The organism is Paraburkholderia heleia NBRC 101817 (assembly GCF_000739775.1).
GTDB classification, from domain to species: domain Bacteria; phylum Pseudomonadota; class Gammaproteobacteria; order Burkholderiales; family Burkholderiaceae; genus Paraburkholderia; species Paraburkholderia heleia.
The window spans coordinates 1-102,576 of record NZ_BBJH01000018.1 but is presented as its reverse complement, the minus strand read 5'-3'; the positions used below and the strand labels follow the sequence as shown (position 1 = coordinate 102,576).

General features: G+C 66.4%; 94 protein-coding genes. 43 read left to right on the top strand and 51 right to left on the bottom strand.

All coding sequences use genetic code 11. The features are described 5' to 3' along the window. Positions 1 to 145: 145 nt before the first annotated feature. Positions 146 to 484 carry a P-II family nitrogen regulator gene (locus tag BHE01S_RS16030; RefSeq protein WP_028201804.1) on the bottom strand — a complete coding sequence of 113 codons (339 nt, stop codon included), beginning with the start codon at positions 482 to 484 and terminating at the stop codon, positions 146 to 148. Positions 485 to 1,012: 528 nt separating this feature from the next. Between BHE01S_RS16030 and BHE01S_RS16020 the strand changes: the two genes are divergently transcribed. Both BHE01S_RS16020 and BHE01S_RS16015 read left to right on the top strand, forming a co-directional pair. Beyond that, on the top strand, positions 1,013 to 1,270 hold the full coding sequence (locus tag BHE01S_RS16020; RefSeq protein WP_042265662.1) for an accessory factor UbiK family protein: 258 nt from the start codon (positions 1,013 to 1,015) through the stop codon (positions 1,268 to 1,270). 212 nt (positions 1,271 to 1,482) lie between these two features. After that, positions 1,483 to 3,120 (top strand): YifB family Mg chelatase-like AAA ATPase, encoded by a 1,638-nt coding sequence (locus BHE01S_RS16015; protein ID WP_042265661.1) that lies wholly within the window; start codon positions 1,483 to 1,485, stop codon positions 3,118 to 3,120. A 422-nt stretch (positions 3,121 to 3,542) separates the two neighbouring features. Here the strand turns inward: BHE01S_RS16015 and BHE01S_RS16010 are convergent, their stop codons facing one another. Next, a complete protein-coding gene (locus BHE01S_RS16010; protein WP_052405961.1) occupies positions 3,543 to 4,136 on the bottom strand; it encodes a hypothetical protein in 594 nt (197 codons plus the stop codon). A gap of 197 nt (positions 4,137 to 4,333) precedes the next feature. Between BHE01S_RS16010 and BHE01S_RS16005 the strand changes: the two genes are divergently transcribed. Beyond that, complete coding sequence (locus BHE01S_RS16005) at positions 4,334 to 4,819, top strand: TlpA family protein disulfide reductase (protein ID WP_373682562.1); 486 nt, start codon at positions 4,334 to 4,336, stop codon at positions 4,817 to 4,819. A 79-nt stretch (positions 4,820 to 4,898) separates the two neighbouring features. Here BHE01S_RS16005 and BHE01S_RS16000 read toward each other — a convergent pair whose 3' ends face one another. From BHE01S_RS16000 to BHE01S_RS15975, 6 genes are all read right to left on the bottom strand, one after another. Beyond that, positions 4,899 to 6,272 (bottom strand): sigma-54-dependent transcriptional regulator, encoded by a 1,374-nt coding sequence (locus BHE01S_RS16000; protein WP_407669522.1) that lies wholly within the window; start codon positions 6,270 to 6,272, stop codon positions 4,899 to 4,901. Positions 6,273 to 6,315: 43 nt separating this feature from the next. Next, positions 6,316 to 8,250, bottom strand: coding sequence for a sensor histidine kinase (locus tag BHE01S_RS15995; RefSeq protein WP_245639758.1), 1,935 nt, complete (start codon positions 8,248 to 8,250; stop codon positions 6,316 to 6,318). 196 nt (positions 8,251 to 8,446) lie between these two features. Continuing rightward, on the bottom strand, positions 8,447 to 9,733 hold the full coding sequence (locus BHE01S_RS15990) for a dicarboxylate/amino acid:cation symporter (RefSeq protein WP_042265680.1): 1,287 nt from the start codon (positions 9,731 to 9,733) through the stop codon (positions 8,447 to 8,449). Positions 9,734 to 10,221: 488 nt separating this feature from the next. Beyond that, entirely contained in the window at positions 10,222 to 11,211 is a 990-nt protein-coding gene (gene lipA / locus BHE01S_RS15985; protein WP_042265657.1) for a lipoyl synthase, read from the bottom strand. 13 nt (positions 11,212 to 11,224) lie between these two features. After that, positions 11,225 to 12,139, bottom strand: coding sequence for a lipoyl(octanoyl) transferase LipB (lipB, locus tag BHE01S_RS15980; protein WP_084068903.1), 915 nt, complete (start codon positions 12,137 to 12,139; stop codon positions 11,225 to 11,227). Positions 12,140 to 12,265: 126 nt separating this feature from the next. Next, complete coding sequence (locus BHE01S_RS15975) at positions 12,266 to 12,592, bottom strand: DUF2917 domain-containing protein (protein WP_042265656.1); 327 nt, start codon at positions 12,590 to 12,592, stop codon at positions 12,266 to 12,268. A gap of 101 nt (positions 12,593 to 12,693) precedes the next feature. Here BHE01S_RS15975 and BHE01S_RS15970 point away from each other — a divergent pair, with 101 nt between their 5' ends. Beyond that, positions 12,694 to 13,671, top strand: a complete 978-nt coding sequence (locus tag BHE01S_RS15970) for a transcriptional regulator GcvA (RefSeq protein ID WP_042265655.1) — start codon at positions 12,694 to 12,696, stop codon at positions 13,669 to 13,671. A 78-nt stretch (positions 13,672 to 13,749) separates the two neighbouring features. Here the strand turns inward: BHE01S_RS15970 and BHE01S_RS15965 are convergent, their stop codons facing one another. The 10 genes from BHE01S_RS15965 to BHE01S_RS15920 form a co-directional block, all read right to left on the bottom strand. Beyond that, a complete protein-coding gene (locus BHE01S_RS15965; RefSeq protein ID WP_042265678.1) occupies positions 13,750 to 14,052 on the bottom strand; it encodes a DUF493 family protein in 303 nt (100 codons plus the stop codon). Positions 14,053 to 14,054: 2 nt separating this feature from the next. Continuing rightward, positions 14,055 to 15,020, bottom strand: coding sequence for an aminotransferase class IV (locus tag BHE01S_RS15960; protein ID WP_042265654.1), 966 nt, complete (start codon positions 15,018 to 15,020; stop codon positions 14,055 to 14,057). After that, a complete protein-coding gene (locus tag BHE01S_RS15955) occupies positions 15,017 to 16,234 on the bottom strand; it encodes a D-alanyl-D-alanine carboxypeptidase family protein (protein WP_042265653.1) in 1,218 nt (405 codons plus the stop codon). The genes BHE01S_RS15960 and BHE01S_RS15955 overlap by 4 nt, the downstream gene beginning before the upstream one ends. Positions 16,235 to 16,503: 269 nt before the next feature. After that, complete coding sequence (locus BHE01S_RS15950; RefSeq protein ID WP_042265652.1) at positions 16,504 to 17,136, bottom strand: alpha/beta hydrolase; 633 nt, start codon at positions 17,134 to 17,136, stop codon at positions 16,504 to 16,506. A gap of 46 nt (positions 17,137 to 17,182) precedes the next feature. Further along, on the bottom strand, positions 17,183 to 17,509 hold the full coding sequence (locus BHE01S_RS15945) for a (2Fe-2S) ferredoxin domain-containing protein (RefSeq protein WP_042265651.1): 327 nt from the start codon (positions 17,507 to 17,509) through the stop codon (positions 17,183 to 17,185). Positions 17,510 to 17,671: 162 nt separating this feature from the next. Next, the gene (locus BHE01S_RS15940; protein WP_245639755.1) at positions 17,672 to 19,102 is read right to left on the bottom strand and encodes a VanZ family protein; all 1,431 of its coding nucleotides are present in this window, start codon (positions 19,100 to 19,102) and stop codon (positions 17,672 to 17,674) included. Positions 19,103 to 19,171: 69 nt separating this feature from the next. Further along, entirely contained in the window at positions 19,172 to 19,822 is a 651-nt protein-coding gene (locus BHE01S_RS15935) for an ABC-type transport auxiliary lipoprotein family protein (RefSeq protein ID WP_042265676.1), read from the bottom strand. Between the two features lie 97 nt (positions 19,823 to 19,919). After that, positions 19,920 to 20,885: an MlaD family protein gene (locus tag BHE01S_RS15930; protein ID WP_042265650.1), complete on the bottom strand. Its 966-nt coding sequence runs from the start codon at positions 20,883 to 20,885 to the stop codon at positions 19,920 to 19,922. A gap of 82 nt (positions 20,886 to 20,967) precedes the next feature. Beyond that, the gene (locus tag BHE01S_RS15925) at positions 20,968 to 21,849 is read right to left on the bottom strand and encodes an ABC transporter ATP-binding protein (RefSeq protein ID WP_042265675.1); all 882 of its coding nucleotides are present in this window, start codon (positions 21,847 to 21,849) and stop codon (positions 20,968 to 20,970) included. A gap of 50 nt (positions 21,850 to 21,899) precedes the next feature. After that, positions 21,900 to 23,033 carry an MlaE family ABC transporter permease gene (locus tag BHE01S_RS15920; protein ID WP_042265649.1) on the bottom strand — a complete coding sequence of 378 codons (1,134 nt, stop codon included), beginning with the start codon at positions 23,031 to 23,033 and terminating at the stop codon, positions 21,900 to 21,902. Between the two features lie 342 nt (positions 23,034 to 23,375). Between BHE01S_RS15920 and BHE01S_RS15915 the strand changes: the two genes are divergently transcribed. From BHE01S_RS15915 to BHE01S_RS15905, 3 genes are all read left to right on the top strand, one after another. Further along, on the top strand, positions 23,376 to 24,287 hold the full coding sequence (locus tag BHE01S_RS15915) for a biotin--[acetyl-CoA-carboxylase] ligase (RefSeq protein WP_042265648.1): 912 nt from the start codon (positions 23,376 to 23,378) through the stop codon (positions 24,285 to 24,287). After that, on the top strand, positions 24,284 to 25,084 hold the full coding sequence (locus BHE01S_RS15910; protein WP_042265647.1) for a type III pantothenate kinase: 801 nt from the start codon (positions 24,284 to 24,286) through the stop codon (positions 25,082 to 25,084). The genes BHE01S_RS15915 and BHE01S_RS15910 overlap by 4 nt, the downstream gene beginning before the upstream one ends. A 71-nt stretch (positions 25,085 to 25,155) precedes the next feature. Continuing rightward, positions 25,156 to 25,395, top strand: coding sequence for a hypothetical protein (locus tag BHE01S_RS15905; RefSeq protein ID WP_042265646.1), 240 nt, complete (start codon positions 25,156 to 25,158; stop codon positions 25,393 to 25,395). Positions 25,396 to 25,521: 126 nt separating this feature from the next. Here BHE01S_RS15905 and rfaE2 read toward each other — a convergent pair whose 3' ends face one another. From rfaE2 to BHE01S_RS15875, 6 genes are all read right to left on the bottom strand, one after another. Then, on the bottom strand, positions 25,522 to 26,013 hold the full coding sequence (gene rfaE2, locus BHE01S_RS15900) for a D-glycero-beta-D-manno-heptose 1-phosphate adenylyltransferase (protein ID WP_042265645.1): 492 nt from the start codon (positions 26,011 to 26,013) through the stop codon (positions 25,522 to 25,524). A gap of 173 nt (positions 26,014 to 26,186) precedes the next feature. Then, entirely contained in the window at positions 26,187 to 27,056 is an 870-nt protein-coding gene (locus tag BHE01S_RS15895; RefSeq protein WP_042265644.1) for a ferritin family protein, read from the bottom strand. A gap of 485 nt (positions 27,057 to 27,541) precedes the next feature. Further along, entirely contained in the window at positions 27,542 to 28,747 is a 1,206-nt protein-coding gene (locus tag BHE01S_RS15890) for a patatin-like phospholipase family protein (protein WP_042265643.1), read from the bottom strand. Between the two features lie 107 nt (positions 28,748 to 28,854). Next, positions 28,855 to 29,610 (bottom strand): PhaM family polyhydroxyalkanoate granule multifunctional regulatory protein, encoded by a 756-nt coding sequence (locus BHE01S_RS15885; RefSeq protein WP_042265642.1) that lies wholly within the window; start codon positions 29,608 to 29,610, stop codon positions 28,855 to 28,857. 119 nt (positions 29,611 to 29,729) lie between these two features. Then, positions 29,730 to 30,554, bottom strand: a complete 825-nt coding sequence (locus BHE01S_RS15880) for an enoyl-CoA hydratase/isomerase family protein (RefSeq protein ID WP_042265640.1) — start codon at positions 30,552 to 30,554, stop codon at positions 29,730 to 29,732. Between the two features lie 160 nt (positions 30,555 to 30,714). Beyond that, positions 30,715 to 31,707, bottom strand: a complete 993-nt coding sequence (locus BHE01S_RS15875; RefSeq protein ID WP_042265639.1) for a fumarylacetoacetate hydrolase family protein — start codon at positions 31,705 to 31,707, stop codon at positions 30,715 to 30,717. Between the two features lie 139 nt (positions 31,708 to 31,846). Here BHE01S_RS15875 and BHE01S_RS15870 point away from each other — a divergent pair, with 139 nt between their 5' ends. The 7 genes from BHE01S_RS15870 (at position 31,847) to BHE01S_RS15840 (ending at position 40,549) form a co-directional block, all read left to right on the top strand. Beyond that, positions 31,847 to 32,752: an IclR family transcriptional regulator gene (locus BHE01S_RS15870; RefSeq protein WP_042265638.1), complete on the top strand. Its 906-nt coding sequence runs from the start codon at positions 31,847 to 31,849 to the stop codon at positions 32,750 to 32,752. Positions 32,753 to 32,933: 181 nt separating this feature from the next. After that, on the top strand, positions 32,934 to 34,283 hold the full coding sequence (locus BHE01S_RS15865; RefSeq protein ID WP_407669523.1) for a DUF3108 domain-containing protein: 1,350 nt from the start codon (positions 32,934 to 32,936) through the stop codon (positions 34,281 to 34,283). A 468-nt stretch (positions 34,284 to 34,751) separates the two neighbouring features. Beyond that, the gene (gene pcaD, locus BHE01S_RS15860) at positions 34,752 to 35,540 is read left to right on the top strand and encodes a 3-oxoadipate enol-lactonase (protein WP_042265637.1); all 789 of its coding nucleotides are present in this window, start codon (positions 34,752 to 34,754) and stop codon (positions 35,538 to 35,540) included. Positions 35,541 to 35,728: 188 nt separating this feature from the next. Continuing rightward, positions 35,729 to 35,986 carry a BTH_I0359 family protein gene (locus BHE01S_RS15855; protein WP_042265636.1) on the top strand — a complete coding sequence of 86 codons (258 nt, stop codon included), beginning with the start codon at positions 35,729 to 35,731 and terminating at the stop codon, positions 35,984 to 35,986. A 212-nt stretch (positions 35,987 to 36,198) separates the two neighbouring features. Further along, positions 36,199 to 37,290 (top strand): homocysteine S-methyltransferase family protein, encoded by a 1,092-nt coding sequence (locus BHE01S_RS15850; protein ID WP_042265635.1) that lies wholly within the window; start codon positions 36,199 to 36,201, stop codon positions 37,288 to 37,290. A 76-nt stretch (positions 37,291 to 37,366) separates the two neighbouring features. Then, the gene (metH, locus tag BHE01S_RS15845) at positions 37,367 to 40,099 is read left to right on the top strand and encodes a methionine synthase (protein WP_281177757.1); all 2,733 of its coding nucleotides are present in this window, start codon (positions 37,367 to 37,369) and stop codon (positions 40,097 to 40,099) included. Between the two features lie 246 nt (positions 40,100 to 40,345). Further along, entirely contained in the window at positions 40,346 to 40,549 is a 204-nt protein-coding gene (locus BHE01S_RS15840) for a hypothetical protein (protein ID WP_028201768.1), read from the top strand. A gap of 178 nt (positions 40,550 to 40,727) precedes the next feature. Here BHE01S_RS15840 and BHE01S_RS15835 read toward each other — a convergent pair whose 3' ends face one another. Then, a complete protein-coding gene (locus BHE01S_RS15835) occupies positions 40,728 to 41,054 on the bottom strand; it encodes a DUF1840 domain-containing protein (protein WP_042265634.1) in 327 nt (108 codons plus the stop codon). A gap of 357 nt (positions 41,055 to 41,411) precedes the next feature. On the opposite strand from BHE01S_RS15835, the gene argS reads away from it, so the two are divergent. From argS to BHE01S_RS15805, 6 genes are all read left to right on the top strand, one after another. After that, on the top strand, positions 41,412 to 43,196 hold the full coding sequence (gene argS, locus BHE01S_RS15830) for an arginine--tRNA ligase (protein WP_042265633.1): 1,785 nt from the start codon (positions 41,412 to 41,414) through the stop codon (positions 43,194 to 43,196). Positions 43,197 to 43,293: 97 nt separating this feature from the next. Next, positions 43,294 to 44,130 (top strand): SPOR domain-containing protein, encoded by an 837-nt coding sequence (locus BHE01S_RS15825; protein WP_042265672.1) that lies wholly within the window; start codon positions 43,294 to 43,296, stop codon positions 44,128 to 44,130. A 215-nt stretch (positions 44,131 to 44,345) separates the two neighbouring features. Then, positions 44,346 to 44,999 (top strand): thiol:disulfide interchange protein DsbA/DsbL, encoded by a 654-nt coding sequence (locus BHE01S_RS15820; RefSeq protein WP_042265632.1) that lies wholly within the window; start codon positions 44,346 to 44,348, stop codon positions 44,997 to 44,999. 11 nt (positions 45,000 to 45,010) lie between these two features. Then, positions 45,011 to 45,787, top strand: coding sequence for an SDR family oxidoreductase (locus tag BHE01S_RS15815; protein WP_042265631.1), 777 nt, complete (start codon positions 45,011 to 45,013; stop codon positions 45,785 to 45,787). A 178-nt stretch (positions 45,788 to 45,965) separates the two neighbouring features. Then, on the top strand, positions 45,966 to 47,588 hold the full coding sequence (locus tag BHE01S_RS15810) for an ABC transporter substrate-binding protein (RefSeq protein WP_042265629.1): 1,623 nt from the start codon (positions 45,966 to 45,968) through the stop codon (positions 47,586 to 47,588). Positions 47,589 to 47,830: 242 nt separating this feature from the next. Beyond that, entirely contained in the window at positions 47,831 to 48,136 is a 306-nt protein-coding gene (locus tag BHE01S_RS15805; RefSeq protein WP_042265628.1) for a hypothetical protein, read from the top strand. An 81-nt stretch (positions 48,137 to 48,217) separates the two neighbouring features. Here the strand turns inward: BHE01S_RS15805 and BHE01S_RS15800 are convergent, their stop codons facing one another. The 3 genes from BHE01S_RS15800 to BHE01S_RS15790 all read right to left on the bottom strand — a co-directional run bounded on the left by BHE01S_RS15800 (position 48,218) and on the right by BHE01S_RS15790 (position 53,070). Then, the gene (locus BHE01S_RS15800; RefSeq protein ID WP_042265627.1) at positions 48,218 to 49,228 is read right to left on the bottom strand and encodes a sulfate ABC transporter substrate-binding protein; all 1,011 of its coding nucleotides are present in this window, start codon (positions 49,226 to 49,228) and stop codon (positions 48,218 to 48,220) included. 183 nt (positions 49,229 to 49,411) lie between these two features. Next, entirely contained in the window at positions 49,412 to 50,191 is a 780-nt protein-coding gene (gene fabI / locus BHE01S_RS15795) for an enoyl-ACP reductase FabI (protein WP_042265626.1), read from the bottom strand. A gap of 155 nt (positions 50,192 to 50,346) precedes the next feature. After that, the gene (locus BHE01S_RS15790; protein WP_052405959.1) at positions 50,347 to 53,070 is read right to left on the bottom strand and encodes a DUF3141 domain-containing protein; all 2,724 of its coding nucleotides are present in this window, start codon (positions 53,068 to 53,070) and stop codon (positions 50,347 to 50,349) included. Between the two features lie 479 nt (positions 53,071 to 53,549). Here BHE01S_RS15790 and BHE01S_RS15785 point away from each other — a divergent pair, with 479 nt between their 5' ends. After that, positions 53,550 to 54,491 (top strand): bifunctional enoyl-CoA hydratase/phosphate acetyltransferase, encoded by a 942-nt coding sequence (locus BHE01S_RS15785; protein WP_245639754.1) that lies wholly within the window; start codon positions 53,550 to 53,552, stop codon positions 54,489 to 54,491. Continuing rightward, a complete protein-coding gene (locus BHE01S_RS15780) occupies positions 54,488 to 55,744 on the top strand; it encodes an acetate/propionate family kinase (RefSeq protein ID WP_042265624.1) in 1,257 nt (418 codons plus the stop codon). The genes BHE01S_RS15785 and BHE01S_RS15780 overlap by 4 nt, the downstream gene beginning before the upstream one ends. Positions 55,745 to 55,786: 42 nt before the next feature. On the opposite strand, the gene BHE01S_RS15775 is transcribed toward BHE01S_RS15780, so the two are convergent. Continuing rightward, positions 55,787 to 56,398, bottom strand: a complete 612-nt coding sequence (locus tag BHE01S_RS15775) for an RBBP9/YdeN family alpha/beta hydrolase (protein WP_042265623.1) — start codon at positions 56,396 to 56,398, stop codon at positions 55,787 to 55,789. A gap of 279 nt (positions 56,399 to 56,677) precedes the next feature. Between BHE01S_RS15775 and BHE01S_RS15770 the strand changes: the two genes are divergently transcribed. Genes BHE01S_RS15770 through BHE01S_RS15745 form a run of 6 tightly spaced genes read left to right on the top strand, consistent with a single transcriptional unit; the run spans position 56,678 to position 60,762 of the window. After that, positions 56,678 to 57,625: a 2-hydroxyacid dehydrogenase gene (locus BHE01S_RS15770; RefSeq protein ID WP_042265622.1), complete on the top strand. Its 948-nt coding sequence runs from the start codon at positions 56,678 to 56,680 to the stop codon at positions 57,623 to 57,625. Between the two features lie 49 nt (positions 57,626 to 57,674). Continuing rightward, positions 57,675 to 58,598, top strand: coding sequence for a hydroxymethylglutaryl-CoA lyase (locus tag BHE01S_RS15765; RefSeq protein WP_042265621.1), 924 nt, complete (start codon positions 57,675 to 57,677; stop codon positions 58,596 to 58,598). A gap of 40 nt (positions 58,599 to 58,638) precedes the next feature. Continuing rightward, the gene (locus BHE01S_RS15760; RefSeq protein WP_042265620.1) at positions 58,639 to 59,145 is read left to right on the top strand and encodes a YbaK/EbsC family protein; all 507 of its coding nucleotides are present in this window, start codon (positions 58,639 to 58,641) and stop codon (positions 59,143 to 59,145) included. 2 nt (positions 59,146 to 59,147) lie between these two features. Continuing rightward, the gene (locus BHE01S_RS15755) at positions 59,148 to 59,375 is read left to right on the top strand and encodes a DUF1289 domain-containing protein (RefSeq protein WP_042265619.1); all 228 of its coding nucleotides are present in this window, start codon (positions 59,148 to 59,150) and stop codon (positions 59,373 to 59,375) included. Beyond that, positions 59,372 to 59,833 carry a MaoC family dehydratase gene (locus tag BHE01S_RS15750; protein WP_042265617.1) on the top strand — a complete coding sequence of 154 codons (462 nt, stop codon included), beginning with the start codon at positions 59,372 to 59,374 and terminating at the stop codon, positions 59,831 to 59,833. Before BHE01S_RS15755 ends, BHE01S_RS15750 begins: the two co-directional genes overlap by 4 nt. After that, positions 59,830 to 60,762: an MBL fold metallo-hydrolase gene (locus BHE01S_RS15745; RefSeq protein WP_042265616.1), complete on the top strand. Its 933-nt coding sequence runs from the start codon at positions 59,830 to 59,832 to the stop codon at positions 60,760 to 60,762. Before BHE01S_RS15750 ends, BHE01S_RS15745 begins: the two co-directional genes overlap by 4 nt. Before the next feature lie 220 nt (positions 60,763 to 60,982). On the opposite strand, the gene BHE01S_RS15740 is transcribed toward BHE01S_RS15745, so the two are convergent. Both BHE01S_RS15740 and BHE01S_RS15735 read right to left on the bottom strand, forming a co-directional pair. Then, positions 60,983 to 62,287 carry a DUF445 domain-containing protein gene (locus BHE01S_RS15740; RefSeq protein ID WP_042265615.1) on the bottom strand — a complete coding sequence of 435 codons (1,305 nt, stop codon included), beginning with the start codon at positions 62,285 to 62,287 and terminating at the stop codon, positions 60,983 to 60,985. A 102-nt stretch (positions 62,288 to 62,389) separates the two neighbouring features. Further along, entirely contained in the window at positions 62,390 to 63,298 is a 909-nt protein-coding gene (locus BHE01S_RS15735; protein ID WP_042265614.1) for a DMT family transporter, read from the bottom strand. A gap of 160 nt (positions 63,299 to 63,458) precedes the next feature. Here BHE01S_RS15735 and BHE01S_RS15730 point away from each other — a divergent pair, with 160 nt between their 5' ends. Next, positions 63,459 to 63,932, top strand: coding sequence for an Lrp/AsnC family transcriptional regulator (locus tag BHE01S_RS15730; protein ID WP_042265613.1), 474 nt, complete (start codon positions 63,459 to 63,461; stop codon positions 63,930 to 63,932). A gap of 33 nt (positions 63,933 to 63,965) precedes the next feature. Here the strand turns inward: BHE01S_RS15730 and BHE01S_RS15725 are convergent, their stop codons facing one another. Beyond that, on the bottom strand, positions 63,966 to 64,859 hold the full coding sequence (locus BHE01S_RS15725) for an alpha/beta fold hydrolase (RefSeq protein WP_042265612.1): 894 nt from the start codon (positions 64,857 to 64,859) through the stop codon (positions 63,966 to 63,968). A 298-nt stretch (positions 64,860 to 65,157) separates the two neighbouring features. Between BHE01S_RS15725 and BHE01S_RS15720 the strand changes: the two genes are divergently transcribed. Continuing rightward, positions 65,158 to 66,123: an NAD(P)H-dependent flavin oxidoreductase gene (locus tag BHE01S_RS15720; RefSeq protein ID WP_042265610.1), complete on the top strand. Its 966-nt coding sequence runs from the start codon at positions 65,158 to 65,160 to the stop codon at positions 66,121 to 66,123. Between the two features lie 28 nt (positions 66,124 to 66,151). Here the strand turns inward: BHE01S_RS15720 and BHE01S_RS15715 are convergent, their stop codons facing one another. The 3 genes from BHE01S_RS15715 to BHE01S_RS38415 all read right to left on the bottom strand — a co-directional run bounded on the left by BHE01S_RS15715 (position 66,152) and on the right by BHE01S_RS38415 (position 69,417). Then, entirely contained in the window at positions 66,152 to 67,126 is a 975-nt protein-coding gene (locus tag BHE01S_RS15715) for a LysR family transcriptional regulator (RefSeq protein ID WP_042265609.1), read from the bottom strand. A gap of 195 nt (positions 67,127 to 67,321) precedes the next feature. After that, entirely contained in the window at positions 67,322 to 68,419 is a 1,098-nt protein-coding gene (locus BHE01S_RS15710; protein WP_042265608.1) for a porin, read from the bottom strand. Between the two features lie 533 nt (positions 68,420 to 68,952). Beyond that, a complete protein-coding gene (locus tag BHE01S_RS38415) occupies positions 68,953 to 69,417 on the bottom strand; it encodes a hypothetical protein (protein ID WP_167337689.1) in 465 nt (154 codons plus the stop codon). Between the two features lie 683 nt (positions 69,418 to 70,100). Between BHE01S_RS38415 and BHE01S_RS15700 the strand changes: the two genes are divergently transcribed. Together BHE01S_RS15700 and BHE01S_RS15695 are read left to right on the top strand one after the other, a co-directional pair. Next, positions 70,101 to 71,147, top strand: a complete 1,047-nt coding sequence (locus tag BHE01S_RS15700) for a bile acid:sodium symporter family protein (protein ID WP_042265607.1) — start codon at positions 70,101 to 70,103, stop codon at positions 71,145 to 71,147. Positions 71,148 to 71,379: 232 nt separating this feature from the next. Next, a complete protein-coding gene (locus BHE01S_RS15695) occupies positions 71,380 to 73,227 on the top strand; it encodes an EAL domain-containing protein (protein WP_042265606.1) in 1,848 nt (615 codons plus the stop codon). 114 nt (positions 73,228 to 73,341) lie between these two features. Here the strand turns inward: BHE01S_RS15695 and BHE01S_RS36820 are convergent, their stop codons facing one another. Beyond that, positions 73,342 to 73,497: a DUF3309 family protein gene (locus BHE01S_RS36820; protein WP_042265605.1), complete on the bottom strand. Its 156-nt coding sequence runs from the start codon at positions 73,495 to 73,497 to the stop codon at positions 73,342 to 73,344. 229 nt (positions 73,498 to 73,726) lie between these two features. On the opposite strand from BHE01S_RS36820, the gene BHE01S_RS15685 reads away from it, so the two are divergent. The 7 genes from BHE01S_RS15685 to BHE01S_RS15655 all read left to right on the top strand — a co-directional run bounded on the left by BHE01S_RS15685 (position 73,727) and on the right by BHE01S_RS15655 (position 83,277). Beyond that, positions 73,727 to 74,791, top strand: a complete 1,065-nt coding sequence (locus tag BHE01S_RS15685; RefSeq protein WP_042265604.1) for a LacI family DNA-binding transcriptional regulator — start codon at positions 73,727 to 73,729, stop codon at positions 74,789 to 74,791. Between the two features lie 73 nt (positions 74,792 to 74,864). Next, complete coding sequence (locus BHE01S_RS15680) at positions 74,865 to 76,184, top strand: AGE family epimerase/isomerase (RefSeq protein ID WP_245639753.1); 1,320 nt, start codon at positions 74,865 to 74,867, stop codon at positions 76,182 to 76,184. Between the two features lie 16 nt (positions 76,185 to 76,200). Further along, on the top strand, positions 76,201 to 77,184 hold the full coding sequence (locus BHE01S_RS15675; RefSeq protein ID WP_042265603.1) for a carbohydrate kinase family protein: 984 nt from the start codon (positions 76,201 to 76,203) through the stop codon (positions 77,182 to 77,184). 197 nt (positions 77,185 to 77,381) lie between these two features. Then, the gene (locus BHE01S_RS15670; RefSeq protein ID WP_028201740.1) at positions 77,382 to 77,603 is read left to right on the top strand and encodes a hypothetical protein; all 222 of its coding nucleotides are present in this window, start codon (positions 77,382 to 77,384) and stop codon (positions 77,601 to 77,603) included. A 205-nt stretch (positions 77,604 to 77,808) separates the two neighbouring features. Next, positions 77,809 to 78,054: a hypothetical protein gene (locus BHE01S_RS15665; protein WP_042265602.1), complete on the top strand. Its 246-nt coding sequence runs from the start codon at positions 77,809 to 77,811 to the stop codon at positions 78,052 to 78,054. Between the two features lie 294 nt (positions 78,055 to 78,348). Further along, positions 78,349 to 79,287 carry an ion channel gene (locus BHE01S_RS15660; RefSeq protein WP_042265667.1) on the top strand — a complete coding sequence of 313 codons (939 nt, stop codon included), beginning with the start codon at positions 78,349 to 78,351 and terminating at the stop codon, positions 79,285 to 79,287. 354 nt (positions 79,288 to 79,641) lie between these two features. After that, positions 79,642 to 83,277 carry an indolepyruvate ferredoxin oxidoreductase family protein gene (locus BHE01S_RS15655; RefSeq protein ID WP_042265601.1) on the top strand — a complete coding sequence of 1,212 codons (3,636 nt, stop codon included), beginning with the start codon at positions 79,642 to 79,644 and terminating at the stop codon, positions 83,275 to 83,277. A 60-nt stretch (positions 83,278 to 83,337) separates the two neighbouring features. Here the strand turns inward: BHE01S_RS15655 and BHE01S_RS15650 are convergent, their stop codons facing one another. Beyond that, entirely contained in the window at positions 83,338 to 84,039 is a 702-nt protein-coding gene (locus BHE01S_RS15650) for a copper homeostasis protein CutC (RefSeq protein ID WP_042265600.1), read from the bottom strand. Positions 84,040 to 84,085: 46 nt separating this feature from the next. Next, positions 84,086 to 85,351: an EAL domain-containing protein gene (locus BHE01S_RS15645; RefSeq protein WP_042265599.1), complete on the bottom strand. Its 1,266-nt coding sequence runs from the start codon at positions 85,349 to 85,351 to the stop codon at positions 84,086 to 84,088. 518 nt (positions 85,352 to 85,869) lie between these two features. Between BHE01S_RS15645 and BHE01S_RS15640 the strand changes: the two genes are divergently transcribed. Further along, complete coding sequence (locus tag BHE01S_RS15640; RefSeq protein ID WP_042265598.1) at positions 85,870 to 87,537, top strand: Na+/H+ antiporter; 1,668 nt, start codon at positions 85,870 to 85,872, stop codon at positions 87,535 to 87,537. 160 nt (positions 87,538 to 87,697) lie between these two features. On the opposite strand, the gene BHE01S_RS15635 is transcribed toward BHE01S_RS15640, so the two are convergent. The 5 genes from BHE01S_RS15635 to BHE01S_RS15615 form a co-directional block, all read right to left on the bottom strand. Then, a complete protein-coding gene (locus BHE01S_RS15635; RefSeq protein WP_042265597.1) occupies positions 87,698 to 89,002 on the bottom strand; it encodes a solute carrier family 23 protein in 1,305 nt (434 codons plus the stop codon). Between the two features lie 370 nt (positions 89,003 to 89,372). Continuing rightward, positions 89,373 to 89,996: a DUF2239 family protein gene (locus BHE01S_RS15630; protein WP_042265596.1), complete on the bottom strand. Its 624-nt coding sequence runs from the start codon at positions 89,994 to 89,996 to the stop codon at positions 89,373 to 89,375. A gap of 112 nt (positions 89,997 to 90,108) precedes the next feature. After that, positions 90,109 to 90,888 carry an HvfC/BufC family peptide modification chaperone gene (locus tag BHE01S_RS15625; protein WP_052405955.1) on the bottom strand — a complete coding sequence of 260 codons (780 nt, stop codon included), beginning with the start codon at positions 90,886 to 90,888 and terminating at the stop codon, positions 90,109 to 90,111. After that, complete coding sequence (bufB, locus tag BHE01S_RS15620; protein ID WP_042265595.1) at positions 90,885 to 91,763, bottom strand: MNIO family bufferin maturase; 879 nt, start codon at positions 91,761 to 91,763, stop codon at positions 90,885 to 90,887. The genes BHE01S_RS15625 and bufB overlap by 4 nt, the downstream gene beginning before the upstream one ends. Beyond that, positions 91,760 to 92,014: a BufA1 family periplasmic bufferin-type metallophore gene (locus BHE01S_RS15615; RefSeq protein ID WP_042265594.1), complete on the bottom strand. Its 255-nt coding sequence runs from the start codon at positions 92,012 to 92,014 to the stop codon at positions 91,760 to 91,762. The genes bufB and BHE01S_RS15615 overlap by 4 nt, the downstream gene beginning before the upstream one ends. Before the next feature lie 274 nt (positions 92,015 to 92,288). Here BHE01S_RS15615 and BHE01S_RS15610 point away from each other — a divergent pair, with 274 nt between their 5' ends. Beyond that, positions 92,289 to 92,597 carry a DUF4148 domain-containing protein gene (locus tag BHE01S_RS15610; RefSeq protein ID WP_042265593.1) on the top strand — a complete coding sequence of 103 codons (309 nt, stop codon included), beginning with the start codon at positions 92,289 to 92,291 and terminating at the stop codon, positions 92,595 to 92,597. Between the two features lie 273 nt (positions 92,598 to 92,870). On the opposite strand, the gene BHE01S_RS15605 is transcribed toward BHE01S_RS15610, so the two are convergent. Then, entirely contained in the window at positions 92,871 to 93,164 is a 294-nt protein-coding gene (locus tag BHE01S_RS15605) for a hypothetical protein (RefSeq protein ID WP_042265592.1), read from the bottom strand. Positions 93,165 to 93,313: 149 nt separating this feature from the next. On the opposite strand from BHE01S_RS15605, the gene BHE01S_RS15600 reads away from it, so the two are divergent. After that, positions 93,314 to 93,760 carry an SRPBCC family protein gene (locus tag BHE01S_RS15600; protein WP_042265591.1) on the top strand — a complete coding sequence of 149 codons (447 nt, stop codon included), beginning with the start codon at positions 93,314 to 93,316 and terminating at the stop codon, positions 93,758 to 93,760. Between the two features lie 44 nt (positions 93,761 to 93,804). On the opposite strand, the gene ggt is transcribed toward BHE01S_RS15600, so the two are convergent. The 7 genes from ggt to BHE01S_RS15570 form a co-directional block, all read right to left on the bottom strand. After that, positions 93,805 to 95,397 carry a gamma-glutamyltransferase gene (ggt, locus tag BHE01S_RS15595; protein ID WP_042265590.1) on the bottom strand — a complete coding sequence of 531 codons (1,593 nt, stop codon included), beginning with the start codon at positions 95,395 to 95,397 and terminating at the stop codon, positions 93,805 to 93,807. A gap of 71 nt (positions 95,398 to 95,468) precedes the next feature. Beyond that, the gene (locus BHE01S_RS15590; RefSeq protein ID WP_042265589.1) at positions 95,469 to 96,269 is read right to left on the bottom strand and encodes an amino acid ABC transporter ATP-binding protein; all 801 of its coding nucleotides are present in this window, start codon (positions 96,267 to 96,269) and stop codon (positions 95,469 to 95,471) included. 1 nt (position 96,270) lies between these two features. Continuing rightward, on the bottom strand, positions 96,271 to 97,038 hold the full coding sequence (locus tag BHE01S_RS15585; protein WP_042265588.1) for an amino acid ABC transporter permease: 768 nt from the start codon (positions 97,036 to 97,038) through the stop codon (positions 96,271 to 96,273). A 15-nt stretch (positions 97,039 to 97,053) separates the two neighbouring features. Further along, positions 97,054 to 97,872 (bottom strand): ABC transporter substrate-binding protein, encoded by an 819-nt coding sequence (locus tag BHE01S_RS15580; protein ID WP_052405953.1) that lies wholly within the window; start codon positions 97,870 to 97,872, stop codon positions 97,054 to 97,056. Between the two features lie 53 nt (positions 97,873 to 97,925). Then, positions 97,926 to 98,705, bottom strand: coding sequence for a GntR family transcriptional regulator (locus BHE01S_RS15575; RefSeq protein WP_218000418.1), 780 nt, complete (start codon positions 98,703 to 98,705; stop codon positions 97,926 to 97,928). A 98-nt stretch (positions 98,706 to 98,803) separates the two neighbouring features. Beyond that, positions 98,804 to 98,908: a SymE family type I addiction module toxin gene (locus BHE01S_RS37825; protein WP_245639756.1), complete on the bottom strand. Its 105-nt coding sequence runs from the start codon at positions 98,906 to 98,908 to the stop codon at positions 98,804 to 98,806. Between the two features lie 213 nt (positions 98,909 to 99,121). Continuing rightward, positions 99,122 to 99,475: a helix-turn-helix domain-containing protein gene (locus BHE01S_RS15570; protein ID WP_245639752.1), complete on the bottom strand. Its 354-nt coding sequence runs from the start codon at positions 99,473 to 99,475 to the stop codon at positions 99,122 to 99,124. Positions 99,476 to 100,100: 625 nt separating this feature from the next. On the opposite strand from BHE01S_RS15570, the gene BHE01S_RS37820 reads away from it, so the two are divergent. Beyond that, the coding region (locus BHE01S_RS37820) for a DNA phosphorothioation-associated putative methyltransferase (RefSeq protein ID WP_042265664.1) at positions 100,101 to 102,576 on the top strand (2,476 nt) is incomplete at its 3' end.

Below are 102,576 nucleotides of genomic sequence, written 5' to 3'. Positions count from 1 at the left end.
GGCGGGCGCGGATGCGTCGTCCGCCAGCGCGGCGCCGACGCCGCCGGCCAGCAGCGAGCCGGCCATCATCAGGGACATCAAAAGTTTGCGCATCTCGGTTTCCTCTTTCCTCTTGTCTCGGTCTCTTTAGGCCTTACTGCGGGCTTTACAGCGCGTCGGCGCCGGTCTCGCCGGTGCGGATGCGGATCACTTGTTCGATCGGGGTGACGAAAATCTTGCCGTCGCCGATCTTGCCCGTACGGGCCGCGCGTTCGACCGCCTCGATGGCCTGCTCGACGATGTCGTCGGCCACGGCGGCTTCGATCTTCACCTTCGGCAGGAAGTCGACGACATACTCCGCGCCGCGGTACAGCTCGGTGTGCCCCTTCTGGCGGCCGAAACCTTTCACCTCCGTCACCGTGATTCCCGAAACGCCGATCGCCGAAAGGGCTTCGCGCGCCTCATCGAGCTTGAACGGCTTGATGATTGCTGTAATGAGTTTCATGTAGTCCTCGCTGTGGTTTGCTTCATTCCTTTGTCTGCTTCTGCAACGGGCGCCCTGCGGACGGCGCGTGATGCCTCGCCGCTCCGCTGGCACACCGTGAGCCAACCGTCGTTTGGTGCGCGGGGCTGTATTAGCAACACCCGTGCCAATTTGCTTAGGCCTGTGCGCAAAGCCCGACTGATGGACTTCGATGCAAGCGCACCCAAAGCCGTGGACAATGCGGTCCGCGCCTTGAGGGGCGCGGCGCGCACGGCCCTGGCCGAACGGCCAGCGTGGCGCGCGCGCGGTGGCGTGGCAGGGGGAACGTTGCTACAGTGTTCTCAGGCGTCGCTGCCGCGCCGGGCGCCGCATAGCGGCCGGAAGTCGCCCGCCGCGCCACGGCGCGAAGCACACGGGCCCGCTGTGCGCACCACTTGCGCGCACACCTGGCCATGGCCCTGCGAGTTCGCACCAAGATCGATCACGGTCCGCCGCGGGGCACAGGCGAAACAAAACTTGCACATTTTTTGTGCAGAGAAGGGGAATCGAATGAAGCAACCCAACGACGTATTCAATGATCTGCAGTCACGCGTGAGCGATCTGCTCAAGAACTCGCCGGCGCGCGACGTCGAACGCAATGTTCGCGCAATGTTGTCGCAAGGCTTTTCGAAGCTGGACCTCGTCACGCGCGAGGAATTCGACGCGCAAACACAGGTGCTCGTGCGCACGCGCCAGCGCCTTGAGGAACTCGAGCGCCGCGTGGCCGAACTCGAACAGAAGCTGCCGGTGCCTGGCCAGTCCTCCTGATCCTTTCCTTGCGCACGCCTGTGCGCAATTGAGCGCAGCCCCCTCCTGCCGCACCGCCGCAAGCGATCCGTAGCGTGATCGCAATGGAACCGTAAAGGGGCATACGCCTCACCAGCCTGGCGCATGCACGGCGCGCGCAACACCTACGAAGCCCGGTCCGAAGCTTCGTACACCGCGCGCCGCTCCCGCATGCGAGCCTTCCGGAGAATCCCATGTCGCTTGCCGTGGTGCGCAGCCGCGCGCCGGCTGCTGGCCGCGCGCCCGAAGTTACCGTAGAAGTCCATCTCGCCAACGGGCTGCCGTCGTTCTCCATCGTCGGACTGCCCGATCTCGAAGTGCGCGAAAGCCGCGAGCGCGTGCGCGCCGCGCTTTCGAACTGCGGCTTCGATTTCCCGGTGAGACGCATTACCGTCAACCTCGCGCCGGCCGATTTGCCCAAGGAATCCGGCCGCTTCGATCTGCCGATCGCGCTCGGCATTCTCGCGGCAAGCGGGCAGCTACCGGCGGCGGCGCTCGTGCACCGGGAGTTCGCGGGCGAGCTTTCGCTGACCGGCGCCGTGCGGCCCATGCGCGGCGCGTTCGCCATGGCATGCGGCACGGCACGCGCGCATAGGGATCGTGCAGCGCGTGTCGGCGAAGCGGCAGCATTCAGCCGCGAGGCCCGAGGCGAAAGCGGCATCCTTCGGATTCCTGATGCCGAAACCGGCGAAGTCGCGCGCTGCGGCGTGCCCGAGCTTTATCTGCCCGCGCAAAACGCCGCCGAAGCGGCGCTCGTGCCAGATGTCGCGGTGTATGGCGTGGCCGACCTGCGCGCCCTTTGCGCCCACCTTGCGGGCGTCGAGCCCGAAGCGCGCCTCGCCCCCGTACGCGCGGGCGCGCTCGACGCCGCACCGGCCGCCGCGCCCCCCGACATGGCCGACGTAGTCGGCCAGCGCGGCGCGCGCCGGGCGCTCGAGGTCGCGGCGGCCGGCGGGCACCATTTGTTGATGGTGGGGCCGCCGGGCGCCGGCAAGTCGATGCTCGCCGCGCGCCTGCCGGGGCTCCTGCCCCCGATGACCGACGACGAAGCGCTAGCCTCCGCCGCCCTGCTCTCCGCCAGCGCGGCCGGCTTCACGCCCCAGCAGTGGCGTACGCGGCCGTTTCGCGCGCCGCATCATTCATCGAGTGCCGCTGCGCTGATCGGCGGGCGCAATCCGCCCCAGCCAGGCGAGATCACGCTCGCGCACTTAGGGGTGCTTTTTCTTGATGAATTGCCCGAGTTCAACCGCCACGTGCTCGAGACCCTGCGCGAGCCCCTCGAAGTGGGCACGATCACGATTTCGCGCGCCGCGTGGCAAACCGACTTTCCAGCCGCGTGCCAGCTCGTCGCCGCGATGAATCCCTGTCCTTGCGGCTGGCGCGGCGACCCCGCAGGCCGCTGCCGCTGCACGCCCGAAAGCGCCGCGCGCTATTTGCGCAAGCTCTCGGGACCGCTCCTCGACCGCATCGACATCCAGATCGAGATCCCGGCGCTGCCACCCGCCGAACTGGCCGCTCGCGCAAGCGCGAACGCCGAACCGAGCGCCGCGATCGCCGCTCGCGTGCAGGCGGCGCGCGAGCGGCAACTGGCGCGCCAGGGCAAATCCAATCGCGAATTGACCGGCCGCGAGACCAACGCAGTCTGCCAGCCGGATGCCGCCGGGGAAGCGCTGCTGCGCGAAGCGGGCGAGCGCTTCGGCTGGTCGGCGCGGGCGCACTACCGGGTGCTCAAGGTCGCGCGCACGATCGCCGATCTCGCCGGTGCCGCGCTGCCCGAAGCCGCGCACGTGGCGGAGGCCGTGCAATACCGCCGCGTGTTTGCCGAACGATAGCCGCGCACGGCGCCAGTTTCGCGGGACAACGCCGCGGCTTTGCGCCGCCGGGGAAGGTAAATAGCGCCAATAAATCGAAGTCAAGACTTGACTTATGCACATTTCATCCTGTTGACCCCGATTCTGAGCATGGTTCGCATTACGCCTCGGCCATTTTTGTAACCCGTTGATTTTTATAACTTTCTGGATTTACAGAAAAGCGGCCAAAACTAACAGAAAGCCCACAGGACGGCGCTTTCCGGTCAACGGAGCGCTGTTTTCCACAAAGTTACCCACAGGCCTTGTGGGTAACCAGTAAACCCTCAATCAAATCCAGTAATTAGCGTGTTTACCTGCAGCGCAACCTTCACTTCGCTGTGCAAATATCCGTCGCGGTGCACGCGACACGTCGCGGCGCGCGGCGTGCTGCGGAGTCCGTAAACTCAGTACAGCTTGAAAGATCCGAAGAACTGATCGATTTGCTCGGCAGGGGGCTCGGTGCGCCCGACGATCGCCACCTGGTACGCGCGCGCGCCTTTTGCGACGAGCCGTGCATGGATCGTACGCGTCTCGCCGTTTGCGCCCGCCTTGCCGGCCATGCGCATCTCCACGCCCTCGACCGAGCCGCCCGCCGCAAGCGGCACCGCCACCGCGTGCGCCTCGGCAGGCGCGCCCACATTGCGCGCGAGGCCTGCGCGCAGGAAGTCGAGCGCCTTTTGCTGCGTGGCGGGCTGCGCGTCGGGCAGATTGAGCGTGCCGACCACGAACACGTCGCCGGCGACTTCGGCCGTCTGCACGCGCATGCGCATCGGCGTGCCGTTCACGTCGATGCTGCGCTCGTCCTTGTCCGGCTTGGCCGGGAGATCGACCGAGTAGCCGCTCGCATCGTTCGAAATCGTGCGCCAGTCGTATGTGGGCGAGCAGGCGACCAGCGCAGCCGCGGCGAGTACGCCGAGCGCCGCCACGCGCGCAGGGTCGAAAATGCGCATCGGCAGGTTCAACGGGAATCGGGCGCGGCGAAGGATGTCGAGGGCCATGGGGCGCGGTTCGTCACAGAAGTGAAAGGTGCGCGACATTATCCGCCGGCGCATACCCGGATGTTGTCTCGCAACCGCTATGCCGGGAAATTCGGCGCTACAATAGTTTCGCTCAACACCCGCGTCCTTCGGCGCACGAGGCAAGGCTCATGACCGCTGCATCCCCGAATTCCTCGAACAAGCGTTCCGGCGCGCTGATGCGCATCGGCGCAGCGGTGGTCGTCGTCGCGATCGCCGTGGCCGGCTACTTCGCGTTTTTCGGCAGCCAGCAGCGCGTGCCCGACGCCACCTTCACGCTCCTGTCCGGCCAGAAAGTCTCCACGAACGACCTCAAGGGCAAGGTCTACCTCGTCAACTTCTGGGCGACGAGCTGCACCACCTGCATGGCGGAAATGCCGAAGATGGTCCAGACCTATAACCGCTTCAAGGGCGAAGGTCTCGAGTTCGTCGCGGTGGCGATGAACTACGACGCGCCGATGTACGTGGCCAACTACGCGCAAACGCGCCAGTTGCCGTTCAAGGTGGCGATGGACGACGGCTCGGCGGCAAAGCAGTTCGGCAACGTCCAGCTCACGCCGACCACGTTCGTGATCGGCCGCGACGGCAAGATCCTCAAGCGCTATGTGGGCGAGCCGCAGTTCGCCGAACTCGACCAGTTGCTGCAGAAGGCGCTCTCGACCTGATACGCGAATCGCGCACCCAATAAAAAAGCAGCGGATAACCCGCTGCTTTTTTTACGCCTCGACACCTCCTTGCGCCGCTTTACGCCTCGCCGCGCGCCACCAGCCCATAGCGGCGGATCTTCTCGTACAGCGTGGCCTTGGCCATCTGCAACCGCTCGGCGGCCTGGGCGACCGCGCCGCTGCTCTGCTGCAGCGCGTCGGCGATCAGCGCGCGTTCGTACTGCTCCACACGCTCCTTGAGCGGCAACGCATCGTCTTCGCCCGCCGCCGCGCCAGCCGACAGATCGTCGGGAATCCCGAGGACCCGGCGGTCTGCCGCATTGCGCAGCTCGCGCACGTTGCCCGGCCAGTCGCGCTGCGCGAGCCGCATGCGGTCGCGCTCGGTGAGCAGCGGCGCGGGACGCTGGTAGCGCACCGCCGCATCGAGCAGAAAATGCTCGAACAAAGGCACGATGTCCTCGCGGCGCTCGGCGAGCGGCGGCAGCGCGATCGTCACGACGTTCAGCCGGTACAGCAGGTCGCGCCGGAAGGTCCCCGCCGCGACATGCCCGCTCATGTCGCCCTTGGCTGCCGCCACCACGCGCAAGTCGGCGCGCACTGGCTGGTTCGAGCCGAGACGCTCCAGCACGCCGTCCTGCAGCACACGCAGCAGCTTGACCTGCAGCGAGAGCGGCATGCTCTCGATCTCGTCGAGAAAGAGCGTGCCGCCGCTCGCGTGCTCGAGCTTGCCGATCCGGCGCTTGGCCGCGCCCGTGAACGCGCCCGCCTCGTAGCCGAACATCTCCGACTCGAACATCGGTTCGGGCAGCGCGCCGCAGTTCACGGCGACGAACGGTTTGTCATGGCGCGGCGAAAGCTCGTGCAGGCTGCGCGCGATCAGTTCCTTGCCCGCACCGGTGTCGCCGTTGATGAGCACCGAGGCGTCCGTCGGCGCGACGTTCGCGATGAGCTTGCGCACCTCTTCGATCGCCGGACTCCTGCCGATGATGCGCGGCGCGAGCGCGTTGTGCCCCGCCAGTTCACGGCGCAGCGCGAGGTTTTCGAGCACGAGCAGGCGCCGCTCCAGCGCGCGCCGCACCGTTTCGATGAGGCGCTCGGAGGCGAACGGCTTTTCGATGAAGTCGTACGCGCCGTCGCGCATGGCCTGTACGGCCATCGAGATATCGCCATGGCCCGTCACGAGGATGATGGGCACCCCGGGCGCGCGCTCGTGGCATTGTGCGAGCAGATCGAGACCGCTCATGCCGGGCAAGCGGATATCGCTCACCACGACGCCGGCGAAGTCGGCATCGATGAGCGGCAGCGCGCCTTCCGCGTTGGCGAAACCGGCGGCGTCGAAGCCCGCCAGTTGCAGGCTTTGCACGCCCGCGCGGCGCACGAGTTCGTCGTCCTCTACGTAGAGCACCCGGCCGGGCGCGGTGTCGACCATGCGTTCACCCTGTTCGTTCGTCATCCTGATTCAAAAGCGGGCATCACCGCTCAGTCACAACCCAGCGTCACAACCCGGCGGCACGCGCCGCGCTCGCGGCATCCGCACGCGAGCGGCGCAGCGTCAGCACGAAGCGCGCGCCGCCCTGCGGCAGGTTGCTCGCCGTGAGCGAGCCGCCGCTGTCGCGTGCGATCGACGAGGAAATCGCGAGTCCGAGGCCAAGCCCCTGCCCCATTTCCTTCGTCGTGAAAAACGGCTCGAACAGGCGCGGCAGCACATCGTCGGGAATGCCCGGCCCATTGTCGCTCACCGCGATGGCGAGCGTCGCGGCGCTCGCCTGAACGTCGATCGCGATGCGCGGGGACGGCAGGCCCGCCACGGCGTCGAGCGCATTGCCGAGCACGTTGATGAGCACCTGTTCGAGACGCAGGTCGTCGCTCAGCGCGCTCAGGTCCGGGTACTCGGCGTTCACATCGAGCGGCGCGGGTGGCGCGCCGTCTTCCGTCAATGTGAGATCCACGCGCACGCCGTCGAGCCGGTTGCCCAGCAGCGCGAGCGAGTTGCGCAGCGCGCGGGCAACCGGCGCGCGCGCGCTCCTCGGCCGCGCACGCCCGACAAACAGCTTGAGCTGATTGACGATCTTGCCCATGCGCTCGGTGAGCGAGCCGATCGCCTCCAGGTTTTCGGTGGCCGCCGCATACTGGCCGCGCGCCAGAAACACGCGCGTGTTGTCAGAGAAGCTGCGCAGCGCCGCGAGCGGCTGGTTCAGCTCGTGCGTGATGCCCGCCGCCATCTGGCCGAGTGCGGCGAGCTTGCTCGCCTGGATCAGCTCGTCCTGGGTCGCGCGCAGTTCCGCCTCGGTGCGCGTGCGCTCCGCCACCTCGCGCTGCAGGCGCTCGTTCGCCTGCGAGAGATCGGCGGTGCGCTCGGCCACGCGCTCGTTGAGCATCGCGTAGGCCTTTTGCAGCATCGCGCGGCTACGCATCACTTCCCTCACGCGTGCGCGGCGCATGCGCCAGTAGAAACCGAACAGGCACAGCGAAACGTAGCCGAAGCCCGTCATGATGGTCGCGTTGCGCGAAGCCTCGAGCACGGGGTCGATCGACGACATGGTGACGAGATGCCAGTCGGGCTCGCCGAGCGAGCGGCGCGTTTCCAGGTAGCGCGGCGCGCGTATGCCCGCACCCATGCGCACGATGTCCGCGTCGCCCGGCAACACGCGTTCGACGCGCGCCGGCAGCGGCGCGATCGGCTCGCTCGCGTACTGGCGCGTGGCGTCGATCGAGGCCACCACGGAAGGCGGCAGCGGACGCACCGTGCGGTACTTCCACGCGGGCACCGAGGAGAGAAAGATCACACCGTTGTCGTCGGTGACGAGGAGCGGCTCCGAGGCATCGGTGCCCGGAAACCATTCGAGATTGAGCTTCACCACGGCCACGCCGACGATCTTGCCGTCGCGCCGCACGGGCTGCGACACGTAGTAGCCCGGATCGTGCGAGATCGTGCCGATGCCGAAGAAGCGGCCCACGCCGCCATTCATCGCATCGATGAAATACGGCCGGAAGCGGTAATCCACGCCCACGAAGCTATCGGGGTCGCGCCAGTTGCTGGCCGCGATGCTCATGCCGTCGGCGCGGATGATGTAGGTCGTCGTCGCGCGCGCGTGGCGGTTCACGTCTTCGAGATAGCGGTTGGCGGCGGCCACCCACTCGGGTCTCGGATCGACCAGCACGTCCTGCACGAGCGGATGCTCGCCGACGATATAGGGCAGCGAGTCGTAGCGCTCCAGCGTGCTCTTGAGCGAAGCCGCGGTGCGGTCGCCGCGCACGGCGGCGTTGCGGCGCAGCGCGTCGATGCCGGCCTGCCACGAGAGCGCCCACGTCAGCGCGCAGACCGCAACGAGGCCGGCTGCGAGCGCGAAGAGGATGATGAGGCGGCGCGTCACGTGAGCGGCTTCCAGACGGTCGAGGGGGATGAGGGAGATTGTGGCACACGGCCGCACCGGGGCGCGCGGGTCGGGCGGCGCGCAACGGGTGCACTCAGGCAACGTGTGCCTCGTCAGACGGGAAAAACAAAAACGGGCGGCGCTCACGCAGGGGAAACGCTCGCGCCACCCAGCGGCCATGGCCGCGAAACATCGAAAGAACCAACATCGGCGGGCGGCGCGCCTTGCGGCTTGCGCGCCCGCCCAGCGCGGCTTACGCGCCTGCGCTTTCCTTCATTTCTTCGACCTCGCCGGAGAGCATGGCACGCAGCTTGTTGCGGTCGAGCTCCTTCTCCCATGCCGAGACCACGACCGTCGCCACGCCGTTGCCGACGATGTTGGTGAGCGCGCGGCACTCGCTCATGAAGCGGTCGATGCCGAGAATCAGCACCATGCCCGAGAGCGGAATGGTCGGCACCACGGCGAGCGTGGCCGCCAGCGTGATAAAGCCCGCGCCGGTCACGCCGCTCGCGCCCTTCGAGGTGAGCATCGTCACCGCGAGCAGCGTGAGCTGCTGCGTCCACGTGAGGTCGGTGTTGGTCGCCTGGGCAATGAAGAGCACCGCCATCGTCATATAGATGTTCGTGCCGTCGAGGTTGAACGAGTATCCGGTCGGCACGACGAGGCCCACGACCGAGCGCGAGCAGCCAAGGCGCTCGAGCTTCTGCATCAGTTGCGGCAGCGCAGATTCCGACGAGCTGGTGCCGAGCACGATCAGCAGTTCTTCCTTGATGTAGGAAACGAAGCGGATGATCGAAAAACCCGTGAAGCGCGCGATCGCGCCGAGCACGACGAGCACGAACACGATCGAGGTGAGGTAGAACGTGCCGATGAGCTTGAGCATCGGGATCAGCGAGCCCACGCCGTACTTGCCGATGGTGAACGCCATCGCGCCGAACGCGCCGATCGGTGCGAGCTTCGTGACGATCTTCACGACGCCGAACAGCACGCCCGAAATGCTGTCGATGAACTCGGTCACCACGCGGCCGCGCTCGCCCAGTTGCGTGAGCACGGCGCCGAACAGCAGTGCGATCAGCAGGATCTGCAGGATTTCGCCCTGCGCGAATGCCGAGGTGATCGTGTCCGGAATGATGTGCATCAGGAAGTCGACGCTGCTCTGGCCATGCGCCTTTTCGGCGAAGCTGGCCACGGCCTTGGCGTCGAGCGAATGAACGTCGACGTTGAAGCCCGCACCCGGCTTCAGCACGTGCGTGGCGATGAGGCCGAGCACGAGCGCGAAGGTCGAGACGATCTCGAAGTAGAGCAGCGCCTTGCCGCCCACGCGGCCCACCTTCTTCATGTCCTCCATGCCGGCGATGCCGGTCACGACGGTACAGAAGATGATCGGCCCGATCACCATCTTGATGAGCTTGATGAAGGCGTCGCCGAACGGCTTCATGTCGATGCCGATCGCAGGCCAGTAATGACCGAGGATCACGCCGATGACGATCGCCACGATCACCTGGACGTAGAGGACTTTGTGGAGAGGTTTCTTCACGATGGTTCCTGCAAATGAATTAAGCCAATGGCCGAACGAAGCGAGTTCGGGCCGCGACAGGTCGAAACTGGGGATCAGCGAAACCGGAAGGTGGGATCGGACATCGGCTGTCTCCTGTATGCAAAGCTGCATTTTTTTTGTCGCGGCCGTGCTGGCCGCGCGCTCTTTAGTGCAAGGAGAATGCCAGCCAGCGCAATCGCTCACGGCATTGATTTATAAGGATTTTTATCCAGCGAGCAACGGTGTGAATCTGGTTTTCCAGAATCGCGCCCTATGCGCGTTCGGATTTCCAGAAAGGCGGGGGGCGGCCTTGGCCGCGTCCCTTCCAGGACACGAGACGCTTCTCGAGCGCGCGCATGCGTCGCTTTTCGCGTTGAGGGAGAGGGTCCTGGAATCGATGCGTGCATCGCGCTGTTCGAGCGCGGCACAAACAAAAAACCCGCTTTTCAGCGGGCTTTTTCGATTGCGTGCCGGCAAGCGGCGGCGGTTGCTTAAACCACGCCTGCCCCATGCGCCTGCAGATCGGCGTGATAGCTCGAACGCACCATCGCGCCAACGGCCGCGTGCGTGAAGCCCATCCTGTACGCCTCTTCCTCGTACATCCTGAACGTGTCGGGATGCACGTAGGCGCGGACCGGCAAGTGGTGCTCCGAAGGCTGCAGGTACTGGCCGATCGTCAGCATGTCGACGTCGTGCGCGCGCAGGTCGCGCATCACCTGAAGAATTTCCTCTTCGGTTTCGCCAAGACCCACCATCAGCCCCGACTTCGTCGCGACTTCGGGATGCAGCGCCTTGAAATCCTTCAGCAGCTTGAGCGAGTGCGCGTAGTCCGAACCCGGGCGCGCTTCCTTGTAGAGGCGCGGCACCGTTTCGAGGTTGTGGTTCATCACATCCGGCGGCGCGGCGTTGAGGATCTGCAGCGCGCGATCGAGACGGCCGCGGAAGTCCGGCGTGAGAATCTCGATGCGCGTTTCGGGCGATTGCTCGCGAACCTGGCGGATGCACTCCACGAAGTGGCCGGCGCCGCCGTCGCGCAGGTCGTCGCGGTCCACGCTCGTGATCACGACGTACTTGAGCTTGAGCGCGCCGATGGTGCGCGCGAGGTTGGCCGGTTCGTCCGGGTCGAGCGGATCGGGGCGGCCGTGGCCCACGTCGCAGAACGGGCAGCGGCGCGTGCACTTGTCGCCCATGATCATGAACGTCGCGGTGCCCTTGCCGAAGCATTCGCCGATGTTCGGGCAGCTCGCTTCTTCGCACACCGTGTGCAGGTTGTGCTCGCGCAGGATGTTCTTGATTTCGTAGAAGCGCGAGTTGCCCGTGGCCGCCTTCACGCGGATCCACTCGGGCTTCTTGAGCTTCTCGACGGGAATGACCTTGATCGGAATGCGCGAGGTCTTGGCCTGCGCCTTCTGTTTTGCGGTGGCGTCGTAGGGAACGGCGTCGGCGTTGGCGCCAGCGGGGTTCGCAGTGATGTCAGTCATGCTTTCGATCCAGTCAGGCCGCCGGTGCAACGCCAGCCTGCGGTTGCGGCGGTTGCCCGCCTGAGACGGCCGCTTCGGCCGGGTCCATCGCGGCCGCGCAAGCGGCCGCTTCCTTTTCAGCCGCGCCGGCGGCAGGGTGGATCCCGGCCGCTTCGGCTGAAGGGTCTGCGGCGGCCGCTTCGGCCACCGCGAGACGGGTTGCTGCGTGCGCCGCAAGATTCGCCTCGAGCCGCGCCGCCAGCGTGGCGGCGACATCGCGCCAGCTCGCCTCGACACCCAGCGTGGCCATATCCACGGTTTCGAGACCGGCGTATCCACACGGATTGATGGCGAGAAATGGGCTCAGATCCATCGACACGTTCAGGCTCACGCCGTGATAGCTGCGGCCATTGCGGATCTTCAGCCCGAGGGCGGCGACCTTCGCGCCCGTATGCGCGGCGCTCGCGCCGCCGGCGTCCTGCGGCACGTAAATGCCGGGCGCGCCGGCCTTGCGCTCGCCCGCGAGATTATACGCCGCCAATGTTTCGATCACGGCGTCCTCGATGAGCGTGACGAGTTCGCGCACCATCAGCTTCCTGCGCCGCAAGTCGAGCAGCAGGTAGGCCACCACCTGGCCCGGCCCGTGATACGTGATCTGGCCGCCGCGGTCGATCTGCACGAGCGGGATGCCGCTGTTCGCCACGAGCAGATGCTCGGGCTTGCCGGCCTGGCCAAGCGTGAAAACGGGCGGATGCTCGACGAGCCAGATTTCGTCCGATGTATGGGCGTCACGGGCGGCCGTGAACTCGCGCATGGCGTCGAAGCTCTTCTGGTAAGCCTCGTTGCCGCGCCAGCGCACGACGATGGGTGAACTTGCCACTTGAGATCCAACCGCGGCTGCGTCGGGGTCGGAAGAAATTTGCGAGGGTGAAACCGGGGTGGCGCACATGATTTCGGGAGTTTACCGAATTCGGGACGAGCGCGCCGGGCATACGGCGGATAACGGCGGCGGCGGGAGGCAACCGGCGGTGGGAGGCCACCTGTTGCCGCCGTCTTTGAATCACTGGCCGTCAGGTCAAACCGTGCGCCAACCGTCGCCGATGTGAACGCCCGCGCGTTGTGCGGCGCGTGCGGCGAGATCGACCACGCGCTCGGTGAGGCGTGCCGGCGCCGCGAACCCCACCCACGCGGGCGCGCCGCCTTCCGCGCCGATCCACAGGCGCTCGCCGCGCCGCAGCCGCAGCGTGTGGCCGGGCTCGAGCCAGTAGTCGGCGGTGTCGTCGCTGCGCGTGACCCAGACGGTGCCGCACTTCACGGTCAGCCGCGTGCTGCGCGTGACGCGCACCGAGGCCGTTTGATCGGCCGCCACTTCAAACGTGATATCCGAAGAAATTTCTCTCATTTCCGACTCCGAATGACCTGCTCCGATGGCTACAATCGTAGACACCATAAGGGATCGAGCAAAACGATCAATTTTCACGGCTATGTGAGAAAAAATACGATATGGATCTGCGCCAGCTACCTGCGCTGAATGCGCTCAAGGCCTTCGAAGCCGCCGCCCGCCACGAAAGCTTCTCGCGCGCCGCCGACGAACTCTTCGTCACGCACGGCGCCGTGAGCCACCAGATCCGCGCGCTCGAAGCGGAGCTGGGCGTGGCGCTCTTCGCCCGCGACGGCAAACGCGTGCGCGTGACCGACACCGGCCGCCGCTACGCCGGCCAGGTGCGCGACGCGCTCAACCAGCTCGCGCACGCCACCCAGGAGATCCGCGCGGGAGACCGCGACCGGCGGCTCGTCGTGTCGATGCTGTCCTCGTTCGCGGCGCGCTGGGTCACGCCGCGAATCGGGCGTTTCATCGAGGCGCATCCGCAGTGGGACGTCGAGCTGCAATCGACAAATTCGCTCACCGACTTCGCGCGCGACGACGTCGATGTCGCCATCCGCTTCGGCTACGGGCACTATCCGGGGCTGCACGCCGAGCTGCTGCTCGACGAGATCTTCTTTCCCGCCTGCTCGCCCGATTTCAACGGCGGCAAGCTGCCCAACGACCCGCGCGAACTCGCGAAGCTGCCGCTCCTGCGCTCGGACGACGAACTCTGGCGGCCGTGGTTCGACGCGGCAGGCCTCCAGGACATGCCGGAACCCAAGCGCGGCGTGCTCTACCAGGATTCGTCGAACCTGCTTCAGGCGGCCATGGACGGCCAGGGCATCGCGCTCGTGCGCCGCTCGCTCGCCACGCACGAGATCACGCTCGGGCGTCTCGTGCGCCTTTTCAAGGACATCGACGGCCCGAGCCCCTGGCGCTACTACTTCATCTGCGCGCCGCAACGCATGCAGACCGAGCGCGTGCGGGCGTTCCGCGACTGGGTGTTCGACGAGGTCGCACGCTTTCGGCGGCTCTACGAGGACGCTTGCGAAGCCGGTCCGCTGATGACGGCCGCCGCCGCGGCGCAACGTGCGCGCATGGGCGATGTGCCCTGACGAACCCCTGGCGCCAAATGCAAAAAGGGCCGCACTTTTGCGGCCCTTGCCCGTTTCGTTCGAACGCCTTCTGCCCGCTTACAGCACGATCTTCACCATCGGATGCCCGGTGAGGGCGCGATAGATGTCGTCGAGATGCGCCTGGCTCGTGGCGCGCACCGTCACGGTGAGGCCCGTGTAGTTGCCGCCGCTCGACGGACGCGTCTCGATCGTCGTGGCGTCGAAGCCGCCGTCGAATTCGCGCAGCACCGTCACGATGGTGTCCTGGAATTCCGGATGCGTCTTGCCCATCACCTTGATGGGGAAGTCGCAGGGGAATTCGATCAGCGATTCTTTCGCTTCAGGGTTACCTGGCTGCTGCGTCACATTCATTTGTGTCATGTTCATTTCTCCACTTCCTGTAGCTCGGCGGCCGCTGCGCGCAATGCCTGCGCCTCGCGGTGCTTCGCGCGTTGATACGCCGCGTAAAGCGCCGCGTAGACCGGGCCCGGCTTGCCGCCGCCTACCGGCTTGCCGTCGAGCGCGACGACCGCCAGCACTTCCTTCGTTGCCGAGGTCACGAGAATCTCGTCCGCCTCGCGCAGTTCGGCTTCGGCGATCTCGCGCGCTTCGAAGCGCACGCCGCATTCGTCGGCCAGCGCCTCGATCAGGCCGTAGCGAATGCCTTCGAGGATGCGGTTGCTGCGCGGCGGCGCACAGAGCACCCCGCCCTTCACGACCCACACGTTCGACGAAGACGCTTCGGTGAGCCAGCCGTCGCGCAGCTGGATCGTTTCGAACGCGTCGTTTTCCGCCGCGTGCTGCGCCATCAGCACGTTGCCGAGCAGCGAGGTCGACTTGATGTCGCAATTCAGCCAGCGCTTGTCTTCGGCGCTCACACAGCGCACGCCGTGCTCGCGCTGGGCAACGCCCGGCAGCTTGAGCGGGTTGACCATCGCGAACACGGTGGGCGTAGCCGCTGCCGGGAATGCGTGGCCGCGCGGCGCCACACCGCGCGTCACCTGCACGTAGAAGGTGGCGTGCGCATCGCGCGCGAGCGCGAGCGCGGCTTCGTTCGCCTCGACCAGACGCGTGACCAGCGCGCGCCAGCCCGCTTCGTCGAACGGATTCGCAATGCCGACCTTCTCGAGCGAGCGCGTCAGACGCGCGAGATGCTGCGCGATGCGAAACGGCACGCGCACCGTGCCTTCACCATCAGCGAGCGCATAAACGGGCACGACTTCGTAAATGCCGTCGCCGAAGATGAAGCCGCGATCGAGCACGGGAATGCGCGCTTCGGAAAGCGGCGTGATCCCGCCGTTGAGCCAGACGAGCGGCTCGGCCGCCTGCGTCGCCGAAGCGGGCGTCATGACTTCTTCTTGTTGACCATGAGCATGAGCGAATCCCACACGCGGCCGACGACACCGGCCTGCGGCACGGCTTCGAGCGCGACGAGCGGCACCTGCGCGAGCACCTTGCCGTCTGCGCCCACGAACTTCGCCGAGCCGACCTGCTGGCCGACGGCGAGCGGCGCGATCAGCGGGCTCGTGAGTTCGACCTGCGGCCTGGCCTTGTCGGCGGCGCCCTTGGGCAGCGTGACGAACTGATCCTTCTGCACGCCGACCTTCACGGCGTCGAGCGTGCCCTTGTAGACGCGCGGCGTCGCCACAGCCTGGTTCGCCTGATAGATGCGCGTGGTGTCGTACGCGCTATAGCCGTAGTTCAGCATCTTCAGGCTGTCCTGCACGCGGTCGTGTTCCTTCTGCTCGCCCATCATCACCGAGACGAGACGGCGGTTGCCGCCACCCGCGAGCGGACGCCTGGCCGACGCGATCAGGCAGTAGCCCGCGGCTTGCGTGTGGCCGGTCTTCAGGCCGTCGACCGTCGGGTCGATCCACAGCAGGCGGTTGCGGTTCGGCTGCTTGATGTTGTTGTACTTGAATTCCTTGACCGAGAAGATTTCGTAGTACTCGGGATAGTCGCGAATCAGGCGCGCGGAGAGCGTGGCAAGGTCGCCCGCCGTCGTGTAGTGATTCGGGTCGGGCATGCCGTTGACGTCGGCGAAGTGCGTGTGCGTCATGCCGAGCTTCTGCGCTTCGGCATTCATCATGTTGACGAAGTTCGCTTCGCTGCCGCCCACGAGTTCGGCCAGCGCGATGGCCGCGTCGTTGCCCGACTGCACGATCATGCCGTACACGAGGTCATGCACCGAGACCGGCTTGTTCGCTTCGATGAACATGCGCGACTCGTCGTTCTTCACGCGGCGCACGGCTTCGCTCGGCTCGATGACCTGATCCATCGAGATCTTCTTGCTCTGCAGCGCCTCGAACACGAGGTACGCCGTCATGAGCTTCGTGAGCGATGCGGGCTCGACGCGCTCATCGGCATTGCCGGAGGCGAGCACCTGGTTCGCGGTGGCGTCCATGAGCACCCACGAGCGTGCATTCACGCCAGGAGGCGGCACCTGCGCGAACGCGCTCGCGCTCGCGAGAAGCGAGGCGGGCAAGAGCGCTGCGAGCGTGACATTGCGAACGATGGAGGAAGGAACGAAAGAAGACGGTTGGCCGGAGGAGAGAAAACGCATAGGTTCAGGTCGGGCTGAATTGGGACGGGATGAACGTAGCGCGCCATGCGGCGCACGGTCGGTGAAAGCCGGAATGCCGGTGCCGTGCCCACGCCGATCGCGGCGCAGCAAGCACAAAATTGGCGAACATTATACGCGTCAGGTCGCGGCGAATTTTCGCTATGTCACACGTTTGCGCGTACCTGTCGTGCATTTTTCATGCATTTCGCCCGGCATACGCGAGGTGACGAACGGCTTGCATCAGGCCCCGAAACAGCGGGCCCGGCCCATCAGCGCCACGCTTCGACGATGATGCGCTTCAGGATATGCAGCTTGCGGTGCAGGAAATGTTCTGCCCCCGGAATCACGACGATCGGCAATTCCTGCGGACGCGCCCATTCAAACACCGACAGAATCGGCACGGTGTCGTCGAGTTCGCCGTGGATCACGAGCGTGTCGGCGCGCACGGGCGCGACTTCCCAGCGGCTTGCAGCCGTGCCGACGAACACCATGCGCTCGATCGCGCCGCCCGCTTCGAGATGGCGCTTCGCGACGTGCGAGAGCACGAAGGTGCCGAACGAAAAGCCCGCGAGCACGAGCGGCACGTCGGCCTGGCCCGGTTGCGCGCGCATGTGAGCGATGAGTGCGAGCAGATCGTCCTGTTCGCCAATGCCGTTGTCGTGCGTTCCCGCCGTTTCGCCCACGCCGCGAAAGTTCGAGCGCCAGGTCGTGTAGCCGAGCTGCACGAGCGTGCGCGCGAGCGTCTGCGCAACCTTGTTGTCCATCGTGCCGCCAAAGAGCGGATGCGGATGCGCGACGAGCGCAATGCCGCGCGGCGTCGTGCCGGCGTCGGGCACGTCGAGCGCGCATTCGATCTTGCCGACGGGACCGTCGATCTGGAATTTTTGTGTCTGGGCGTTCATCGTGCGGCAGTCCTTACGGGTACTGTTTGGCGGTGCGTTGGGGCAATCAGCGATCGATCTTCAGGCGCTCGACCACCTGGCCGTTCTGCAGATGCGAGACGACGATTTCGTCGATGTCGCTCTCGTCGATATACGTGTACCACGTGCCTTCCGGATACACGACGACGGTCGGGCCCTCCTCGCAGCGGTCGAGACAGCCCGCCTTGTTGATGCGCACCTGCCCCGGGCCGGCGAGACCCAGCTGCTTCACGCGCTTCTTCGCGTACTCCTGCATGGCCTGCGCGTTGCAATTCGCGCAGCTCGGGCGGTCCGCGCCGGGCTCGCGCTGGTTCAGGCAGAAAAAGACGTGGTACTTGTAGAACGAATCGGTCATGGCGTGGGGCACCGGTGAGTGTCGTGCAGTGAGCGCAGGCTTGCTGAAAGCGTGTAGCCCGCCGTGGGGCATGGCATTGCGCGGCGCGCGAGCGTGGCTGCGCGGCGATCCGGTCGATTATAACGAGCGCGGCGTGAACGCTCAGGCGAGCGCCGCTCGCCCTCACCGGTCGCGGCGAGCGCGCTTCGCGGCCCGGCGAGCGCGCCGCACGAGCCACGCGCGTTCGAGCGAGAACGCCGTCCACGCGAGCGCGGCCCAGGGCCACGTCCATGCGAGCCAGCGCGCGAGGCCGTTGAAGTGCAGGTAGCGGCCCTGCCGCCAGTCCGCGAGCACGACGTCGAAGTAGGGGTTCACGGGCAACACGTTCACGAACGCAAGGGCCACGGCGAGCGCGAGCGCCGCGGCGGCTGCACGCACGGCGCGCGGCAGGCGCAAGGCGAGAAACGCGAGAAGCGTGCCCCACACGAGGCCCGCAAGCGCCCCCGGCGTCGCCCAGTCGAAGATCAGCCCGCTTTGCGACTGCAGAAAGGTCGCGCCCACCTTGACGACGAGCGTCACGACGATGAGCGCGATGACGAGCCGCGCGCGCGGCGCGCGCGGGCGCATGGGCAGCGTCGCGAACGCCGCCGCGCCGAACAGGTTCAGCGTCGTGACGATGGCTTCCCAGCTGCTGTCGGGCAGCCGCGCGGCGAGCATGTCGGGCAGCGAGCGCAGATGCCAGGCGGCGGGCGTCCAGGCGAGCACGGCATCCTGCATGGAGCCGTCGAGGCGCTGCCAGAGCACACGCGCCCACTCGCCGAGGCCGAACAGGCGCGGCGTGGGGTACATCGTCGCGAACGGCCACAGCCCCGCGAGCACCATCAGCACCGCCGCGTCGCGCTCGAACCAGCGAAAGCGCAGGCGGCGCAGGAAGCCGCGCTCGAGCAGCGCGCCGGTGGCGGGCGCCGCCACGAGCGCGCCGAGCAGCACGCCGAGCGCATTCGAGGCGAGATCGAGATTGGACGCGACGCGCGTGGGCAGCCAGGTCTGGACGGCCTCCATGACGCCCGAGAGCAGCGTGCCCGCAACGGCGGCGAGCAGCACCGCGATCCAGCCGCGCCAGCGCGGCCACGCGGCGAGCACGGCGAGCGCGCCGAACGGCATGTAGCCGAGCACGTTGGTGACGATGTCGAATACCGTCCAGTAGCGCGGCCACGGATCGCCGAGATAGGCGAAGGGACTGAGGCCGAGCGAGCGCCAGCCGGAGAACGGATACCACGAGCCGTAGACGATCAGCGCCGTGTAAAGCGCGAGCGACTGGCGCGAGAGCGTCGAGGCCTGGCCTGCCAGCGGCTCGCGGGCGGCGGCAGGCGATGGCGATGGCGATGGCGATGGCGATGGCGATGGCGCGGATGATGCGGGCGCGGACGCGGGCGTGTCGCCGCTGGCGATCGCACCACGTTCGTCGCCACCGCCCTGGCCGCTGCCTTGACCACCGCCCTGGCCGCTGCCTCGGCCACCGCCCTGGCCACCGCTTTGGCCACCCTCGTCGCCGTCCATCCCGCGCCGCCCGCCGTGCGGGGCGCGCAGCCGGAGCCGTCCCGCTTCGATCATGCCGCTATCCCGCCCTTGCCCCCAATGTCGCGCCGCGCATTGAAATCGCGCGACGCGTGTTCATGTCCCTCAAGGCGTGCCCGCGAACGACTGCGTGCTCAGCCACGCGCCCAGTTGCCTGGCGAAATCGTCGCTGGCCGCCTGCAGCGCACGCACGCCGCCCGCGGCGTCCGGCGTGGGCGCCGGCGCGCGCGTGGCGAACGAGCGCTGCGCCAGCACCCTGCCGCCCTGCATGAGCGTTGCGCGCGCAGCCAGCACGCCCGCGCTTTGCGTCGGGCTCTCGAACACCTGCTCGAACTCGTACAGCTCGACCTTGAGCATCGGCGCCTGCACGGCGTCACCGCCCGCGAGCACCGTCGCGTGCGCACCGAGCGAGGTGCGAAGGCGTTCGGTGAGCAGCCGCGCGGGCGACATCGTCCAGCGGCTGTTCGCGTAGCGCGCCGTGCGCTGCGAATCGAAATTCATCCGGTAGAGGATGCCGTCGTTATCGAGCGGCGGCGGCGCGCTCACGGCCAGCACCTTCAGGAGCGGCCTGGCAGCCGGCGCGCCAGGCGCCGCGGGAGCGGCCTGCGCTTGCTGCGACGACTGCAGCCCGAGGTCGTAGCGAGCCTCGTTGATCGAAGCCGAACCGCCCGCGCAGGCGGCGAGGAGCGCACCGAGCGCGAGCGCCGCCAGCAAGGCCGAGCCGGCGGTTGCGGCGCGTTGCATCGATCGTGGCAGGCGTGATGTGCGTGACATTGCGTTTCCTTCTTTGGCGCGCGGCGCATGCACCGCGCGAAAGTGCGTCGAATGGTGTCGCGTAAGGCGGTGTCGCGGCCTACTTCGCGCCCGCAGCAGCCGGCCATGCAAAGCCCGCCTCGCCGGGCCCGGGCGCCGGCTGCGGCGCGCCGCCGAACAACACGCTGCGCGGGCTCGTGCTGAACGTGCCCGCCGCGCGGTCCACGGCGCGCATGGCCGAGCGCACGTCGTCGGTGAGCGAGTCGACGCGCGGCAGCGTGTCGTAGCCCACGCGCGCCGACAGGTCCTGGATCGAGGCGTCGATCGAGGTGAGCGCCGCGCCCGCCTGGGCCGCCGCGGTGCCGGCCTTGTTGAGGTTGGTCTGGAACGGGCCGTCCGGGCGGTTCATGCTCGTAATGAGCGTGTTGGTCGACTGCAGCGTGTGCTGCAGCTCCGTCACCGCGCCCGGCAACTGCCTCGTGGCGGGCTGGAGCTGCCCGGCGAGCACGTTCACGCTGCTCGCGGCCTGCTGCAGGCTGTTCACGGCCTGCATCACCTGCTTGCGGTTGTCCTCGGAGAGCATTTCGTCGATATCGCCGGCAATGTTGTCGAGCTTGCGCAGAAGCGCGTCGCCGCGGCGCTGGAGCTGGTCGAGCAAGCCCGGGCGCAGCGGCAGTTCGGCCACGTGCGCCGGCGAGGAATGCAGCGGCGAGAGGTCGATGCCGTTGTCGTCGAGCTGCACGAATGCGATGCCCGTCACGCCCTGCAGCGCGAGCGAGCCGAAGGTGGAGCGCGTCATCGGCGCCTTCTGGTCGACAAGGATGCGAATGCGGATCTGGCCCGGATGCCCGGTATCGAACTTGATCGACTGCACCTTGCCCACGTCGATACCGCGAAAACGCACCGCCGCGTCCGGATAGAGGCCCGTCACGCTCGAGCGCGAAATGAGGTCGTACGGCACGCGCACGGCCCGATCGGCGCTGAAGAAGATGACGACAAGCGCGATCACAATCAAAAGCCCTATCGTGAACATGCCCGCCCAGAACGCGTGCGGTTTGTTTTCCATCGTCAGATTCCTTCGTTGGCGGCCGCCAGACGCTGGTCAAGCCGGTTGAGCCGGTCAGGCCGGATAAAGGCGTGCGCGGTGCCTACCACGGCTTGTACCCCACGGCTGCGGGAGCGAGCGCCGCCGCCGGCAGCTTCGCGCGCCGCTCGGGCGGCAGCGCCTGGAGCGCGCGGCGGCCGCGCATGCCCAGAAAGTACTCGCGGATGAACGGATGATCGACGCTCGCCGCCTCCTCCACGGGCGCCGCCACGAGCACCCGGCGCTCGGCCAGCACGGCTACGCGCGTGGAGAGCGCGACCATGGCGTCGAGGTCGTGCGTGACGAGCACGACGGTGAGCCCCAGCGCCCGGTGCAGCGTGCTGATGAGCTCCACCACTTCGTCGGAGGAGCGCGGGTCGAGCCCGGCCGTAGGCTCGTCGAGAAAGAGCAGCTCCGGCTCCAGCACGATCGCGCGCGCGAGGCCCACGCGCTTGATCATGCCGCCCGAGAGCGCGGCCGGCATTTTCGAGGCGTGCTTGCACGGCAGCCCGACCATTTCGAGCTTGAGCATCACGATGTCGCGCAGCAGGGCCGCCGGCACCTTGCCGAGCTCGCGCACGGGCTGGGCGATGTTGTCGAACACCGTGAGCGACGAGAACAGCGCGCCTTGCTGGAACAGCATGCCGGTGCGCGTGCGCATGAGGCGGGCGCGCTCGGCATCGATGGTCGTGATGTTCTCGCCGAACATCTTGATGGTGCCCGAGGTCGGCTTCTCGAGCCCGAGGATCTGGCGCACGAGCGTGGTCTTGCCCGAGCCCGAGCCGCCCACCAGCGTGACGATCTCGCCGCGGCGAATTTCCAGATTCAGGTGCTGATGGACGATGTTGCGCCCGTAGCGCTTCGAGAGGTCGTGAACCTCGATCACCGGCTCGCCGATGGTCGGCAGCGGCAGATCCTGCGCGACCTCCTTGAGCGGCGTGGTGATCGTGCCGGTCGTCTTCGTCTCGATCGTCGTAACCGTCGTGCCAGTCGTGCTCATGAAAGCCCCACGTTCTGGAACAGGATCGCGAACACAGCGTCGGCGAGGATCACGATCGTGATCGACGTGACGACCGACGTGGTCGTGCCCTCGCCGAGGCTCTGCGAATTCGCCTTGATGCGAAAGCCGAAGTGACAGCCCACGATCGCCACCAGCATGCCGAACGCCACTCCTTTGCCGAGGCCGATCCACAGATTGGCGATCGGCACGACGCTGGGCAACGAGCGCATGAACCACGAAATGTCGACGCCCAGCACGATCTTCGCCGCGATCGCGCCGCCTAGCAACGCAATGATGTCGGTCCAGATCACGAGCAGCGGCATGGCGACGCCGAGCGCGATCACGCGCGGCAGGATCAGGCGCAGGCCGTGCGAGATGCCCATCACGCGCATGGCGTCGAGTTCTTCGGTCACGCGCATCACGCCGATCTGCGCCGTGATGGCCGAGCCAGAGCGCCCCGCCACGAGAATCGCCGAGAGCACGGGCCCGAGTTCGCGGATCACGGCGAGGCCGAGGATATTGACGATGTACTGGTTCGCGCCGAAGAGGCGCAATTGCTGCGCCGAGAGGTACGACAGCACGATGCCGATCAGAAACGCCACGAGCGCCGTGATCGGCATCGCGCGCGCGCCGGCGTTGTAGACGTTCGCCGAAATCTCGATCCAGGGCGTGACCCGGGGCTTGCGCACCACCAGCAGCAGATCGAGGATCACGCGCCCGAACATGGCGATGCCGCCGTACAGGTGGTCGAAGAACGAGAAGATCGCGAGGCCGAGCTGCGTGACGGGATCGATGCGCACGACGCGCTCCGCCGGCTCGCGCACGGAGTCGAGCAGGGCGATGCGCTCGAAGATGTCGCGCTGCGTTTGCGTGAGGTCGACGAGGTCGGACGGCAGCTTGTGGCCCCAGACGCGCCAGAGCGCCTGGCCGCCCACATGGTCCATGCGCTCGACGCCCGAGAGGTCCCATTCGCCGACGTGCTCTTCGGCGAGCGCCCGCAGACGGCGCGCGGCGCCGCCCTGGTCGCGGTCGCGCGCGAGCGCGAGCGCTGTCCACTGGCCAGACAGGCGCACGGTCTTGCCGTGGGTGCCGGCCGAGACTTCAAGGCCGGGCGGCGTGTCTTGATTCAAGGATAAGCACTCGACGGACGGGGTGAGCAAACATTGTAGCGAACGCGCCCCGTTTCGTCGGTCCGAAAGCGCACGGCCGGCTCGCGGGGCGCGAGGCGAGCTGTGGACAACACTCTGGATAACTTGTGGACCACCTGTGGGCAGCCTGTGAATTGCCCAAAAATTGGGCAAATCGTGCGGCGACCGGCGGGGCGGTTGCCGGCTTCGGGCGCCCTCGATCCTGTGGACGATTCCGTGGATAACCTGTGCACTGCCTGTGGGTTGTCTGGGGATTGCCCGCATTTCGGGTCGAAACCGGCGCTGCGGGCGGCTACCCGCGCCCCAGCCACTACAATACGAGACATGAATGCGACGCCCCCCACCCCCGATACCCCGAGCGCCGGCGACTGGCGCATCGACCGCAACCGCGCGATCACGCTGTTCGGCCCGGCCGCGCACGACTGGCCCATCGAGATCGTCGAGGAAACCGGCTCGACCAACGCCGACCTCATGGCGCGCCTGAAGGCACTGCCGCAAAAGCGCGACGCGCTCGCGCGCCCGATCGTGCGCGTCGCCTATCTGCAGACGGCCGGCCGGGGCCGGCGTGGCCGCACCTGGGTCGCGCAGCCCGGCGACGCGCTGTTGTTCTCGATCGGCTGCGTGCTGCCGCGCCCGATCGAAGGACTCGCGGGCTTGAGCCTCGCCGTTGGCTCGGCGCTGGTGGACGGCCTGCGCACGCTGCCCGTGGCGGCGCCCGGACAGATCGCGCTCAAATGGCCCAACGACGTGCTGCTCGAAGGCGACAAGCTGGTGGGCATCCTCGTGGAAACCGCCTGGGCCACCGCCGACGCCACCGCAGTCGTGATCGGCATCGGCACGAACGTGCGCGGCGAAGATGCGCTCGCCGCCAGGGTCGAGGCGCTCAACGCCGCGGCCGGCAGCGCGGCGGTCGTGCCCGGCACGACGCCCACGGCGCTCTCGCGCGCGTGGCCGAACGCCAACCTCACCGACACGCTCGCCGCCGAGCTCAACGCGCTCGAAGCCGCGCTGCAACGCTTCGGCGCGGCGGGCTTTGCGCCCTTCCAGGCGCGCTGGAACGCATGCCACGCGTACGCGGGCCGCGAGGTCGCCATCTACGAGCAAGGACGGGAGTTGCTGCGCGGCACGGCGGCCGGCGTGGACGAGCGCGGCCAGTTGCTCGTCGACACGCCGGGCGGGCGCGAGAGCGTCACGGCCGGCGACGTGTCGCTGCGGCTCGCGGACAGCGGCGCATGAGCCGCGGCCCTTTCCTCCTGATCGACGCAGGCAACAGCCGGATCAAATGGGCGCTCGTCGCGCCCGACGGGTCGCGCCTGCACGCGGGAACGATGGATCATGTGCGCGACGACGGCGTGCAAGCCCCGCCCGCCGCCGGCGAAGCCGGAAGCGAAGCATGGGCGACGTTGCCCCGGCCCTGCGGCGCGTGGATCTCGAATGTCGCGGGCGCGGCGGTCGTAGAACGTCTCGACGCGCTGGTGCAAGCGCACTGGCCCGGTCTCCCGCGCACCGTCGTGCGGGCCTGCGCGCAGCAGTGCGGCGTGACGAACCGCTATACCACGCCCGGCGCGCTCGGCAGCGACCGCTGGGCTGGCATGATCGGCGCGCACGCGGCGTATCCGGACGAGCCGCTCCTGATCGCGACATTCGGCACCGCCACCACGCTCGAAGCGCTGCGCGCCGACGGCACGTTCGTGGGCGGCATGATCGCGCCGGGCTTCACGCTCATGATGCGCTCGCTCGGCGAGCACACCGCGCAACTGCCCGTGGTCGCCGGCGGCGTGGCGAATGCTGGCAACCCGGGCATGGCCTTCGCCACCGACACGCAGCGCTCGATCTCGGCGGGTTGTGCGCTCGCGCAGGCCGCGCTCGTCGAGCGCGCGTGGGCCGATTTGCAGGACGCGTGGAGAATGCCGGTGCGGCTCGTCGTGAGCGGCGGCGCAGCGGCCGAAGTGACAGCGGCGCTCAAGGTACCGCATACTCGCCACGATGCACTGGTTCTGTCGGGGCTGGCGCTCATTGCGGCGCAGTCCTGAGGCGTGCGACCCACACGCCGCCCTCATCTGGCCCTGAAACTGAACGAAGGATTTCGAAGGAGCTTCACACGATGCTGCGCTGGCTGATCGCCATTCTGATTCTCGCCAACGGGCTGGCCTTTGCGGCCATTGGCGGCGTGTTCGGCCCGACGCCCTCGTCGGGTACGCGCGAAACCCAGCACCTGAACCGGCAGATCCACCCCGAGCGGCTCGTGGTGAAGGCGATCCGACCCTCCGAATCGGCAGACGTGCCGACCGTCGGCGGCCCGGTGGCGGACCCGGCAGTGCAAGCGTCCACCCTGTCGCAATAAGGCAGTAGGCGGCGCGTCAACGACGACCGGCGGCAGGCCGGGCGCGCCCAAGCCTCGGGCACCCCGGCCTGCCGCCGGTTTTGCATCGTCCGCCGCGCGTGCGGACTTGCGGACTTGCGTCCGACCTTACTTCGATCCTTCCTGCGCGCGCACTTTCTGCAGCAGCTTCGTCGTGGAGCGGTCGTGCTCGAAGGCGATCGCAAGCGCCCGCCCGCCCCAGCCGCGCACCAGCGCCGACTCGGGCAGCGCGTCCATATCGTAGTCGCCGCCCTTCACGAGAATGTCTGGACGCAAGGCCCCGATCAACGCGACGGGCGTCGGCTCGCCGAACTGCACGACCCAGTCCACGCTCTCCAGCGCCGCCAGCAGCGCCATGCGGTCGTTCTCGTTGTTGATGGGGCGGTCGTCGCCCTTGCCGAGCATCTTCACCGAAGCGTCACTATTCACGCCGACGATCAGCGTGGCGCCCAGCGCCTTCGCATCGGCGAGATAGGTGACGTGCCCGCGGTGCAGGATGTCGAAAACGCCATTGGTGAACACCACGGGGCCGGGCAGCGAGGCGCGCAGTTGCGCGAGCGCCTCGCGGGTCGTGATCTTGCGTTCGAAGGAAGCGGGCATGGAATGAGGCTCGGATAAGAAAATGGGCGCGGTTCACAGTGTGCACGCCGCGTTGAGCAAACTATCGACACGCGATCCACGCGCCAATGAAAACGGCCCGTCACGCGAGAAGCGCTTCGGGCCGTCCCGGTCGCGGCGCGCCACAAGGCGCGCACGCGAGATGTCCCGGCGCGTCAGGCCGGCTGTTGCGTACCTTGCTCGGCCTGCAGGCGCTGCACCACTTCCTTGCGATAGCGGTTCAGTTCCTGTGCCGTACTGAACGTGCGCTCGAACAGGATCGAGAGGTTGTGCAGAATGCGCTCGATCACCTTCTTTTCCCAGCCGTCGTCGAAGCGGATCTGCTCGTCGAGCCAGCGCTCGAGCCATTCCGGATCGGGCAGGCGCGACTGCACGGTGTCGCGCGGGAACAGCGCCTGGTTCACGTGCAGGTTCGTCGGGTGCAGCGGCTTTTCTGTGCGGCGCGCGGAAGCCATCAGCACGCCGATCTTCGCAAACGCCGCACGCGCGACGTCGCCGAAATTGTTGAGCGCTTTCTTCATGTAGCGCAGATAGGCGCCGCCGTGGCGCGCTTCGTCGCGCGAAATCGTTTCGTAGATGGCCTTGATGACCGGCTCCGTGTGCCATTCGGCGGCGCGGCGGTACCAGTGGTTCAGGCGGATTTCGCCGCAGAAGTGCAGCATGAGCGTTTCGAGAGGCGGCGCCGGATCGAACTCGAAGCGCACGGCGTGCAGCTCTTCTTCGGTCGGCACCATTTCCGGCTTGAAGCGGCGCAGGTATTCCATGAGCACGAGCGAATGCTTTTGCTCCTCGAAGAACCACACGCTCATGAACGCGGAAAAGTCGCTGTCGTGGTGGTTGTCGCGCAGGAACATTTCCGTGGCCGGCAGCGCCGACCATTCGGTGATCGCGTTCATCTTGATGGTCGCGGCCTGCTCATCGGTCAGGAGCGACGCATCGAACTTGTCCCAGGGAATGTCCTTTTCCATGTCCCAACGGACCGATTCGAGCGATTTGTAAAGTTCCGGATAAAGCATCGTGTTCATAGTCCCGCCCCTGATCTGCGCAAAACGCGCGCATGACGAATTTGTAGCGTGCCGCATGCCCGCATACAACGCGGCCGCGCAGGCAAAAAGCATTTAATTTTACGCGGTATCCGGCCCTCTGGACGCAATCGCAGACCGGCGAACGCAACGCGCGTCGCCCCACGACAATCCAGCCAACCGGAATGAAGGCGCCGTCGTGGATTCTGGGTAGCTGTTCCGTTCCTCGAACCCGGCCGCCTGATACCGCTGATCACCACCGATACCCGCGAGGCATGCGAGCCGCCGTCGCGGGCTTACGCGACACAATGCCGCACTCTCGCGCCCCACGTTCGACGTTCTTATGACACACCTTGCTGGCTGATTTTTCATTGGGCAGACATCCCGCCCGTCAAGGCCGTGGAACCCGCGTGGCGAAGCGCCGCGACGCCGCCCGCAACTCCACAAACGACCAGAAAAACCTTACACAATAATAGCATGCCGGTGTTTCAGTTCCGACGCGCCCCAAAATCGTTGCTCGCGCCGCCTGCCGGAGCTTTGAGCCAAGTCAAAAGAACATCACTTTGCGCGAGCGTGTCGCGGTAACCCAGTTCGATCAACTCACGCGTGAATTCACGCTCGAACAGCAAATAACTCGCGAACGCCGCGCCCGAAGCGCGGTTGCCGCCCATCGCGCCCAGCAGCATGCGCACCGAACGCGGCAACTGCTGCAAATGGCGTGCGGCGATCAGCTCGATCCGCTCGCTCGGCGCGATCGCGAGCACCTCGATATGACGCCAGCCGCTTTCCGGCTCCACCGTGTGCGGCAGCTGCAGCACCATGCGGTTCACGTGCTCGATGCGCTCGATATCGGCGCCGAGCGAGTCGAGGAACACGCTCGCGAGCACCTGCTGGCCGATCTGGGCGAGCGTCGGATAGCGGTCGATGTCGGGGCGCGCCGCGGGCACTTCCGGCGTGGGCGCTGCGGCGCCCAGCACGACGATGCGCTGCGCTCCGAAGTGGATGGCGGGCGAAAGCGGCGCAATCTGCCGGATCGAACCGTCGCCGAAGTATTCGTGGCGGCCGTCGAGTTCGAGACGCACGGCGGGGAACACGAACGGAATCGCCGCCGAGGCAAGCAGATGCGCGGGCGTGAGCGCGACCATGCGCGCGGTGCGTTGCGCGCGCCGCCACGCACTGATCGGCTCGCACGCCTGGTAGAACGTGACGTGCCGTCCCGACGAGTAGCTGAGCGCCGTGACGGCGAGCGCGTAGAGCCGCCGCTCGTCGAGCATCTGCTCGATGCGATGGAAATTGAGCGCGTGCGGGAGCATCCGCGCGAGCGGCGTGCTGTCGAACAAGGTGCGCGGCGCGGCGTGCGCGCCTACGCTCGATGCCGCCCAGCCGAACGCGAGCGCGGCGAGCCAGCGCGCGCCCGCAGCCGCGACGCCGGGCCAGTCGGTGCGATAAATCTGGCTTGCGCGCATATCCGACCAGACGCCGACGAGGCGCGCCGCGCCGTGCGCGAACTCGTCGGCGTGGCTCGCGATCGAGGTGGCGTTGATTGCCCCTGCCGAGGTGCCGCAGATCACCGTGAAGGGCATGGCGCGGCGCGCCGGCTCGGCCTCGCTGGCCAGCTCGGCAAGCGCGCGCAAGGCGCCGGCCTGGTAGGCCGCGCGCGCGCCGCCGCCCATCATCACGAGCGCAAGCCGCATGATGCCGACGCTCCCCGAAGTTGTGCCGCTTTTGCCCTGCTGTTGTCCCGCAGTCGCCTTTCCGTTGCGTCCTGCGGGACGCTTCTTCGTAACGCGACGCGCGCGCCTTATTCCGGCTGCGCCGGCGCCTTCTTCGCGCCGCGCGGCGCGCTGCGGCCCGCGCCGCCGCTGTTGCCATTGCCGCTACTGGTATTGCCGCTGCTCCGTCTGGCGGTGCTGCTGCGTTTGGCCCCCGCGGCTTCGGTCTTCGCCTGCGCCTCGCTCACCGCTGCGGCAGCCGCTTGCGCGGCCTGCGCCGCGGCGGCGGGCTGCGCCATCGCGAATTGCGCGAGCTGGTTGAACTGCGCCTGCACAAGATTCCACCACGAACCCGCATCGAAGCCCGCCGGCGCCGACGGCGCGCCCTCGGGCGCGGTGCCCGCGTTCGCGGCCTCGGCTGCCCGCTCGCGCGCGGCGCCCGCTCCCGGCGCTTCGGACTCGGCGTGCGTCGGGGTCATCTGCGCCTGGGCGAACGCGCCGAACGCACGCAGCGTGGAGAGCGTGGCGCGCTGCACTTCGAGTGCCTGGATGGCGGACTGCAACATGCCGAGATTGAGCTTGAGCCATTGCTCGACGGCGCGCAGATCGGTGATGCGCTTGTCGAGCTCCTCGATGTTGGTGAGCGGCGTCATCATGTCTGTCATCATCGAAAGCGGCGGACCGAAGGCTTGCGCCACGCCCGGCTCGCCGCCCGCGAAGTTGCCTGGAAACGCGCTGCCAAACGGCGTGAGGCGCATCATCCCCCACATCTGGTCGAGCATTTCGGCGGGCGGAAAGCCAGGAAAGCCCGGGAACGGCGGCACGGTGCCTGCTGAGTCGGTCATGCGGTACTCCCTCGCTTAGATAGGTGGTCAAATGCGCGCGCGTGGGCGCCGCGAAACGATCTCTTCGATGATAGCGCGCGTCAAACCAGAAATCGGCACAAAGCACGAACCAGAATGCATCAGAACGGATCGCCGCCCGGAAACTGCGGCGCGCGCCGCTCGCGCAGCGACTGCACGCCCTCGCGCACGTCGGGCCCCGCAAAGCCCATGAATTCGAGCGCAAGCGACGTGTCGAAGTTCGGACCCGCCATGCGCAGCCAGTTGTTGAGCGCGTACTTGGTCCAGCGCACCGCGGTCTGCGAACCGTTGGCGAGGCGCTTGCCCACTTCGAACGCCTTCGGCAGCAAATCGTTTTCGTCCACGGCGAGCGAGACGAGGCCGATGCGCTCCGCCTCCTCGCCGCTCACCGGTTCGCACAGCAGCAGGTAGTACTTCGCCTTCGCCATGCCGCACAACAGCGGCCACACGATCGCCGCGTGGTCGCCCGCCGCGACGCCGAGGCGCGTATGGCCATCGATGATGCGCGCCGTTTTCGCGGCAATGGAAATGTCGGCCAGCAGTCCCGCGACGAGTCCCGCGCCCACCGCCGGACCATGCATGGCCGAGACGATCGGCTTGCCGCAGTTGATCACGTTGTAGACGAGGTCGCGCGCCTCGCGCCAAACGCGCGCGCGCACGTCGAAATGGGTGGCCATGTCCTCGACGAGCTGCAGGTCGCCGCCCGCCGAAAAGCCCTTGCCCTCGCCTCGGATCACGGCGACGCGCGCGTCGGGATCGCGGTCCACGTCGCGCCAGATCTCCGCGAGTTCGCGGTGCATGTCGGCGTCGGCGGTCGCCAGCGAACTCTTGTTCGTGCCCTCCCCGCTCATCACGATCTCGACGATGCCGTGCTCGTGCCGCCGCACGCGCAGGGCGTGATAGCGGGCGTAAAAAGGATCGTTCATGGGCGGGCCTCCTTTGCTTCGGATTGCTGATTACGTGATAGCGATGGCAGTGCGGCTCATCAATGCGGCCGATACAGCCCCTCGCAGAAAAAAGGATGTTCGCCAGTGTAGCCGCACGCGTGGCGCGCGGCATCCGGCGAAACCCTTCAGCGCCCGGCTGTCATGGCTCGCCGTGGAGCGGCGCCACAGCCTGGTCGATCGCGCCGAAAATCGACTTGCCCGCTTCGTCGAGCATCTCGATCTTCACGCTGTCGCCGAACTTCATGAATCCGGTGCTCGCCTGTCCGCTTTCGATCATTTCGAGGCAGCGCTTCTCGGCAATGCAGCAGTAGCCGCGCTTCGCGTCCTTGTTCGAGACCGTGCCCGAACCCACGATGGCGCCCGCGCGCAGATTGCGCGTTTTCGCAGCGTGAGCGATCAGCTGGCCAAAGTGGAACACCATGTCCGTGCCGGCGTCGGGCTGGCCGACTTTTTTGCCGTTCCAGTGCACGATCATCGGCAGGTGCACGCGTCCTTCGCGCCAGTGCTCGCCGAGTTCGTCGGGCGTGACCATCACCGGCGCGAACGCGCTGGCCGGCTTGCTCTGGAAAAAGCCGAAGCCCTTCGCGAGTTCCGCGGGAATGAGGTTGCGCAGCGAGACGTCGTTGACGAGCGTGACGAGCCGCACGGCCCGCAGCGCTTCGTCGGGGCTCGCGCCCATCGGCACGTCGCCGGTCACGACGGCCACTTCGGCCTCGAAGTCGATGCCGAATGCCTCGGACGCGCACACGATGTCGTCGCACGGCCCGATGAAGTCGTCGCTGCCGCCCTGATACATGAGCGGGTCGGTCCAGAATTCCGCGGGCATCTCGGCGCCGCGCGCGCGGCGCACGAGTTCGACGTGGTTCACGTACGACGAGCCATCCGCCCATTGGTACGCGCGCGGCAGCGGCGCCATGCAATCGCGCGCGTCGAAGCTGAACGCATTGCGCGCGCGCCCGTAGTTGAGCGCGTCGTACAGCTCGGCAAGCTGCGGCGCATAGAAGCGCCAGTCGTCGAGCACGCGCTGCAGCGTGGGCGCGATCGCGTCGGCGATGGCGGCGCTGCGCAGGTCGCGGGAAACGACGATCAGCTGCCCGTCGCGGGTGCCGTCCTTCAACGTGGCAAGTTTCATGAAATCAGACGTGAGTGACGATAAGGGAAATGTATTCTACGATGGTGAATCGGCGTGCCCCAAGCGGGCGCGCCTCATGCCCTCAGTTGCCGTACAGTTGCCGTACAGCCGCCGTCCGTTTGAACACCACAACGCATCCATGCCGCCAACCGTCCGATCCGCCTCGCCGCGCGCGAGCGCCCCAGACGCCACGAGCGCCCAAGACCGCGCCGACACCCTCGACACCGCCGAAGCTTCGGAAGGCGCTGAAGCCGGGGAAGAAAAACTGCGCTCGGGCATCCAGTCGATCGAAGTGGGTTTTCGCCTGCTCGAAGTGCTCGCGAGCGAGCCGCGCGCGATGATGCTGCGCGACCTCGCGCAGCGCGCGGGCATGAGCCCGGCGAAGGCGCACCGCTATCTCGTGAGCTTCATGCGCCTCGGCGTGGTCGCCCAGGACCCGCTTTCGGGGCGCTACGAACTAGGCGGCTTCGCGTTGCAGCTCGGACTGGCGCGCCTCGCGCGCGTGGACGGCGTCAAGCTCGCGCGGCTCGCGCTCACCGAACTGCGCGACGCGCTCGACATCACCGTGGGCATCGCCGTATGGGGCAACCAGGGGCCGACCGTCGTGCACTGGCTGGAGTCGAGCCACCCCGCGAAAGCGTCGCTCAAGCTCGGCGACGTCATGCCGATGCTCAGTTCCGCCACGGGCCTGTTATTCGCCGCCTACCTGCCGCGCAGCAAGACGGCCCCGATGATCGAGCGTGAACTCGCGGGCGCGCAGCACTACTCGTACGGCTCGACGCCGCGTACGGCGCAGGCGCTCGAACAGGCGCTAGCAGAAGTTCGCGAGCATGGTGCGGCCCGCGTGGAAGGCATGTTGCTGCCGACCATCCACGCGTTCTGCACGCCCGTGTTCGACGCGAGCGGCGAACTCGCGCTCGGGCTCATCGCGCTCGGTCACGAAGGCGCATTCGATATCGCCTGGAATGGCGCCGTGGATACCGCGCTGCGCGCGTGCGCCGAAAAACTGTCGTACGAATTGGGGTACAGTCCAACGCCGCGCTGAGGCCCGTGTACAGCAGCCGGCACACATGTGACCCCGCTCGCGCGCGTTTGCCTTTCTGCAAGCACCCGGCGGGTTGTGCCACATTAACGTACGACCGATACCCCGCGAACCGCCGATGTCCACTCCAGCCGCCCCGCGCGAGGCGCGCCGCCTCGACGCAGAATCACGCACGCCGCAGCGCATGCGCGCGTGGCGCTGGGTCGGCGTGTTCGTCGCGGTCACGGCGCTCCATTGGCTGGCGGCCGAATGGTTCGAGCGGCATCACGGCGCGCCGCCGCCTGTTGCGCACGTGCGCGTGCCGGTGCAAGTGGCGCTCCTCAAGCCCGAGCGCATCGAGCGCGAGGCAAAGCCCGCGGGTCCCGCTGCGGCGCCTGCCCATGCCGCGCCCAAACCCGCGCCCAAGCCGCGCGCCGAGCCGCATACGCTGCACGCCGTGACGCCGCCAAAACCGCACCCCAAAGCCCCGGCCGCACCGCCGGATACGCAGGCGGCGTCCGCGCCCGCAGCGGCAACGCCTGCCAGCGAGAGCGCTGGCGCCAGCGGAACGGCTAGCACCGCGCCCGGCAATGGCAAGCAACCCTCGGCCCAAGCCACGCAGGCCTCGCATGGTCTGAAGTTCTCGGTGCCCCCATCGGGCGAACTGCAGTACGACACGTTCTACAACGGCGTGCGCAATCAGCCCGGCACGATCCACTGGACAAGCGACGGGCAACGCTACGAGATGGTCGTGCGGGTGCCCCTGCCTTTCGTCGGCGAGTTCAGCTGGACGAGCAAGGGCCGCGTGGACGCCTTCGGCCTGGCACCCGATCAGTACATCGAAAAGCGCGGCCATCGCCCTTCGGATGTGACGATTTTCAACCGCACCGACAAGCAGATCGTGTTCACGCGCACGCCCAACTCGCTCGCGCTGCCCGATGGCGCGCAGGACCGCTTCAGCATGGTGATGCAGCTCGCGAGCCTCGTGCGCGGCGACCCCGACGCGTACAAGCCGGGCGTCACGCGCGAGTTCTATGTCGCGGACAACGACAGCGGCGAAACGTGGCCCGTCACCACGATCGGCGACGAAACCGTGAGCACGGATCATGGCTACGTCACGGCGCGCCATTTCATGCGGCTGCCGCGCCGCGAGGGCGACAAGCGGCGCATCGACGTGTGGCTCGCGCCCTCGCTCGGCTGGTTGCCCGTGCGCCTCGTGCAAACCGAACCGAACGGCAACCAGTTCGAACTCGTGTGGCGGGGTGCGCTCACGGTGCCGGAGACCTCGAATGCGAGTGCGCCGGCACCCGGCTCCGCAACGCCCGCGACCGCCACGGCGCCCAACGCCGTACCCGACACAACATCGGCGCAATCCGCAACACCGGAAACTGCGCCGGCTTCTGCGCCGGCGGCGTCGCAACCGCAACCGTCGACGCAGCCGGCGCCACCCGCCAATATGCAGACAGAAACGCCAACGGAATCGCCGCCGCAACCGACCACCGGCGACGCGCCACCCTCAGCCGCTTCGCCGGGCCCGGCGCCCGAGCATCCCTGAGCGCGCAAGCGCACGCACCGCTCGATCCGGACGCCCCGCTTCACAACACGAATTCACGAAATAGCGCATACTGGAATCGAGCCACGCGTCAAGGATCGCACCGCATCGCGCGCACCACGAAGGGCCAAAGAACAAGCAGACGAAACACGGCAGCACGACAACGCGCGCAAACAGCGAACCAGGAAACGGCCTGACGAACGGCTCAACGAACGGACCAATAAACGGCCTGGCGAACGGCTCAACGAAGGGACCGGCACGAACAAACCGAAACAACGCTGCATACGACGGACCCAATCGGCACGACACAATAAAGAGCGCAGCAAACAGGGACGCGACACACAAGCTAACGAACATCGCATCGCGCATTGTCTGCGCGCCTCAGGCGCGCGGATTGCTCCACCAGCATCGCGTGCATGCAGTACCTCGCAAACGGCTTGACTCCCAGCCTGGAAGGCGAAGGAGGAACCCATGCAAGTGACTGTCAACGGCATCGATACGCACTATGTCTTCGACGACAGGAGCGGTGGGCCGGCGCTGGCGTTCATTCATCAACTGGGCGGCGACCTTCAGGTGTGGGACACGCTCGCCGGACATTTCCGCCATCGTCACAGCGTGCTGCGCTATGACGTGCGCGGCCACGGCGCGAGCGCCGTCGCGAGCGAGCCGTTCGGCTTCGCCGATCTCGCCGCCGACCTCGATGCGCTTTTCGACGCAACCGGCATCGAGCATGCGCATCTCGTCGGCATGTCGATGGGCGGCATGATCGCGCAGCAGTTCACACTCGACTACCCCGAACGCGTGACGACGCTCACGCTTTGCGATACGGCGAGCCATACGCCGCCACAAGCGCGCGAAACATGGAACGAGCGTGCCGCCACGGCACGCAGCGAGGGTCTCGGGGCGCTCGTCGATGCGACGATGGCCCGCTGGTTCACCGCCGACTTCCGGCACACGCATGCGCCGACTGTCGAGCAAATTTGTGACGTTTTATTACGGACCCCTGCAGAAGGCTATGCGATGGCCTGCGAGGCGTTACGCGATTTCGACGTGCAAAACAGGCTCGCGCAACTGCGCGTGCCGACGCTCGCAGTGGCGGGCCGCCACGACAGCGGCACGCCGATGGCCGTGACGCAGGCCCTTGCAGAAGCGATAGAAGGGTCGCACTTCGTGGTGCTCGATGCCGCCCATCTGGCCCCGGTAGAGGAGTCGCACCGTTTCACCGCGTTGCTCGAAACGTTTCTCAAGCAGTTGGTCTAAGCAGTTCGAAGTAATAGTTCAAAGCAAAAGCATCATGGCAGTGGCAGCAGACGCAGTCGATAAGTGAAGTAAAAAGGGAGAGCAGTCCACATAAGAGGTGATGCGGGACCCACCCCTTGAATTCCAGAACGAACGCTCCATGTACTGACCTGAGAAGGTCAGGGAGCACAGGAAAAAGGAGTGTCGCCATGCAAATGATCTACAACAGTCCCAACTATTGCGTCGTCGAGTTCCCACCGCAGGACGGCCACAGCGCGATGCGCGCAGGCGGCTACGAGATCGTCGACAAGAACGCGCGCCGCGAGATCTTCATCGACGGCGCGATGGCGGCACGTTTTCGCGAAGACGTGCAAAAGCTGATGGACGAGGACCAGTCGCTCGACGAAGTCGACGAATTCCTCGGACAGTTCGACAGCCTCATGCAGCAACCCGTCGTGCTTCACTGACGCTAGCGCACCCCGCGGCACTCAACGCGCAGCGTCCTTCACACGAAACCCCGTCCGGCATGCCGGGCGGGGTTTTCTTTTGGCCGTCCCTTGCGGCTGTCCGGCAGGCGCCGCAGCGGCTGCCCGCGCGCGACGCCCCGCAGCGCGGTGTTGCCGCAGCGGCTACAATGTGGGGTTCCCAGTTCAACCGGCACCACGCCCGCCCGCGATTCATGAACCAGCCCGCAGCCCTTGCCTCGCGCCCCGCCGGGGACGCCAGATACACGCGCGGCGCAGCGCTTCCCGCGCTGCTCGCCTCGCGTATCGTGATCCTCGACGGCGCGATGGGCACGATGATCCAGCGCTACAAGCTCGACGAAGCCGCCTATCGAGGTAAAGGCGGAGGTAACGGCGGCGAACGCTTCAAGGACTACCCGCGCGACATCAAGGGCAACAACGAACTGCTCTCGCTCACGCAGCCGCAGATCATCAGCGAGATTCACGAGCAGTATCTCGCGGCGGGGGCGGACATCATCGAGACCAACACGTTCGGCGCGACCACGGTGGCCCAGGACGATTACGGCATGGGCGACCTCGCCATCGAGATGAACGTCGAGTCGGCGAAGCTCGCGCGCGCCGCGTGCGACAAGTATTCGACGCCGGACAAGCCGCGCTTCGCCGCGGGCGCGATCGGGCCGACGCCGAAAACGGCAAGCATTTCGCCCGACGTGAACGACCCGGGCGCGCGCAACGTGACGTTCGAAGAACTGCGCCGTGCGTACTACGAGCAGGCGAAGGCGCTCATGGAAGGCGGCTGCGACCTGTTCCTCGTCGAGACGATCTTCGACACGCTCAACGCCAAGGCCGCGCTGTTCGCACTCGACCAGCTCTTCGAAGACACGGGCGAGAATCTGCCGATCATGATCTCGGGCACCGTCACCGACGCCTCGGGCCGCATTCTCTCGGGCCAGACCGTCGAAGCGTTCTGGAACTCGCTGCGCCACGCGAGGCCGCTCACGTTCGGCCTGAACTGCGCGCTGGGCGCGGCGCTCATGCGCCCGTACATCGCCGAGCTTGCGAAGCTCTGCGACACCTACGTCTCGTGCTATCCGAATGCGGGCCTGCCCAACCCGATGAGCGACACGGGCTTCGACGAAACGCCCGCCGATACCTCGACACTGCTCAAGGAATTCGCGAGCGCCGGTCTCGTCAACGTGGCGGGCGGCTGCTGCGGCACGACGCCCGAGCACATCGCGGCCATTGCCAGGGCGCTCGCCGGGGTCAAGCCGCGCCGCTGGCCCGGCCAGTATCGCGAAGCCGCCTGAAGCCACCCGAAGCCACCAGAAGCCACCTGAAGGCAGATTCGATCGCGGCTTCCGAGTCCCGCTCCAACCCCATACGATCCGGTCCCACGCCATGACTGACCATACCCTGCGCCTTTCCGGCCTCGAACCCTTCAACGTGACCGAAGGCACGCTGTTCATCAACGTGGGCGAGCGCACCAACGTGACCGGCTCGAAGGCTTTCGCGCGGATGATTCTCAACGGCCAGTTCGACGAGGCGCTCGCGGTTGCGCGCCAGCAGGTCGAAAACGGCGCGCAGGTCATCGACGTCAACATGGACGAAGCCATGCTCGACTCGAAGGCGGCGATGGTGCGCTTCATGAACCTCATCGCCTCCGAGCCCGACATCGCGCGCGTGCCGATCATGATCGACTCGTCGAAGTGGGACGTCATCGAGGCGGGCCTGCAGTGCGTGCAGGGCAAGGCCATCGTCAACTCGATCTCGCTCAAGGAAGGCAAGGAGCAGTTCGTGCATCACGCGAAGCTGATTCGCCGCTATGGCGCGGCGAGCGTGGTGATGGCGTTCGACGAGCAGGGCCAGGCCGACACGTTCACGCGCAAGACCGAGATCTGCAAGCGCTCCTACGACATCCTCGTGAACGAAGTGGGCTTCCCGCCCGAGGACATCATCTTCGACCCGAACATCTTCGCGGTCGCTACGGGCATCGAGGAGCACAACAACTACGCGGTGGACTTCATCGAAGCCACGCGCTGGATCAAGCAGAACCTGCCCTACGCGAAGATCAGCGGCGGCGTGTCGAACGTGTCGTTCTCGTTCCGCGGCAACGACCCGGTGCGCGAGGCGATCCACACTGTGTTCCTCTACCACGCCATTCAGGCGGGTATGGACATGGGCATCGTGAACGCGGGCCAGCTCGGCGTGTACGCCGACCTCGACGCCGAGTTGCGCGAGCGCGTGGAAGACGTCGTGCTCAACCGCCGCGACGATGCCACCGACCGCTTGCTGGAAATCGCCGACAAGTTCAAGACCGGTGCCGCGAAGAAGGAAGAGAACCTCGAGTGGCGCAACCAGTCCGTGGAAAAGCGCCTCGCGCATGCGCTCGTGCACGGCATCACGAACTTCATTGTCGAGGACACCGAAGAAGCGCGCGTAAAGATCATGGGCGCCGGCGGCCGGCCGATCAACGTGATCGAAGGCCCGCTCATGGACGGCATGAACGTCGTCGGCGACCTGTTCGGCCAGGGCAAGATGTTCCTGCCGCAGGTCGTGAAATCGGCGCGCGTGATGAAGCAGGCCGTGGCCCACCTGATTCCGTTCATCGAGGAAGAAAAGCGCCTGCTCGCGGAATCGGGCGCCGACGTGCGCGCGAAGGGCAAGATCGTTATCGCAACGGTGAAGGGCGACGTGCACGACATCGGCAAGAACATCGTGTCGGTGGTGCTCCAGTGCAATAACTTCGAAGTGGTCAACATGGGCGTGATGGTCCCGTGCAACGAGATCCTCGCGAAGGCCAAGGTCGAAGGCGCGGATATCGTCGGCCTCTCGGGGCTCATCACGCCGTCGCTCGAGGAAATGGCTTATGTGGCGAGCGAAATGCAGCGCGACGACTACTTCCGCATCAGGAAGATTCCGCTGCTGATCGGCGGCGCGACCACCTCGCGCGTGCATACGGCCGTGAAGATCGCGCCGCACTACGAAGGTCCGGTCGTGTACGTGCCGGATGCCTCACGTTCGGTTTCGGTGGCGTCGAGCCTGCTTTCGGACGAAGGCGCGGCGAAGTACCTCGACGAACTCAAGGCCGACTACGAGCGCATTCGCGACCAGCACGCCAACAAGAAGGCCACGCCGCTCGTGACGCTCGAAGAAGCGCGCGCGAACAAGACGAAGATCGACTGGGCGAATTTCCAGCCCGTGAAGCCGAAGTTCATCGGCCGCCGCGTGTTCAGGAACTTCGACTTGAACGAGCTCGCGAAGTACATCGACTGGGGGCCGTTCTTCCAGACGTGGGACCTCGCGGGTCCCTATCCGCAGATCCTCAACGACGAGATCGTGGGCGAGTCGGCGCGCCGCGTGTTTTCCGACGCGAAGTCGATGCTTGCACGCCTGATTCAGGGCCGCTGGCTCACGGCCAACGGCGTGATCGCGCTGTTGCCCGCGAACACGGTGAACGACGACGATATCGAGATCTACACCGACGAATCGCGCAGCGAAGTCGCACTCACGTGGCGCAACCTGCGCCAGCAGTCGGTGCGCCCGGTGGTGGACGGCGTCATGCGTCCGAACCGCTCGCTCGCCGACTTCATCGCGCCGAAGGACTCGGGCGTGGCGGACTACATCGGCATGTTCGCGGTGACGGCCGGCATCGGCGTGGACGTGAAGGAAGCGCAGTTCGAGAAGGACCACGACGACTACAGCGCGATCATGCTCAAGGCGCTCGCGGACCGCTTCGCGGAAGCGTTCGCCGAAGCGCTGCACGCACGCGTGCGCCGCGACCTGTGGGGCTACGCGGCCAGCGAAACGCTCGACAACGACGCGCTGATCGCCGAAAAGTACGCGGGCATTCGCCCGGCTCCCGGCTACCCGGCCTGCCCGGATCACCTCGTGAAGCGCGACATGTTCGACTTCCTGCAAGCGGGCGAGGTCGGCATGAGCGTGACGGAGTCGCTTGCCATGCTGCCGGCCGCCAGCGTTTCGGGCTTCTATCTCGCGCACCCGGACAGCACCTATTTCTCGGTGGGCAAGATCGGCCAGGACCAGCTCGCCGACTATGCAAAGCGGATGTCGCTCTCCGACGAGGACGCCCGCCGCGCGCTCGCGCCGCAGCTCTAAGCCGTACGGCGCGCCGCCGCGGGCGGCGCGCTTTCTCGCGTCGGGCTCCCCTGTTGTCGTCGCCCGACATACGCCATCCGGCAAGATGAAGATTACGCGCGCACGATTTTTCGGCTTTGTAAGATGGCCCGGCAAGACCCGGTATCGTCTGCATGACACCCGGCCACATGCGGCAAGGCCGCGCCGGCTTGATCATCAGCCAATCCTTAAAACGCAAAATCGAAGCAACCTCGACGGAGAAATCGTATGAAGAAGCTGATGTTGATGTTGACCGCCTTCGGCGTCGCGGCGCTTGCGCAGCCGTCGTTCGCCCAGCCGGCCGCGCCGGAGCAGGCGAGCCCGGCGACGTCGTATTCGGCGCCCACCGAAAAGCACGTGAAGAAACCGAAGAAAAAGAAGATGAAGAAGTCAGAGGCTTCCGCTGCCGAACCGGCGGCTGCCAGCGAGTAAGGCGAGCCACAGGTGCTCAAAAGCAAAGAGCCCGCAACATTGCGGGCTCTTTGCTTTTGGAGCGTCGATTCAGTCCGGGCAGGCAGCGCGGCCCTCACGGGCTGGATGCTGCGTACCATGGCGACGGCGCGACCCCGCGCCCAGGCGTGTCATACAGGGACGTCATCAGGCACGGAGCTCAAATGCCCCACAAAACGTCGTTGTCTTCCTTCTTCGCGGCGCGCAGCATATCGAGGAACGGAAAGGCGCGTTGCGCGAGGCCGACCGGCAGTTCGTGATGCGCGTGGTCATCTTCGCCTTCGTGAAAGTGGCCTTCCTGCTCGTGGCGCTCCTTCTTGTCCGTAGCGATGGCCGCTTCGAGCTTGGTGATGGCGGCATCGAGTTCGTCATGGGTGATCACGCCGCGCGCGCCGAGCCGCTTGCCGATGATGCCGAGAAGGTATTGTGCGAGGTTCTCCAGCATTGTGACGTCAGGCGCCGCGTGACATTTGAAAGTAACCAGCATGTCTGTTCCCTTTATGATTTTCTGGATCTGCGCGTGACATTCCGGCCTGCGAAGCCAGACAGGCCAAGGCGGTCCATGTCGCGCTACCTCATTTCACATATTAGCACCTGCTAAAATCCGTCAGGACGGAATTACACGCAGGGCGCGGCGCCCGGACGTTCTGGCGTCTGGTACGCCGCCACGCCGCCTGCCGCAACGAGGTCCCCCGTGCATTGCGCATGGCAGGTGGCCCGCCGCGAGGCTGGCGCCCTCACCCGTATCCGGCGGCCGGCGCCGGCAAGCCAGGGGCGATGCCCGTGGTGACGCCCCCAGGCGCCGGCCCCGCATCCCATTACCCGCACAGGACTTGCAACCAGCATGCTGCCCGCACAGAAACACACCCTGGAGACCCTGCTCGCGCAAGCCATAGCCCAGGTGGCGAAGGCCACCGAAGGCGCGAGCGAAGCCGCATTCGTCGTGCCCGCGATCACGCTCGAGCGCCCCAAGGTCGCCGCCCACGGCGACGTCGCCTGCAACGTCGCGATGCAGCTCGCCAAGCCCATGCGCGCGAACCCGCGCCAGCTCGCCCAGCAGATCGTCGACGCCGTGCTCGCCCAGGCAGAGGCCGCAGGCCTCGTCGAGGCGGCCGAAGTGGCCGGCCCCGGCTTCATCAACCTGCGTCTCACCGCGAATGCAAAGCGCGCCGTGATCGGCGCCGTGTTCGAGCAGGGCGAGGCATTCGGCCGTTCGCAGCGCGAAGCCGGCAAGCGCGTGCTCGTCGAGTTCGTCTCGGCCAACCCTACCGGCCCGCTGCACGTGGGCCACGGCCGCCAGGCCGCGCTCGGCGACGCCATCTCGAACGTGCTCGCCTCGCAGGGCTATGACGTGCACCGCGAGTTCTACTACAACGACGCGGGCGTGCAGATCGGCAACCTCGCCCTCTCCACCCAGGCGCGCGCACGCGGCCTCAAGCCCGGCGACGCCGAATGGCCCGAAGCGGCCTACAACGGCGAATACATCGCCGACATCGCGCGCGACTACCTCGCGGGCGAAACCGTCGCGGCCAAGGACGGCGAGCCCGTGACGGGCGAAAAGGACCCTGGGAACCTCGAAGCGATCCGCCGTTTCGCCGTGGCCTATCTGCGCCACGAACAGGATCTCGACCTGCAGGCGTTCGGCGTGAAGTTCGACCGCTACTACCTCGAATCGTCGCTGTACACGGAAGGCCGCGTCGAGAAGACCGTCGAGGCGCTGGTCGCTTCGGGACAGACTTACGAGCAGGAAGGCGCGCTGTGGCTCAAGACCACCGACTACGGCGACGACAAGGACCGCGTGATGCGCAAGTCCGACGGCACCTACACCTACTTCCTGCCCGACGTGGCCTACCACGTCACCAAGTGGGAGCGCGGCTTCACGAAGGTCATCAACATCCAGGGCTCCGATCACCACGGCACCATCGCGCGTGTGCGCGCGGGCCTGCAGGCGCTCGGCATCGGCATTCCGAAGGGCTATCCCGACTACGTGCTGCACAAGATGGTCACGGTGATGCGCGACGGTCAGGAAGTGAAGATCTCCAAGCGCGCGGGCAGCTACGTGACCGTGCGCGACCTGATCGAATGGTCGGGCGGCGCGAACCCGGGCAGCGAAGTCTCGCCCGACCTGCTCGACGAGGCGACAATCCGCCGCGGCCGCGACGCCGTGCGCTTTTTCCTCATCTCGCGCAAGGCCGATACCGAATTCGTGTTCGACATCGACCTCGCGCTGAAGGAAAACGACGAGAACCCGGTGTACTACGTGCAGTACGCGCATGCGCGCATCTCGTCGATTCTCGGCGACTGGCAGGGCAAGTTCGGCGGCGATCCGGCCGCGCTGCCCAAGGTCGATCTCGCGCCGCTTGCCAGCGAGCGCGCGCTCGCGCTCATCGCGAAACTCGGTGAATTCCCCGACATGCTCACGCATGCCGCCGGCGAACTCGCGCCGCACGCGGTGGCGTTCTACCTGCGCGAACTCGCCGCTGAGTTTCACTCGTTCTACAATGCCGAACGCGTTCTCGTCGATGACGTCGCCGAACGCGACGCCCGCGTCGCCCTCCTCGCGGCCACGCGCCGGGTGCTCGCGAACGGCCTGGCCGTGATCGGCGTGTCCGCGCCGGAGCGCATGTAACGAGACGCGCGAGACCCGCGCGCAGCAACGTGTTTGGGGCCGCCGCCTCGCGCGGACGGCCATTCCAGGATTCTCTTGTTTGCAGGTGATTCAGACGATGGCAAAACCGCGCCGCACTACGAAACAGCAGTCGAAGCAGTCCGGGGGAACCTTTCTCGGCATCGTGCTGGGCCTGATCGTCGGCCTTGCGATCGCGGTGGTGGTGGCGCTGTACATCACGCGCGCGCCCACGCCGTTCGTCTCGAAGGTCGCGCCGCCGGCCGCTTCCGACGTCGGCCAGAACAACGAGCAGGTCGACCCGAACCGCGTGCTGCAGGGCAAGTCGCCGGGTCAGCCGGTGCCGCAGGCCGCGCAAAGCACGCCGCCCAATACGGCGCCGGGCCAGACCACGAACCAGTCGCAATCCTCGGGCATGCTCGAAGAGCCGCAGATCGTGGAAGTGCCGCCTTCGGGTTCGAACAGCAACGCCGCCAACAACGGCGTGGCCGTCGCGCCGCAACCGTCGACGGGCGAAAACGTCACGAGCGGCACGGCGATCGCGAGGAAGCCGCAGTCCGCTGGCAATTCGACGAACAACGCGACAACCAACCCGGCGCAGATCCTCGCGAACAACCCGCCGCAGAAGCCCGCCAATGCGGTGCCGACGCCCCCGGCCGCCAAGCCCGGCAGCGTCGCGCCCGCACCCGGCGACGCCAACACCGGCTACTTCCTGCAGGTGGGCGCCTACAAGACGTCGGGCGACGCCGAGCAGCAGCGTGCGCGCCTCGCGTTCCAGGGGTTCGAGTCGAAAGTGACGCAGCGCGACGCCGGCGGCGTGACGTACTATCGCGTGCGCATCGGTCCGTTCACGAAGTTCGACGATATGAACTCGACGCGTCAACGCCTGTCCGACGCCGGTATCGATACAGCGGTCATCCGCTTCACGAAGCAGTAATCGCCGTCCGCGCCGCGCACCGCGCGCCCGCCCACCGAAGCCGCAGCCCAGCGGCGTTCGCGTGAGGCCGGGCCGTGGCGCGCGGCGCGGAGTCCGTCAACCAGCAACACCCGCGCAGCACCCGCACGCGCCAGCTTTGCACAAACTTCGCGCCAACGGCGTCCTGCGGCAGATAGCCGGCCGCCGCCGGTCCAAGAACAGTGGATTCCTACGCCATGAAACGACTTCTCGGTACGCTTTTTCTCTCGCTTTCGCTGATCGCCAGCGTGGCCCACGCCTCGGCCGAGGCGCCCGTGGCCGGCAAGGACTACACGGTCCTGAAGGCGCCCCAGGCGCTCGACGTGCCCGCGGGCAAGATCTCCGTGATCGAGTTCTTCTGGTACGGCTGCCCGCACTGCAACGCGTTCGACCCCTATCTCGAAGCGTGGATCAAGAAACAGGGCCCGGACGTCGTGTTCAAGCGCGTGCCGGTGGCATTCCGTGACGATTTCATCCCGCACTCGAAGATGTACTACGCACTCGACGCGCTCGGCCTCGCCCAGAAGCTCACGCCGGTCGTGTTCCACGAAATCCACGTGAACAAGAACTACCTGCTCACGCCGGAAGACCAGGCGAAGTTCCTCGCCACGCAAGGCGTGGATGCGAAGAAGTACATGGAAGCCTACAACTCGTTCTCGACGCAGAGCGCGTTGCAGCGCGACAAGGCCCTGCTCGATGCCTACAAGATCGACGGCGTGCCGACCATCGCCATCCAGGGCAAATACGAGACCGGCCCGGCCATGGTCCAGGGTCCGGAAGACAAGGCGCTGCCGGGCACGACCCAGGTGATGGACTTCATCATCTCGCAGATCCGCGCGAAGAAGATGTGAGAAACCGCGCCATGCAAGACGCGCCTCTGAAGGTCTTCATCACCGGCGCGTCGAGCGGCATTGGCGCCGCGCTCGCCGCCGAATATGCGCGGCAGGGCGCCGTCCTCGGGCTCGTCGCGCGCCGCGGCGAGGCCCTTGCCGGCTTCCGGCAGTCCCACCCCGACCACCCCGTTTCCATCTATCCCGCCGACGTGCGCGACGCCGATGCGCTCGCCGCCGCCGCGCGCGACTTCATCGCCCGGCATGGCATGCCCGACATCGTGATCGCCAATGCCGGCGTGAGCCGCGGCGTGCTCACGGGCGAAGGCGATCTCGCCACGTTCCGCGACGTGATGGACACCAACTACTTCGGCATGGTCGCCACCTTCGAGCCGTTCGCCTCGGCGATGGCACAGGCAAGGCGCGGCACGCTCGTCGGCATCGCGAGCGTGGCCGGCGTGCGCGGGTTGCCGGGCTCGGGCGCCTACAGCGCGTCGAAGGCCGCGGCGCTCGCCTATCTCGAAGCGCTGCGCGTGGAAATGCGCCCGTTCGGCGTGCCCGTGGTCACCATCGCGCCCGGCTATATCCGCACGCCGATGACGGCGAAGAACCCCTACCGCATGCCCTTCCTGATGGACGCCGACCGGTTCGCCTCGAAGACGGCGCAAGCGATCGCGCGCGGCACGTCGTTCGCGGTGTTCCCCTGGCCGATGCGCGTGGCCGCCACGATGCTGCGCGCGCTGCCGCGCTGGGTCTACGACCGCGTGTTCGAAAAGGCGCCGCGCAAGCCGCGCGCGGCGAGCCACTGAGCCGCCTCTGCTTGCCGCACGGCGCCCCCATGCCATATGGGCATGTCGATTAAATGGTTGTCTCGGCAATTTCCCTTCGATAAGCTTGGCTCGTCCGGGCGCCCTTCCGAGCCTTCTCGCCTCTCCCGAATCGAACCAAACGGGGCGCCGCCCGCCACCGAAGAACCACGGAGATCCCATGCGCTTCACCTCGCCCACCGCGCGCACGCTCGTGCCGGCTTTCGTGCTCGCGACCGCGCTTGGCGCCGCGCTCGCGCCCGCGCCCGCGCTCGCCAAACCGCTGACGGTCTGCACCGAGTCGAGTCCCGACGGCTTCGACGTCGTGCAGTTCAACTCGCTCGTCACGACCAACGCGTCCGCCGACGTCATCTTCAATTCGCTCGTGGCCTATGACGAAGCGCAGAAGAAGGTCGTGCCCGCGCTCGCGGACAAGTGGGAAGTGAGCGCCGACGGCCTGACCTACACGTTCCATTTGCGACCCGACGTGGCGTTCCAGACGACCGAATGGTTCAAGCCCACGCGCACGCTCGACGCCGACGACGTGGTCTTCACGTTCGATCGCATGCTCGACGCGAACAATCCGTGGCACAAGGTGGCCGGCGCGAGCGGCTTCCCGCACGCTCAGTCGATGGGCCTCGTGAAACTTGTGAAGGCGGTCACGAAGGTCGATGCGAACACGGTGAAGTTCGAACTCAACGAGCCGAACGCCACGTTCCTCTCGATCCTCACGATGGGCTTCGCATCGATCTACTCCTCCGAGTACGCCGACCAGTTGCTCAAGGCCGGCAAGCAGGTCGATCTCAACGCGAAGCCGGTGGGCACGGGCCCGTTCACGCTCAAGAGCTACACGAAGGACGCGGTGATCCGCTACGACGTGAACCCGGCCTACTGGGGGCCGAAGCCGAAGGTGGACCGCCTGATCTACGCAATCACGCCCGACGCCGCCGTGCGCGCGCAGAAGGTGAAGGCCGGCGAATGCCAGATCGCGCTCTCGCCCAAACCCCAGGACGTGGCCGCGGCGAAGGACGACAAGTCGCTCAAGGTAGTGCAGACGCCCGCGTTCATGACGGCGTTCGTCGCGCTCAACACGCAGAAGAAGCCGCTCGACAACCAGAAGGTGCGCCAGGCGCTGAACATGGCGTTCGACCGCGCGACCTACCTGAAGGCGGTTTTCGATAATACCGCCACGCCTGCGACGAACCCCTGGCCGCCCATCACCTGGGGCTACGACAAGTCGATCCAGCCCTATCCGTATGACCCGGCGAAGGCGAAGCAGCTGCTCGCCGACGCGGGCTTGCCCAACGGCTTCGCGACGACGATCTGGGTGCGTCCGAACGGCAGCGTACTGAACCCGAACCCGCGCGCGGGCGCGGAGCTTTTGCAGGCCGATTTCGCGAAGATCGGCGTGAAGGCCGACATCAAGGTGATCGAGTGGGGCGAGCTGATCAAAGAGGCCAAGCAAGGTCAGCACGACACGCTCTTCATGGGCTGGGCCGGCGACAACGGCGACCCCGACAACTATCTCTCGCCGCTCTTTAGCTGCAATGCGGTGCAGTCGGGCATCAACTTCGCGCGCTTTTGCGATCCCCGGCTCGACAAGCTGATCGCCGAAGGCAAGGCCACCGCCGATCAGGCGAGGCGCGTGAAGCTCTACGAAGCTGCCCAGCAGATCATCCACGACCAGGCCCTGTGGATTCCGCTTGGCTACCCGACCGCCTCCGCCATCACGCGCACCAACGTGAGCGGCTATCAGGTGAGCCCGTTCGGCCGTCAGAACTTCGCGAGCGTCGTGGTGCAGTAGCGGCAGGGGCATGCCGGGCGCTCGCGCCCGGCGCACCGATTACAGACCTGCCCCGACGATCACGAATTGAAACACGCCCGCCTGCGCGAAACATGCGGGAAGCCCGCCGCAGGCGGGCGAGCGCCTTTTCCTCCCATTACCGCCCGTAAAATTCGCGCGCAGTTTGTTGCAGTTTGGTAACTCAAGCCGGCGAGCGCCTGGCTACATTGAAGCCATCGAATCTTCAACCGAAGGGGCTCAAAATGAAAACCAAACTCTTTGCCGCGCTGGGTGCTGGAGCGCTCGTCCTGGCCGCCTCGCAAACCGCGATGGCCGGCGTGGTGGTCGGCCTGAACGTCGGCGTGCCCGCTCCGGTTTATGTTGCACCCGCACCGGTGTATATCGCGCCGCAGCCCGTTTATGTCGCGCCGCGTCCGGTCTATGTCGCGCCGCCCGTGCGCGTGGCCTACGCGCCGGCTGTCGTGATCGGCTGGCACGGCGACCGCTACTGGGACGGCCACCGCTGGTACGGCCGCCGCGAGTGGTATGGCCGTCGCGGCTGGTACTAAACCCGCTGCCTGAATTGCAAAGCGCCTCGCCAAAACGCGAGGCGCTTTTGTTTTGCGCGTTGTCGTTACGCGCCGCCCGAATTACTTGCGGTCCGCGACGATCTGATCGAACGTGCCGCCATCGGCGAAATGCGTGGCCTGCGCGTTTTGCCAGCTGCCGAACACCTGCTCGACCGTGAAGGTCTTGATCGGCTTGAATTCGCCGGCGTGCTTCGCGAGCACCGCAGCGTCGCGCGGACGCAGATGGTGCTGCGCGATGATCTCCTGCGCGGCGGGCGAATACAGATAATCGAGATACGCCTGCGCGCTCTTGCGCGTGCCGCGCTTGTCCACGACCTTGTCGACGATCGTCACCGGCGGCTGCGCCAGCAGACTCACCGAGGGATAGACGGCTTCGAAGTCCTTCGCGCCCACGCCGCTATCGATGAGCGCTACCTCGTTTTCGAAGGTCACGAGCACGTCGCCGATGCCGCGCTGCGTGAAGGTCGTCGTCGCGCCCCGGCCGCCCGCGTCCAGCACCGGCACGTTCTTCAGGAGCGCGCGTTCGAAGTCGAGCGCCTGGGCGTCGCTCGCGCCCTGCTGCTTGCGGTAGCCCCACGCGGCCAGATACGCGTAGCGTCCATTGCCCGACGTCTTCGGGTTGGCGATCACGACCTGTACGCCGGGCCTCGCGAGATCGTCCCAATCCTTGATGCGTTTGGGGTTGCCCTTGTGCACGAGGAACACCATCGTCGTCGTATAGGGCGCGCTCGCGTCGGGTAGACGCGTGCGCCAGTTGGCGGGCACGAGATGCCCCTGCTGCGCGAGCAGGTCGATGTCGTTGGGCTGGTTCATCGTCACGACATCGGCTTGCAGGCCTTGCAGCACCGAGAGCGCCTGTGCGCTCGAAGCGCCGTGCGACTGCCTGATCGACACGGTCTCGCCGGTCTTCTTCCGATAGTCCGCGATGAAGCTCGCGTTGATGTCCTTGTACAGCTCGCGCGTCACGTCGTACGAGACGTTCAGTAACGATGTTTCGGCATGCGCTACCGCCGTACTCAATGCGATGATGCCCGCGCCGAGCCAGCGCGCCGTGCGTCCCAAACCTGTCATGGTGATCCCCGTCTGTCGTTCAAAGGCGCTTCGGCCTGCCTGCATGATTTTCGTAAGCAGACCGAACACTCGATTCTAGCGAGCCGGGGCGCACGGCTTATACCGATGCGAGCTTTGCTTTGCGGCTTTCGTGCTAAGCGCGCGAGGCGTGCGGTCAGGGCCTGCTCACGCCAATAACAGGCCCTAAGCCATGATGTGCGCGCCGCCGTCGATATACACGGTGTTGCCGCTCATGCGGCGGGCGTAGCGCGTGGCGAGGTACGCGGTTGCGTAGCCCACGTCCATGATGTCGACGAGTTCGCCGAGCGGCGCGCGCTCCGCGGCCTCGGCGAGCATGCGGTCGAAGTCGGGCAGCCCCGAGGCCGCGCGCGTCTTGAGCGGCCCAGGCGAGATCGCGTGCACGCGGATGCCGATCGGCCCGAGTTCGTACGCGAGATAACGGCACGATGCTTCGAGCGCCGCTTTCACCGGGCCCATCAGGTTGTAGTTGGGCACGACGCGGTTCGCGCCGTCGTAGCTCATCGCGAAAAGCGTGCCGCCCTGCGGCATGAGCGGCACGGCGCGCTTCGCCATGCGGATGAACGAGTGGCACGACACGTCCATCGCATGGGCGAAGCCCTGCGCCGACGAATCGAGCAGGCCGCCCTGCAGATCCTCTTTCGGCGCATAGGCGATGGAGTGCAGCACGATGTCGAGCGCTCCCCACGTTGCACGCACGGCATCGAACACGGCGTCGAGCTGGCCGTCTTCCTCGACGTTCAATGGCAGCAGCAACTGCGCGCCCAGTTCGTTGGCAAGCGGCTCGACATAGGGCCTCGCCTTGTCGTTGAGATAGGTGATGGCAAGTTGCGCACCGAGATCGGCGAACGCGCGGGCGCAGCCGTAAGCGATCGAATCGGCGTTCGCCACGCCGGTCACGAGCGCGCGCATGCCGGCAAGCGGCCGTTCGGGAGGAGTATGCATGGCTCACCTCGCAGTGGAAGACGGCCGGTGATGGCCGCAGATGCCGTTGCCGATCCGGCTGCGGACGTGTCGACGTATCGACGTGTCTAGCTCGAAGCGACGCGCCGCATCGGGGGAGAGGCGGCGCGTTCGGCTGACACGCGGAACAGGCTTCGTTACTCGCTCGCGCTGCGCGTCGCGCGGCGGCGCGCGGCCGTCGTGCCTGCGGCCCGCGTGGCGGTGGGCGTCGATGCCGCGCGCGAGCGGCGCGCAGCCGTCTTGGCGACGGCCGGCGCCTTGTTCGCATCTGCCGGCTCCGCGGCCTTCGCCTTTACGCCGGCGCGCGCCGCACGCATGGGTTTCGCGGGCGCGGCGTGTTCGCTTGCAGCGGTGGACTTCGCGCGAGAGGACTTCCCGGGAGCCGCTGGGCCTTCGGATTCCGCAGCCGCTGCGCCTGAAGATGCCTTGACGCCGTGTTCGGCGCTGCCGTCGCCAGCCGTGCCGCCGTCAGCGCCCGAAGAACCGCCCGAAACACCGCCGTCGGAGGGCGGCAGCCCCGTCTTCTCGCTGCCCGGCTCGACGCCCAGCGCGCGCTGCACGTAACGATAGCGCTCGCGCCGCTCGCCTTCGAGCGGCCCGGACACGGTCGCGATGCGGTACACGGCCGCGAGCAGTGCGCGCCGCGTCTTCATGTCGGGCACGATCTCGGGCAATGCGTCGATCGCGGCCTGCGGATCGAGCTGCACGATCGCGCCCTGGCGGCGCGCGGCTTCCTTGAGCTCGGCGATGCTCGGCTGGCGATCGCCGAGATACTCGCGCGCGAGTTCGCGCATGCGCTGGAACGGCCGGTACTGCACGGTATGCATTTCGTCGACGATGTACGCGGCGATGCGCATGAACGCGTCGACGAGCGAACCCTTCGCGAGACGTGCGCGCGCCGCGCGCAGGCGGTACTGCGCCAGTTCCTTGCGCAGCGCCATGAGCGGCGGCGCGATGGGATCGAGCGGCTCGTTCGGCGTCACGCCCACCCACGCCTGCACCCACGGCGCGGTGTAGACGTTGTAGAAGGTGCTTTCGATCCAGGCGTCGCGCGCGTCACGGTAGGCATCCCACGAAGCTTCGATGGTCGCCGATGCCTGCTTTTCGAGCAGCGTGAACGGATTGTCGGGCGCGGTGGGCTTGCGGTTGCCCCGCACCGCCTCCGCCATGGCGGGCAGCCCGCCCAGCGCCGGGTTCGCGTCGCTCAGCACGCTGCGCTCCACGCGCGACGGGTGCGACTCGCGCAGCGCATGCGCGCTGAACGCATTGCTCGACGCACGCACGAACGGCGAAACGAACAGGTCATAGAGACGCTGGTTGTTCTCCGCGAAGCGGCGTACCACTTCGAAGGGCTGCTCGTCGTCGCGGCCGTCGTCGAGCGCGAGAATGTCGTCGATGGTGCGGCGCTCGAAGCGGATCTCGTAGCGCCCTTCGAGCGCTTCGAGACGCCCGACTTCCGGCGTCGAGTCGGTGATCTTCGCTTCGTAGAGGCCCGGCGGCAGCACGTCGATCAGGTCGAGCGCCGAGAATAGTTCGGTATGCTCCTTATTGGCCACGCTCGCCGAAACGAAGATGCCGAGATGCCCCACCTTGTCGTGCAGGCAGTACACGATCACCTGCTCGTTGGCGACGATCTCGTCGACGCTCGCGTAGAGGTCGGGAATCCAGTTGAGCGCCTGCTGCGGCGGCGTGATGTTGTCGCCCCAGGAGGCGAGCACGATGATCGGCGTGCGGATGTTGCGCAGATCCACCGGCGAGCGCGCGTTCTTCGCGAACACCTCGTTGCGCGTGAGGTGGTTGCCGACGAAGAGGTTCTGCACGATCCAGTCGATCTCGGCGCGGTTCAGCTGGAAATGGCCGCCCCACCAGCGCTCGAATTCGAGGAAGCGCTCGCGCTCGGAATCGACCTTCGAATAGAGGTTGTAAAGCTTGCCCCAGTACGTATTGGCCGGATTGAGGTACTCGAAGTTCTGCACGAGATACGCGCCGTCGAAGCGGCCGTCGCCCAGGTCCGCCGCGAGCGAGGACATCCACGAGCCGCCCAGCATGCCGCCCGAATAGCGCATGGGGTTCTTGCCGCGCACGCCGGCCCAGTAAGACAGCGGCGAGCCCGCGAGCATGAGCGGGCCGACCAGCGCGGGCGCGCAAGCCGCGAGCAGCGCCGCGGCCCAGCCGCCCTGGCAGTTGCCGATGATGAACGGCAAGCCGTCCGCGTCGGGATGCAGCTCGCGCACACGTTGAATGAATACGGCTTCAGCCTGCCCGACCGACTGGATTGTCTGCGTTTCGCAGGGCAGCGGGAAGAACGTCACGAAATAGCACGGATGGCCCTTGCGCAACGCGATGCCGACTTCGCTGTCCATCTTGAACCCGGCAATGCCGGGGCCGTGGCCCGCGCGCGGATCGATCACGACGAAGGGGCGCATGCGCGGATCGGTCGGGACGCCCGCTTCGGGCTTGATGCGCAGGAGTGCGTAATTGCAGGGATCGTCGAGTTCGCGGCCGTCGACGATCACTTCGTAGTCGAACGCGAGCACCGGCGGCATGCCCGCCTGCTCGTGCACATAAGTCTGGTTGCCGCGCTCGCGCAGCACGTCGAGGAACAGCACGCTGCGCTGCCAGGCGTCGTAGAGGTAGTCGTAGAGCGGCTGCGCCACCGTCGGCGCGGATTGCGCCGATTCGATTACCCGGTTCACTGCCGAAGCCGCGTCGGTCAGTGGCGTCCGGAGCGATGACTCCTCGTCGGATGCACCCGCGAGCGGCCAGAAAGACGCAAAGGGCCAGAAAGACGTGCCCGATGCGAGCGTGGGCAGAAATGAAAACGGCGACGCAACGAGCGGCGAGGAGGCGGGAACTGCCACGAGACGAATCTCCTTTAAGGGAGCGCCGGCTCGCCTCGCGGCAAGCAGGCGCCAGGCCGGCGCGGGCCGTGGACGCGCGCCTTCATGACGAGTGACGCGCGGGGCGTGGCCGCTGCCCCTGTTCTGCCGCCACAACGGCGGCATGGCGGGCAGCGGGGCCGGCAAAAGATATACGCGGCCGCGTGCGCGTTTCGTGCGCCTCGCGACCGCGATGTGAAAAGAGCCAGATCATGTTGCACTGCGGCATCTAAAAAATTAGGCGGCGGCCCTGCGAAAGTCAAGATGCGCGGCGGCCCCGGTGCCTCTCCGATGATCGCAACGCCTTGTGAATGAAGCATGACAGGCACAACTGCCGGGCCTGGGCGCAACGCGTAACGATGCCGCGCGGGCCTGGCGCGCATCCAGCCGACTGCCTCGTCGGCGCTGGTCTACACTGTTAGCGCTTTGCGCGCCGCAGCATGTTCTTCGTGGAGACCGCCGTGACTTCATCGCCTGACAAGTATTCGGTTCTGCTCGCCCGCTGCGGCAGCCTCGCGCCCGTGCCCACCGCCGTGGCGCATCCCTGCGACGTGTCCTCGCTCACCGGGGCGCTCGACGCCGCGAACCTCGGCTTGATCGTGCCGATCCTCGTCGGCCCTGAAGCGAAGATCCGCGCGGTGGCCGAAGAAGCCGACCTGCGCCTCGACGGCATCACCCTCATCGACGCGCCGCACAGCCACGCCGCCGCCGAATTCGCCGTGCGCGCCGTGCGCGAGGGCCAGGCCGAACTGCTCATGAAGGGCAGCCTGCACAGCGACGAACTGCTCCACGAAGTCGCGCTCGCCGCCAATGGCCTGCGCACCGAGCGACGCCTCTCGCACGTGTTCGCGATGGACGTGCCCTCGTACCACAAGCCGCTTTTCATCACCGATGCGGCCGTCAACATCTTCCCCAAGCTCGCCGAGAAGGCCGACATCGTGCGCAACGCGATCGACCTCGTGCGTGCGCTCGGCGTGGGCACGCCCAAGGTCGCCATTCTCGGCGCTGTGGAAACCGTGTCCGAAAAGATGCCCTCCACCATCGACGCGGCCGCGCTCTGCAAGATGGCCGACCGCGGCCAGATCACGGGCGGCCTGCTCGACGGCCCGCTCGCCTTCGACAATGCGATCAGCGCCGAAGCCGCGCGCATCAAGGGCATCGCGTCGCCCGTTGCGGGCGACCCCGACATCCTGCTCGTGCCCGACCTCGAAGCGGGCAACATGCTCGCCAAGCAGCTCACCTTCCTCGCCGGCGCGGAAGCGGCCGGCGTCGTCCTCGGCGCGCGCGTGCCGATCATCCTCACGAGCCGCGCCGACAGCGTGCGCTCGCGCATCGGCAGTTGCGCGATCGCCGTGCTGCTCGCGCATGCGCGGCGCGCTCGCAAAGCCACGGAGATCCTGTGAGCAGCGTCCAGGCCCAGCCGGCCGATCAAGGCCATGTCGTGCTCGTCGTGAATGCGGGTTCGTCGAGCATCAAGTGTTCGGTGTTTCGCGTGATCGAAGACGACCACGTGGAAGGCGGCGCGCGCGCGCTGCATGGCGCGGGCGGGCAGATCGAGGGCATCGGCGTCGCGCCGCGCGTGGTCGCGCATATGGCCGACGGGCGCCTGATCGTCGACGAGAAGTTTCCGGTCGCGCAGGTCGCCGATCACGACGCCGCGTTTCGCCTCCTGCGCCTCGTGCTCGCCGTGGGCCTGCGCGACACGCCGCCCGCCGCGATCGGTCACCGCGTGGTGCACGGCGGCGCGCGCTACGCCGACGCCGTGCTCATCGACGACGAAGTGATCCAGGAGCTCGACGCGCTCACGCCGCTCGCGCCCCTGCATCAGCCGCACAATCTCGCCGCGATTCGGGCGGTGCGTCAGGCCGCGCCCGAGCTGCCGCAGGTGGCGTGCTTCGACACCGCGTTCCACGCGGGCAACGACATCATGGCCCAGCTCTTCGCTCTGCCGTACAGCTATTACGGCGAGGGCGTGCGGCGCTACGGCTTTCACGGTCTCTCGTACGAGTACATCGCGAGGCACCTGCATCAGGTCGCGCCCGACATGGCGCGCGGGCGCGTCGTCGTTGCGCACCTGGGCAACGGCGCGAGCCTGTGCGCGATGAAGGACGGCAAGAGCGTCGAGACCACCATGGGCCTCACCGCGCTCGACGGCCTGCCCATGGGCACCCGCTGCGGCGCGCTCGACGCGGGCGCCGTGCTCTGGATGATGGCGAAGGGCATGGACTACCACGCCATCGAGAAGGTGCTGTACCAGGAGTCGGGCCTGAAGGGCCTGTCGGGCCTGAGCAGCGACATGCGCGAGTTGCTCGCGAGTGCCAGCGACCGCGCGAAGCTCGCAATCGACTTCTATACGTATCGCATCGCGCAGGACGTGGGCAAGCTCGCCGTGGTGCTGGGCGGGCTCGACGCGCTCGTGTTCACCGCGGGCATCGGCGAGCATGCCGCGCCCATTCGCGCGCAGGTATGCGAGCGGCTCGCGCCGGTGTTCGGCACCGTGCTCGACGCGCAGGTCAACGAGGTCGGCAGCAGTCAGGGCAACGAGCGCGTGAGCGCGCGTGAAAGCCGCGTTCCCGTTTTCGCGATCCGCACCGACGAAGAAGGGATGATCGCGCTCCATACGGCACGGTTGTTGCGCGCGGCGCTCGGGCACTGAGCGCCGCCTGCTCGCGAGGTGTATCGCCGGGTGTGTCCTGCCTCAGGCGTACGCCGGACCGCCCCGGTCGAATGCCGCGTCGCGCAGCCGCCCCGGCGCTGCGCCATGGACGAGCGTATCGACGAAGTACTTCGCGCGCGGCCACGGCCCAAAGCCTGCCGCCGTGTTGATGTGACCCGCATCGCCGAGATTCACGAACGTGCTGCCCAGTTGCTGCGCGAGCGCGCGGGCGCCTTCGAGCGGCATCCACGGATCGGTTTCGCTGCCGATGAGGATGGACGGCACGGGCAGCCGCCGCGCCTCGAACGCTCCGGCAAAGCGGAACTTCTCGGGGCTCGCGGGCGCGACGAACAGCACACCGGCAATATCGCTCCCGCTTTCCCCCAGCACGCCGGTGTGCAGCGCATGCGCCGCCACGAGGCAGCCGAAGCTGTGCGCGGCCAGCAGGAACGGCCCGCGCTCGCCCACCAGCCGCCGCGCGAGAGCCGCGCCCCAGACCGCCAGATCGGGCGCGTCCCAGTCATCCTGCTCCGCGCGCAGCGAGCGCGCGAACTGGCGTTCGAGCCAGCTCTGCCAGTGAGCGCCGTCGCTGCCGTGCAGACCCGGCACGGTGACGAGGCGGGGCGGCCAACGCATTTGCGCGCACGAAAGCATGATTTTTTCCTCGCTGGAACACGGCGTGAATCGATTGTGGCCCGCGAGCCGCGCACGCCGAACCAATTTTTTTTGCTTAGCTTTTCGGCACCCCCGGTGTGGTCCGGCGCGAGAGACGTTGCAGGCAGGCGCGCCGCGATTTGCCCGGCGGGCGCGGGCCTGAAAAAGTAGAATGGTGCCGGTGCACGCGGCTCTGGCGGCCCTCGCGGGCCGCACGCAACGCAACAGCGCGCATCGCTTCGAGCCGCACAGCCGTTACCAGGGACAGGTTCACCCATCATGAAGATCATTTTCTGGTTCCCGCAGACCGACGCCTCCGCTTGGCTTCACGGCCTCGCGCGCGCCCTGCCCGATGCCGCGTTGCGCGAATGGCAACCCGGCGACACCGATCCCGCCGACTATGCGGTCGTCTGGCACCCGCCGCGCGAACTCTTCGGCGTGCCGGGGCTTCGCGCCATTTTCAATCTGGGCGCGGGCGTCGACGCGATCCTCGCCCACGAACACGAGCGCCCTGGCACGCTGCCCGGCACCGCCATGCTCGTGCGGCTCGAAGACTCGGGCATGGGCCGGCAAATGAGCGAGTACGTTCAGCATGCGGTGCTGCGCTACCTGCGCCGCTTCGACGAGTACGCGCTCGCGCAGGCGCGCCGCGAATGGCACGTGCTCGCGCCGCATCCGCACGAGACCTTCACGGTGGGCGTGCTCGGCCTGGGCGTGCTGGGCGCGCAGGTCGCGCACGCGGTCGCCTCGCTCGGCGTGCCAGTGCGCGGCTTTTCGCGCAGCATGAAGACGATCGAGGGCATCGAAACGTATTCGGGCGAGCTGCACGGCGAGCAGTTCGACGCCTTCCTCGACGGCGTGAAGCTGCTCGTGAACCTGCTGCCCGCCACGCCCGACACCGAAAGCGTGCTCAATGGGCGCACCTTCGGCAAGCTCTCGCGCGGCGCGTATCTCGTGAACGTGGCGCGCGGCACGCATCTGGACGAACAGGACCTGCTCGCCGCGTTGGCGAGCGGCACGCTTGCGGCGGCAACGCTCGACGTGTTCCGCGAGGAGCCGCTGGCGCCCGATCACCCGTTCTGGCGCGAGCCGCGCATCACGATCACGCCGCACAGTTCGGCGCTCACGCTGCGCGACGAAGCGATCTCGCAGGTGGCCGACAAGATCGGCGCGCTGGCTCGCGGCGAGACCGTGAGCGGCGTGGTGCACGTCGGGCGCGGTTACTGAACGCCAGCACATCGCGAAGCCTTTCAAAAATATCGTTGGAGACACGGCAATGGCATTACCCACCGCAGTGAAGATCGTCGAAGTCGGCCCGCGCGACGGCCTGCAGAACGAAAAAGAATTCGTTCCCACCGCAACCAAGATCGAACTCATCGACCGGCTCTCGGCCGCCGGCTTTCCGAACATCGAGGCCGCCTCGTTCGTCTCGCCCAAATGGGTGCCGCAGATGGCCGACGGCGCCGAAGTCATGGCCGGCATCGAGCGCCGCAGCGGCGCGATCTACTCGGTCCTCACGCCGAATATGCGCGGCTTCGAAGGCGCGCTCGCCGCGCGCGCAGACGAGATCGTGATCTTCGGCGCGGCGAGCGAGGCGTTCTCGCAGAAGAACATCAACTGCTCGATCGCGGAAAGCATCGAGCGCTTCGCGCCCGTGGCGCTTGCCGCGAAGGAGCACGGCGTGCGCTTGCGCGGCAGCGTGTCGTGCGCGCTCGGCTGCCCGTATCAGGGCGAAGTGCCGGTCGCTTCGGTCGTCGATGTCGTGGAGCGCTTCGCCGCGCTCGGCTGCGACGAGATCGACATTGCCGACACCATCGGCGTGGGCACGGCGAAGCGCGTGCACGAAGTGTTCGAAGCCGTGACGAAGGTGTTTGCGCGCGAGCGCCTTTCGGGCCACTTCCACGACACTTACGGCCAGGCGCTCGCCAACATCTATGCGGCGCTCGAAGAAGGCATCGCCATTTTCCACGCCTCGGTGGCGGGCCTCGGCGGCTGTCCGTATGCGAAGGGCGCCACGGGCAACGTCGCGACCGAGGACGTGCTGTACCTCATGAACGGCCTCGGCATCCATACCGGCATCGACCTGAACCAGGTCGTCGCGGCGGGCGACTTCATTTCGACCGCCATCGGCCGGGCGAACGTCTCGCGCGCGGGCAAGGCCCTGCTTGCGAAGGCCCGCAGCGAAGCGGCCTGCGCGTGACGCGCGACCCATCGAACTGCAGTACGAAGGAAATCGACACATGACGCAAACCCTCGACAACCTCGACGCCCTGCCCGACTCCGCGCGCCGCGTCGCCCTGATGCTGCGCGAGCGCGGCCATGCCAGGCCGGTCGTGATGCTGCCCGAGACCGGCAAGACCTCCGCCGAAGCCGCCGCGGGCCTTGGCTGCGAAGTCGCGCAGATCGCCAAGTCGATCCTGTTCCGCCGCCGCGAAGACGACGCGCCCGTGCTCGTGATCGCGAGCGGGGCGAACCGCGTGGACGAAAAGAAAGTGGCCGCGCACGTGGGCGAGATCGGCCGCGCCGACGCGAAGTTCGTGCGCGAGAAAACCGGCTACGCCATTGGCGGCGTGTGCCCGATCGGCCACGCCACGCCCCCCGTCACGCTGATCGACGCCGACCTGTTCGCGCTCGAAAGCCTGTGGGCCGCCGCCGGCCATCCGCATGCGGTGTTCAACCTCTCGCCACAGGAACTCGAGGCGCTGACCGGCGCGCCCGTGGTGGACGTCGCGCTGCGCGACGCGTGAGCATGACCGCGATTCGCGACACCGTCACGCCGCCGCCCTCGCCTTGCATCGCCATCTGCCGCATGGATGAGCGCAGCGGCTTGTGCGAGGGCTGCCTGCGCACCATCGACGAAATTGCCGGCTGGTCCGTGCTCGACGACGACGCGAAGCGCGCCGTCTGGGATGCGATCGAGACGCGGCATGCCGAGTGGGTTGCGAAACGCTTCGAGCCGCAAGGAGAAAAACCATGAACGCGCCCGCCCGCGTCGTCACGGTCGGCGAGACGTTCCGCTCGACACTTCAGCTCACGCCCGAATCGGTGAAATCGTTCGGACTGCTCGTGAACGATCTGAACCCGCTGCACCACGACGAAGCCTACGCGGCGCAAAGCCGCTTTGGCGGACTGATCGCGTCGGGCACGCAACCGACCGCGCATTTCATGGCGCTGCTCGCCACGCACTACTCGCAGTACGCGCAACCGCTCGGGCTCGAATTCGACATGAAGCTCAAGCGCGCCGCGCACGCGAACGACACGATCACGTTCGAGTGGCGCGTCGACGAAGCGTGGTGGAAGCCGAGCCTGAACGGCGATCTCGTGAAGCTCGTGGGCGAGGCCGTGAACCAGAAAGGCGAAACGCTCGTGGCAGGGCGCGCGACGATCCTCGTCATGCCCAGGCCCGAACACGCACCGGCACGCGCACCGGCATGAGCGCCGCGCCCGTACTCCCTGAATCGATCCGCGTGTTCGAGCGCGGCTGGCTTTCGTCGAACAACGTGCTGCTCGTCGACGAGTCGCGCGCCGCACTCGTCGATACCGGCTACGCGACGCACGCCGGGCAGACGCTCGCGCTCGTGCGCGAGGCGCTGGGCCCGCGCGCGCTCGAGCTCATCGTCAACACGCACCTGCACTCCGACCATTGCGGCGGCAACGCGCAACTGCAGGCGCAATGGCCCTGCGCGACGCTGATCCCCGCGGCGAGCGCAACGATCGTGCGCGACTGGGACGAGGCGCGGTTGAGCTTTCTCGCCACCGGGCAGACCTGCGAGCGATTCGCGTTCACCGGCACGCTTGCGCCGGGAGAACGGCTCGCGCTAGGAGGATTCGACTGGGAGGTGATCGGCGCGCCGGGGCACGATCCCGACTCGGTGATGCTCTATGCAGCCGGGCCGCGCCTGCTCATCAGCGCCGATGCGCTTTGGGAGCACGGCTTCGGCGTGATTTTTCCCGAGCTCGAAGGCGCAAGCGGGTTCGCCGAACAGCACGCGGTACTGGAAGCCATCGCGAAGCTCGACGTGCACATGGTGATTCCGGGCCACGGCAAGCCGTTCACCAACGTCGAGGCGGCGCTGGAGCGCGCGTTCTCGCGCCTCGCCTGGCTGCGCGCCAACCCGGCCCGCAACGCGAAGAACGCGCTCAAGGTGCTGATCGTCTTCAAGCTGCTGGAGGTGCGTGCGATGACCTTCGACGCGCTGCTGGCGATGCTGGAGAACGCCGCCTCCCTGCGCGCCGCGGCGCAGCAGCTCGCCCCGCGCGGCGCATGGCCGGCGCTGCTGCGCGACCTGGCAGGGGAACTGGCGAAGAGCGGCGCACTGGTCGTGCACGGCGAACGCCTCGAAGCCCCGGCGGCTGTGGTCTAGCCGGGCTGCAGGGCTGCACGGATAAAGCGGGAAAGACGCAAAAAAAACGCTCGTCCGTTTCCGGGCGAGCGTTCGAATTAGCTCTGACGTGATCAAACTGTCGAAGGCATGATACTCGCGCCAAAATTCCCGAAGCATCGGTGATTTCCCTACGGATGACCTATGACTGCAGGCATGGCGCACCGTCGCACGATCCATTCATCTGGAATCCGAATCGATCTCACTGCCCGAGCTTGAGCCGCACAAGCTCGAACAGATGCGAACACAGGTAGAGTCCGAGCCCGATCGCGCCGCCGATCACCGTGCCGTTCACGCGGATTTTCTGCAGGTCCTTGCCGATTTTCAACTCGATGAGCCGCGCCGTCTCGCGCGTATCCCAGTTTTTTACGGTGTCGCGTATGTGATGCGTGAGGTAACGCGCAAAGTCGGGCGCCATGGCGCGTGCGGCGTCTTCGAGATGGCCGCTGAGCGAGGCGCGCAGGTCGGCGTCGGCGGCGAGCGTCTCGCCGAGCCACTGGCCCGTTGCGGCGACCTTCGCGTGCAGCGCCGAGTCTTCGCGCTCCAGATCGTCGCGCAGCCACGTACGCAGGCTGTCCCACAGCGCGAGCGTGTAGTCGTTGAGCGCGCCGCCCTCGCGCAGGCTCGCCTTCAGCTCCTCGCCCTTGCGCAGGAACGCCGGATCGCTCTTGAGCTTCACGATCAGCTTTTCCACGACCTCGTCGAACTTCTGGCGCAGATGGTGCTCGCGATCCTCGCTCACCTGAAGCAGCAGCCGGTTCACGGCGCTTTCCACCACGCGCGCGCCGCTCTCGCCGATCCACTCGCTAGGCAAAAACTTCTCGGTTGTCGGGTAGTCGCTCTTGAGCCAGTCGACGATGGCCGACGCGACGAACGCGCGCGTACCGTCGTCGCGCAACAGTACGGCGAGCTGCTCGAGCATCTGGTCGAGCAGTTCCTGGTGGCGGCCGTCACGGGTGAGCGTGTCGAGAATGGCGCCCGCGGACTTCGAGAAATCGACGCGCGCGAGCGCCGCGTGCAGGCTGTCGCGGATGAAGCCCTGGATGCGCGCGTCATCGGTGAGGCCGAGCACGCCCGACATCATGCGCACCGCGTAGTCGCCCAGGCGCCGCGCATTCTGCGGCGCGGTGAGCCAGCCGGACAGCCGCGCCACCGGATCGTGGCGCCGGATCAGCCCGACCAGCGAACCGACGTCGAGAAACTTGTCGCGCACGAAGGCGGCAAGCTCGTCGGCGATGCGCTCCTTGTTGCGCGGAATCACGCCCGTATGCGCCGAAACGAACGGAATCGGGACGCGCCGGAACAGCGCGACCACCGCGAACCAGTCGGCGAGGCCGCCGACCATGGCGGCTTCGCTCACCGACTTGACGCCGTCCGTCACGACGCCCGGCGGGAAAAAGAGTGCCGTGCCGGCGAAGACGAGCGCCGCAACCAGCAGAAACGCCAGTGCCTGGCGCTTGGCGCGCGTGAGTTCGGATTCGTCCCGTGGGGCGTGCGAATGCGTCATGAGGTGCGGGGAGTCGCGGGTTCGAATCGCGACATTATGCTGCCCGCGCGCCAACTGCCGCACGCAGCAGCGCCGCGCCGGCACTGCTGCGTGCGCGACGCCTCAGGCCGAACGCGCGCTGCGCCGCAGCGGCACGATGCGCCAGCCGAGGTTCACGCCTGCCGCCGCGACGAGGATGAGCGCGGCGCCCACCACCTGGATCCACGCGAGACGCTGACCGAACGCGAGCCAGTCCACGAGGATCGCGACCACGGGATAGATGAACGAGAGCGCGCCTGTCATCGCCGTGGGCAGCTTCTGGATCGCACCGTAGAGCAGCACGTACATGATGCCCGTGTGCACGACGCCGAGCGTGACGAGCTGCGCCCAGTGCAGCGGCGTGGCCGGCAGCGTGCCGTAGTGGATGAACGGTGCGAGCGCGAGCGCGCCGAACGCGAGCTGCACGAGCGCGATGAGGTGAGGCGGCGTGCCCTTGAGATGCCGCGTGATGATCGACGAGATCGCGTACAGAAACGCCGCCCCCGCCGCATAGGCCACGCCCTGCAGATACTCTCCGGGCACCGCGAGCACGGCCGGCTGCACCTCGACCACGCACACGAGGCCGAGGAAGGCCACCGCCAGCCACGCAACCGTCGAAGCGCTCACGCGCTCGCGCAAAATGACCACGCCGAGGCCGACCAGCATGAACGGCTGCGTGTTATAGACGGCCGTGGCCATGGAGATCGAAGCACGCGAATAGGCGGCGAACAGCAACACCCAGTTCGCGACGATGGCCGCGCCCCCGAGCACGGCGAGCGCGAGCGTGCGCGGCGGCAGGTGCTTGCGGCGCAGCAGGCCGAGTGCGGCGCAAACGAGCGTGAGCGTGGCGCCGCCCAGCACGCACCGCAAAAAGGCGATGTTGATCGGGGCCTGCCGCGAGGCGACCACGAGCCAGCCGATGGTGCCGGACATCAGCATCGCGACGACCATCTCGGCGGCGCCGCGGCGAATTTCAGGAGTGGTGGAAGACATGAGCTTGCATCCTCGTTCTAACGGACGAATGGCACGCGGCCCTTCGCATCTGCAAGCCAGTTTATCGGCTGCAGGGTGAGGAATACATGGCTAAACTTAAGCGAGAGGCAGTCCTTGCCTTCGATTGAAAGGCCAATCTGGGGGGAGCACCCGCACAATCATGAACCGACGCACGAACCCGCCGCCCGCTGCGGCCCCGCTCGACGACATCGACCGCATGCTGCTCGCGGCGCTCGCCGAGGACGCCCGCGCGAGCGTCGCCGAACTGGCCCGGCACGTGGGGCTTTCGGCGCCGAGCACGGCCGAGCGGCTGCGCCGGCTCGAAGCGCAAGGCGTGATCGGCGGCTATACGGTGCAGATCGATCCGCGCGCGCTCGGCTACACCTTGCAGGCCATCGTGCGCGTGAAGCCGCTGCCCGGACAATTGCATCTGGTGGAAGAGGTGCTGCGGCGCATTCCCGAATTCGTCGAGTGCGACAAGGTCACAGGCGACGACTGCTTCATCGCCCGGCTTTATCTGCATTCGATCGAGCAGCTCGACGAGATTCTCGCGAAAGTCACCGAGCGCGCCGAAACCAGCACGGCCATCGTCAAGTCCACGCCGGTGCCGCGCCGCCTGCCGCCGCTGGGCTGAGGTTCGGGTGCGGCGGCGAGGCGCCGCCGCCGCTCATTGCTCCGTGGTCTCGAAAAACGCCAGCATCTCCCCGACCAGCGCATCGCTCACCTCCTCGGGAATGTAATGGCCGCACGGCAGCGCGCGCCCGCTCACGTCGCGCGCCACCTTGCGCCATTCGGCGAGCGGGTCGAAACAGCGCTCGATCACGCCTTCTGCGCCCCATAGCACGCGCAGCGGACACGCCACCTTGTTGCCGCGCTCGAGGTCGGCACGGTCGTGCCCGAGATCGATGGTCGCCGAGGCGCGGTAGTCCTCGCACATCGCGTGCACGGCGCCCGGCTGGCGCAGCGCCGCGCGGTAGGCGTCCAGCGCCTGCGGCGCGAAGGGTGCGAGCCCCGCGTGGCGGCTGCCCATGACGCGCTCGATGTAGACGTCGGGGTTCGCTTCAATGAGCGTCTCCGGCAGCGGCTCGGGCTGGATCAGGAAGAACCAGTGGAAATAGAGCGTGGCGAACTCGCGGTCGGTCTGCTCGTACATGGCGAGCGTGGGGGCGATGTCGAGCAGCATGAGCCGCTCGACGGCGTCGGCGTGATCGAGCGCCATGCGGTGCGCGACGCGCGCGCCGCGGTCGTGCGCGCACACGAGAAAGCGCTCGTGGCCGAAGTGGCGCATGACTTCGACCTGATCGGCCGCCATCGCGCGCTTCGAATAGACCGCGTGCGTGTCGTCGCTGGGCGGTTTCGAGGAGGCGCCGTAGCCGCGCAGATCCGTCGCGACGACGGTGAAGTGCTGCGCGAGCGAGGAAGCGCAGCGGTGCCAGATCATATGCGTCTGCGGATGGCCGTGCAGCAGCAAGAGCGGCGGTCCGTCGCCGCCCTTCACGCCGCAGATGTCTACGCCGCCCGCGGTGCGAACGGTGAAAGGCTGGAATCCGTCGAAGGGCATGGGGCTAGTCTCTTGTGTTTGTTGGTCTGCGGTCATTGTATGAGGCGAGCGCGGCTCGAAAATGTGCTTTTGGGCTCGCAGCGGTGGAAACCGAACATTCCCTCGAATCCCGCACGCGCGATGCCGGGTCGACCCCAAGCCTATAATCGAACGGCAGTTTTCGCGATCGCTATCCCGCGCAATTCCTGCGCGATTCCTGGCGCGATTGAGCTTTATCAAGTTAGATCGCGCCTGGTCAATAGCGACGCCGCGTGCGCGTGCCCCGCCATCCATCGAAGCGCCGCAAGGAGACCTCCCCATGGCACTCCCCGCCGTCCTGCAAAACCTCGCGCTGCCCGTCGTGGGCTCGCCGATGTTCATCGTCAGCTATCCGGAGCTGGTGCTCGCGCAATGCAAGGCCGGCATCGTCGGCTCGTTTCCGGCGCTCAACGCACGCCCCGCCGAGGAACTGGGCATCTGGCTCGCGCACATCAGGGAGGCGCTCACCGCGCACAAGAGCGAGAACCCCGAGGCCGTCATCGGGCCGGTCGCCGTCAACCAGATCGTGCATCAGTCGAATGCGCGGCTCGAGCACGACGTGCGCGTGTGCATCGAGCACCACGTGCCGATCTTCATCACGAGCCTGCGCGCGCCGCCGCGCGAACTGCTCGACGCGGTGCACAGCTATGGCGGCATCGTGCTGCACGACGTCATCAACCTGCGCCACGCCGCCAAGGCGCTCGAAGCGGGCGTGGACGGCCTGATCCTCGTGGCCGCGGGCGCGGGCGGCCATGCGGGCACGACCTCGCCGTTCGCGCTGGTGGGCGAAGTGCGGCGCATCTTCGACGGCCCGATCGTGCTTTCCGGCGCGATCGCCAACGGCGGCTCGATCCTCGCCGCCCAGGCCATGGGCGCGGACCTCGCCTACATGGGCACGCGCTTCATCGCGACGAAAGAGGCGCACGCCGTGGACGACTACAAGCACGCCATTCTCGAAGCGAAGGCCGCGGACATCGTCTACACGAACCTCTTCACGGGCGTGCACGGCAACTACATCCGCGAGAGCATCGTGAACGCCGGGCTCGATCCGGATGCGCTGCCCGAGTCCGACAAGTCGAAGATGGATTTCGGCGCGGGCACCTCGAAGGCGAAGGCGTGGAAAGATGTGTGGGGTGCGGGCCAGGCCGTGGGCCTGATGGACGATGTGCCCTCCGTGGCGGATCTCGTGGCGCGCCTGAAGCGCGAGTACGAGGCGACGAAGGCGCGGCTGGGCGTGGGCCGCTGAGCCCAGGCGGGCCCCGTCGGGCCCGCTTTCAGCGCCGGGCGGACGCAATGCGGGCGGCGTCGGCATTGGCCGCCGCCGCGCGGATCGCCTCGACGCCCGGCCAGAGTTCGCGCTCCGAGAAGCGCGCGGCCAGGAAATCGACGAACGAGCGCACCTTCGCCGAGAGATGGCGGCGGCTCGCATACACGGCGTAGATCGGCAGCTCGCGCGGCGGCAGCGCGTCGACGAGCAGCGGCACGAGGCGACCCTCGGCGATATCGTCGCCCACCACCTCGGTGCCGAGCATCGACAGCCCGCCGCCTTGCAGCACCACCACGCGCAGCGCTTCCAGGTGATTGACGATGAGGTTGCCGCCCGGCTTCGGCTTCACGCCGCCCGCGCCCTCTGCGAACGGTGCGAGTTCCTGGGCCGAAGCCCCCGCGTACTGAACGAAGTTGTGCCGCGCGAGATCGGCCACGGTTTTCGGCGCGCCGTGGCGGCGCAGGTACTCGGGCGAGGCGCACAGCACGATGTGCGCGGTGGCGAGCGGCCGCGCGATCAGCGAAGACGACTTGAGCCCCGACGGCGCGGCGCGGATCGCCACGTCGAAGCCCTCGTCGATCAGCTCGACCACGCGGTCGGACAGCGTGATGTCGACGGTCACCTGCGGATGGCCGGCGGCGTAGTCGGCGACCGCGCCCATCACATGACGCAGCCCGAACGCCGTGAGCGACGACACGCGCAGCCGCCCCTGCGGCACGACGCTCGCCGCGCCCACCGCCTGGCCGGCCTCGTCGAGTTCGGTGAGCGCCAGGGCCACACGCTCGTAGTATTCGCGCCCCGCCTCGGTGGGCGCGACGCGGCGCGTGGTGCGGTTCAGCAGCCGCGCGCCGAGCTGCTGCTCCAGATGCATCACATGCTTGCTCGCCATCGCGGCGGACATGTTCATGCGCTCGGCCGCCGCGACGAAGCTGCCCGCCTCCACCACCTGGCGGAACACTTTCATGCTGACGAGGGTATCCATTGCGCGGCCTTCAACTCGAACATAAATAAACGGGAATCAATCGACGATATTTTCCTCGTTTTATCAAATGCGGGTATTGAAACGCGCAGGTGCGCTTAGCCGCGGCGAGCAGCGGACGGCCCAGAAAGCAAAAACCCCGCACTGCACGCAGTGCGGGGTTTTCGCGTCGAACCTCGACCTTGCAGGCTGCGCGGCCTAGAACTTCGCGCGCATGCCCACGCCGTAGGTCTGGCCGCTCGACATGTTGTCGAAGTGGTCGTACATGTACGCCGCGTAGACGTCCGTGCGCTTGGAGAGCGGGTAGTCGTAGCCAATGGCCGCCGTCTGGCGCGTCTGGTTCAGGCCGCCGCCGTCGCGCGAATACGCATACGACGCCATGACCGTGCCCGGGCCGGCCGGGACCGTCACGCCGCCCTGGGCGGTGTTCACGTGCCAGCTGCCCACCTGCTGCCAGTTCGCCGTGTACATGTACTGGCCGAAGAACTTCACGTACTTGAGGTCGTACGAGAGGCCGACCTGCGCCACGCCCTGGCTCTTCAAGCCGATGATGGTCGTGTCGCCGCTCACGATACTGCCGATGTCGCCCGGCGTGTTGTTGAAGTTCACGTACTGGTAGACAGCCGTGGCCGCGAACGGGCCGTGGAAATACAGGCCCTGCACGCTCCACTTCTTCGAGCCGTTCTGGCCGGCCTGGTTGCCGAACGCATACATGGCCGAACCCGAGAGGCCGTTGAAGTTGGGTGTCGAGTACTGCACCGCGTTGTTCCAGCCCGAGTCGCCCACCACGCCCTGGTCGGTCGTGTAGGTCGGGAATGTCGAGAGGCCGAGATACACGTGGTACACCATCGGCGAGAAGGTGTACGAATCGATGAACGGATTGAAGAGAATCGTCGAGACGAACAGCTGCGTCGTCAGGCGCCCCGCCGTGACCGTGCCATACGGCGATTCGAGGCCGACGTACGCATTGCGCGCGAAGAACGTATCGCCCGCGAAGCGGCCGTACTGGCCGTTCTGCGCGCGGAAGAAGCTTTCCAGTGTAAAGATCGCCTTGTAGCCGCCGCCCAGATCTTCAGATCCCTTCATGCCCCAGTACGACGTGGACATGCCCCCGCCGCCCACGTTCCAGGCGGTCTGGCCGCCCGGAAATTTCGTCGCCCCGACCCATTCGTCGACCTGGCCGTAGAGCTGGACGCTCGACTGCGCAAACGCCGGCGACGACGCGGCGGCAAGAACAGCGGCGAGCGCGCTCGCCTTCAGGGTGGTGCGCAGCACGCGGCTGACCGTTGTATTCATGGGTTCTCCAGTCTTTGTCAAAAAAGGGTGTCGGGCGGCTGAGGCGCTCGCGCAAAGCTTTGTTTTTTCGTCGTTCGCAGACGTGGCCGTTCTGGGCGGATCCATCTTTGCGGACCATTTTTATGGTCAAAAATAAACGCTGTTATTGCCGGTATATCGGGCGGATTAGTTTGCTGCCGATAAAACCTGGTTCGCCGCTGTTGGTGCCGCTTCGCGCTGCGCTGCGTCACGCTGAATCGCAGCCTGCCGGGCCGCGCCCAGCGGGGCGCTCCCGCACGCACGGGGCCGCGGATGACGCGCCGCCGAAACGAAAGCGGGATTTGAGACGAAAGGGTTCTGTATAACGAGAGGTTTCCAAAAAAGTGTGGTATCCACGCGTCAGTTTTCACGGCATGGACGAACGCGTCTCGTTTTGGACGTGTTTGAGCGGCGCTAACAGGTCAGTGCCTGAAGCGAATCCTGAGCAGAATCCATCGAGGAAAGGAAGAAAGCGTGCGGAGGGAGGAAAACGAAAGCGGGCCGGGCGGCAGCGCTCAATTACGGTAAGGCGAAGGCATGGGCGGACGCGGCACCTCGCCGCCATTGCGCGGGAAGGGCCGGAAGGTGCCCCCGCGCTCCTCGTTGTAGCGGGCGACGTCTTCGCGGATCGAGCCGGCGCGCACCGGCGAGTCGGCCGGCGGATGCGGCACCTGGCGCGATTCCGCGCTCACGGGCGTGATGGGATTGCCGCGATAGCCGCCGCCGTAGCCGCCGAACGGCGTGCCATAGCGGTAGTCGCGATGCGGAGCCTGCTGCTGGACCTGACCTTGCCACTGGTTCGGCGCACGGTTGCCGCCGCGCTCGTACCGGCCGCCCTGGTCGGCCACGCGCATGGGCGAAGCGGCCCCGGTGTAAGCGGCAGGACCGCGGCCGCGCTCAGGGGCGCCGTGGTAGCCGCCACCCCACGGCATGCCGCCGCGCGGTGCGGGCATCGAATGCATGGCGGGCATCGTGGGCATGGAAGGCGCGCGCGCGAAGCCGCCGCCGCCGTGCCCTGGGAAACCGGGCTGAGCATGGGCGAGCGCAACGAAGGCCATTAATCCAGCCCCCAATACCCACTGTCCCAGTTTTGACAACCCTGCCTGCATTGTGACGTTTCACCTGCCCGACGTTTGCGCCTGGCACTCGCCACTCGGGCCATGGCGGGCCAGTCCCGGGACGCTCGCCGCGCGAGCGCGTAACGATTGCCGCCACAACGGTCCGGGCGTCCCTTTGACGGTAATTTATGGGCGTGCCGAAAGGGTGTCGAGCCAAAAGATGTTATGCCGCCCGAAGGGTTGTAACACCATGTTACTGCTGGGTTTTCCGGCTTCGGACGCGGCCTCGGAAGGCCGCCTGGCAAGGCGCTGCGCGCAGGCGTGAGAACGGTTCGTTTGATGCCTCGGTCATGCCTGAACATCTGAAGAATGCGCGGACTCCTGACGACTTTGCGGCGCGGGCATACCCCTCGCGCGTCGATGAGGAATCCGGCATAAAGAGACATCGATGCCGGCAATACATGCGTATCATTCATTAATCAATGCCTCAAATGAATTTGCTTTTTCAATCGGCTTGCGTCGACAATAGACGTCCCGATTCACCCGTTGCGCGCACATCGATCTGCGCGCAGCCAGGCGCCCCGGCGCGCACTTGAGATTGTCCGATGGCACGTCCGAAATTCCTGCCCGATAACTTCACCCTTTGCCTCGTCGGCACGGTGATCCTTGCGAGCCTGTTCCCGGTGCACGGCCAGGCCGCCACCGGTTTCAACTGGCTCACCAACGTGGCCGTCGGCCTGCTGTTCTTCCTGCACGGCGCCAAGCTCTCGCGCGAGGCGATCGTCGCAGGCGCTACGCACTGGCGGCTGCACATCGTCGTGCTGCTCAGCACCTTCGTGCTCTTCCCGGCTTTGGGCCTCGCGCTCAAGCCCGTGCTTTCGCCGCTCGTCACGCCGGCGCTTTATGCGGGCGTGCTGTTCCTCTGCACGCTGCCCTCCACGGTGCAGTCGTCCATCGCATTCACCTCGATCGCGCGCGGCAACGTGCCCGCCGCCGTTTGCAGCGCTTCGGCGTCGAGCCTGATCGGCATCTTCGTCACGCCCGCGCTCGTGAGCCTGATCGTCACGAACCAGAGCGCGAGCGGCGGCTCGGCGTGGCACACCGTGTGGAACATCGTGCTGCAACTGCTCGTGCCGTTCGTGGCGGGCCAGCTGCTGCGCCCGGTGATCGGCCGCTGGATCGAGCGCAACAAGGGCGTGCTCAAGTTCGTCGATCAGGGTTCGATCCTGCTCGTGGTGTTCGGCGCGTTTTCCGAGGCGGTGAACGAAGGGCTCTGGCATCACATTCCGCTCACCGCGCTCGGCGGCCTGCTCGTGGTGAATGGCGTGCTGCTCGCGCTTGCACTCGGCATCACGATGTTCACGAGCAAGAAGCTCGGCTTCTCGCGCGCCGACCAGATCACCATCATCTTCTGCGGCTCGAAGAAGAGCCTCGCGGCCGGCGTGCCGATGGCGAAGGTCATCTTCGCCTCGAACGCCGTGGGCGCGGTCGTGCTGCCGCTCATGCTGTTCCACCAGTTCCAGCTCATGGTGTGCGCCGCGCTCGCCCAGCGCTGGGGCGCTCGCGACATGAGCGCCGAGCGCGCCGCCAGCGCGGGCGACGAATCGCGCGCCGGCGCGAGCGAGCGCACTGCCGCCGCCGCGCGGCGCTGAACGTCGCCCAGTCCGTCATGCGGGGCGGCGGGATGCCGCCGCCCTTCCGCAGCAAACGCCGCGGCTAGCGCCCGGCGTCCGAACCTCCCCCGCCAGCCTCTCTTCCCCGCGTCACGCGCGCCTCCACCGCACGCCCGAAGATCGGGCATCGCGGCGTTGTCACCAAAATTTCATTTAATTCATCCGATCATATGCCGTTAAGTTCATCGTCTTCGCCCGTTCCGGCCTGTCCATGTCTGCTCCCGCGCCACTCCTGCACGCGGCGCCCGGCGTCGGGGCGCTGATCGCCCAGCGCCAGCTGCGCGCCGTCTTCCAGCCCATCGTCGATTTCGAGAGTGGCGCGATCCTCGGCTACGAAGGCCTCATTCGCGGGCCGGCCGGCTCGCCGCTCGAAACGCCCGCCGCCCTGTTCGCACGCGCCGGCGACGAGCAGTGCACCGCCGCGCTCGAACGCGCGGCCGCCCGCACCTGCATCGAAACGTTCGCCGGGCTCGACTGCCCCGGCAAGCTGTTCCTCAATTTCAGCGCCGACGCGCTGCGCCAGCTCACCGCCGCCGGCGACGCCGCGCTCTCCCTCTTCGACGGCCCGATCGACCCCACGCGCGTCGTGATCGAACTCACCGAGCAGAGCGCCATCCACGACCTGCGCAACTTTTCGCCCGTCGTCGAGACGCTGCGCGCGGCCGGCGCCCAGTTCGCGCTCGACGACTACGGCACGGCCAACGCCAGCCTCAACCTCTGGGTGCAGTTGCAGCCCGATGTCGTGAAGATCGACCGCTTCTTCATCCACGACATCGCCAACGACGCGCTCAAGTTCGAAGCCGTGCGCGCCATGCAGTATTTCGCGCAGGCGAGCGGCACACGGCTCGTGGCGGAAGGCATCGAGAACGCGGCCGACCTCATCGTGCTGCGCGACATGGGCATCGACTGCGGCCAGGGTTTTTTCTTCGGCCGCCCCAACGTGGAGCCGCTGCGCGTGCTCGCCCGCGAAGCGCGCGAGGCGATTCGCGCGGACCATATCGCCGTGTTCCCCGAGCCCACGCGCAGCACCGCCACGCAGCCCGCGGGCGGCGGCGCGCCGGCCAGCAAGATGCTCGTGCGCGCGCCCGCGCTGCCGCGCCAGGCGACCAACAACGACGTGCTCGAGCTGTTCAACGGTCGACCCGACCTGCACGCGGTGGCCGTGGTGGAAGACGACGCGCCCGTCGCGCTCATCAACCGGCGCGCGTTCATGGACCGCTATGCGCTGCCGTATCATCGCGAGCTGTTCGGCAAGAAGGCCTGCCTGCAATTCGCCAACGCGCAGCCGGTGGTGATCGAGCAGTCGATGACGGTCGAGCAGATGGCGACGCTGCTCGCGAGCGACGACCAGCGCTATCTCGCCGATGGCTTCGTCATCACCGATAGCGGCCGCTACGCCGGCCTCGGCACCGGCGAGAGCCTCGTGCGCGCGGTGACGGAGGTGCGCATCCAGGCTGCGCGCTACGCCAATCCGCTCACCTTCCTGCCTGGCAATATTCCCATCAGCGCGCATATCGAGCGGCTGCTTTCGCACGACGCGGGCTTTCACGCGTGTTACGTCGACCTGAACCAGTTCAAGCCCTTCAACGACCAGTACGGCTACTGGCAAGGCGACGAGGTGCTCAAGTTCGCCGCGACGGTGCTAGCCGACGCCTGCGACCCCACGCGCGACTTCCTCGGCCACGTGGGCGGCGACGACTTCCTGGTCCTGTTTCAGAGCGAGACGTGGCGCGAGCGCGCACGCCTCGCGATCGACACGTTCAACGAAGGCGCGCAGCGCTTCTACGCCCCGGGCGAGCGCCTCGCGGGCGGCATTCACGGCGAGGATCGCCACGGCAACGCCACCTTCTTCACCTTCGTGACGATGGCGATCGGCTGCGTGCGCATCGCGCCGGGCGAAGGCGCGCAGCACAGCAGCGACGCCATTGCCTCGCTCGCGGCCCTCGCCAAGCGCCGCGCGAAACAGGAAGCGAGCGGGCTCGTCGTGATCGACGGCAACGCGAGCGCCGACCTCCTCCCCAGGCCCGGCTCGACACCACGCGAAGCCGGCGCGTTCTAGCAGCCTGAATCTCCCGAGCGGCAGCCCGGAATGCGGACGGGCCGGCCGCGCGGCTCGCGCCGCGCGCCGGCCCGTTTTGCTTGCGCTGCCTGACTGCTGCGCTGTCGCTTGTCGCTAGATCGTCCCCATCAGGACCAGCACGACCACCACGACAACGACGATGCCGAGCGTGCCCGAAGGCGCGTAGCCCCACGAGCGGCTATACGGCCACGCGGGGAACGCGCCAACGAGCAGCAGGATCAGAATGACCAGAAGCAGGGTGCCGAGCATGATGCCTCCGTAAGTCGAATGTGAGTGTCCGGCTTTCCGCAACCATCGTGCCCGCACATGTTTAGCACGTTTTACTAAACACTAATGTTTGCGTTTATTTCATTGTTTACTGGTATTTACCTGGAATTCTAAACGTAGATTCGGGTTCTTTTACCAAGTTTTTACTATACAATCGCCGCACACCTGACCCAACCCGGAACGCTCACCGCGCCACCGCCAGCCAGGAATCATGGGGACAACCATTCGTGACGTCGCGCAAGCCGCCAACGTGTCGATCGGCACGGTCTCGCGCGCGTTGAAAAACCAGCCGGGCCTCTCCGAGACCACGCGCGAGCGCATCGTCGAAGTCGCCCGCACGCTCGGCTATGACTGCGCGCAACTGCGTCCGCGCATTCGCCGGCTCACCTTCCTGCTGCACCGCCAGCACAACAACTTCGCGGCTAGCCCGTTCTTCTCGCACGTGCTGCACGGCGTGGAAGACGCCTGCCGCGAACACGGCATCGTGCCCGCGCTGCTGACCGCCGGTCCCGCCGACGACACCGTCCAGCAGTTGCGCCTGCATGCCCCCGACGCCATCGCCGTGGCGGGCTTCGTCGAGCCGGAAATGCTCGCCGCGCTCGTCGCGCTGCAACGCCCGCTCGTGCTGATCGACCTGTGGGCGCCGGGCCTGCGCTCGGTGAACATCGACAACGCGGCGGGCGCTGCGCTCGCCATGCAGCATCTGTTCGGACTGGGACGGCGGCGCATTGCGTTCATCGGCGGCTCGCTCGCGCACTACAGCATCGCGCAGCGCGCGCTCGGCTATCGGCGCGCGTTCTTCGAGGCGGGCCTGTTGTTCGACCCGTCGCTCGAAACGACCATCGACGGCGGGCTCGATCCCGACACGGGCGCGTCGCTCGCCATGCAGCGTTTGCTCGATGCGGCGCGCGCCGGATACCCAACCCCGCGCCCGCCGCCCGACGCCGTCTTCGCCTACAACGACGCCGCCGCGCTCGCGGCCATGCGCGTGTGCCTCGCCAATGGCCTGCGCGTGCCCGACGACATCGCCATCATCGGTTTCGACGATATCGCGGGCGCCACGCACGCCACGCCGCCGCTCTCGACGATCGCCGTCGACAAGGAAGCGCTCGGGCGGCGCGGCGTCGAGCTGCTGCTCGAAGAAACGCCTGCCGCGAACGAAATCCGCTTGCCGGTCCAGCTCGTCGCGCGTGCGAGCACATTGGGTGCGGCGTCATCGAGTCTCGTTGCCGGGCACGCCGACCATCGCGCCGCAGGCACGCCGCAAAGCGCCTGACACGCGCCGTCGAAACCCGCCGAACACCCATCGAAACTACGCTGAAGCCACGTCCAAGCCAGAAGAGAAAGCCATGACGACGACCGCCGACACCGCCCCCTCCGCCACCGCTCACCCCGTCGCCGCACCGGGCGTCGCGAGCTTTCGCGACCGCGGCTTCCTGCTCGGCCACGTGCAGGACACGCTGCGCTTCTACGCGCCGAACGTGCTCGATCCCTCGGGCGGCTTCTTCCACTACTTCCGCGACGACGGCTCGATCTACAACGCGCACTCGCGGCACCTCGTGAGCAGCTGCCGGTACGTCTTCAACTATGCGATGGCGTATCGCGAGTTCGGCGATGCGCAGCACCTGGAATACGCGCGCCACGGCCTGCAGTTCCTGCGCGAGGGCCATTGGGACCCGCAGCTGCAGGGCTACGACTGGGAGATCGACTGGCGCGACGGCAAAAAGCGCGTGCTAGACGCCACGCGCCACTGCTACGGCCTCGCGTTCGTGCTGCTCGCTTACGCGCATGCGGCGATGGCCGGCATCGAGGAAGCGCGGCCGATGATCGGCGCGACCTTCGACCTGATGGAACACCGCTTCTGGGACGGCGCGGCGGGTCTGTACGCCGACGAGGCGAGCGCCGACTGGATCGTGTCGGGCTACCGCGGCCAGAACGCCAACATGCATACGACCGAGGCGCTGCTCGCGGCCTACGAGGCGACCGGCCATCTCGTCTATCTCGACCGCGCCGAGCGCGTCGCCTCGAACATCACGCTGCGCCAGGCGAAGCTCTCGCGAGGGCTCGTGTGGGAGCACTTTCACGCGGACTGGTCGGTGGACTGGCACTACAACGAGGAAGACAGCTCGAACATCTTCCGCCCGTGGGGCTTCCAGCCGGGCCATCAAACCGAGTGGGCGAAGCTGCTCTTGCTGCTCGAACGGCACCGGCCGCTGCCCTGGCTGCTGCCGCGCGCGATCGAGCTGTTCGACGCGGCCATGGCCCACGCCTGGGACAACGATCATGGCGGCCTCTACTACGGCTTCGGCCCGGACGGCACCGTGTGCGATCACGACAAATACTTCTGGGTGCAGGCGGAAACCTTCGCCACGGCGGCGCTGCTCGGCAAGCGCACCGGCAACGAGCGCTTCTGGGACTGGTACGACGAGATCTGGCGCTACAGCTGGGCGAATTTCGTCGATCATCGTTACGGTGCGTGGTATCGCATCCTCACCTGCGACAACCGCAAGTACAGTGACGAGAAGAGCCCCGCCGGCAAGACCGACTATCACACGATGGGTGCGTGCTACGAAGCGCTGAACGCCCTGCCCGGACGCGGCATGGCGCCGGTGGCGGGCCGCGAGGAAGCGACGGCCGGCGGCACGGCAGGCACGAGCGGCCGGAACTAGAGAGAGGAACACGACGATGAGCACCTGCAGCACCGGCCCGGACTTTTCGTCCGGCTTCCCGGCCTTCATCTCGGCCGGCGACATCCTCACCGATCTCGTGCGCACCCCCGCGCCCGAGGGCACGCCGCACGCTTCGCAACCCGGCACAGCGGGCATGGACTCGCACTGGCGCGCGCATCCTGGCGGCGCGGGCTGGAACGTCGCGCGCGCGGTGGCGCGCCTCGGGCTGCCCACGGCGAGCGTGGGCGCCCTCGGCGTCGACAACTTCTCGGACGAACTCTGGAACGCGAGCGTGGCCGCCGGTCTCGACATGCGCTTCATGCAACGCGTGGAGCGCGCGCCGCTGCTCGCGATCGTGCATCAGACGCATCCGCCCGCGTACTACTTCATCGGCGAGCACAGCGCCGACCTCGCCTTCGATCCCGCGAAGCTGCCCGAAGGCTGGCGCGCGCACGCGAAGTGGGCGCACTTCGGCTGCATCAGCCTCGTGCGCCAGCCGCTCGGCGAAACGCTCGCCACGCTCGCCGCCGAGCTGCGCGCGGCCGGCGTGAAGATCAGCTTCGATCCGAACTACCGCAACCTCATGGCGCACGGCTACGAGCCGATTTTGCGCCGCATGGCCGGGCTCGCCGATCTCATCAAGGTGTCCGACGAAGACCTGCGCATGCTGTTCGCCGGCAAGAGCGAGGCCGAGGCCATCGAAGCCGTGCGCGCGCTCAATCCGGCCGCCACCCTGCTCGTCACGCGCGGCGCGCAGGCGGCCACGCTCTATGCGCGCGACGAGGTGATCGAGGCGTCGCCGCCGCGCGTCGAAGTGGCCGATACGGTGGGGGCCGGCGACGCGTCCATCGGCGGGCTGCTGTTCAGCCTCATGAGCGCGCCGCAGCGCGACTGGCGCCAGCATCTCGCCTTCGCGCTCGCCGCGGGCGCGGCCGCGTGCCGCCGGCCCGGCGCGCATTCGCCGACGCTCGACGAAGTCGTCGCGCTGCTCGCCGACTGAAGGCGCACGCGGCGCATTGCGAGGACCCGGCGCGCGGCTGACACGAAAGCGCCGCGCCGCCGTCATATGCGTGTCCCGCAGCCGCGCGGGCAACGTGCTAGCATGGAATCTCCCTCTTGTTGCGGGCCAGGCGCGACGCTTGCGCGCCTTAATCCACGTGGCCCGTCGAGGGAGTTTCCTTCCACGAGGAGCACGCTATGGAAGACGTCAGCTACACCAAGGGGATCTACACGGCCGTCGCCTCCGTGCGGCCCATGAACGCCGGCCAGTACCAGGGCCTGGTCTCCCTGGCGCGCGACGACGGCGAGGAACTCGAAAACGCGGTGTATGAAGTCGAAGCCGCATCGGGCACGCCGGAAGAGGCTCTCGAAGAAGCCAAGGCGCTGGCGCATCGCATTCTCGGCGAACTCGAACTATAAGTCGCCGCGGCAGGCCCAGTGCCCGCTCGGGAACTGCCGGCGGCGCTGCATGAGGCGGGGGCTCTGCATGGGGCCGCACGATGTGCGGTCGACAGTTCTGCATGGGACCAGACTCAGGCGCTAAAGCGCCAACTCGGGTCGACCGCTGTGCATGGGACCCGAGTAAGGCGCTAAAGCGCCAACTCGGGTCGACAGGAGGTTAGCCATGTCCGAACAGCTCTTTCTTTACGGCGTCTACGCTATCCACGTGCATCCCCTCGAACTGCAGGGGGCTCGCTGGGACGCCGAGTATCAGATCACGCATCGCGACAAGGCCGTGCAGCCGTGGGTCACGGTGGGCGGCAACGCGGGCTTCGACGCGCCCACGCAAGCCGTGGACGCCGCGCGCCGCCAGGCCATCGCCGACATCGAGCACGGCGCAGGCATTCCGAAGCCGCATGGGTTTCCATAAGCCCTTCGCTCGACGCTGTCCCTGCCGCGTCTTTCCTCCCGCTCCCGTCGCGCCAGCCGTGCGCCGCACCCTGCCGGCGCCCCCTGGCGTGTCTGCGCACTGGCTGCCGCTCTGTCGCCCTTGCGCCGCGCGCGCGACCTCCCCGCTTGTCCTGTCCCTGCGGCATTGCTACGCTCTTCTCCTGACTTCAGATCCGCAGGGACCATCATGACGTCCGAGACGCCGGAACGCTTCGCAAACCAGGAAGCGGCCCAGCAAGCCGATTCGGCACCACAGGATTCGCCGGGCGTGGACATGGCCGCCTGCAAGGCCGAAACGCCCAGCGGCGCGAAGCACGGCACGAGGCGCGGCAAGCCGCGCAAGATGATGGTGGCCTCGCGCGAGGTGCTCGTCTACGGCATGCCGCAGTCCTGGGGCGACTTCTATCACACCGCGCTCACCATGCGCTGGCCCACGTTCTTTGCATCGCTCGCGGCCCTCTTCCTGCTCATGAACGGCGTGTTCGCGTGCCTCTACCAGCTCGGCGCCGCGCCCATTGCCAACCAGTACCCGAATGGCTTTCTCGGCGCGTTCTTCTTCAGCGTGGAAACGCTCGCCACCGTCGGCTACGGCGACATGCATCCGCAAACGCTCTATGCGCACATCGTCGCCACGCTGGAAATCTTCGTCGGTATGTCGGGTATCGCGTTGGCGACCGGCCTCGTATTCGCGCGCTTTTCGCGCCCGCGCGCAATGATCATGTTCGCGAGCCAGGTGGTGGTGCACCCCATCGAAGGCCGCATGACGCTGATGGCGCGCGCCGCCAACGCCCGCCAGAACGTGATCGCCGAAGCGGGCGCGAAGCTGCGGCTCATCCGCATCGAGACGTCGTCGGACGGCTTTCGCGCGCGGCGCATCCACGACCTCAAGCTCGTGCGCGACCAGCATCCGCTCTTCACGCTGGGCTGGAATCTCATGCACGTGATCGACGAGTCGAGCCCGCTCTACGGCGTCACGCCCGAGCTGCTGGCCGAGCAGCACGCCACGCTGCATGTCGTGATCGAGGGCTCCGACGAATCGACCGCGCAGACCATGCAGGCGCGCTTTAGCTGGTCGGACCGGCAGATCCGCTGGGACTACCGTTACGTCGACCTGATGAGCGACGCCGACGGCGTGAGCACGATGGACTACACGCACTTTCACGATGTCGTGCCGTTCGACCGGGCGACGCCTTACGCGCCCCGGACGATCTGACGGGCAACGCCGAAGGCCGATCCGGACGGGATCGCGCCGGGCAGAGAAAATCTCTCTCCAATTTCGCCTGGCGCGGGCAGGCTCTCGCGCGAATAAGCGGCAGCGCCGGAGAGTTAGCAAAAAATTTCCGTCATTGGCGAGAAAAAATAGAGTCTCTTTCGCCGCCCTCAACCGGGCCATGCGAATGCAATAGCTTTGCACAGGATCGCAGTAGCGCTTTGCATGGGCCCGGAGTAAGCGCTTTGCATGGGCCCGGAGTCAGTGCTGAAGCACTAACTCCGGCCGACAGCTGAAGCACTAACTCCGGCCGACAGCTAAAGCGCTAACTGCGTTCGATAAACGGAGACTCCCCTCATGACCGCGCGCCCCGCGTTCGGCGACACATCCTCGCCGCTTGATACGCCGCCCCTCGCCGACTACAAGCTCACCGACAACCTCACCGCCACGCGCGGCCGCATCTTCCTGACCGGCACCCAGGCGCTGATCCGCCTCGCGCTCATGCAGCGCGCGCTCGACCGCGCGCATGGCCTGAACACGGCGGGTTTCATCAGCGGCTATCGCGGCTCGCCGCTCGGCATGGTCGACCAGCAGGCGTGGAAAGCGAAGAAACTGCTCGAAGCCGCCGACGTGCGCTTTTTGCCCGCCATCAACGAGGAATTGGGCGGCACCGCCGTGCTCGGCACGCAGCGCGTGGAAGCGGACGCCGAGCGCACCGTCGAAGGCGTGTTCGCGATGTGGTACGGCAAGGGCCCGGGCGTCGATCGCGCCGGCGACGCGCTCAAGCACGGCAACGCCTACGGCTCGTCGCCGCACGGCGGCGTGCTCGTGGTGGCCGGCGACGACCACGGCTGCGTGTCGTCGTCCATGCCGCATCAGAGCGACTTCGCGATGATGGCGTGGCACATGCCGGTCGTGAATCCGTCGAACATTGCCGACATGCTCGAATTCGGTCTGTATGGCTGGGCGCTCTCGCGCTACTCGGGCGCATGGGTGGGCTACAAGGCGATTTCGGAGACGGTGGAGTCGGGCTCGACCGTCGATCTCGATGCCATCAGAACCGACTGGCAAGCGCCGGAGGGATTTGCACCGCCGCCGGGCGGCCTGCACAACCGCTGGCCCGATCTGCCGAGTCTCGCCATCGAGCAGCGCCTCGCGGCCAAACTCGACGCCGTGCGCCACTTCGCGCGCATGAACAGCATCGACAAGTGGATCGCGCCGAGCCCGCACGCCAACGTGGGCATCGTCACCTGCGGCAAGGCGCACCTGGACCTGATGGAAACGCTGCGCCGACTCGACCTCACCGTCGACGACCTGGACCGCGCGGGCGTGCGCATCTACAAGGTGGGCCTGTCGTTCCCGCTGGAGATGTCGCGCATCGACGCGTTCGTCTCGGGCCTCACCGACGTGCTCGTGATCGAGGAAAAAGGCCCCGTGATCGAGCAGCAGATCAAGGACCATCTCTACAACCGCAAAGAGGGTGCGCGCCCGAGCGTGATCGGCAAGCACGCCGAAGACGGCACGCTGCTGCTCCCCGGGCTTGGCGAGCTGCGCCCCTCGCGCATCCTGCCCGTGTTCGCCGCGTGGCTCGCGAAGCACCGGCCCGCGCTGGACCGCCGCGAGCGCGTCGTGGATCTCGTCGCGCCGCAAATCCTCTCGAACGCCGCCGACGCCGTGCGCCGCACGCCCTACTTCTGCTCGGGCTGCCCGCACAACACGTCGACCAAGGTGCCCGAAGGCTCGATCGCGCAGGCCGGCATCGGCTGCCATTTCATGGCTTCGTGGATGGAGCGCGACACCACGGGCCTCATCCAGATGGGCGGCGAAGGCGTGGACTGGGCCGCACACTCGATGTTCACGAAGATGCCGCACGTGTTCCAGAATCTCGGCGACGGCACCTACTTTCATTCAGGTATCCTCGCGATTCGCCAGGCCGTGGCGGCGAAGACCAACATCACTTACAAGATCCTCTACAACGACGCCGTGGCGATGACGGGGGGCCAGCCCGTGGACGGCAGCATCTCCGTGCCGCAGATCGCGCGCCAGGTGGAGGCCGAGGGCGTCTCGCGCTTCGTCGTGGTGAGCGACGAGCCCGAGAAGTACGACGGCCATCACGGCCTGTTCCCGAAGGGCACGACGTTCCATCACCGCAGCGAGCTCGACACGGTTCAGCGCGAACTGCGCGAAACGCCGGGCGTGACCGTGCTGATCTACGATCAAACATGCGCCGCCGAAAAGCGCCGCCGCCGCAAGAAAGGCGAATTCCCCGACCCGGACAAGCGCCTCTTCATCAACGAGGAAGTGTGCGAAGGCTGCGGCGACTGCGGCGTGCAGTCGAATTGCCTTTCGGTCGAACCGGTGGAAACGGAGCTGGGCCGCAAGCGCCGTATCGACCAGTCGTCGTGCAACAAGGACTATTCGTGCGTGAACGGCTTCTGCCCGAGCTTCGTGACGATCGAGGGCGGCAAGCTCAAGAAGGCCGCAGGCGCCGCGTTCGATCCGCAGGCACTCGCCGCGCGCGTGAATGCGCTGCCCATTCCGGCCACGCATCTCGACAACGCGCCCTACGACATCCTCGTGACGGGCGTGGGCGGCACCGGTGTCGTGACCGTGGGCGCGCTCATCAGCATGGCCGCGCATCTGGAAGGCAAGAGCGCCTCCGTGCTCGACTTCATGGGCTTCGCGCAGAAGGGCGGCGCGGTGCTCTCGTTCGTGCGCTTCGCGGCGACCGACGCGCTGCTCAACCAGGTGCGCATCGACACGCAGCAGGCCGACCTGCTGCTCGCCTGCGACATGGTGGTGGGCGCGAGCGCCGACGCCTTGCAAACGGTGCGGCACGACCGCACGCGCATCGTCGTGAACACGCATGAGATTCCGAACGCGTCGTTCGTGCAGAACCCCGAAGCGAACCTGCACGCCGATGCGCTGCTCGCAAAGATGCGGCACGCGGCGACCCATGGCGCGCAACAGGCGCGGGATCCGCTGGCAGCGTGCGACGCCCAGGCGCTCGCGCAACGCTATCTCGGCGACACGATCGGCGCGAATATCGTGATGCTCGGCTTTGCGTGGCAGTTGGGCCTCGTGCCCGTTTCGCTCGCGGCGCTCACACGTGCCATCGAGCTGAACAACGTGGCCGTGCAGGCGAACCTGTTCGCGTTCTCCATCGGCCGCATGGCCGCCGCCGATCCCACCGCGCTCGAAGCACTCGACACGCAACGCGTGAACCAGGCAAATGCGGCCGCCAAGGCCACGGCGCGCAAGCTCACGCAAACGCTCGACGACCTGATCGCCGAGCGCGAAGCGCGTCTCTCCGCTTATGGCGGCGCGAGCTACGTGAAGCGTTATCGCGCACTCGTCGATGCCGCGCGCAGCGCCGACAAAAGCGCAGACAAAACGCTCGCGCGCGCTGTCGCGACCACGTTCTATCGGCTGCTCGCCGTGAAGGACGAGTACGAAGTCGCGCGCCTGCACGCCGACCCGGCGTTCCGCGCGGCGCTCGAAGCGCAGTTCGAAGGCAAGGCGGGCAGCGACTTCACCGTGAAGTTCAACCTCGCGCCGCCGCTCATCGCGCGTGAGAAGAACGGCCAGCCTCCACAAAAGATGCAGTTCGGCCAGTGGATGTGGCGTGCGTTCGGGCTGCTGAAGAAGGGCCGCAGCGTGCGCGGCACGTGGCTCGATCCGTTCGGCAAGACGCTGGAGCGCCGCATGGAGCGCGCCCTCGCCGGCGATTATGAAGCCACGCTGCGCGGCGCATTCGCGAGCCTCACCGCCGAAAACGTCGACGACATTGCGCGGCTCGCGAATCTGCATCAACGTGTGCGTGGCTACGGGCACGTGAAGCTCGCGAACCTCGCGGCGGTAAAACGCAGCGAGCGCGAACTGGCGGCGCGCCTTGCCATCGACGTGAAGACGAGCGCGGCGGTACAGGAAGCACTCGCGTCGTTCAAGGGCGCGGGCGCGTTGCGCGGCATTCCGGTGGTCGTGGCGAAGTAAGGTGAAGTGAAGTCAGGAAGCGCGCGCCCGTTATTCGAATGGCGCGCGTTTTTTTATGGGTCAGGCGTCGAGCAGGTTCCGCACGCGTCGCACCTTGTTTTCGTCGACGGGAGCGAGTCCCTTAGCGTCAACGCGCACGCCGGAGCCGAAGTGAACCGCGCGCACACGCGTCGCGCTCACGAAATCCGCAACGCGCTCGACCGTCAGTCCCGCGCCCGCGAGCACCGTGCAATGCGTGTGCGCCGCACGCTGCACGAGCGTTGCGATCTGCGGCTGAGCGTCCAGCACCGAAGGCTTGCCGCCCGAGGTGAGGACGTTCGTCACCGCGTCGAAACCGAGCAGCACGTCGAACGCCTCCTGCAGATCGCGCGCTTCGTCGAACGCGCGATGAAACGTGAGCGGCATGCCGTCGGCGGCTTCAATTGCGCGCTGCAGTCCGTCGCGATCCACTTCATGCGAAGGCGTGAGCATGCCGATCACGGCCGCATGCGCGCCCGCCCGCCTGGCGGCGCGCACGTCGCGCAACATCACCGCGTAATCGTGCGAATCGTAAATGAACGAGCGGCTGTGCGGCCGCACGATCACGTTCACGGGAATCGCCACCGCCGCTACCACGGCTTCGATCGTGCCGATGCTCGGCGTGAGGCCGCCCTCGCCCATCGCGGTGACGAGTTCGAGACGGTCCGCGCCGCCGCGCGCGGCGGCTTGCGCATCGGCGAGCGTGGTTGCGATGACTTCCAGCAGGACCCGTTCTTGTCGCATGTCGGCGCCATGTCGTGAGGAACACGACATGATCGCAGATGCACGCCTACTCGAACCAGTCGATGTCGCCGCACAGCACGCACAGGCGCTCGCCCACCTGCACCGCCATCGAAAGCGTCAGGCACGGCAGCGCCTCGTTGATCGACAGATACGGTCCCGTCACGTGCACGCGCCCTGGCGTGACGAGCGCCGTGCGGAAATACGGCCTGCGCAGCCAGCTCGCGCCTTGCGCGTCTTCCAGCGGCAAAAAGCGCGCATCGCGCTCCGCGCGATCGACGCGCAGCACCACGTTGCGCCCTGCCTGCCGGCCGTTCGAGTCGAGCAGATAGCAGCGCGCCGCGTGATCGAGCGCGAGGAAGTTCCAGCAGACCTCCTCCATCGATTCGCCAGCCGAAAGGCGTTCGGCCGCGCGCTCGAACGCGCGCAGATAGGGTGCGAGGCGATTCGTCTCGCCGCGCTCGCGCGATTCGGTTTGCTGACGAAAACGCTCTGTGGCCTCGGCGATCACGCCTTGCACCTGTGCCGCGTCGGTGAGGCCGGGCGCGGGCCGCGCGAAGAAGAAGCCCTGCACGAAGTCCGCGTTGCACGCGAGCGCGAGCTGCGCCTCGTGTTCCGTCTCCACGCCCTCGATCAGCACGAGCTTGCCCGCGTCGTGCAGCAGCGCCACGAGCGCGGGCAGGGTCGCCGCCATATCGGCGCGATGCTGCGCGTGCATCAGCATGATGCGGTCGAGCTTCACGATGTCGGGATTGAGTTGCCACACGCGGCCGATATCGACGTTGCCCGCGCCGAAGTCGTCGAGCGCGACGAGAAAGCCGCGCTCGCGAAACGTCGCCACGGCCTGTGCGAGGGCGTCGAGATCGGTCGCCTCGTCCTCCAGCACCTCCAGCACGATGCGCCGCGGCGCGATGTTCAGCCGCCGCAGGTTCGCGAGCAGCGCCGCGGAGTGATAGGCCTCGATCAGCGTGCCCGGATGCACGTTGAGAAAGAGCCACTCGCGCTCCGCGCCGAGCAGCGCGAAGTTCTCCAGATGCAGTCCCTGGGCGAGCCGGTCCACCAGCAGCGCTTCGCCCACGCGCGCGGCGTCGCCGAACACGTCGAGCGGCGAAACCGGGCGGTCGAGCGGATCGTGCGCGCGCAGCAGCCCTTCGTAGCCCACCGCACGCATGTGCGAGAGGCTGAACACCGGCTGGAACACGCTCGTGAGCGTGAGGTCGCCATGGTGTGCGCTGTAGCGCTGCAGCCCCGAAGTGACGCTGAGATCGAAGCCGTGAGGGGCCACGGCTGTTTTGTCCTGTTGCTCTGTGATCATGCCATCCTCTAGCGCGTAGGAAGAACGCTGCAGTCCGCACAGCCTCTGCACGGCCCACGCTGTCCTCCATAGCCTGATTTTCGTTGCGTCACAGGAGGGACAAAGCAAGGTCCGTGCTCGCTCGCACTGCGATCTGGCACGCATCGGGAAATGCGTCCGCGCCCATCGCGTGCGCCGCGAAGGGGCACGCCATGCACCGCGCGAGACATCGCCCGGCGCACCGATATCGTGCGCCTTTCCAAGCGCCTTTGCTCCGGCCGTGGCGCACATGTAGCGCGCACGTAGCGGACACATCGCGGACAAATTGCCGCATTTTCGGCAAATTTCGGCCTCACCGCGCGGTCAGCGTGTGCACTTCGCGGCGGCTTACAGATGCGTCAGGCTAAACTGTCCCTCGACCGGCGCGCGCTCGCTCATGCGCGCCGGAACGCAGTGCCGCACCGCGCGTGAAAAGAGGCGTCTGTCCCCTCTTCCACGCTTCCCCCGCTGGTCCCGTTTCGCCCCCGCTACGTTTTTCGATGGACATCCTCTTCACCGTTCTCATTCTGCTGCTTGCTGTCGCCGTGTCCGGCGTCATCGCGCGCACCGTGCCCCTCAGGCTGCCATTGCCGCTCGTGCAGATCGGCATTGGCGCGCTGCTCACGTTTCCGCTCGTGAACCCGCACGTCACGTTCGATCCCGACATCTTCATGGCGCTGTTCATTCCGCCGCTGCTGTTCGCCGACGGCTGGCGCATGCCCAAGCGCGAGTTCTTCATGCAGCGCCGCGCGATCCTCATGCTCGCGCTCGGCCTCGTGCTGCTGACGGTCGTCGCCGTGGGCTACTTCGTGCACTGGCTCGTGCCGCAGATCTCGCTGCCCGTGGCCTTCGCGCTCGCCGCCGTGCTCTCGCCCACCGACGCCGTTGCGCTCTCGGGCATCGCCGGCAAGGACCGGATTCCCTCGCAGCTCATGCACATCCTCGAAGGCGAAGCGCTGATGAACGACGCCTCGGGCCTCGTTGCGCTCAAGTTCGCGGTGGCGGCCGCGCTCACCGGCTATTTTTCGCTGCGCTCGGCGGCGCTGAGCTTCGTCGTGATCGCGGCGGGCGGTCTCGCGCTGGGGGCGGCGATCGGCTGGCTCTTCAGCTTCGTTTCGGAGCGCTTTCTCAACACGACCGAAGAAGGCGACCCCGCGCCCGGCGTCGTGCTCACCTTGCTGATTCCGTTCGCCGCGTATCTGTTCGCCGAGCACCTCGAGGTGTCCGGCGTGCTCGCCGCCGTGTCCGCCGGCATGACGATGAACTACACGAGCGTCGCGCATAAAGGACCCGTGTCGACACGCGTGCGCGCATCGAGCACCTGGTCGATGATCGAATTCGTCTTCAACGGCATGGTGTTCACGCTGCTCGGCCTGCAGTTCCCGGGCATTCTCGGCAAGGCGCTGCTCGACGCGCACCACACGAGCAACGTGCAGATGCTGCGCCTCATCGGCTATATCGCCGCCGTGCTCGTCGCGCTCTACGCCATGCGCTTCGGCTGGGTGTGGCTGCTGCGCTGGGTGGCGAGCCGCGGCGCGGCGCGCCACGGCGTGGCGAATGCGGTGCCGGGCCTGCGCACCGTGGCGATCACCACGGTGGCGGGCGTGCGCGGCGCGGTGACGCTCGCGGGCGTGCTCTCGCTGCCCGTGGCGCTCGCCAACGGTAGCCCGCTGCCGGGGCGCGACAGCGCCATTTTCATCGCGACGGGCGTGATCCTCGCCTCGCTGCTGGTGGCGATCGTGGGCCTGCCGCTGTTGCTGCGCGGCGTGCGGCGCGGCGCGCAGGGACCGCACGCGGCCGAGGAGCGCCAGGCGCGCATCCAGGCGGCGCAGGCGGCCATCCGCGCCGTGGATGCGGTGCACGAAAAGATCGGCGAGGACCTCGACGAATCGCAGGCTGCCTACGCCGCCGACACGACCGCACGCGTGATGGACGCCTACCGCCGCCGCCTCGCCTCGCTCGACGCCGACCGCGACCGCAGCGCGAACGCGCGCCGCTCGGACGCGCTGGAAATGGAGATGCGCCTCGCCGGCATGCGCGCCGAACGTGCGACGCTGCTCAAGCTGCGCGACCAGATGCAGATCAACGACGAAACGCTGGCGAAGCTGATGCGCGAAGTCGATCTTTCGGAAACCGCGATGACGACGCGCGGACGCAATCGCAACTGAGCGCGCGCCTCGCGCAGAGCGGAAAAACGTGAGAGAGGAAGCGCGGCGCCGAGGACCGGCGCCGCATGTCGCGGTAAGGCGGTAAGGCAGTAAGGCGGTAAGGCGGTAAGGCGGTGAGGCGGTGAGGCGGTAAAGCGGCGAGGCGGCGAGGCGCCAAGGCTTAAACTGCCGCTTCCTGCGCCGGTTTCCGGCGCAGCAGCGCGTAGAGGATGATCGCGCCGAACGTGGCGGTGCCGATGCCGCCCAGCCCGAAGCCGCCGAGCTTGAGCGAGAAGTCGCCCGCGCCGAGCACGAGCGTGACCGCAGCGACGATCAGATTGCGGTTGTCCGAGAAGTCCACCTTGTTGACGACCCAGATGCGCGCGCCCGTCACGGCGATGAGACCGAACACGACGATCGAGACGCCGCCCAGCACCGGGCCCGGAATCGTCTGAATGACGGCGCCGAACTTCGGCGAGAAACCGAGCACGAGCGCGATGAGCGCGGCGATCACGAACACGAGCGTCGAGTAGATTTTCGTCACGGCCATCACGCCGATGTTTTCCGCGTAGGTCGTCACGCCCGTGCCGCCTGCGAAGCCCGAGACGACCGTGGCGAGGCCGTCGCCGATGAACGCCCGGCCCACGTAGCGGTCGAGGTTGTAGCCCGTCATCGCGGAAACCGCCTTGATGTGGCCGAGGTTCTCCGCCACCAGAATCACGGCGATCGGCACGAGCAGCGTCATGGCGTGCGGGTCGAACACCGGCGCGGTGAACTTCGGCATGCCGAACCAGGCGGCGTTCGCGACGATGGAAAAGTCGATCGGTTTGCCAAGGCCCATGCCGTTCGTGACGACCGCGTAGATCACATAGGCGATCAACAGGCCGACGAGAATCAGCAAGCGCTGCAGCATGCCGCGCGTAAACACGGCCACGCCGCCCACGCAGAGCACGGTGACGATCGCCATCCAGGAGTCGAAGATCGAGCCGCTCACGCCCTTCACCGCGATGGGCGCAAGATTCAGCCCGATCACGCAGACGATCGCGCCGGTCACCACGGGCGGCATGAGCGTTTCGATCCACTTCGTGCCGACGGCCGAGACGAGCAGGCCGATCAGCGTATAAGCGACGCCGCACGCGACGATGCCGCCGAGCGCGACGGGAATGTTGGGATTCGGTCCCTGCCCGCCATAGCCCGTCACGGCAATCACGAGACCGATGAACGCGAAGCTCGAACCGAGATAGCTCGGCACGCGCCCGCCCACCACGACGAAGAACAGCAGCGTGCCGACACCCGACATGAAAATGCACAGGTTCGGGTCGAAGCCCATGAGCAGCGGCGCGAGCACGGTCGAGCCGAACATGGCGACAACGTGCTGCACGCCCATGGCGAACATCTGCGGCCAGGGCAGGCGCTCGTCGGGGGCCACGACGCCGCGGGCGTTACCCGTCTGCGCGCGCCAGCGGGGGAAATAGGAGTCGGACATGGGTTCCTCTTGTCGGCGTGATTGGCGATTGGGTTGTGGTTTTGATTGTTGGCGCGCACGCATCGATGCAACGGCCGCCCTTGATGCAGGTCAGGCGGGAGTGTACGGAGCCGCAATCGGCCTGGCAAGCCGGATGTAGGGCGTCCGAAACAACCGCGGCGGCCTTCGATAGGCGTGATTGAGTCAGTGCCGAATAGAGTTTAAGACTGCTCCTATATTGAGGACGGGATGCCGGATCTAGACTGCCGTCGCTGCGTGACTCTTACGAGAGTTTATGCAGAGCTTGTAAGTTGTCGCTCTCCGACTTTCCCGCTCCGGCTCCCCGCTGGAGCGGTTTTTTTTGCCCACGCAATTTGCGCCCTTCACGTCTTCAGGCGAATGCGGATTCCGCCAGTTCCCGCGCGTAATCGCGCACATCTTCCGGCCAGGGCGCATTCGCCGCTTCGAAGCGGCTGCGCTCGCCCGCGTAAAGCGCGCGCAGCGCCTCCTCGTAATCCGGCAGATTGCCGGCCAGGGCAGTCATGAAGCGGTGCGCGGCTTCCTGAGCCGCACGCATGCGTTCGCGCGCCTCGCCCGCGTGGCGCGCGGCATCCACGAGCCGGCGCAGCACGACCGAGGCCCCGCCAGGCTGCGCGCCAAGCCAGTCCCAGTGGCGCGGCAACAGCGTCACCTCGCGCGCCACCACGCCGAGCTTCGGGCGGCCGCGGGCGCGCGGTGCATCGTCCGTGACGGGATCGTCGATAACGTTCGGCGCGGCTGCGCTTGCCGCGCGACTTGCCTGCGCGACGATGCGCGCCTCAATGTCCTTTGCCGTGCCGCGCAGATCGAATTCGACCGGGCGCGCGTCATGGTCGTCGAAGACCAGCACCGTCGCACCGTTTTCGTTCCCTGCGCGCTCGAGTTCCGCCTTGACCGCCAGCGCCACCTGAAGCGGCGCGCCGCGCGCGATCAGGCGTGTGCCCGCAAATGCCGTACAGCCGTTCGCCACCACCATGGTTTCCTCCTTCCCGATATCCAGTGATGGGCGAATATTACCCGGGTAAATTGCGGCGCGCAATATCATCCGGGTAATATTAGATCGTGCTCGGCCGGAGCGGCCTTCAGGATCAGTCGTCGCGCACGCCAACGATGGCGCGTGCCTCGATCCACGCTCGCCACTGGCCGCCAAAGTCGAAAGCCGGGTCGATGTCGAAGGCTTGTGCAAGCGCATCGTCGAGCGTGGCGCCGTCACGCAGCGCGACAAAGGCCGCGTGTGCAGCTTGCGTGTGCAGGAGCAGCGTGGGCCGCCATTGCGGCCGGACCACGAGCGCCCACGACGGCACATCCACGCGCTCAGGCCAGACGCCGCCCGGCTGATGCGCGCGCCAGATGGCAACGGCATCGAAACGCAAAGCGAGCGCAACGCAGGCGGGATGCATGGCGAGACGCGATTGCGCAAGACGCGCCGCGCCGAGCGCCTGCCATTGTTGCGCGTCGAGTGGCGTGGCGTTCGCTGCGTAACCGGCTGCGTGCAGCGCCCATTCGAGTCGCGCAACATCGCCGAAATACGCATAACGTGCGTCGGTCTCGTAACGCTCGACGAACTCGGGAAGCTGGGCGCCGAAGCGGTTCAGATCCGCATCGCGCGAAGGATGGGCGCGCGCGTAGGCAAGCGCGAGTGCATCGAACCAGGTCTCGCCGCTCAGGGCCGCGAGCACCGGATACGCGTTCGCGAGCGCAAGCCGCCGCGCCGCGCGAGCGTTGCCGCGGTACAGGCCCATGCGCTCGTGCAGCAGCGCGGCATCGGCGGGAAGCAGATCGCCGGTGAGCGCCGCATCGACGGCGGGATCGTCCAGTGCGGCGGCAAAGGCTTCCTGTGCCGCTTCCAGCGTGTTGCGCACCGTCATGAGCGCAGCTCCGTTACGTCACGTGCGGACTTCGCCAGGCGTTCGCGAGCAAGGCGCGCCTCGTCGAGCAGCACCTCGAGCGCCGGCACCGCCGTGTCCCACTCGATGAGCGTGGGCGTCGCGCCAAAACGATCGAGCGCGGCCTCGTAGAGCGACCAGACCGCCGGCGCGACGCGCGAGCCGTGATCGTCGATCACGGCGGCGGGCGTTGCGCGATGCCCCGCCAGATGGATCTCGCCGACGATCTGCGGCGGCAGCGCGGCCATGGCCGCGAGTGCATCCTCGCCGTGGTTGCATTGATTCACGTACAGATTGTTCACGTCGAGAAGCACGCCGCAGCCCGTGCGCTGCGCGAGCGCCGCGAGGAATTCGGCCTCGCTGTAGGTGTCGCCGCGAAATCGTACGTAGGTCGAAACATTTTCGATCAGCACGGTACGGCGCAGCGCGTCCTGCATCTGCGAGACGCGTGCGCTCAGGTGATCGAGCGAGGCTTGCGTGAGCGGCATCGGCAGCAGATCGTGCAACGCGCCTTGCGCGCTCGCGCCCCAGCACAGATGCTCGGAAACGACTGCAGGGTTGATGCGCTCCACCAGCCGCGCGAGCCTCGCGAGATGCGCCGTATCGAGCGGCGCGGCCGAGCCTGGCCCGAGCCCCACGCCATGCAGGCTCACCGGCAAATCGCGGCGCACGGTTTCAAGCACGTGCAGGTCGTAACCGCCAGCGCCAAAGTAGTTTTCGCTGTGGACTTCGATCCAGTCGATCGCGGGCGGCCCCGCCATGAAGGCCTCGTAGTGCGCGTGACGCAGCCCGATGCCCACGCCACTGAGTGCGCCCGGCGCGCTCGCCTGGCACACCGCCTCAGCCGTGAGGCTCATTTTTCCGGCGTGCCGCCAAGCTTCTCGCACGTGCCCTTCGGCATGGTCTTGAAGTCGCCCTTGTCGTGATCGACCTTGGCCTGACCCGCGCAGTCGTGTACGCCGGTCTTGCTCGAACAATCGTTCTGGCCGGCCTTGGCGACGCCGTAGCAATTCACGGTGTCCGCCGCCTGGGCCGCGCCCGCGCCGGCCGTCGCCAGGCCCGCCAGTGCAGCGGCGATCAGCGACTGGCGGCCGAGAGAGTTCTTCATCACGTTTCTCCTTGAACGTCGAAATGGGTTTCGCAGTATGCGATCGGGCTACGGAGCCGTCGCAGCGCGCGGTCTTAAGCGCCGTATTTTGCCTCATCGGGCCGCGCCCAACCCGTTGCCAGCGTCGAAGACCAACGGAATTATCGCAATTTCAGTAACGATGTTTGCTGAATTGCGGCATTTTTCTTTGAAGTGCACTGCAATAAAGTGTCGTCAACGGTCCGAACAACACGATTGTTACGGATCGACAACATAATTTTCGGAGGTTGTTACCATGAAGAATCTGATTGCTGCTGCACTCGCCGCTACCGTCCTCGCCGCGCCGGCTCTCTCGTTCGCACAAGCCGAGCAGGCGCCCGTGACGCGCGCTCAAGTTCGCGCCGAACTGGTCCAGCTGGAAAAGGCCGGCTACCGTCCGGGCCTTTCGAGCCCGTACTATCCGGAAGACCTGCAGGCTGCGCAGGCGCGCGTCGCCCAGCAGAACGGCGCAGCGCAAGCCACGGCTTACGGCGCATCGACGAATGGCAGCGTCCAGTCCGGCACCCGCGCACCGAACATCAAGCCGACCTACTTCGGCCAGTAATCGCGGCTCACGCGTAGTGCCAGTGCACGACGCGAGCCACGCCAGGCGGGCCCGCTCTCCTGATTGAGAGAGAGCGGGCCCGCCGTCCATTTCTGCGCCGCGTGCGCAACGCGCGCGGCGCAGAAATGGCACGCCCACGAATACCTCCGCCGCCGGAAATCCGGTGGCTTTGCCCGGACTGCGGTCCGGGCCTTTTTCCTCCTTCCCTCTCCCAACTCATGGGGCCCGCTTTTTTAGCGCGGGCCGCGCGCCAAGGCGGCGCGCCCGCGGGGCCTAGAAGCCGTGGGTGACGAGCGAGAGCACGGAAAGATCGGGGTGCGTGCCGTCGATGATGCTGCGGCCGACGTGGACCGCCTCATCGGTGGCGTCCTGCTCGCTGCGCCAGGTTTCGTCGCCGTCCGCGTGATAAGCGACCGTGTGGCCCGGCTTCGCGGGATTCGCGCCGGGATGGCAAACGTAGGCCGTGTAGGTGTAGCGGTTCGCGCCTTCGTCGGCCGGCGTGGCGCTGACGTGAATTTCGAAGCCTTCGTAGTCGACCTGATGCATCGCAAGCGGTTGAGCGCTCATCGTGACCTCCGGGTGCCGCGGGTCAGCGGCTGCGGGCTATCCAGCCGATGGGTATGCGGCCGGACGTTCGGTATTGGGAAGTTTAGGCGATGGGTCCCGGGCGGGTGGCCTACTATTGCAGGGCGATCCACCACTCCTGGAGCTCAGACATGGCATCGAACACCGTCCGCCTGCATCGTGTGCTGCGCGCGCCGCCCGAGCGCATCTACCGCGCCTTTCTGGACGCCAGCGCCGTCGTGAAATGGCTGCCGCCCAACGGCTTCACCTGCACGGTTCACGAACTCGACGCGAAAGTCGGCGGCCGTTACCGGATGTCGTTCAAGAATTTCACGGCCGGTCACGGTCATTCGTTTGGCGGCGAGTATCTCGAACTCGTGCCGAACGAGCGTTTGCGCTACACCGGTGTGTTCGAGGACGAGCACCTGCCCGGTACCATGCAAACGACGGTGGAACTGCGCGCGGTGTTCTTCGGCGCGGAAATGACCGTCGTGCAGGAAGGCATACCGGAGATCATTCCGCTCGAGGCGTGTTATCTGGGCTGGCAGGAGTCGCTGGCATTGCTCGCGAAGCTGGTCGAAGCCGAAATCAAACAGTAAAAAAAGGGGCGTCCGCGCCCCTTTCCTTTCGAGCGCGTGCTGCCTCAATACCCGAGCGCGCAGCCGTCCTTGCGATGATCGGACGCGCCGGTCAACACGCCGCGCTCCCAGTCGATGCGGATCGCTTGCGAACCGCCGATCGGCCCGGCGGCAGGCACGAGTTTGAAGCCGCGATCCGCGAGCGCCGCGCGCGCGTTGGCGGGCAAGGTCGATTCGACTTCCACGGTTCCCGTGCCAGGGCGCGGAAAAACGCGCGGCAGATCCATCGCCGCCTGCATGTCGAGGCCGTAATGCAGCACCTTCGAGAGGAAGTGCGCGTGGCCCATGGCCTGATAGTGGCCGCCCATCACGCCGAAGCTCATCTGCACGCGGCCGTCGCGCGCGACCATCCCGGGAATGATGGTGTGCAGCGGACGCTTGTGCGGCGCAATCGCGTTGGGATGGCCGGGCTCGACCGAGAAGCCCATGCCGCGGTTGTGCAGCATCACGCCGGATTCCTTGCCCATCAGCCCGCTGCCGAATGGATAGAACAACGAATTGATGAAGCTCACGCAGTTGCGGTCGCGATCGACCACGGTGATATAAACGGTGTCGCGGTGCTCGACCTCGGTGAGCGCGGCGGCTGGGTCGAGGACGCTTTCGAGGTCGATGCGGCTGCGCAGCTTGTCCACATAGGCGTCCGAAAGCAGGCGATCGACATCGACGCTGCCATGCCGCGGGTCGCTTAACACGGCGTCGCGTACCGCGTAGGCGAGCTTCGCCGCCTCGATCTCGCGATGCAGACGGTCGGGGGCGAGCGGGCTGCCTTCGGCGTCGTATTTGTCGAGCAGGCGCAGCAACAGCAGCGCGATGACGCCCTGCCCCGCCGGCGGGCATTCGATCACGTCGAAGCCGCGGAATTTCGCGCGAATCGGCGTGACGTAGTCGCCGCGAAATTCGGCGAAATCTTCCAGCGTGTGCAAACCGCCGTGCGCCTGAAGTTGCGCGACGAGATCGGCCGCGATGGCGCCTCGGTAGAACGCGTCGCGGCCCGTTTCGGCGATGGCGCGCAGGGTGTTCGCGAGGCGCGGCTGGCGGTGCGTCGTTCCCGCTCGCGGCGCGGCGCCTTCGACGAGCATCGTTGTACGCGCGACCTCGTCCCGCGAGAGCGTTTCGACCTCTGCCGCCCAGTCGTGCGCGGTGCGCGGCGCGACGGCGTAGCCTTCTTCCGCAAAACGGATTGCCGGGGCGAGCACGTCGCGCAGCGGCAAGCAGCCGTGATCGCGATGGAGCGAGGTCCATGCGTCCACGGCGCCCGGCACCGTGACGGCGTGCGGCGAATGGCGCGCGATGGTTTCCACGCCCATGGCGCGCAGACGCTCGGCGCTCGCGGCAGCGGGGGCCCAGCCGGAGCCGTCGTAGGCGATCACGTCGTCCGTGCCGCCGCGCGAATAGAGCGCGAAACAGTCGCCACCTATGCCGGTCGAGCCGGGCTCGACCACGCACTGCACCGCGCACGCGGCAATCGCGGCATCCATGGCGTTGCCGCCGGCGGCGAGAATCTGCACGGCGGCGAGCGTGGCACTCGGGTGCGAAGTCGCCGCCATGCCATTGCGAGCCATGACGAGCGAGCGGCCCGGCGTTTCGAAGTTACGCATCGCAGCGTTCTCCTCTTTGGGTGTCCTGATGATGTCTTATTTCGGGTGATGCAGCTTTGTGGCTACGCTTACTACGCAGATACGGGCGTGGCCGTTCGCAACGTGCGCTTCAGGAACGTCTGCGTACGCGGATGCGAAGGCGCGGTGAAGATGCGCTCGGGCGGGCCCTCTTCGATCAGCTCGCCCTGGTCGAGCACGACCACGCGATCGGCCACCTCGCGGGCAAAGCCCATTTCGTGCGTGACGACGACCATCGTCATGCCGTCTTCCGCGAGCTCCTTCATCACCTGCAGCACTTCGCCCACGGTTTCCGGATCGAGCGCGCTGGTGGGCTCGTCGAAGAGCAGCACCTTCGGCTGCATGGCGAGTGCACGGGCGATGGCGATGCGCTGCTGCTGGCCGCCCGAAAGCTGCGACGGATAGTGGTCGGCGCGATCTGCAAGACCCACGCGCGCTATCAGCGCCTTTGCCTGCTTGATCGCCTCCTCACGCGGCATTTTCAGCACATGGATAGGCGCCTCGATCACGTTTTCCAGCGCCGTCATGTGTGGAAACAGATTGAAGCGCTGGAACACCATGCCGATATCGCGCCGCTGCCGGGCGAGCTGTCGTGCGGAATCGCGCGCCAGCGTGCCGTCCGTGCGCTCGACAAAGCCGAGCAGATGGCCGTTCACGCGCACCCGCCCGCTGTCGTACGACTCGAGCAGATTGAGGCAGCGAATAAACGTGGTCTTGCCCGACCCCGACGAGCCGATCAGCACCACCACTTCCCCCTTCGCGACGCTCAACGAAATGCCGTTGAGTACCTTGGTCGAGCCGAACGACTTGTGGATGTCCGACGCCTCGATGACGATTTCGCGTGCTTCGTTCATGTCAACGTCCCCGCAGCAGTTTCATCGTTTGCGCGCCGAACAGACGCGTATTCGCAGCCGGCTTCGCCTCGCCGCGCCCGAAGTGCGCTTCGAGCCGCCGCTGCACGAAACCCCAGAGCGTGGTGAGCGCGAGGAAATAAATGCCGAGCACGAGATACAACTCGAACACGCGGAAGTTCACCGAAGTGATCATCTGCGTGCTGAGCAGCAGTTCCGGCACGCCGATCACGCTCACGAGCGTGGTGTTCTTGAGCATGACGTTGAACTCGTTGCCGAGCGGCGGCACGATCACACGGAACGCTTGCGGCAGCACGACGCGGCGCATGAGCAGCACCGAAGTCATGCCAAGCGAACGCGATGCCTCGTACTGGCCTCTGTCCACCGAACTCAGGCCCGCGCGAATGATCTCCGCCTGATAAGCCGCCGAATTCATGCCGAGCGCGAGCACGGCGGCCTGAATGTTGCCCGGCAGCGAGATGATGCCGAAGTCGAGATCGTGAAAGTGAAAGATGTTCGCCGCGGCAAATGCGGTGTACAGGAACACGATCTGCATGAGCAACGGCGTGCCGCGCATGACCCAGATATAGCCGCGCGCGAGATACTGCACCGGCAAACTCGACGAAAGCCGCATGAGCGCGACGATCAAGCCGAGCGTGGCGCCGAACACGATCGCGCAGGCGCTGATCGAGAAGGTGAGCCACAAGCCGTGCAGATACGCCGGGCTTGGGTCGAGCAGGAATTTCCGGAAGATTTCCCAACTGAAATTCATGGCGTCACCCCGCGCTCACAGGCGATCGTTTTCGAGCTTCCAGGTGGCGAGCATCTTGCCGTAGCGGTCGCTCTTCACAAGATCGGCCACGGCCTTTGCCACGGCGGGCGAAAGCGGCTCGCCCTTGCGCGCGCCAATGCCGGTTGCGATGCGATTGAAAGCGGGCACCGCCGCCACGAACATGTCGCCCGAAACCTGCTGGAAGTGCGCGGCGCTTTCCGACGTGGTGCCGTAGGCATCGACCTGATTCAGACGGAAGGCCTGAAATGCATCGGCGTCCGAACTATAGACAACGACGTTCATGGGCGGCTTGCCCGCAGCCTTGAGCTTCTCGTTCTCCTTGTCGAGCAGCGTGCCGATGGTCGTGCCGTTGAGCACCGCGACCTTCAAGCCCGAGAGATCGTCGAGCGAGCGCACGTGGCGCGGGTTGCCGTGCGGCACCATGATCGACTGGCTCGAGTACATGTAGTCGACGATGTCGATGATCTGGCGGCGCTCGGGTTTGTCGAAGAGCTGGCCGATGATGAGATCGCATTGCTTCGCCTGCAGCGCCGGAATCTGCCCGCTGAACGACATGACCTTCCACTCGACCTTGAGATTGCCGAGCTGCTTCGCGATGTCTTGCGCCACGTCGACCGAGAAGCCGCGCGGCTGCTGATTCTCGTCGTAGGACGCGAGCGGCGGCGCGTCCATGCTCGAACAGTAGGTGAGCGTGCCGCCTTTCACGAGACCCAGATCGGCGGCCTGCGCCGCGGAGGTTCCCACAACCTGTGCGAGGAGCGCGAAGCCTGCGCAGGCGGCGAAACGAAGACGCTTGGACTGTTTTGCTGACATCGAGAGACTCCTGGCTGAGAGTGAGGGACGACGACAGTTAGGACGCCGAGGCGTCACGCTCGTGACGCGGGCGATTCGAGGAACGTGACGATCTGGGGAACGGTGGATTCGAGGTGCTCGCGCAACGCCTGCTCGGCTTGCGCGGGGTCGCGGGTGCGCAGCGCTGTGATGAGGATCTGGTGGGCGTCGCGTGCGCGTTTGCGTCTGAATGTGGCTTGTTCGATCCACAGGCGCATGGGGCCTTCGATTAGCGTGTAGAGCGAGTGGATTTGCTGGTAGAGGCGCGTGCGGCCGCTGATTTCGCACAGGTATTCGTGGAACGCGCAGTGGCGTTGGACCCAGGTGTCGGTGTCGCCTACGCAGGCGTCCATGTCTTCCAGCAGGCGCTGGAGCCTGGTGAGGTGCGCTTCGGTGCAACGCGGGGCGGCGACGCGCATGGCCAGGCATTCAAGTGCGATGCGCATGTCGAAGATGTCCTGGACTTCTTCCACGGTCAGGCCGCGGACGATGGCGCCGCGGTTGGGGCGCTGGATGATCAGGCCTTCTGTGTGCAGTCGTTTTAACGCCGCGCGCACCGGCATGCGGCTCATTGAGAGCTGTTCGGCAACCGTTTCGGCGACGATGCGTTGGCCCGCGGCGTAGCGGCCTTCGATGATGGCCTCAAGGAGGAAGCGGTAGGCCTCTTCTTCGGCGGTCAAGGCCAGGCCGGGGGTGGTGCGGACGCTGATGGCAGGCATTTTTGTGCGATGCAGTAGGTCGTCGCTTTGGGTTGCGGGTTTGTCGCGGTTGTGAGGCAGGTTACTACGGGTGGATTTTTGGATCCAGTCTTTCAAAAAAGATCTGCATGGGTGGTATGGAAGGCATGAAGGCCACGAGCCTTTTGGGTTCGTGGCCTTCTTCGAGTGGTGCGGGCTTCGGTCTGACGGGTGGATCAGTCCGGGGTGATCACCAGCCTCTTGTCTTCCACCGTGATCCTTACGCGCTGGCCTGCTTCAAAACCTGCAAGTTCTAGCCAGCAGCCGGATAGCTTGAGCAGGGGTACAGCGGCGGGTCGTATCTTGCCCGCGAGGTGGGCTTACGGTACCGCCAGGACTGCTGAATGGTTACCCGGCGCTCGGGATGGGCGTGTGATGCATTAAGATTGGCGTTAGCCATGGTCAACTCCCAGTATGAGTTGGTTTTGGTCAGCGGGCTGTGGGTGCTGGTTACACTCACGGCCCGCGCTTCGTTTACTGCTTTGAGGCTCCTTCTACTTCTGTGCTTGGGCTAGCACGGTGTCCAACATTTGTGAGACGAGCTGCTGTTTGGTTTTGGGTAGTTGCTCGATTTCCAAGATTTGCTGCTGTAAGCGAGACATCGAGCTAGACCTGTTCTGCGATGGTGCGTCCGAGTTGCCCAGCAGCTCGTCGAAAGTGAACGTCAGTAGTTCCGCTAACGTTGGCAACATGGATACCGGCACACGCGAGCGCCCGCCTTCGCAGTGAGCCAGCGTTTGCTGGGCGATTCCGAGTGCTTCGGCCAACTGTTGCTGGGTTATGCCATGTGCTCTGCGCGCGCTAGCAATTCGCTCTCCGAGCTCGCGGAAAAACTTTTCATCTTTCACATTCGTTCCTCGCGGGATTGAACGTTGATCGATTAATTCATTTTACTGAAAATCGGAGTGCAAGAAAACGACATTGCCTTTATCTAAATAATCTTTCTTAGAATAATTTGATGCATGACAGATTGCTGGCAAGCTCTATTGGCGGGCTCCGAACTCGGGAAATGAATCACGCTCTACCTCACCCAGCTTGCTCACTATAGTTCAAGCGGTCTCGAGAAAACCCTAGAGGCGCTGTATGCACAAGCCTACGTCCAGGGATTCTCTCTCGATTGGTCGCCGCCGTAACTATTGAAGCTGGCCCGTCTTAACACTGACTGCTTTTGGTACTACAGCGTACGTCCGACCAGCCTGGACTTACCTCTAAGCGACGTCGCTGTCCCGGGAAGTTGCCTTCAGCCTGGCACCTACGCGGAACAAGCTCCCGTCAGTTGACCGGGATACGCCATTAATCGCAAACTACGTTTCGCGCCCGCGCGGACACTCGCCGGAGCAAATTGCTCTCAGCGACTGATCCATCTACGATGGCTACTGCACGAGAAGGCTCTGGCGCGCGGGCGTAATTCCGTCTCGCGCGAGAGATACTGCACGATGGTAGCCCCGTTTCCTCTTCGTACGGAGACCAGTTATGCGTTCTCTTGGCAAAAGAGTAGCCGACGAATTCTACGTTCACCTAGACGCTTTGGCGCAGGTCGAGGACTCGAAGATCCGATCAAGGATCGAGACAGCGATCGGCGCAATGCCGCCAGATGTATGTGACATTCCCAATGTCGCGAAATACAACGTTCGTACGAGTCGCGTAACACTTCTGCACTATCCAGATTTTTTCGATGTCCCGTTTCCTGCACTGGCGTCGTCATGGGTTTTCCCTGATGGTGCTCAGCAACCAGCTTCCGTTCGCCATTATCGCGATTCTCTGAATCCTCCGATTCTGCACAGAAAAGAGCTACTGGTAGGCGAAGGCCATCCAAGTTACGCCATTTGGGCCGATTTGACATCGTCGGCCGAGGCCATCGGTTTATTTGACAATACAACGACGATTGGGTTCGCGATGAATTGGCAGAGACTCCTTCAGCAGAAGGGGCTAACGACAGTCGGTCACTGCCTCGTGCCCGTAGGAAACGACGTACTCACCGATGACGAGCTACACGATTTACCCGAGAGCGGCACGGTTTTCCGACATCTCACCGCACTCTCCCGCTCCGTGATATCCACACCTGTTCAGCTCTTGCAAAGACATGGATTTCTCGACGCGGGGCAAAGTTTTTTTGACTACGGATGCGGGAGGGGTGGAGATATCACCACGTTAAAGAGCATCGGCGTATCGGCGGCCGGATGGGATCCCCACTTTCGCCCAGATGAACCGCAGAGAGAGGCAGATGCTGTCAACCTCGGCTTTGTAATCAACGTTATCGAGGACCCAGTAGAGCGGGTCGAAGCGCTAGCCAAAGCTTTCGCTCTTGCGAAGACCGTACTTTGCGTAAGCGTTATGTTGAATACCGGCGACGCCACCGGAAAGCCATATCGGGACGGCTTGCTGACTTCGCGAAATACTTTTCAGAAGTATTTTTCGCAAGCCGAATTGCGCGACTACCTAGAGCTCGTACTTCACCGCGATGTCTTTATGGTCGGCCCTGGTATCGCGTTCGTATTCGCCACATCCGATGCAGAACAGCGCTTCACGGCGGCGCGCTATCGACGTTGCGGTCTGGCACGCACGCTGATCCAAGTCCAAAGCACCCGGTCTAGACTCGCTCGTCCGGCGTGTGCCGCCGACCAACTACCGTCACGTTCGGAAGTGCACGTCGCCCAGGAAAGGGCCCATCTCGCCCCGCTTTGGGCGACGACATTGGAGCTCGGGCGTCACCCGGAGCCGGATGAAATTCCTGAGCTGGCGAACACTCTCGAACGGTTCGGCAGTCTGAATCGAGCGCTACGCAAGCTTCCAATTCACTTTGATCAGACACTGTTGGGTTCTGCCGCTCGCATACGCACGGACGACCTCTCTCTGATACTTGCTGTTCAGCAATTCAATAGTCGACCTCCGTATCGGAATCTGGAGCGTCGACTTCAACTCGACATCAAAGCCTTCTTCGGGAGTTATCAGGCTGCGCAAGATGCAGGCCTCCGCTTGCTGCAAGAGGCGGCACGCCCCATCAAGATTCTTGAGGCCTGTCAGCAGGCTTCCTCTGCCGGTCTTGGATATCTGGATGGCACCCATTCGCTCCAGTTGCATGTATCCCTTGTGGAACGGTTGCCGGTGGTGCTGCGCGTCTATGTATCGTGTGGTCTTAGACTGTGGGACTCTATGAGTGAAGTTCAACTGATTAAAATTCATATTGAGTCCGGCAAACTTACTCTAATGGAATACGAAGACTTTGACACGGCTCCGCTCCCGCGGCTGCGTCGCAGGATTAAGGTCAATTTGCGGAAGCTCGATTACGACATCTTTGAATATGGAAGCAAGCAGTACCCGATGCCGTTGCTGTACCGCAAGAGTCTCTATTTGCATGAAGAGTATCCCGGTTACGCAGAGCAGGTGGCCCTTGACGAAGCACTTGAGTGCATAGGGGTTCCGGGCATCCGAGAGTTCGGCCCAAGCGTCGAAGCGCTGGCACAACATCTAGAGGCACACCGACTTTGTATCAACGGCTCCCGGGTCGAACCAAGTTCTTCAATTCCAGACCTCGACGATCTGTGCGGAGCAAGGCTTACCTATCGGGCACTGATTGAATGCGGCGAAACCCGAAAGCAACTCGGAATGCGCAACTTACCGCTTAATCCCGCGACATACAATGCGCTACACGAGCTCGTCGTCAATGTGCTCGATCCCATCATGGAATACTTCGGCCCGATTCGCCTCACCTATGGTTTCGCGTCCCCTCAGCTAACCAGGCAGATTCGCAGTCGCATTGCTCCGAAGCTCGATCAGCACGCAAGCTGTGAACATGCTGCTAGCGGAAAGCCATTATGCGACCGCGGAGGAGCGGCATGCGATTTTATTGTAGAGGACGAAGCGATGGACGAAGTCGCACAATGGGTCATCGATCACGTTTCTTTCGACAGACTTTACTACTATGGACGTGATCGTCCGATCCATGTTA

Excerpts from the sequence above, each read along its gene's own strand:
- BHE01S_RS16030 (WP_028201804.1), bottom strand. The coding sequence starts at position 484 with ATGAAACTCATTACAGCAATCATCAAGCCGTTCAAGCTCGATGAGGCG.
- BHE01S_RS16020 (WP_042265662.1), top strand. The coding sequence starts at position 1,013 with ATGAAGCAACCCAACGACGTATTCAATGATCTGCAGTCACGCGTGAGC.
- BHE01S_RS16015 (WP_042265661.1), top strand. The coding sequence starts at position 1,483 with ATGTCGCTTGCCGTGGTGCGCAGCCGCGCGCCGGCTGCTGGCCGCGCG.
- BHE01S_RS16010 (WP_052405961.1), bottom strand. The coding sequence starts at position 4,136 with ATGGCCCTCGACATCCTTCGCCGCGCCCGATTCCCGTTGAACCTGCCG.
- BHE01S_RS16005 (WP_373682562.1), top strand. The coding sequence starts at position 4,334 with ATGCGCATCGGCGCAGCGGTGGTCGTCGTCGCGATCGCCGTGGCCGGC.
- BHE01S_RS16000 (WP_407669522.1), bottom strand. The coding sequence starts at position 6,272 with ATGACGAACGAACAGGGTGAACGCATGGTCGACACCGCGCCCGGCCGG.
- lipA (WP_042265657.1), bottom strand. The coding sequence starts at position 11,211 with ATGACTGACATCACTGCGAACCCCGCTGGCGCCAACGCCGACGCCGTT.
- lipB (WP_084068903.1), bottom strand. The coding sequence starts at position 12,139 with ATGTGCGCCACCCCGGTTTCACCCTCGCAAATTTCTTCCGACCCCGAC.
- BHE01S_RS15975 (WP_042265656.1), bottom strand. The coding sequence starts at position 12,592 with ATGAGAGAAATTTCTTCGGATATCACGTTTGAAGTGGCGGCCGATCAA.
- BHE01S_RS15970 (WP_042265655.1), top strand. The coding sequence starts at position 12,694 with ATGGATCTGCGCCAGCTACCTGCGCTGAATGCGCTCAAGGCCTTCGAA.
- BHE01S_RS15965 (WP_042265678.1), bottom strand. The coding sequence starts at position 14,052 with ATGACACAAATGAATGTGACGCAGCAGCCAGGTAACCCTGAAGCGAAA.
- BHE01S_RS15960 (WP_042265654.1), bottom strand. The coding sequence starts at position 15,020 with ATGACGCCCGCTTCGGCGACGCAGGCGGCCGAGCCGCTCGTCTGGCTC.
- BHE01S_RS15955 (WP_042265653.1), bottom strand. The coding sequence starts at position 16,234 with ATGCGTTTTCTCTCCTCCGGCCAACCGTCTTCTTTCGTTCCTTCCTCC.
- BHE01S_RS15950 (WP_042265652.1), bottom strand. The coding sequence starts at position 17,136 with ATGAACGCCCAGACACAAAAATTCCAGATCGACGGTCCCGTCGGCAAG.
- BHE01S_RS15945 (WP_042265651.1), bottom strand. The coding sequence starts at position 17,509 with ATGACCGATTCGTTCTACAAGTACCACGTCTTTTTCTGCCTGAACCAG.
- BHE01S_RS15940 (WP_245639755.1), bottom strand. The coding sequence starts at position 19,102 with ATGATCGAAGCGGGACGGCTCCGGCTGCGCGCCCCGCACGGCGGGCGG.
- BHE01S_RS15930 (WP_042265650.1), bottom strand. The coding sequence starts at position 20,885 with ATGGAAAACAAACCGCACGCGTTCTGGGCGGGCATGTTCACGATAGGG.
- BHE01S_RS15915 (WP_042265648.1), top strand. The coding sequence starts at position 23,376 with ATGAATGCGACGCCCCCCACCCCCGATACCCCGAGCGCCGGCGACTGG.
- BHE01S_RS15910 (WP_042265647.1), top strand. The coding sequence starts at position 24,284 with ATGAGCCGCGGCCCTTTCCTCCTGATCGACGCAGGCAACAGCCGGATC.
- BHE01S_RS15905 (WP_042265646.1), top strand. The coding sequence starts at position 25,156 with ATGCTGCGCTGGCTGATCGCCATTCTGATTCTCGCCAACGGGCTGGCC.
- rfaE2 (WP_042265645.1), bottom strand. The coding sequence starts at position 26,013 with ATGCCCGCTTCCTTCGAACGCAAGATCACGACCCGCGAGGCGCTCGCG.
- BHE01S_RS15895 (WP_042265644.1), bottom strand. The coding sequence starts at position 27,056 with ATGAACACGATGCTTTATCCGGAACTTTACAAATCGCTCGAATCGGTC.
- BHE01S_RS15890 (WP_042265643.1), bottom strand. The coding sequence starts at position 28,747 with ATGCGGCTTGCGCTCGTGATGATGGGCGGCGGCGCGCGCGCGGCCTAC.
- BHE01S_RS15885 (WP_042265642.1), bottom strand. The coding sequence starts at position 29,610 with ATGACCGACTCAGCAGGCACCGTGCCGCCGTTCCCGGGCTTTCCTGGC.
- BHE01S_RS15880 (WP_042265640.1), bottom strand. The coding sequence starts at position 30,554 with ATGAACGATCCTTTTTACGCCCGCTATCACGCCCTGCGCGTGCGGCGG.
- BHE01S_RS15875 (WP_042265639.1), bottom strand. The coding sequence starts at position 31,707 with ATGAAACTTGCCACGTTGAAGGACGGCACCCGCGACGGGCAGCTGATC.
- BHE01S_RS15870 (WP_042265638.1), top strand. The coding sequence starts at position 31,847 with ATGCCGCCAACCGTCCGATCCGCCTCGCCGCGCGCGAGCGCCCCAGAC.
- BHE01S_RS15865 (WP_407669523.1), top strand. The coding sequence starts at position 32,934 with ATGCGCGCGTGGCGCTGGGTCGGCGTGTTCGTCGCGGTCACGGCGCTC.
- pcaD (WP_042265637.1), top strand. The coding sequence starts at position 34,752 with ATGCAAGTGACTGTCAACGGCATCGATACGCACTATGTCTTCGACGAC.
- BHE01S_RS15855 (WP_042265636.1), top strand. The coding sequence starts at position 35,729 with ATGCAAATGATCTACAACAGTCCCAACTATTGCGTCGTCGAGTTCCCA.
- BHE01S_RS15850 (WP_042265635.1), top strand. The coding sequence starts at position 36,199 with ATGAACCAGCCCGCAGCCCTTGCCTCGCGCCCCGCCGGGGACGCCAGA.
- BHE01S_RS15840 (WP_028201768.1), top strand. The coding sequence starts at position 40,346 with ATGAAGAAGCTGATGTTGATGTTGACCGCCTTCGGCGTCGCGGCGCTT.
- BHE01S_RS15835 (WP_042265634.1), bottom strand. The coding sequence starts at position 41,054 with ATGCTGGTTACTTTCAAATGTCACGCGGCGCCTGACGTCACAATGCTG.
- argS (WP_042265633.1), top strand. The coding sequence starts at position 41,412 with ATGCTGCCCGCACAGAAACACACCCTGGAGACCCTGCTCGCGCAAGCC.
- BHE01S_RS15825 (WP_042265672.1), top strand. The coding sequence starts at position 43,294 with ATGGCAAAACCGCGCCGCACTACGAAACAGCAGTCGAAGCAGTCCGGG.
- BHE01S_RS15820 (WP_042265632.1), top strand. The coding sequence starts at position 44,346 with ATGAAACGACTTCTCGGTACGCTTTTTCTCTCGCTTTCGCTGATCGCC.
- BHE01S_RS15815 (WP_042265631.1), top strand. The coding sequence starts at position 45,011 with ATGCAAGACGCGCCTCTGAAGGTCTTCATCACCGGCGCGTCGAGCGGC.
- BHE01S_RS15810 (WP_042265629.1), top strand. The coding sequence starts at position 45,966 with ATGCGCTTCACCTCGCCCACCGCGCGCACGCTCGTGCCGGCTTTCGTG.
- BHE01S_RS15805 (WP_042265628.1), top strand. The coding sequence starts at position 47,831 with ATGAAAACCAAACTCTTTGCCGCGCTGGGTGCTGGAGCGCTCGTCCTG.
- BHE01S_RS15800 (WP_042265627.1), bottom strand. The coding sequence starts at position 49,228 with ATGACAGGTTTGGGACGCACGGCGCGCTGGCTCGGCGCGGGCATCATC.
- fabI (WP_042265626.1), bottom strand. The coding sequence starts at position 50,191 with ATGCATACTCCTCCCGAACGGCCGCTTGCCGGCATGCGCGCGCTCGTG.
- BHE01S_RS15775 (WP_042265623.1), bottom strand. The coding sequence starts at position 56,398 with ATGCTTTCGTGCGCGCAAATGCGTTGGCCGCCCCGCCTCGTCACCGTG.
- BHE01S_RS15770 (WP_042265622.1), top strand. The coding sequence starts at position 56,678 with ATGAAGATCATTTTCTGGTTCCCGCAGACCGACGCCTCCGCTTGGCTT.
- BHE01S_RS15765 (WP_042265621.1), top strand. The coding sequence starts at position 57,675 with ATGGCATTACCCACCGCAGTGAAGATCGTCGAAGTCGGCCCGCGCGAC.
- BHE01S_RS15760 (WP_042265620.1), top strand. The coding sequence starts at position 58,639 with ATGACGCAAACCCTCGACAACCTCGACGCCCTGCCCGACTCCGCGCGC.
- BHE01S_RS15755 (WP_042265619.1), top strand. The coding sequence starts at position 59,148 with ATGACCGCGATTCGCGACACCGTCACGCCGCCGCCCTCGCCTTGCATC.
- BHE01S_RS15750 (WP_042265617.1), top strand. The coding sequence starts at position 59,372 with ATGAACGCGCCCGCCCGCGTCGTCACGGTCGGCGAGACGTTCCGCTCG.
- BHE01S_RS15745 (WP_042265616.1), top strand. The coding sequence starts at position 59,830 with ATGAGCGCCGCGCCCGTACTCCCTGAATCGATCCGCGTGTTCGAGCGC.
- BHE01S_RS15740 (WP_042265615.1), bottom strand. The coding sequence starts at position 62,287 with ATGACGCATTCGCACGCCCCACGGGACGAATCCGAACTCACGCGCGCC.
- BHE01S_RS15735 (WP_042265614.1), bottom strand. The coding sequence starts at position 63,298 with ATGTCTTCCACCACTCCTGAAATTCGCCGCGGCGCCGCCGAGATGGTC.
- BHE01S_RS15730 (WP_042265613.1), top strand. The coding sequence starts at position 63,459 with ATGAACCGACGCACGAACCCGCCGCCCGCTGCGGCCCCGCTCGACGAC.
- BHE01S_RS15725 (WP_042265612.1), bottom strand. The coding sequence starts at position 64,859 with ATGCCCTTCGACGGATTCCAGCCTTTCACCGTTCGCACCGCGGGCGGC.
- BHE01S_RS15720 (WP_042265610.1), top strand. The coding sequence starts at position 65,158 with ATGGCACTCCCCGCCGTCCTGCAAAACCTCGCGCTGCCCGTCGTGGGC.
- BHE01S_RS15715 (WP_042265609.1), bottom strand. The coding sequence starts at position 67,126 with ATGGATACCCTCGTCAGCATGAAAGTGTTCCGCCAGGTGGTGGAGGCG.
- BHE01S_RS15710 (WP_042265608.1), bottom strand. The coding sequence starts at position 68,419 with ATGAATACAACGGTCAGCCGCGTGCTGCGCACCACCCTGAAGGCGAGC.
- BHE01S_RS38415 (WP_167337689.1), bottom strand. The coding sequence starts at position 69,417 with ATGCCCACGATGCCCGCCATGCATTCGATGCCCGCACCGCGCGGCGGC.
- BHE01S_RS15700 (WP_042265607.1), top strand. The coding sequence starts at position 70,101 with ATGGCACGTCCGAAATTCCTGCCCGATAACTTCACCCTTTGCCTCGTC.
- BHE01S_RS15695 (WP_042265606.1), top strand. The coding sequence starts at position 71,380 with ATGTCTGCTCCCGCGCCACTCCTGCACGCGGCGCCCGGCGTCGGGGCG.
- BHE01S_RS36820 (WP_042265605.1), bottom strand. The coding sequence starts at position 73,497 with ATGCTCGGCACCCTGCTTCTGGTCATTCTGATCCTGCTGCTCGTTGGC.
- BHE01S_RS15685 (WP_042265604.1), top strand. The coding sequence starts at position 73,727 with ATGGGGACAACCATTCGTGACGTCGCGCAAGCCGCCAACGTGTCGATC.
- BHE01S_RS15680 (WP_245639753.1), top strand. The coding sequence starts at position 74,865 with ATGACGACGACCGCCGACACCGCCCCCTCCGCCACCGCTCACCCCGTC.
- BHE01S_RS15675 (WP_042265603.1), top strand. The coding sequence starts at position 76,201 with ATGAGCACCTGCAGCACCGGCCCGGACTTTTCGTCCGGCTTCCCGGCC.
- BHE01S_RS15670 (WP_028201740.1), top strand. The coding sequence starts at position 77,382 with ATGGAAGACGTCAGCTACACCAAGGGGATCTACACGGCCGTCGCCTCC.
- BHE01S_RS15665 (WP_042265602.1), top strand. The coding sequence starts at position 77,809 with ATGTCCGAACAGCTCTTTCTTTACGGCGTCTACGCTATCCACGTGCAT.
- BHE01S_RS15660 (WP_042265667.1), top strand. The coding sequence starts at position 78,349 with ATGGCCGCCTGCAAGGCCGAAACGCCCAGCGGCGCGAAGCACGGCACG.
- BHE01S_RS15655 (WP_042265601.1), top strand. The coding sequence starts at position 79,642 with ATGACCGCGCGCCCCGCGTTCGGCGACACATCCTCGCCGCTTGATACG.
- BHE01S_RS15650 (WP_042265600.1), bottom strand. The coding sequence starts at position 84,039 with ATGCGACAAGAACGGGTCCTGCTGGAAGTCATCGCAACCACGCTCGCC.
- BHE01S_RS15645 (WP_042265599.1), bottom strand. The coding sequence starts at position 85,351 with ATGATCACAGAGCAACAGGACAAAACAGCCGTGGCCCCTCACGGCTTC.
- BHE01S_RS15640 (WP_042265598.1), top strand. The coding sequence starts at position 85,870 with ATGGACATCCTCTTCACCGTTCTCATTCTGCTGCTTGCTGTCGCCGTG.
- BHE01S_RS15635 (WP_042265597.1), bottom strand. The coding sequence starts at position 89,002 with ATGTCCGACTCCTATTTCCCCCGCTGGCGCGCGCAGACGGGTAACGCC.
- BHE01S_RS15630 (WP_042265596.1), bottom strand. The coding sequence starts at position 89,996 with ATGGTGGTGGCGAACGGCTGTACGGCATTTGCGGGCACACGCCTGATC.
- BHE01S_RS15625 (WP_052405955.1), bottom strand. The coding sequence starts at position 90,888 with ATGACGGTGCGCAACACGCTGGAAGCGGCACAGGAAGCCTTTGCCGCC.
- bufB (WP_042265595.1), bottom strand. The coding sequence starts at position 91,763 with ATGAGCCTCACGGCTGAGGCGGTGTGCCAGGCGAGCGCGCCGGGCGCA.
- BHE01S_RS15615 (WP_042265594.1), bottom strand. The coding sequence starts at position 92,014 with ATGAAGAACTCTCTCGGCCGCCAGTCGCTGATCGCCGCTGCACTGGCG.
- BHE01S_RS15610 (WP_042265593.1), top strand. The coding sequence starts at position 92,289 with ATGAAGAATCTGATTGCTGCTGCACTCGCCGCTACCGTCCTCGCCGCG.
- BHE01S_RS15605 (WP_042265592.1), bottom strand. The coding sequence starts at position 93,164 with ATGAGCGCTCAACCGCTTGCGATGCATCAGGTCGACTACGAAGGCTTC.
- BHE01S_RS15600 (WP_042265591.1), top strand. The coding sequence starts at position 93,314 with ATGGCATCGAACACCGTCCGCCTGCATCGTGTGCTGCGCGCGCCGCCC.
- ggt (WP_042265590.1), bottom strand. The coding sequence starts at position 95,397 with ATGCGTAACTTCGAAACGCCGGGCCGCTCGCTCGTCATGGCTCGCAAT.
- BHE01S_RS15590 (WP_042265589.1), bottom strand. The coding sequence starts at position 96,269 with ATGAACGAAGCACGCGAAATCGTCATCGAGGCGTCGGACATCCACAAG.
- BHE01S_RS15585 (WP_042265588.1), bottom strand. The coding sequence starts at position 97,038 with ATGAATTTCAGTTGGGAAATCTTCCGGAAATTCCTGCTCGACCCAAGC.
- BHE01S_RS15580 (WP_052405953.1), bottom strand. The coding sequence starts at position 97,872 with ATGTCAGCAAAACAGTCCAAGCGTCTTCGTTTCGCCGCCTGCGCAGGC.